Genomic DNA, 94927 nt, shown 5'->3' with positions numbered 1-94927 from the left:
TCACCACCATCTGGTCGCTGGAGCGGGGTTCCGAAGGGGCGGTCACGGTGGTCACTCGGACGGCGGAACTGACCCCGGATGCGGGCTCAATCGGCTCGGTTGTCTCCTTTGCCGAGGACGGGGTCGGGGAACTCTACCTGATTGATTACGACGGCGAGATCTTCCGGATCGGAACGGCCGACAGCCTGACCGGTAACCTCTCTACCCGGGCCCGGCTGGGCGCAGTCAGCAACGTGGCCATTGCGGGTTTCGTGCTGGAAGGCGAGGGGCGGGCCGACCTGCTCATTCGCGGAGTGGGGCCGGGATTGGCGGACTTTCAGGTCATCGATCCGCTGGTGGATCCGAGATTCGCGGTCTTCGAGAACCCGGGCACGGGTGGCTCGGTCAGGCTCCTGGAGAATGAGGATTGGGACGACAGTGGGGCGGCGCCGGCGGTAAGGGAGGCCGAAGCGGTGACCGGCGCCTTCGCCCTGGAGGATGGAAGCACGGATGCGGCCGCGGTGTTGTCTCTGCCTGCCGGCAGTTACACCGAGGTTCTGCGAGCCGGCGCAGCGGAGGAGGGGATCGGTCTGGTCGAGGTTTACCGGATGGGACCGTCTGCGGGCCAGGCCATGGCGCCGATCCTGCGCAATATCTCGACCCGGGCAGCGGTGGAGGCCGGTGGCGGCCGGCTCATCGCCGGGTTCGTCCTCGAGGGCACGGGCTCGCGTCAGTTCCTGATCCGGGGAATCGGGCCGGGACTGGAAGATTTCGGAGTCACCGGAGTGATCACGGATCCGGTGCTCGAGGTGCTGCCCCTGGGGTCGGGAACCGTTCTGGCCGGCAATGACGATTGGGACAGTGGTCCGGGCACCGCCGGGATGATCGAGGCGGCCGAGTCCGTCGGTGCCTTTCCTCTCATGCCGGGCAGTGGCGATGCGTCCCTGCTCCTGCGGCTCGCTCCGGGTAGCTACACCGCCCGGATCCGTTCCGCTGACGGCCAGCCGGGAGTGGGTCTGGTCGAGATCTACCTCCTTTCGGATTGATGCAGACCACAGCCACTCTGTTGAACCGGCCTGTCTGATTCTCCATGGGTCGGCCCGCCGCCTGTTGCCAAACAAACCGTAGCATAGACGGGTTTCTTTCCCGTTCGAAAACAAACCGTAGGCTGCTACGTATTGTTTGCCCGGTCATCCGATGGGTTGCGAACCGTCCGGACTGTCCGGCCCAAGGCCGATGAGTCCCGGTTCCTGATCTTGCGGACCTCTCCGGGGCGTCGTTTCATCTGTGGAGGGGACGTCGTCTTTGTAACATAATACGTTACAAATGGGCGGGTCGGCCGGATCCCTGTGGCGGGTGGTCGATCCCCGTTTCTCGGGGTTGCCGCATCACATCGGTGGAGCCCATGGGATCGTTGTGCTGCCGCCTTGCCTTGTTCACTGAGGTCGATTGCATGGGGGCTTCGGACTCCTGATGAAGCTGATTCGCGAACCGCTCTTTCAATTCCTCCTCATCGGTGCGGTCTTCTTTCTGGGCTTTCGGTGGGTTAATCCGCCGAAAGCGTCCGGTCCCGAGCGGATAGAGATCAGTCAGGGCCTGGTGGATCACCTGAGCACCACCTTTGTGCGGACCTGGCAGCGGCCTCCGACCGATGAGGAGATGCGCGGCCTGATCCGCGAGCAGATCCGCGACGAGGTGGCTTACCGGGAAGCTCTCAAACTGGGACTGGACAGGGACGATTCGATCGTGCGCCGACGGATGCGCCAGAAGCTGGAATTGCTTTCGGATGACACGGCTGCACTGCGGGAGCCGGCGCCCGGAGAGCTGGAGCGCTTCTTTGAAGCGAATAGGGCGGAGTATGCGTTGGATCCGGAGATGGCCTTCGTCCAGATCTATCTCAATCCGGACAAGCATGACGATGTCCTGGGTGTGGCGGATCAGCTTCTTGATTCCCTTCGAAGCGGATCCATCAGTGAGCCGGCGTGGCCAGATCTCGGGGACAGCCTGATGCTTCCCTATGAGATGAGGTTGTCCCCGATGTGGCAAATCGGGCGTTTGTTCGGGGAGACCTTTGCCGATGCGGTCGTCGATTGCCCGGCCGAAGACTGGTGTGGGCCCGTGCGCTCAGGCTTCGGCTTCCATCTGGTCCGGATCACGATGGCGAAAGCCGGACGGGTAGCGGAGTTCGGCGAAGTCGTGGATGACGTGCGGCGCGACTGGCTCGTGCAGCGCAAGAAGGTCATGTTGGATCGCTTCTACGATTTGATGCGGGCCCGGTATCAGATTGTCTATGAGCAGGAGGGGTGGAGCGATGCCTTGGGTGAACCGTAGTCCCGGTCTTCATGGGATGGCCGGGTCGCGCGCCGCGTGGCTCTGGGTTGCGGTGGCCGTCCTTTCCTTTTTCCCGAGGGCGAGCGCCCATGAATCCTGGCCTGCGCTTCTGGATCTGAGGGAGGTTAGTGGCGGTCGTTTCGAGGTGACCTGGCGCACCCCGCTCATGGCGGGTCGCCCCTCACCCATCCGATTGGAGCTTCCTGAAGATTGGGAGACGGTGGGCATGGTGACTGCGGAGCAGCGGGACAACTGGACGGTGCGGCAGTTTTCGGTGACTCCCGGACCCGGGGGAATCGACGGAACCCGCATCCGGTTCCCGCTTCAGGAGATGACCGTCACGGATATCTTTGTCCGTGTGCTCCGGGCTGATGGAAGCGTTTTCTCCGCGGTGGTCCGGCCGGTCAGTCCTTTCATTGTGCTCAGAGGCGAGCGGTCGTGGTGGGCGAACATGCGCGAATACGGCTGGCTCGGGTTTCATCATATCCTGCTCGGGGTCGACCACCTGCTCTTTGTTCTCGGGCTCCTCCTGATTGTGCGGGGCCGGAGAAACCTGGTGAAGACGATCACCGCGTTTACCCTTGCGCACAGTCTGACCCTGGCGGCCCCCCACCCTCGGGATCGCCTCCGTTCCGCTGGAGCCGTTGAACGCCGCAGTGGCCTTGAGCATCCTGTTTCTGGGGCCGGAGATCGTCCGGGTCTGGCGCGGGGAGACCAGCCTGACGATTCGGCACCCCTGGGTGGTGGCGTTTGCCTTCGGTCTGCTCCACGGATTCGGCTTTGCCACCGGTCTCTCCACCACCGGGATGCCGGCCTCGGAGTTGCCCTGGGCGCTGCTCTGGTTCAATGTCGGGGTCGAAATGGGGCAACTCGGTTTTGTCGGTATTTGTTTCGCCCTGCTTCACGCGTGGCGGTCGCTGGAGATGCAATGGCCTACTTGGATCCTGCGTGCGCCGGGATACGCGGTCGGGTTCTGCGGTGCCTACTGGACCATTCAGCGCGTCGTGTTCATGCTGGCGTGAGAAAGACGAGGTGAAGATGAATTTCATGAACCAGGAACTACCGATCGCACCAAGGAGAGATCCAGGCCGAGTCGTGGTCGGACTTGCCCTGATTTCTGCATTCACCGCAGTGGCTTTCGGGCACGAGGAGGCGGGCAGCGCAGCGGGCCTGGTCGCCGGGCTCCACCACCCGGTATCCGGATGGGACCATATTCTCGCCATGGTCGCGGTCGGAATCTGGGGTGCCCAACTCGGCCCCCCTGCGGTCTGGGTTCTCCCGATCGCCTTCCCGATGGTCATGGCGCTGGGTGGGATGCTCGGATTGATGGGCATCGCCCTGCCGGGAGTGGAAATCGGAATCGCGCTTTCCGCCGTGGTTCTGGGCGTGATGATTCTGACCGACGCCCGACCACCGCTCTGGGTGGCGGCAGTCATCGTATCGGTTTTTGCCATCTTTCACGGGCATGCCCATGGAACGGAACTGCCGGCCGGCAGCAGTGGCCTGCTCTACAGCATCGGGTTCGTCGCCGCGACCGGAGCATTGCATGGAATCGGAATTGCGATCGGCCTGGTTCACCGCTGGACGGTGGGCCAAGCCCTTCTTCGGGTGGCCGGGGAGGGGTCGCCTGGGTGGCGGCTGGTTCCTCTGGCAGGCACTGGCATGAATGAGACCGGCGACAGGAACGATGGGCCGACCGGTGGGTTGCCCGACCGGCACGTCTGATGGCTGAAGCGGGATCCATCGCTGACCACGACGGCAGGCGCATCTCGTGCAGACGGGCTTTGGCACGTTTTGGTGGATCAGCCCACTTGTTCATCACGCCCTCGGATCGCTCCTCGTCATCGGTCTGGCTCTCCTGGGCGGCTTGCGGGGCCGGGCGACCTCCCGCGGCGTGCTGGTTGTGGTTCCGCCGGCCTGGTTGGCGGCGGGCCTGATCGGAATGGGGTGGCCGGATGCGATGCCGCCCGATTGGGCGATGGCGCTGACCGTTGGTCTGGTAGGCGCGCTTGTTCTCTCGGATGCGAGGGTCCCCCGGGGGCCTGTCATCCTGATCTCCGCTTTGATTGCTCTCTTCCATGGCTTTGTCAACGGAGCCACGATGGCTCCGGGCGGCGCGGATTGGCTCGCGCTGGTCGGCGCATCCTTCGCCGTCTTTGTCATCATTTCACTCCTCTCGGCCGCGGTGGCCGGATTGACCAGCGGGTGGCCGCGGGTGGTCGTCCGGGTCGCCGGAAGCTGGATGGTGGCGATCACGATTCTGATGATCGGCTGGGCGTTTCGTTCGTGATTCCGGAACGGCTTCGGGCGGTATAGTCTGGCGGGGTCTGGGTCCGGGACTCGGCCTTCGGGATCCCGGAGGGAATTTCGTTGCATTGGCGCCGGGGTCCGGAACAGACACAGTGATGTCCGCAAGAATATCCGGGAGTCAACGAGCGACCCGTCGGACGCCCGACCGCCGCGGGCTTGATCCGTTTGAATGAAAAAGACCGTTCAGAGGGCATACGTCCGGCTTCTTCCCGTCTGGGTAATCCTGTGCGCGCTCGGGTCTTCCCGAATATCGGCCCAGGAATTGGAACCGGGGGCTTACTCTCCCTCGCCGATCGACTTCAATATTCTGGTCGGTGCGTTGACCTTCAATTCGGGCGATCTCGCTTTTGACCCCTCCGGACCGATCACCGATGCAAGTGCCAATATCACCACCGCGGGATTCGGCTATGTGCGGACGATGGGTCTGTTCGGTCGATTGGCCAGTCTCGGAGTTGTCCTGCCCTATGTCCGGGGAGATCTCGAGGGTTACTACCTTGGTGAGTACCAGAAGGTGTTTCGATCGGGGCAGGGTGATCCCCGTATGCGCTTCGCGATCAACCTGGTGGGTGGACCGGCCCTGACTCTGAAGGAATTCGCGTTGGCCAAACCCAAGTGGACGGTCGGCGTCAGCGTTACCGTCGCGGCTCCCCTGGGTCAGTACGACTCGAACAAGCTGATCAACATCGGAAGCAATCGCTGGAGCTTCAAACCGGAGATCGGTGTTTCCCGGACAGTGGGCCGGTGGCGTTTTGAAGGGGCGGCGGGGGTCTGGGTCTTTACCGACAACACCGATTTCTTTGGAGGGGCGACCCGGAGCCAGGACCCGATCGGTTCCCTCCAGTTCCACGTCATCTACACCTTTCGTCCCCGGATGTGGATCGCCTATGACGCCAACTATTATTCCGGAGGGAGAACCTCCTTTGGTGCCGGCAAGAACGAGGATCTGCAGGACAATTCGCGGATGGGATTGACCTTCGCCATGCCGGTCAACCGGAATCAATCGCTGAAGTTCAACTACAGTCGGGGAGCGCGCACCTCGGTGGGCGCCAGGTTCGACTCCATCGGGGTTGCCTGGCAGTTGATCTGGGGTCCGAAGAGTTGACCGGAACCCTCAGGGGTAGCGGAGGCCGAGGAAGGTTGCCAGTTCCCTGACGGCCGGGGCATAGGGTCTTCTCCCGGCGACCTTCCGTGAAACCAGTCGGAGTTTGCCCGCCTTCCGTTCGGCTTTCAGGTCGACGTGGCCGATGAATCCGGTTTGGTCGAGCAGGGGCAGGGCGTAGTAGCCGCGGACCCGTTTGGCCGCCGGGGTGTAGACCTCCCAGGTGTAATCGAACTCCCAGAGGCTCCGGGTCAGGCGGCGATCGTAGATGAGGGGGTCGAGGGGAGCGACGAGGCGGGTTGCGGCACCCGCACCTGTTCCCGTTTCATTGAGGAGGGGCAGATCGGTGCGCAGGCAGTAGACGGTCGGGCTGTCCCCGATTTCGAGTGGTTGTATCAGGTCTTCGATGACAGCCGTCTCCTTCTGATTGAGGAGGGCCAGCCGGCGTTGCCTCAACCGGGTCAAGAGGGTCCAGCGCCGCGTTTCTTCGGCGGACGGGGTCCGGGAATTGAGGATCTCCGGCGGCAGGACGTGTTCGGGCAGATCGTAGATCCGGCGCAGGTTCTGACGCTCGCTGATGAGGACCCGGCCGTGGAGGAAGAGCTTGTCGAGGACGGTCTTGGCCGTTCGCCCCGGGATGCCCCAGGCGCTGGTCGTGGTGCCCGGGTGCTCGATGGCATCGGACGAGAGCGGGCCTTCTTCACGGATCTGCGCGAGAATCTTCCGGGCCAGGCGTTTCTGGGTTGGATCGAGCCGACCTCCATAGCCGCTTTCCGACCGTTCCCGTCCTTTCATGTCACGCAGAAGATAAGGCCAGGCTGCGGCGGGGAGGGCAACGAGGACTCCTGAACCGGGAATATGGTGCTCGAATCCGGGGCGTTCCGGGCGGTGCAGGTGGCGGAAGAGATCGCCTTCCGCGTAGCCGGTCACGCGGTTGCGCAGGATCAGGTCTTGCATGCGCCCGCAGACGTTGATCGGGTCGATCTGGACATAGCCCAGGTAGTCGAGCGCCTCGCCGACCGACGCCATGGGATGATCGATCCTCAAGAGGCGACGGTGGAAACGCCTGGCCTCTTCGTGGGAGAGTCTGATCGGCGGAGGGAGCATCCGGAAGCGGGTGGTGACTACGGGGCCAAGGGATCAGGCGCATATACCCGAATCGGTGAATCCCTGTGACGGCCGCCGAATTTGCGAAGGCTTCGGGCGAGGATGCAGACGTTTTCCTGTTCGGATTCCCGGGCGGCGTAGGTGGCGAAGGTGATTCTCATGCGAAAGCGGTCAGCGGCCGCCAAACCCTGACCCACGAAGTCGTTGTTGTCAGCGGTTCCTCTCTTTTTCCCGGGCGCTGCGGGAAGTCACCCGGCGAGGCGACGGAGGGCGGTCAGGTATTTGTCCCGGGTCTTGTTGATGACGTCGGCAGGCAGGTCGGGAGGGGGCGGGGTGTGATCCCAGTCGAGAGTCAGCAGGTAATCGCGGACGAACTGTTTGTCGTAGCTCGGGGGGGACATGCCGGTCCGGTAGCTGGCGGCGTCCCAGAAGCGTGAGGAGTCCGGGGTCAGGACCTCGTCGATGAGAAAGATTCCCCCGTTCTTATCGAGGCCGAATTCGAACTTGGTGTCGGCCAGGATGAGCCCGGCCTTTTCAGCGATGGCGTGGCCGCGCTGGTAGATGCCTTTGCTCAGGCGTTCGACTTCATCGAAGACCCGTTCACCGACCATGCTCCGACCTTCGGTGGCGTCGATCGGCAGATCGTGGCCGCTGGCGGCCTTGGTTGAAGGCGTGAAGATCGGGTGGGGAAGGCGTTCGGCTTCGGCGAGACCGAGGGGCAGGCGATGACCGCAGACGGTGCCGTCCTTCCGATAGGATGACCAGCCGCTTCCGGCCAGGTAACCGCGGACGACACATTCGATCGGGAGGGGTTCGAGTTTCCGGACGACCATGCTGCGCAGCTGCAGATCGGTGGAGAGACCCAGTTCGTCGCGGAGAATTCCTTCCTGGTCGGGAAAGAGGTGATTGGGAATGAAACTGCCGATCTGCCGAAACCAGAAGAGGCTCAGCTGGGTCAGGATGATGCCCTTTCCGGGCACGCCTTGGGGGAGAATGACGTCGAAGGCCGAGATCCGGTCGGAGGCGACCATGAGGAGACGGTCACCCAGGTCGAAGATATCACGGACCTTCCCAGAGGAGATCTTCGGCCAGGGCAGATCATCGATCCGGCAGACAGCATTTTCGGGCAGGTTGGCGGCGATTTGGTCGTAGGTCATACGGGTGGCGGCAGGAGGATGATTGATGTCATGGAGGTAGATGGAACCGGGCACAAGCCTGTGCCTGCCGAAAATCGTTGTTCTCACAGGTGACTCGGGGGTTTCCCGGATGGTCATTGGAGCGGAGGACGCTACCATGAAGTCGTGAGATTTGACTATAGCCTGACCGGTTGCTGCCTCCTGATGGGGGTCGTTCTGGGTGTCGGGCATGTTTTTGCCAAGGAGGCGGATATGAACACTGTCGATTTATGGAAGCTCGCCAATGAGAGGAAGGATACTTTCAGATTCTCAACCCTTTTCACGGCCCAGAACGTCCGCGATCTGCTCTCGGATGAGGAAGGGCTCAGGGAGAGCATCGACTGGTGCAAGCGAACCGGGGTGACCCGCGTTTTCGTCGAGTCATTCCGCAGCGCCTATACGGCGGAACGAAAAACCTTGGAACGCGTGAAGGCGGCCTATCTGGAGGCGGGCCTGGAGGTGAGCGGCTGTGTCACGACGACGAACGTGGGCAAGCGCAGCACCGGATGGGAGCTGATCGACTGTTACACGGATGTGCCCACCCAGGAACACCTGCAGGAGATATTCGAATACACCGCTTCGATTTTCGACGAGATCATGATCGATGATTTCTGGTTCACCGATTGCGAGTGCGCGGAATGCCAGGCTGCCAAAGGGGACCGGAGCTGGGCGGACTACCGCTGCGATCTGATGGTCCGGGTGAGCCGGGAGCGCATCCTGGAGCCGGCGAAGGCAGCAAACCCCGGGGTCAACGTCATCATCAAGTACCCCCAGTGGTACGACAATTTCCACAAACGCGGCTACGAAGTCGTCCGGCAGACGGCCGACTTTGACAGGATCTGGATCGGCACGGAGACGAGGGATCCGGACAACACGCAGTGGGGGCGAAAGGCGCAGTATGAGGCTTTCTTCATCATGCAATGGCTCGGCGGGATCGGTGGCGACAAGACGGGTGGCGGGTGGTTTGATCCCTACGGCTGCTCGCCGGAAACGTATGTCGAGCAGGCGCGGCAGACGATCCTCGGACAGGCCGGAGAAGCCGTGCTCTTCTGCTATGGATCCTTGATCGAAGACAATGGACCGGCCAACGTGGAGCGGTTGCGATCGGAGATTCCGGCTCTCCTTGATATGGCCGCCCTGGTGCGCGGGAAGTCGATCCGGGGAATCTCCGCGCCGAAACCGCCGAACAGCGATGGGTTGGATGAGGAATACGTTTTCGACTTTGTCGGCATGTTGGGGCTGCCGCTGGTCCCGGCTGCGGAGATCACGGATGGTCCGGCGGTCTTCCTGTCCGCTCATGCGCTCAAGGATCCGGATCTTGCGGACAGGGTGAACCGGATGAAGGATTCCGGAAGAAAACTGCTCATCACGGACGGGCTGAGCAACCGGCTAAGGGGAGAGGTCGATCTGAATTCGGATCAGGTGAAGATCCTCAAGGTCGGCGGCGAACCCCGGTCAATCCTGGAACTTGATCGAGCCGTCTTGCGTGGAATCCGATCGGAGATGCTCGCTCCACTGGGAATCGCCTTTGATGCCCCGTCGCGGGTCGCCCTCTACCTGATGGGTGAAGACATTGTCGCGATCGAGAACTTCAATGACGAGAAGGTGGACGTTCAGTTCAGTGTGTCCGGATTGAGCCATGCAGACGTGCGGTTGACCCTGCCCCCGGGCGGGGAAACGGATAGTCGGATGAGCAACTCTTTACTGGAGGTGACCATTGGTCCGAGAAGCCTGGTGGTTTTGACCGTTTCGGTGGCACCGGCCCGGTGAACTTTCGGGATAAAGGGGCTCCGGACCTTTCTCATTGGATCGGGGGCGGACGCCCATAGTGCGGTTCCGGCTGGGACAGCCGTCAGCAGAGTTGAACTGATTCCTCGACGGACCGTGGATGTCGCCGCGGAGCGACAGACTGCCCGCTTTCATGGGAATTGAACGTCTTGGGAACGGCCGGCCTTCGATTCTCCGATCGATTTCTTCAGATCAACGCTTCGGGAAACGCTTCCCAAACGCGGTGGCGGGTAGAGTGGGTCTGTCAAGTGAAGCGACGGTCGCTTCAGAAAGTTCAACCCAAGAAAGGAAACACAACCATGCCACTCGTAAACGTACAGATCATCGAAAATGTGTTCACACCCGAACAGAAGAAGGAAATCATCGAGAAGATCACCGACACAATGGTCTCGATCGAAGGAGAAGCCCTCAGGTCGGTCACCTGGGTCAAGATCGACGAAGTGAAGGAAGGCAGCTGGGGCATCGGAGGGCAGACGCTCACAGCCGCGGACGTGCATCGCATGCAGATGGCATCGGTCTGACCACCGGAGGCTGGAAGGGGGGCCGGTCACCCGACCGGCGCCCCCCTTCCGGACCCACGGAACTTTCGGAACAGGCCCATCCTTGAGGACACCCTTCTGGTCCGAAAACCTGTGGCGCCGTCGCCTCCATGGACACTTCGATCCGCTCGGTGGCCGGAAACCAGAACCCCGGCGAGTCATCTGATGCGGCATTCACTCCACCCATTATGAATACACGACAGAATCACCTTTCAGGAGTCTTGATACTACTTATGACGATCTCAATTTCGCAAGTTGGCGCAGTCCATGGTGCAAACGAATTGGACGCCCGGCCTCCTTACCGGATGGTCGAGTTCCCCTCAGAGGGAGCGTTGCTCAGGGGAAGGCTCTATCTCCCCGAAGGCCGGACGGGTCGGCTGCCCATCATCGTCATGGCGCACGGCTACTCGGCCACGATCAATGGGATGGTGGCCGACCGGTATGCCGAACGGTACGTCGGGGCGGGCTTTGCCGTATTGCTCTACGACCATCGCAATTTCGGTATCAGCGGTGGTGAGCCAAGGCAGGAAGTCAACATATGGACCCAGGCGAGAGGCTATCTGGATGCTCTGGATTATGTCACCCGTCTGTCCGAGATCGATACGGAACGGATTGCGATCTGGGGAGACAGCATGAGTGCCGGAGAGGTGATCGTGGTGGCGGCTGTTGATCCCCGTGTCAAAGCGGTCGTCGCCCAGATACCGAGTTGTGGCGATGATCCGCCGACCGACGATCCTGATGGTACGCTCTTTGCGTCCATTCGGGACACCCTCCTGAACGGCGACATTCAGGCTACTCCCGAGACCACGGTGGGCCCGCTCCCGGTTGTTTCCTATGCTCCCGAAATGGTCCCTTCGATCATGAAGCCAATCTCCGCGTTCCGTTGGTTCATCGACTACGGGGCGCAATATGGAACCAAGTGGGAAAACCGGGTGACCCATGTGACCCCCGCAGTTCCCGTGGGATTCAGTCCTGGCATTTGTGTGCCGCACATCAAGGTACCCCTGCTGATGGTGGTCGCCTATGAGGATGAAATGCCCTACTGTAGCGCGGATGTCGCCCGGCATGTCTATGGAATGGCTCCGGGACCTAAGCGACTGCACCAACTGGGCGGTGGGCATTTCGGATTACTCTACTATCCCAGCCCCCTCTTTGAAGATGCCAGCAGGGTCCAGATCGATTTCCTCAGGGAGCATTTCGAATGAAATGCCAGGAGGTTTGCCCGCTTCGTTTGCAGATCAGCCCTTTCATGGATATCTTGCCCAACGCGGTAAGCGCAAAACAGCAACGCTCGTAAACGGCAAAGGAGCATTCATCATGACACTGAAAGTAACCAGAACGGACGTATGGGCAGCGGAGATCAACGACAAGCCAGGGGAATTGGGTCTGGCATTAAAGGCCTTGGCCGACTTTGGAGCCGATCTCGATTGTGTGATCGCCCGACGCCAACCAGGCAAACCAGGCAAGGGAATCGTCTTTGTTTCCCCGTTGAATCCCAAGCATCTGTCGGAAACTCCCGATCAGGCCGGTTTTCACTCCGCCGAGAGGATAGCCACCCTCAAGGTCGAAGGTACCAATAAGCCGGGTCTCGGAGGAGAACTGGCCAAAGCCATCGGCGATGCCAAGATCAGCATGCGCGGACTCTCGGCCAATGTCATCGGACACAAATTCGTCTGCTACATAGGCTTCGACAGCACTGTCGATGCGGATAAGGCAGAGAAGGTGCTGGAGGCCTATAAACAAGCGCATCCCACCTGGTATCAGTCTCTGGCCAGGAAGCCCAAGGAAAAGGAGTTGGCCGGCGTCAACTGATCCCCTTGCAGACCGCCTGATAGGGCGGATACATCGCTGGCGAGGGAATTCGTTGATCTCGCGCGAAGATCTCCGCTTCGCTCCGTCGTTCACGAAGCCGCAAACCGGCTGAGACGGCCTGACACCCCAAGGGTGTGTGGGTCGCGCTGCGACCAAGTTGTCGCCGGGTTCGGCTCGGAACTCATCCCCTGGGCGGTTCTGTCACTGGCGCAGTTCCTTCTGCCATCAGACATCTGCCCTCTTCCATCCCCAATGGCGTCCCCTAGGGGATTGGTTGGCCTGAGGCCAAGTGCTTCGCACCCGCACTTTGTGCGTCCCATCTCCGCTTCGCTCCGTCGAACCCCAAGGGGTTCTTCATCCCCTGGGCGGTTCTGTCACTGGCGCAGTTCCTTCTGCCATCAGACATCTGCCCTCTTCCATCCCCAATGGCGTCCCCTAGGGGATTCGAACCCCTGTTCTCACCGTGAAAGGGTGGTGTCCTAGGCCGGGCTAGACGAAGGGGACATCCAATGAGAAAGGAGGAACGTAGGTTGGGAAGCGGAACGCGCAAGTCTTTTTCATCGGGTATTTTCCCGGCGACGACCGGCGGTGGGGTGACGGGCCGGAGTCCGGCGCTACATTCATTCCCCGGCCCTGTGGTCGAACTTCCCGTCGCTACGGGAAATTCTTCCGTTGACAAACTGAAGAAGAGCCCGGCATTTTCTCCCTCTTTTCCATTTCGCCATGCAACCGACCTTTCGTCCCCATAACAAAAAGCGCGCCCGCAAGATCGGGTTCCGCGCCCGCATGTCCACTCGTGGTGGCCGCCAGGTCATTGCCAATCGTCGCCGCAAGGGCCGCAAGCGGTTGACCGTGGTCTGAGCCCGTTTATGCCCGAAGATCGGGCAGATTTGCGCTTTCGCCCGCACCAGCATCTGCGGCGCAATCGGGACTTTCAGGCCGTCAGGGAACGGGGACGTCGCATTCCATGCGGCGTCTTTCTGTTTCAGGCGGCCATCCGTTCGGGCGAAGGTGACTCGGTCAATGGACCCCGGCTTGGCATCATCACCTCGAGGCGGGTGGGGCCGGCGGTGGTCAGGAATCGGATGCGCAGGCGGATGCGGGAGATTTTCCGAACGCACCAGGACCGTCTTCGGCGGGATGTGGACATCGTTCTGGTCATGCGGGCTTCGGCCAGGGAGGTAACCTTTGAGAATCTGGAGCTTCGTTTCCTGAAGGCGGTCGAGAAGAGCCGCATCGGACGGGCCGGGCCCAAGGATGGCGGAACCGGCGAATAGACTCCGATGGACCCGGTTGCCGGCCTGGGTGGGCGATCGGCTGATCCGGGCTTACCAGCTGGTGGTTTCGCCCATGCTGGTCGCCTTTTTCGGTCCCCAGTCGGGCTGTCGTTTCCATCCCTCGTGTTCGGAATACGCCCGGGGATGCCTCAAGGAGCACGGCCTGATCAGGGGCGGCTGGCTGAGTCTGAAGCGCATCCTGCGCTGTCACCCCTGGCATCCGGGCGGTGAGGATCCGGTGCCGCCACGGAAACCAGGGGGATAGAGTTCCGTGATGAGGTGTTTTTGTCGGGTGGTCTGCACTTCCTGATGAAACCACCCTAATGTGCTTGCCCGGAGGCGGGGAAACCTGTTTATCATCCCCTTTTTCGCGTTTGCCGGCGCTGTTCATGACGCCGATCAGGGGAAGCTTCCAAATCGGGTGGTTTCCATGATGTTTTGGTCCCGAAGGACCGGCCCGGGCAGGCGCGGTCAATCTTTGGATTTCTGAATGGATAAGAAAAATACGGTTATCGGGGTCGTGCTCCTCATCGCCGCCTTCGGCGCATTCTACTGGAGCAGCCGGAACGCGGCCCGGCACCCGCCTCCTTCGCGTGAGGTGATTTCCGCCCCAGGCGAGATCGATCCGGCAGCCCGGGCGGCGGGTGAAACGCCGGGAGCCGTCGAGGGCGCCGCCCCGATTGTTCCGCAGGCGGCACCGGTGGTCACCTCGGGTCAACCGCTCTATGCCGAGGCCCAGGGAGAGGGTGCGGACGATTCAGTTGTCACGCTGCGCAACGAGTTCATTTCGGTGGATCTGACCGGAAAGGGCGGTGCGATCCGTGATATTCGCCTGCTGAAGTTTGCGGCCGTCAAGAACGGCGAAGACCCCTACGTGTTCAATGAGTTGCGGTTTCTGCCGGCGCTCAGCCTGGTCGATTTCCCGGGGGCGGACGCCTCTGTCCTTTATGAAATGGTGGAGCAGGGCGCTCACCATGTCGTCTTCCGCACGGTGATCGATGGCCGGATGGAGATCACCCGGACTTATCGGGTGGCCAACGGGGGCGGTGGCGATCCCTACGTGATCCGGCACGAGATGACCCTGCGCAATCTGGTGGACGAAGCGCTGGCCACGCCGCGGCTGGCGTTGAATCTGGGCACGGCGGCGCCGATCAGCGCCAAGGATTCGGGAATGTATCTCAACGTCGGCTTCTATAATGGAGACAAGGCCACCTTCATCGGGAGGAACAAATTCGGCGGGGGCGGCTTCCTGAGCATGTTCGGGATGGGTTCGTCGGAGCCGGTTCCGGTCATCCGGCGGGACGGCACCACGGTCTGGGCGTCGGTCAAGAACCAGTTCTTTACCAGTGTTCTGACCCCGGACGAGCCCGGTACGGGGATTCTTACCCGCCGGGTTGAGTTTCCGGTCATGCCGGGGGAGGAAAAGGCCCGGATCGGGATCACCGGCAGTCTGGAGACGGATCCGATCCTGCTGGCGGCGTCGGGGGAGAAGCAACTGGGTTTCGATTTCTACGTCGGCCCGAAGGAATTCTCCCGGCTCGAGTCCTTTGAGGAACGGCAGGACCTGGTCATGCAGTTCGGGTTCTTCGGCTTCTTCTCGAAGCTGCTGCTCCAGCTGATGAGCTGGATCCACGGATTCCTGCCCAACTACGGGGTGGCCATCATCCTGACCACGCTGCTGATCAAGACGATCCTCTGGCCGTTGACCGCGCAGGCGGCCCGCTCCTCCAAGCGGATGGCCAAGATCCAGGAGCCGCTCAAGGAAATCCGGGAGAAGTACAAGGACAATCCGCAGAAGCAGCAGCAGGAAACCCTGGCTCTGTTCAAGGCGAACAAGATCAACCCGCTGGGCGGTTGCCTGCCGATTTTCGTGCAGATCCCGATCTTCTTCGGCCTTTTCCGGATGCTGCAGAGTGCGTCCGAGCTGCGTTTTGCCGAGTTTCTCTGGATCGGGGATCTCTCGGCTCCGGACACCCTGGCGCATGTCTTCGGGTTCCCCTTCAATCTGCTGCCCCTGTTCATGGGGGTGACCATGTACTACCAGATGAAGATGATGCCGACCCCGACGGTCGACAACGCGCAGGCGAAGATGTTCAAGTTCATGCCGTTCATCTTCCTCATCTTCTGCTACAATTTCTCGTCCGGGCTGGTCCTTTACTGGACGGTGCAGAACCTCTTCACCATCGGTCAGCAGTTCCTGACCAACCGACGACCGGACCCGGGCATGATCACGCCGATCACGGATCCGAAGAAGGCGAAGCAGATTGCGGCGGCGAAAGGTCCTCAGCAGGAGAAAAAGTTGAATCGCGGACTGCCCTCCCAGCCCAAGCGCAAGAAGAAGAAGGGTTGAATCCCGCGCTCTTCTGGAAGTCTCTCAATCACGGAAACGTTATGTCTGGTCACAGTAAATGGTCGACGATCAAGCGCAAGAAGGGTGCGGCCGACGCCAAGCGCGGTAAGGTTTTCAGCCGCCTGGCGAAGGAGATTTCCATGGCGGCCAAGGACGGCGGCGGCGACATGTCGATGAATCCGAAGCTGCGGACCGTCCTGCTCAAGGCCAAGGCGGCGAACATGCCGGCGGAAAACATCGACCGGGCGATCAAGAAGGGCACGGGCGAACTGCCCGGGGTAACCTATGATCAGGTCATCTACGAAGGGTACGCGCCGGGAGGGGTTGCGCTGATCGTCGAGGTGACCACGGACAACAAGAATCGAAGTGCTTCGGAAATCCGCTCCCTCTTCGGGAAGAACGGCGGCAATCTGGCCGGACCGAATGCCGTCTCCTTCATGTTCAACCGATGTGGTCATATCCTGGTCAGCCGGGAAAAGGGGTCGGAGGACGAATTGATGGAGATCGCTATCGAGGCCGGGGCGGACGACTTCCGTTCCCACCCCGAGTATTTCGAGATCATCACCCCGATCGAGGCCTACGAGGCGGTGGCGGAGGCCCTGGCGAGGAAGGAAATCGAGCCGGATTCCTCCGAACTTGCCTATCTGCCACAGAACACGGTTCCGGTCACGGACGCTGCCACAGCCGCCCAGGTTCAGCGATTGATCGAGGTCCTTGATGACGTCGACGATGTGCAGGCGGTCTTTTCGAACGCCGACATCGAAGAGGCGGAGTGAGCCGGAGTGGGCGGAGTGCCCTTATGACAGACCGCACGCTTTTCGGCTTTGCCACCGGCGCCGGAGGCGGGTTGCATCCATGCGGCGACCATGAATGACACGGAATCAGCGCTGCACGGGGATACGGAGGGCGAGATCGGCCTGGTCCATCCCGAGGACTTCGTCTGCCCGGATCCCTTCACCTTTGAGACCGGTCAGTCGATCCCCGGCTTCACCTTGCGCTACGAGACCTACGGGCATCTGAATGCGGAGCGGACCAACGGAATCCTCATCTGCCATGCCCTCAGCGGTGATCATCACTGTGCCGGAATCCACTCGCTGAGGGACCGGAAGACCGGCTGGTGGAACAACATGATCGGCCCGGGCAAGGCGATCGACACCCATCGTTTTTTTGTCATCTGTTCGAATTCCATCGGTGGGTGCAAGGGATCGACCGGTCCGACCTCGATCAATCCCCTGACCGGACGTCCCTACAATCTTGATTTCCCCAGGGTCTCCATCCGGGACATGGTCAGGACCCAGAAGCGCCTGATCGATCATCTTGGCCTGAAAGGACTGGATGCGGTCGTCGGCGGGTCGATGGGCGGCATGCAGGTCCTGCAATGGGGAATTGAATACCCGGGCTTCGTCCGCCGGCTCCTGCCCATGGCGACAACCTCCTGCCAGGGGACCCAGTCCATCGCCTTCAACGTGGTCGGTCGCCAGGCCATCATGGAGGATCCGAGTTGGCTCAACGGCAACTACGAGCCGGAAGCCGGTCCGCGGGTCGGTCTGGCCATCGCCCGGATGATGGCGCACATCACCTATCTTTCGGACAAGGGGATGGACCAGAAATTCGGGCGGAGGAGATTGAAAACCCCCCGCTCGGGATCGCCATTTTCGGCCGACTTCGAAGTGGAGAGTTACCTGACCCATCAGGGGCGCGCCTTCATCGACCGGTTCGACGCCAACACCTACCTCTACTTCACCGGGGCGCTCGATTATTTTGACCTGGCGGGTCAATACGGATCGCTGGAAGCGGCCTTTGCGAAGCTCGATTCGCGCGTTCTGGTCGTGGGTTTCACTTCCGACTGGCTGTTCCCACCCGAGCAGAACCGGGAAATCGTCCTGGCCATGCTGCGGGCGGGCAAGAGTGCCAGTTATGCCGAAGTCGAGATGGACCTGGGCCATGATTCCTTCCTGGTGGAATCGCCAAACCTCTACGAACTCGTCCGCGCGTTTCTCGACGAGAATTGATTGATCATGTCGAAGCTTCCTCCCAAACGCACGGTTGATATGCAGATCATCGCGGACTGGATCGAACCGGGTTCGCGGGTGCTCGACCTGGGGTGCGGACGCGGGGTTCTGCTGGAATTCCTCGTCCAGAGCAAAGCGGTGCGTGCGGTGGGCGTTGATACCGATTTCACCAAGGTGACGGCCTGTATCCGGCGCGGACTGTCAGCCTATCAGGGCGATCTGGAGGTATTACTGAAGCGGTTTCCGGACGGGTTTTTCGATCATGTCCTCTGTTCACGCACCGTGCAGGAGCTGTCGCACCCCGCACGGGTCATCGGGGAGGCCCTCCGGGTGGGACGGAAGTTGACGGTCGGCTTTGTCAATCACGGCTATTGGAAGAACCGGGTCAGCCTGGCCTTGCATGGCCGGAGGCTGGTCAACGACGTCTACCCGAGCGAATGGGCGGGCAGCCGCCCGAGCAATCCGGTTTCGGTGGTCGAATTCGAGCATTTCTGTGAAGAATCGGGTGTGGGGATGGACCGCAGGGTCTACCTGCGGGGTGATTGGAAGACCCCTTGCCGCTTCCTGCCCAATCTGTTTTCCGGATACGCGATCTACGAGCTGGGTTCGGCCGCGGTGCGGCCATCTGTCGGGTGATTTTTTTCGATTCGAGGTTTCCCTCGCGGAATTCTGTGTTTAGCGTCGCCGCGAACCTTTACCATCTATGAGCCAAGAACAAATCGAGAAATTCACACAGCTGGGAATTGAATGGGGTCTGCGCCTGCTGGCCGCCATTGTCATCTTCGTCATTGGTCGCTGGATTGCGAAGTTCCTGACCCGGACGGTCAGGCGACTGATGGAGAAGAAGGAGGTCGACCCGGCCCTGACTTCGTTTGTGTCCAGCCTGATGTACGCGCTCCTGCTCGTCTTTGTCGTGTTGGCGGCGATCGGCAAGCTGGGCATCCAGACCACCTCGCTGGTGGCGATCATCGGTGCCGCCGGCCTGGCCGTCGGTCTCGCCCTCCAGGGGTCGCTCTCGAATTTCGCGGCAGGCGTGCTCATCATCATTTTTCGGCCGTTCAAGATCGGTGATTTCATCGATGCGGGCGGTGCCGCCGGGATTGTCGAGGAGATCGGCATTCTCGTGACCGAGATGAAGACTCCGGACAACAAGAAGATCATTGTTCCGAACGCGGGCATCATGTCCGGCAATATCACCAATGTCACGGCCAACGACACCCGTCGTTGCGACATGACCTTCGGAGTCAGTTATTCCGACGACCTCGACAAGGTCCAGTCCATCCTCATGGAGATGGTCAAGGCGGACCCGCGGGTGCTTCCGGAACCGGCGCCCATGGTGGTGGTTTCAGAGCTGGGCGACAGCTCGATCAACTTTGCGGTGCGTCCCTGGGTGAACAAGGCCGACTACTGGGGACTGTTCTTCGACATGCAGAAGGCGGTCAAGCAGCGCTTCGACAAGGAAGGGATCAGCATCCCCTTTCCGCAGCGCGACGTGCATCTTTTCCAGGAAAAAGCGGGCGGCTGACGTCTCCCGGGTTTCGGTTGCTCTCGAGCGGGAGGCTTTCGGGCCTCCCGCTTTTTTTTGCGGGGTTCACCCGCCGTCCGGATTGACCCGACCTTCGAGTTCGTCCTCCAGGGTCTGCCGGTTGGAAGCGAGAACCGGTTCGTCGATTTTCTCGAGGATGTCACGGGCGGCCAGGGTGCGCCCCTGCCGGATCATGATATTGGCCTGATGGAGTTGAATGGTCTGGCGCTCGATTCCCGGTCGGGCCCGCCGCTCCAATTGGGACCATTCGGTCATGGCCTTGTCCCAATCCGGGTCTTCCAGATCATAGAAACTCTCGGCATAACGGTAACCATAGGCCCAGTTGTCCGGGTCGAGGGCGGCCGCCTGCCTGAACGCTTCCTGCATCTCGGTCTCGATCGTCCTGCGGTCGTAGAGCCGGTCCCGGATGAAGTAGGGCATGAACTCGGTCAGCAGAGTCCCCAGCTGGTAATGGTAGAGGGGTTCCCTGGGTTCGAGTTCGATCGCGGCGAGATAGTAGGGCAGGGCTTCCTTGTAGAGGGCATCTTCCACCAGGAAATTGCCGAGCTGGTTCTTGACCACGGCGATGTTGGGGTCGAGCTGGTTGGCCCGCATGAAGATGGCCCGGGACGCCTTGATCTCATCGATCCTGGCCAGCAGCAATCCGTAGGCCACGAAAGCGGGCACGAATTCGGGGTTGTCGCGGACGAGGCCGTCGTAGCCGGTCAGCACCTCCTGGAATTTGGGCTTGGCGGTTTCGATATCCTCCTCATTGGTGGCTTCTTCGAGGGATGCCCAGATGGCGCGTTCCTTCCGGACGAGTTCCTTCAGGTTCCGTTCGGCCAGGCTCTCGCCGGAAATGGGATCGGGCTCCCCGGATTGGGCGCATAGGGGTTTGGCCGCGATCAAGCCGGCGAGGGCGAGGAATGTCAGGATCAGGTTGCGGGAGAGTTTCATCACTTCGAGGCTGCCTTCTGGGAGTGAGTCCGCTCTTCGGAGGATTTGTGCCACAAAAAACGCCGTTTGAGGTTCAGGCCTGTCCGGGTTTGGATTCCGCGGGGTTTTCGACGATGCGGATGGGGAAAGGGGCGGTGACGTCGCCGGTGTAAAGCGTGCGGTGGGGGAAGGGAATTTCGATTCCCTCCTGATCGAACCGCTCGGCGACGCCACCGGACTCGGGGGAATTCTCTTCGAGTCGGGCGAAACAGTCCCCGTTTCCGCGTTCCTGGTACGAGGTGGCCACGCGCAGTTCTTCATTGCGGTAGTCCATCCAGACGGTGAGGGGGCCGAATTGCCAGTGAAGGACCTGTTCGGGCGGAAGAAGCTGTGATGCCCAAAGTCCGGATGGGAATTGACTCATCGGGGCCAGAGTAGGGCGGGGGGTTTTCCAGATCAACGGGATTTCATCGGGAAGGGGTCGCTTGCATTCTGCCGGCGAATTCCGATAGTAGAGACAGGGAGACTCCCATGAAGGCGGAAACACAATTATCGTTCCCGGGCATGTTCGCCGTTTATACGGTCTTCGGCTACCTGTCGCTGATTTTGCATCACGCGGTTTTCTATCCGAGTCGGGGCGATCAGGCTTCGGATCTGGGAATGCTCGTCATGCTGGCCAACCTGGTCGCGGGGGGCTGGTGTTTTTGGAGGGCGATTCGAGCTTCCCGCGCCTGGTGGCGTTCCCTGTAGGTCTCACAGGCGGTCTTCATCTTCGATCGGGAATGCCGTTGGATGATTCCAGATGGGGATGACCGAAAGCCGCGGTGAGAGTGCCAATCGACTGGATTCGATCCTTGCCCGGGGGGTGAATCTTCCGGTTCAGGGACCGCTCCTGCCGAGGCTGCAACAGTTCCTGGGAAATCCCGATTCCAACACCGATGAGATCCTCGGCATGATCAAGTTGGATCCCGGGCTGACCGGCCGGATTCTCCAGCGGGCCAACAGCGTTGTCCACGCCAGAGGCAACCGGATCGGCAGTATGGACGAGGCCGTCGCCCGGATCGGATACCGGGAGGTCAGCCGCCTGCTCATGGAGTCGGTCGCCCGGCGTCTTCTGGCCCGGCCGCTGCATTGTTACGGCCTGGCGCCGGGTGCACTCTGGCGCGCCTCCCTGGCGGGCGCCTTTGCGATGGAGGAATTGGCCAGTCATACACACCGAAGCGAAGATACCGCCTACACCTCGGGTTTGCTGCACGCCGTCGGAATGGTACTCGTCAGCCAGGAAATCGAGTCGGAAGGCCCTGAGCGTCTTGTGTTGGGGAATCCCTTTGAGCCCGGCCTGGATGAGCGGGAACGCCGGCGATTTGGATGCGACCATGCTGAGGTCGGTGCGGCCTTGCTGGAGCTATGGGGATTTCCTGACGCGATGACCGAGGCCGTCCGCTACCAGCTCTCACCCACCCGCTCCCCCAACGTGCCCAGACTGGCCTGTCTGCTCGGCCTCGCGCTCTGGATCCGCAACCGTCAGTGCGCCGGGACGGGCACCGCAGCCCGGGAGGGACCGGATCCCTATCTGGTCAAGCTCGCCGACCTCGATGAAGACGGGCTGTCGAGGATTGTCGGGTCAGTGGGCCGGCGCCTGAGCGAGGCGGAGATGTTGACCATCGGATAGCCCGTCCGGCCGGGGTCAAAGGCTCTCCGTGTTCTCGGAGTCCGGCAGGAAATTGACCGCGAGGAAGCGGACGGCGGAACGGGCATCGGCGACCACACTGTCGAGTTCCGTGTCGAGCGGTTGATTGATGGCGACACTCCAGCTTCGGATGTAGTCGGCCGGTGCCGTCTCTTCGGCGACCACTTCGGCCGAAATCGGTCTTTCCAGGTCGGCCACGGCGGGCGGGTTGGAAACGGGTTCCCGGAAAATCAGGAAGAGAGCGGCGGCGAGGGCGACCGAGGCAAAGGAAAGGGGGGCCAGCCAGGGGGAAATCCGTCGGCGTTCACCTGGTCGACTGGTCCGGGTAGCCTCCGGTTGCTGGATGGCCCGCATGATGGCGGCGGTGAGGCCTGCCGGGTACTGGGCCGAATCGGAGACAGGAATCCGGAGGCGATTCACGAGATCGCGCTGTCGTTCGAAGAACCGGCGGCAGGACGGGCAGACTTCGAGATGGGCGGCCAGATCATCCGGGAGGTCCTGGCCGGACTCGATGGCGGATGAAATCTTCGATCGTCTTGTGAAACAGATCATGGCGATGAATGGTAGAATCCTGCGGCCTCGAGTTTGCGGGCGAGTTCGGCGCGGGCGCGGTGGAGCAGGACTTTGGTGTTGAGCAGGGTGATCCCGAGGCTTTCGGCGACCTGGGGGATGGTGAAGTCCTCCCGGTAGCGGAGCCAGAGGACTTCGAAATGGCGTGGGCGCAGGGTGCGGGCGAAGGCCCAGATCCGCCTGCAGTCATCCTCGCTCTCGGCCCGATTCTGCGGGCCGGCTTCATCCGAGACGGTATCTTCAGCGAGGATCTCGGTCGGCTTCCTCCGGCGGTGGAAGGTGGCGGCGGTCCGGCGGGCGATGGTGAAGAGCCACGGCCCAAAGGGGCGGGTCGTATCGAATCTGTGGATATTGCGGTAGGCCTTCACGAAAACCTCCTGGGTCAGGTCCTCGGCGTCGTGGGCGTTGCCGATGCGGTTGAGAAGAAAGCCGAAAATCCTGGGTCCGAATTGTTCGAGCAAGGTGGCATAGGCACGGGTGTCGCCGTCCTGGCAGCGTTCCGCCAGTTCTTCGCTGCTTTCGACCTGTTGGGCGGTTCCGGCCACTTCAAGGGTTCTTTATCTCGATCGTGGTCTCGCCACTCTGGATCTTGACGTTGTCTCCACTGATCTCGACGGAGGGTTCGTGGATATGATGAGGCGCCGCGGGTGGACGGATGGAATTCTGAACCAGAGCGAGGACCCGGTCAACCGGATAGCTGATGCCGACGGAAACGTCATTCCCGTCGCTCATGACCTCGGTACTGGAGACGATTTCGGAGAGGTCCTGGTTGTCGAGTTGACCGAGGGAGACGAGGGCGAGAAGGCCTTCGACGATCTTCTGGAGCTGGGTGCGGGTGGTTTCGTCGCGGGCTCCGAGGGTCAGGTTGAGGGCGATCCGGTCCTTGATCTCACCGAGGGCGAGGCGGGCGGATTCCGCGAGCTGGAGCACGCGGGCCTGGGGCGGGATCATGTTGGATTCATTGAAACCTTCCGCGGTCGCGAGAAGGAAGAAGGACTGGTCATCCCCCTTCAGTCCCGGGAAGCCGCCCTTGCGTTCATCGAGTCCGGGGGAGCGGTTCTCGACCACGTCGACGGCCGCGGTCAGTTGTTCGAGGGACTTGCTCACGACCACGACATTACTGGGAAGGACGGCGCCGAAAAGCCCGCCGGCGACGGAGTAGATCGGGTAGGGCTCGGTCTGGATGGTTTTGACCTCGGCTCCCTCCGCTCCGGCGGCTTCCTGCTGAATCAGGGCGGCTTCAAGGATCGAGCGGAGATTGGCCTCGGTCCGGATGAGAAGGACGCCGATCGACTGTTGGTCGATCTGGTAGCTGTTGCCGTAGGCGGTGATGGCGTGAATGCCCTGGTAGATGTCCTCGGTCTTGATCCGGAACCCCATCGGGGTTTCCCCGGCCTTAGGTTTGATCACGGATTCGAAGAGAGCGGCACCGATGGCGGTGTCGCGGAAGGCGTCGAGGTTGAGATGAATCAGCCACTTCGCCTGTTTCGAAATGGTCTCGGTAGGGACGCTTTCGGCCGGAAGGCTGGTGGCCAGGACCGAGGTGATGGCGAGAATGGAGGTGAGTGTTTTCATGGGAGACAGGGGTGAACGTGTATCCGGGTATTCGCTTCCCGGGGCCGGGAGGTTACAGGATTGTGCCGAAGACTTCACGCGATCGAGGATACGGTCCATGGTCAGGCCTCCGGGCCGGGAGGAACCTCCCGGGCCGAATAGAGGAGAGAAGCGGCCCCCGCCGTGATCAGGCCCACCAGCAGAAGAACGAGGAGGGAAAGGCCGACCTGTCCCTGGTTGGCCCTCAGCAGGTCCCCGGCCGGCTGGAAGGCGCTGACGATGACCCGGACGTGATGGCCAAGGGAGAGGGCGTTGATATTGGTGGGGATACCGCCGATGCCGACTTCGACAATTGCCCCGTAAAGCAGGCCGAGGATGAGATAGCGGCGGGTCAGCAGGCCGAGGAATGCACTCAATCCGGAAAACGCGAAAACGCCGGCCGCCTGGGCGAGGAGCAGGGGGACGACCAGGTGACTCAGTCCGGGGACTTCCAGCCAGAAGCCCACCCCGAGCAGAAGCAAGCCGGAGAAAAGGAAATGGATTTCCAGCCAGAGCAGGTGGGCGGCATGAAGCAGCAGAAAGAACACTCCGCGCCTGATTGGACGGACCGAGAGGAAGCACAGGGTGCCTTCCGCGGCTTCGTCACGGATGGGAGCCGCCATGTTGACCAGGCAGACCAGGGGCATCGCCAGCATCAGTTGGAGCTTGAGGATGACCTGAAGGTAGGACCCGATCCGATCCGGTCCACCGGTGAGCAGGATGATGGCCGGAAGGCCGAGGTGGAGGCCGAGGATCTTTGGCCAATGGCGGCGGCTGCCCCGCGATTTCCAGACGAGCGTCCAGATACCGGCGAAGGCGGGCGCGATCGGGGCCGTCCCGACGGTTTGGGCTGCGGGTGGGGCTGGGGTCTCGGCGGCGGGCTTCATCGGGTCATGCGCTCGAAGATCTGGTGGAGGGAGCGGGTCTCGCTGCGGACCTCCCGGATGGCGGTTCCGCTTTCGAGGAGGGCATCGTTGAGCTGGTCGTAAAACTCGGCCGGCCGTTCGAGAACGAGGGAGACCGAATCGCCGCCCGACCCGATTTCGAATCCCCGGATGAGCCCGCGTTGCAGAAGGGAGCGGGCGAGGGCGCCGGGCTGGTCGCAGCGCACGGTGACGCGCTCGGACCAGGTCTGCAGCTCATTGCGGATGCTTTGCCGGCTGCCGGCTGCGAGGACGCGCCCCCAATTCATCAATACAAGTCGTCCGCAGAGGGATTCGAGCTCGGGCAGGATGTGGCTGGAGACGAGGATGTGAACCCCGCGGGCCGCTTCCTCCCGGAGCAGGTCGCCGATCTCCCGCCGGCCCATCGGGTCGAGGCCGTTCATCGGTTCGTCGAGGACAAGGAGGTCGGGCCGGTGGAGCAGGGCCTGGGCCAGTTTGACCCTCTGTTTCATCCCCTTGGAGAAACCCGCGATGAGTTTTCCGCGATGGAGCGGTTCAAGGCCGACCTGGTCGAGGGTTGCTTCCGCCCGTCTCCGGGCGCTCGCTCGGTCGAGGCCGGAGAGGCCGCCGAGCGCGACGAGCCAGTCGATCGGGGTGAGACCTCCATGCAGGGCGTCGCCTTCAGGGCAGTAACCGATTCGGCCGAGGATCTCCGGCCGGTCCCACGGGGGGCGCCCGAAGACGTGCAGCCGGCCGGAACTGGGACGGATCTGCCCGGTGACGAGGCGGATGAGGGTGGTCTTGCCGGCCCCGTTCGGTCCGACCAGTCCGGTCAGGCCGGGTTCGATCGCGAAGGAGATATTGTTCAGCCCCATGACGATGCCGTAGAAGCGGCTGAGGTTCTCGGCCTGGATGACGGCATTCATCGGGTCCGGATCCTCCGGAAGAGAATGAGGATGGCGAGCGTCGCGGCCAGGAGCAGGCCGATGCCCGGCGCGAGCAGGGGAACCTCGCCCCACGACTGGATGGCCGATGAATCGACGCCGCCGAACACAATATTGAAGAAGGGCAGGGAATCGCGGGCCCGGGCGAAGTCGCGGTAGGGCAGGAAGACAGCGAGCGACCATTGCTCGACATCGTGGCTGAAGCTCAGGTAGGCCAGCCAGGGTCGGGTCAGTCGGGCGAGGGGTACGAGGGCCACGGGCAGAAGCCAGAAGCCAAGCCAGGTCGCGACGGTGACCCGGCCGTTCGATGAGAGGGCGGAGATGGCCAGGACAACGAGCGCGGTAGCGGTCATTGCGGGGATGATGGCGATGAGGGCATGGCCGAGGCCGCTGCGGGAGTGCCAGAAGAAGGCCCAATCCGGGGCGACGACGTTGCCAAGTATCCAGACAGCAATGACGGGTCCCAGCCAGCAGAGGGAAAGCACGCCGAGAAGCCCGAGCAGTTTTCCCAGGAGGTAGTCGAGCCGGCTGATGGCCCGGGAGGAGTAGACAATGATGGCATTGCTGGCCAGGTCCCGGGTGATCAGGCGTGGAAGGGTGATGGTGATGATGAGGAAGGAAATGGTTTTCAGCAGACCGGAGAGATGGAGGAGAAGAAAACCGGCGACCGCGCGAACGGTGATATCGGGATAGAGGGCGAGCCAGGCGGAGACGCCGTCCACCACCTGCCGGCCGCGACCGGGGAGGAGATTGATCAGGGGTTGGAGGAGGCCATCGGGGACGAGGATCTGGCCGATCGCGAAATAAGCGGCGACGGTGGCGAGACTGAGCACCCAGGAGATGCCGAGGAGGAAGCGGATGAACCGGCCGTGAAGGCAGGATCGCAGGGTATGGCCGGCGACGGTGGCACGACGGGCCCAGACCGGCCGGACGGTGCCGTTCCAGTGTCGGTAGCCGACGTCGAGAAGCGAGGGGCTCATGATCCGGCCGTCTTCAGAGCCTCGATGAAATGTTCCTGAAGCGCGTTGGGACTGGGAATCATTTCGATGGGGGTGACTCCGATTTCCCGAAGGACCTCAAGGATGGGGTTGAGGGAGTCGGAATGGTGTTCAACCCGCAGATTCCCATTGATCAGGGTCTGGCAGGGCCAGTCCCGCGCCCGGAAGGCGGCCAGAGTCTCTTCCTGCCGGCCGGCCAGGGAAATTTCGGCGGCCCCCTCCCTCTGTTCACGCAGTTTCTGGAGGGCGTCGTGGACGAGGACGCGCCCCTTGCCGATGATGATGATCTGCTCACAGACCTGCTCGACCTCATGGAGCAGGTGGGAGGAGAAGACGATGCTCATGCCGTGGCGGGTGCCCAGTTCATGAATCAGTTCGAGCATTTTCTCCTGTCCCTTGGGGTCGAGACCGTTGGTCGGCTCGTCGAGGAAGAGGAGCTGGGGGTCATGAACGATGGCCTGAGCGAGTTTGACGCGTTGGCGCATTCCGGTCGAATAGGAATCGATCTGTCGGTAGCGTTCCTGACCCATGCCGACGAAATCGAGCATCTCGTGGGCCCGTTGGCGGGCATCGGCAAACGGCAGCCCACTCAGCTGGGCGCAATAAGTGACATACTCGCAACCGGCCATGCCGGGTATGTGGCAGTCGATCTCGGGCGCGTAGCCGGCGCGGGTCCGGGCCTCGCGGCCGTCCGATCCCACCTCGAAGCCGAGCAGCCGGGCCGATCCCTCGGTGATGTTTTCGAGCTGGAGGAGGCATTTGATCAGGGTGGTCTTGCCGGCCCCGTTGGGACCGAGCAGGCCGATCCGGCCCGGTTGAACGGCCAGGTCCACCCGATCGAGGGCGACGACATTGCCGAAGCGTTTCGTCAGTCCTTTGGTTTCGATGATCGGGGAGTCCATGGGGGGAGCTCGATTGTCCAGGTCTAGCGTTGGCAGTAGCGCCGGGCAAGTACGGTCGACCGGAGAGAGTCCGGGTTCATTACACGAGTGGAAACGGAAAAGTTGCGGCTTTTTCGGGGCTTCCGTGAGAATCACCCGGGATCGAAGAGCTTTTGCCGGACGGTGTAGCGGGCGGAGTGGAGCCCGAGCCGGTCATAGGTCCGGTGGGCCTGATGGTTCTCATCCTCGACATAAAGCCGGAGGCCGCGGACCTCGGGATCCTGCCGGCCCCGCTTTTCAAGGTGATCGAGAAGGGCACGAAAGACGCCCCGGCCCCGCCATTCCTTCTCCACGTAGACGCTCTGGATCCACCAGATAAGGCCGTCCCGCCAGTCACTCCACTCGAAGGTGATCAGGGTGCATCCGATCACCTCGCTGGGATCGTCGGGTCGGGTTGCCACGGTATAGAAACCGTACTCCGGCCTTTCGATCAATCGGCGGACTCCGCGCTCAAGGGTGGCTTCCGCCAGTTCGTGGCCCTCGGTTTCGAGGGCGAGGGCCCGATTGAAGTCCACAAGACGGGGAATATCAGTCGGCTGAGCCGGTCGGATGGTCACCATGACCCCAATCTGCGGACCCGGGAGCCGGCTGCCAACCCTGAATCGGGCACCGGGGCCGGAGCCTGGAGCCGGTCGAAGGGAGCAGGCATCCGCGGACGACGCGCTTGCCACCGGGCTGCCGGGTTCGTCAGAGTGGGGCATGATCACACACGTAGTCGTCTTCTGGACGGACAAACCCATGGAGGAGAATCGCAGGAAAGTCGCCGACGGGGCGCGGGATCTTCTCGGGCCGATACCCGGGGTCCTGGAGTTTCGCAGCGGCGTGGCAGTGCCGAGCCCGCGGGGCGTGGTCGACGACAGTTTCGCGGTGGCCATCTCGATGACCTTTGAGAACCAGGCGGCGGCGGACCTTTATCAGTCACATCCCCTTCATGTCCGTTTCATCGAGGAATGTGTGAAACCGCACGTCAAACGCTTCGTGGTATACGATTTCGGCGCCTGAGTCGGCCGGATCGATCCGGGCAGGAAAGAGGCTGGCAACCGGGCCGCTTTTCCCCAAGCTGGCGGCCGAATCCGCTTTCGCGACCGGTCTTTCAGCCCGGCCAACCAACTCAAAACCATACAAGCAACCGTCACTGCACCATGAGTACACCAGAACCCGCCAAAGCCGGCGAGGCCGCCGCCTCCGCCAAACCATCGCCCTCCCCGCAGACCGTCAGGAAGGCGTCGGGCAAACCCATTGTCCTGGGATTCGATTTCGGGACCAACAAGTCGAGCATCATCACGGGTGCGGCCGATTCCGACGACATCCAGCTGGGCAAGATTGTGCCCACGGTGGTCGGGTACGTGAAAGAAGGCATCATCAACGGGATCATCCCGGGGAACGCCGTGGTTCTCTTCGGCGAGGAAGCGCTCAAGAACAAGCTGCACGTCCGGCTGGTCAATCCGCTTGGTGACGGCGTCATCCAGGAGCGGGAGGCTGCAAAGACCTTTGTTGCCCATGTCCGGCAGCTCGTCGATCCGTCGGGCGACGCCGAGATCCGGGCGGTCATCGGTCTTCCCGCCAACGCGGGGCATCAGGCCCGGGAGGATCTCCGCTATGCCGTGGCGGGTTCCTTTGACCGGATTCTCGTCATTCCGGAGCCATTCCTCGCAGCCCTGGGAGTCCGTGATGACGCCCGGGTCGGTCAGCCGAACTACGTGGACCCGGTCAACAACTCTCTTTTTGTGGATATCGGAGCGGGCTCGACTGATCTCTGCCTTGTCCAGGGGGTCTTTCCGACCGCCGAGGATCAGATCAGTTTCCCCCTGGCCGGCGATTCGATCGACGAGAAGATCCTCGCCGCCATCAACCAACAGTATCCGGAAAGCGGCCTTTCTCTGCTCAAGGTGCGTTCCATCAAGGAGGAGCACGCCTACGTGGGCGCCAGCCGCAAGCCGATCGACGTCAAGGTCCTCATCGGCGGCAAGGCCCGGACAATCGAGTTGGGCGATGTCATCGGGAATGCCTGCAATGATCTCTTCCACCGGGTTCTTCAGGCGACCAAGGCACTGATCGCACGGGCTTCGGGAGACTCGATCGAGCAGATGCTCCAGAACATCATCATCACCGGGGGAGGCAGCCAGATCAAGGGAATCGACACTGAACTGCAGAGGCACCTGGTGGAAGAGGGCTACGAAAATCCGAAGGTGCGGCCGGCCGGCAAGGATTACCAGCGTTACGTGGCCATCGGGGCCCTCAAGGCCGCCCGTTCGGCCCGCGAGGCCCAGTGGCAGTATGTCCTGAGCTGAGTCGCGATACCAGTTCCGGCAGTCCGGTCATTGAGGCGAGCTCGAAGAACCGATCATGGTTCTCCGGGCTTTCCGCCCTTTCGTGCACCCAGGTCGTCTGGTAGGGGATGTGAACGCCGATCCCGCCCAGGTCGAGGACCGGCAGGATGTCCGACTTGATCGAATTGCCGACCATGACGAAGCGTTCCGGCCTGACCCGGGCGCGTTCGAGGATGCGCGCATAGGTTTCCCGGTCCTTCTCGGCAACGACTTCGGTGTGGGTGAAGTAGCCGGCGAGGCCCGATTTGGCGATCTTGCGCTGCTGATCGCGCAGATCACCCTTGGTGATGAGGATGAGATGGTGGTCCTGCGCCAGTCGGCGCACGGTCGTCGCGGCGTCCGGGAGGAGCTCGACCGGATGGCGCATCATCGCCTTGGCCAGGTCGAGAATGGAGCGTATCTCCTCCGCGCTGATCTTCCCATCGGTCAGGCGGATGGCGGTCTCTATCGAGGAGAGGGCGAACCCCTTGATTCCGTAGCCGAAAAGCTCGAGATTGCGCATCTCGGTCCGGTGGAGAGTCGTCTCAACGGTGCGGGCATCATGGTAGCGGGAAAGCAGCTCACAGTAACGGTCGTGAGTCTCCTCGAAGATCACCTCGTTGTGCCAGAGGGTGTCGTCGGCATCAAATCCGATGGAGTCAATCGTCATCCGGTCGGGACCCTCTATATTTGAATTCTGGATACATGGCGGCAAGGGCCGCGCGGGATGCGGCGACCAGTCCCCGCTCGGTGATCAGGCCGGTGATCAATCGGGCCGGAGTCAGGTCAAAGGCGTAATTGGCCGCCGGACTGCCTTCCGGAGCGATCCGGATCTCCGTCTCCCGTCCGGCGGGGTCCAGGCCGCGGAGGTGGGTGACTTCCCGCGGGCTGCGCTCTTCGATCGGGATGCGCCGTCCGTCTCCGAGCGTCCAGTCGACGGTTGGGGAGGGCAGGGCGACGTAAAAGGGAACTCCGTTGTCGTGGGCGGCCAGCGCCTTGAGGTAGGTGCCGATCTTGTTGCAGACATCGCCCGAAGCGGTGGTCCGGTCCGTGCCCACGAGGCAGAGATCCACCTTCCCGGTCTGCATCAGGTGTCCCCCGGCGTTGTCGACAATCAGAGTGTGGGGAATTCCATGGCTTTCGAGCTCCCAGGCGGTCAGGGCCGCTCCCTGATTGCGGGGTCGGGTTTCACCCACCCAGACATGGATGGGGATTCCGGCGGCGTGGGCCTTGTAGACCGGTGCCAGAGCGGTCCCCCAGTCAACCGTGGCCAGCCAGCCGGCGTTGCAGTGGGTGAGGATCTGGAGGGGGCGGCCGTCCGCCTGATCGGCCAGGGCGCGCAGCACGGTCAGCCCGTGGAGTCCGATGGACTCGTTCATCCGGACGTCTTCATCGCAGAGGCGGGTGGCTTCCCCGAGGGCGGCGGCGGCCCGTTTCTGAATGGGAAGATCGGCCACGGCGGCCTTCATTCGGTCAAGGGCCCAGCGCAGATTCACCGCGGTCGGACGGGTGTTGAGCAGCAGACTTCGGGCGGCTTCCATCGCCTGGTCATCAGCGGCTTCCTGCAGGGCGAGGGCGAATCCATAGGCCGCCGTTGCTCCGATCAGAGGCGCTCCGCGGACCTGCATTTCGGAGATGGCCCGGGCGGCGTCGACGGCGGAGTCGAGCGGGCGCAGGAGGAAGGCGTGGGGCAGCGCGGCCTGGTCGATGATCCAGATCCGTCCGGTTTCCTCTTCCCGCCAGATGGTTCGATAGGGTTTTCCGTCAACGTTCACCGTGAGATAGTAAGGGTCCGCAGGGAAGACTGACAAGTCGTGGACGCAATCACTTTTTCGCCGCTGGCGATGGTTGGTGCCCCGGCGGCGCCCGAGGCCGGATGGGGGCAAACCCTGAAAGACGGGATCAGAGTCGGAAATTACTGGAACCCTGAAAGGATTGCGTTATCGATTCACCATGCCTGTTTTTCTGCACACCCGCATCCGTGTTGGCGATATCGACCGGACCGTCGCCTTTTACGAGCCGCTCGGCTTCAAGGTGACCCATCGCAACGACAAGTCACCGGCCGGCAATCAACTGGTCTTTCTCGAACTGCCGGGCAATCCCCACGCCCTCGAATTGTGTTACTCACCGGATCACAAACCGAAAGTGCCCGAAGATCTCATGCACACGGCGATCGGTTACAGCGACCTCATCGCGACCTGCGATCGACTGGAGAAGCTGGGATATGAGATCTGGCCGGCGGACTGGCGCACCACCTTCCCGACCGGGCGCAAGATGGCGTTTGTGACGGATCCGGACGGCTACGAGGTTGAGCTGCTCGAAAGGGCTTGAGGGCCTCCATAGGACACTTTTCCCCGATGGACCGACGATTCCTTCCATGGTTGCTGATGCTGTTCGTGCTGGCGGCCGGCTGCTCGCGAAAAACCGATGTCGAGGCATCTGCGCAGGCCCCGGCGGCGGCCGACGCGGTGGTGACTACCGAGGCGCCGGAGTCTGATCCGGGTCCGGCCGGAGCCGAGCCCGGGATGGATGATTTCGGCCCGGTTGTGAACGTCGAGAGTGTCGATTCAGTGGCTTCGGATGGGTCGCGGGTTTCCCAGATCACTCCTCTCAATGTGGACGAAGGCCGCGAGGTCCTTGTTCAATCTCCGCAACCGCTCGTTTTCTTTGCCCCTTTCTATCCTTTCTCCAAGCGGATGGAGGGAATCGAGGGGCAGGTGGTCCTGCAATTTGTCATCGACCGGTCCGGCCGGGTGGTCAATCCGACGGTCAGCGCGTCGACGGTGCCCGAATTCAACGAGTACGCTGTCGCGGCGGCCCGTGACTGGCGGTTCCTGCCCGCTCTGGTGGAAGGGAAGCCGATCGATCTTGAGGTGGCTTATCCGGTCACCTTCGCTTCGGAAAAAGGCTCGGTTCCGGCCCCTCCGAATTCGGTTTTTGCCCGGCTGAACCTGATCTTCGACACCTACTACGTGGATGGCCCGGATGGTTACGAGAAGGCCGAGTTCGAGGTGACGCCGATCTACCGGCAGGTTCCGCTCCGACCGGAGGACGAGGATGGCAATCCCATCGCCGGCCGGGTCCTGCTGACCTTTACGGTCACGACAGAGGGCCAGGTGCGGGATGCACGGGTGGTTGAGTCGACTGACACCCGGCTGGAGATGCCGGCGCTGACCGCGATCAAGTACTGGCAGTTCATCCCGCGGATTCGGGAGGGGATGGCCGTTGAGGGGCGGGTGCAGCAGCCGATCACCTTCAATCCCGTGACCCAATAGGGTGCCCACAGGATCCGTCAACTGCGGCATACGGCGGGCTGGGGGCAGGGGTGACCGGGAGGCAATTTCGGATCGGCACTCAAGTGGGTTGAGCTCCGTCCGATTAACTGGGGCATCTGCCCGTTAATTCGGTGCCGGAAACCAAACCAAAGCAGACCGCCGAGCCCTGAGGAGAGCCCGGCGGTCTTTTGTTTCGGGGCCTTCCGGACAGTCTCTTGTTGCCACGGCGGCTTCAGCTTCTAGACACGGAGGGATGGAAGAATGTCCCTGTGGATCCGGAAAGTCGTATGAGACCTGCTGTCGGCCCCTGATTGACGAAGGCCAGCCGGCGGCGTCAGCCGAAGCACTCATGCGGGCCCGCTATTCGGCCTATGTGAAGGCCCGGATTCCCTTCTTGGGTCAATCCTTGACCGAGAGCCAGAGGGCGGATTTTTCCGAGGAGGAGACCGGGCGTTGGGCGGACAACTCCGACTGGCTGGGTCTGGAGATCGTGCGGACCGAAGCGGGCGGGGCGGACGATGAGGTCGGGGAGGTGGAATTTGTAGCCCGATTCCGCGAGAAATCCGGAGGCGGGGAGCATGCCCATCATGAACGGGCCCTGTTTGCCAAGGTCGACGGGCGATGGTTCTATGACGGGTTTGTGCCGGTCAAGGGGCACACCGTTCGCCGGGAGGCACCCAAGATCGGCCGGAACGACCTCTGCCCCTGCGGAAGCGGCCGCAAATACAAGAAGTGCTGTGGCGTCTGAAGGACTAGCGGATTCGCTCTGGGCGGGTGTAGACGTTCATCCGGTCGTCCCGGAGAAATCCGACGAGCGTCTGACCGGATGCTTCGGCAAAGGCGATGGCGAGAGAGGTCGGTGCCGAGATGGCGGCGACCAGGGGAATGCCTGCGGAGAGCGCCTTCTGCATGACCTCGAAGGAGACCCGGCCACTCAGAAGAAGGATGGCGTCCCCGAGGGGCAATTCGCGACGCAGGAAGAGTGAGCCGATCAGTTTGTCAACGGCATTGTGTCGGCCGACATCCTCGAAGAGAGCGCGGAGAGCGCCATTGGAATCAAAGAGCCCGGCGGCATGGAGCCCACCGGTCTGTTCAAAGGTTGCCTGATTCCGTCGGAGGTGGGCGGGCAGGCTGTTGAGGACCGAGCGTGACACGGCCAGGTGACTGTGGATGGGCGGGAAAGTCTGCCGAACGGACTCAATGGTGGCCTTCCCGCAGAGGCCGCAGCTGGATGAGGCAAAGGTGTGTCGCTGGACACGATCCCAGTCGAAGCGGACCTCGGGGTCCAGGTGGACATGAATGGCGTCGGGTGAGGGTTCGCCCGAGTCGGGAGCGCAGCGAGTGATATCGCGAATGGCGTCGGGCGAGCTGACCAGTCCTTCGGAGCAGAGAAATCCGGCGGCCAGTTCCCGGTCCGATCCGGGGGTGCGCATGAGGACGGCAAGGCTTTTCCCTTCGATGCGGATCTCGAGAGGTTCCTCCGTGGCCACCTGGTCCATCCGCGTTTCGGGCGGGTTGGACGAAGTCAGTCGGGATACCGTGATTCCGGTCGACGGTTTGAGAACGGTGTCGGAGGGAGTCTTCATGATCGATCGGGGAGTCGGCAGTCTCTGCATTTTCCGGTTCAGGGCAATCTTCCGGAAAGAATCGTCTCGCCGACCGGTCCGGGGTCCGTTCGACTGTGGCATGGGGGCCCGGAACCGGGGGAAACGGCTTCCGTAGAATTACTGTGGAATTCGTTAACCAGCATACCTAAACTTTGTCAGCATCCAGTCGTTTTTAGGTAATCGCGCCTAAAACCCTCCTGAACTATCCGAATGATCCTGCTGAAATTGATATCGAGAACCACCGGGCGGGCACTCGTGCGGGTCCCATCGAATGTCCGTGAGGACGGGTGCGATTCTGATTCCCCGGTCTGGACTTTCGAGGTCAGTCGGACAGGTTTTCTGCCGATTCAGGTGATGAATCGCAACCAGCTCTGGTAACCGGATGGCACGCAAAATAAGCTTCATCAACTATAAGGGTGGCGTCGGAAAGACATCGCTCATTGTCAATACGGCCGCGTGTCTGGCGAAAGCGGGCAAACGTGTTCTTCTCTTCGACCTGGATACCCAGTCCAATGCCAGCATCTGGCTATTCCGCCTGGAGCGCTGGAACCAGCTCAACACGACGAACAAAGGCGCGATCTATTCGATCTTCGATTCGCCGGCGCAGATCAAGGATTGCCTGGTCAAGGACGTCATCCAGGGCAAATCGGGCGAAGCGCTTCTCCCGGGATTGGACCTGGTGCCGACCACCTTCAACCTGGTGGACCTGGAGAGCGATTACCGGGGCGATCCCCAGCGGCCGCACTTCACGATTTTCCAGGAGCAACTCGCCGACATCGAGTCGAATTACGATTTCATCCTTTTCGACTGTCCGCCCAATATCCTGCGGGCCAGCCAGTGCGGGATTTTCAATTCGAACGAAGTCATCGTTCCGGCGAACCCCGATGCGCTCAGCCTGATCGGGTTCACTCTTCTGGTCGAGAAGCTGCAGAAATTCCATCAATTGTCCGCGGGTTTCCGCCGGGCCGGAATGGGGCCGCTGGCCCAGGTCAGCGGGATTGTATTCAACGCCATCAAACCCGGGCTGGACATCGACGTGCCGAAGATGCGGATGCAGCTTCGGATGAATCAGTTCAAAAACCAGCGACGGGTGGCGCCGCACGCCAAGATGTTCAATTCCTCGGTGCGGGATGCGACGGTGGTGCGCCGTGCCGTCACCCTGGGGTTGCCGGTCATCCTGCTGGGGCAGGACGGCAGTGAAACGGACACCGTGCAGAGCGACTACACGAAGCTGGCCAACGAGCTCATCCAGCATACCGGCCCGATGATGTAGGGCCCGGGGGGTGGTGGTGCGGGGGGTCCGCTTGTACCCCCCTGCTTTCAGTCCTTTCCTGCGATGCGGTCCTCCGCACAAATTCCTGAATAAATACCGCATTGTGCGCTCCAGAAATACCCCAAGGGGACGATAGAAAATGACCATGCATAATGTGGAGAACACGAGTCGGGAAGCGGTGACCGAGTCAGAATGGAATCGGATCCGTTTGGGTTTTCAGAATTCAATCATGGCTGAGACCAGCCTGGGCAGCCTCTCCGAGGATATGGGTCTCGGAACGTGGCCGATCGAGGGCGATATGGAAACCCCGTCCAAGTACACCCATCTTTCTTTCGATGCGCTCTGTGCGCATCCGGCCTTCGCCGTACGTCCGGAATTGCTGGGGCAGTTGGTGGAAGTCCTCCGGCAGACCCTGGCCTTCGATGATCCCTTCGGCGACATGGTCATCCAGACCGAAGAGGCCGAGGCTCTCGACAATGAGATCCTCAAGACAATGGAAAAACTCGGCATCCCGCCGAACTTTCCGCTCTCGCTGGCTCATCTCAGTCCTGAAACGGCGGATCTCTGCAAGCGCGAGGAACTGACGACTCTCGAGCAACTGGCCAGCTTTGCCCAGAAGATGGCCCAGCAGATCGTCATCGGTGGTGACTTCCGCGATTTCATCAATTCCCTCGCCAACGTGGATGAGACCGGGATAGCCCGTTTCATTCCGTTTCGCCCCGGCTCCAAAGGGCTCCACCTCATCGAGGCGACCGCGTTGCTCATCCGGCACCTGCCGGAGCCGTTCTGCTACTCGCTTTGCCAGCGTTACGGCGCGGTCCTGAACGCCGAGCAAAAGGTGGAAGCCGGTCGCGCGGTGCGGCAGCAGATCGCCGAATACGACGCCAAGGTCCGCGACGCCGTCATGGAACGACTGATGTGGTTCAACGGCGAAGAGTCCGAAATCCGGGATCAGCTGGCCAAGGGAATTTCCCTCGACCGGACGCTCATGGTGCTCAACGATCCCGTGCTGGAGGCGGGCACCCGCGGCATCCTGACCCAGCTTTACGGCAAGAGCGGCTCCGCGGTTTCCGAGGTCGGAGAAAAGGGCGGTTGGCTGCGTCGCATCTTCCGGCGGGGTCCATCGGTCAGGAGTTGATCCGTTTGTCTCTCATCTCATCGAAGGACCTGCCGATTAAGGAAAGAGGATGATCTCTTCCCAAGCACCACAGGCGTTTGCCGGCACCCGAGAGCAGATCACCAAATCGCTCTGGAGCCGGAGGACCAGTGATTTCGAGTCCACCCGAATGCGCCGCAACGGCCCGGGTGAGGCGGTTCTGGCATTGCGGTCCAAGCGGACGGTCGGATTGAGCCGGGCGCCGGCCCAGGTCGAAGTGCATGGCCCGGCCGCCTCGGCCCATCCCGCGACTCTTGCCCAGAGGGAACACAATCTGCGCGAAATGGAATCGCGTCTAGTCGATCGCGAGCGACTTCTGGCGGATGCCGAGTCGAAAATGGCCGAGCGTGAACGCGAACTCTGGGAGGCGGAAGCCCTCTTTGAGGCGCGCAAGCAGGTCAGTCAGTCAGGCGGTGGGCAGGGTGTTTCCGGGGGCGGAACTTCCGATGAAGCGCTCACGGCGCTCAAAGTCACTTTGGAGGAACAGGAAAAATCGCTGATGGCGGCCAAGGCGGCCCTGAAGGACCGGGAGGAATTCCTCGAGGCGAGTGAAAACAAGCTTTTCGAGAAACTCCAGGCTCAGCAGGAGCGCGAGATCGAGCTGGAGCAGTGGGCCGAGGAACTCGGCAGCAAGGAAGCGTCCCTCAAAGCAGAGAGCGACGAAGCCTGAGACCGCGTTTCGTGACCGGCCCTGTGGTTCGACCCACGCCGTGGCCTGGACGCAGCCCGGGATTGCTCAGATTCCGAGATCGAGTTGTGCGGCCGGTGGTCGGGTGGGTCTCGGCGGGGGCGGTGGGGCCTCGAGGCAGGACGGGTCGTCGTGTCGGATGCTGTTGACCCGTGGGTTGATCGGACGGCCCCTGATCTCGCTGCTGGCGAAGGGGTGGAGGAGCCGGGTGAGCGGGGTGGGCGCCACCAGGTAGGGGTCGAGCCAGGCCTCGCACGCTTCACCGTCGAGGATGGCCGGCATGCGGTCGTGAAAAGGTTCCACGACGGCGTTGGCCGAGGTCGTCAGGATGGCGTAGGTCTCGACCGGAGCCGCGTCGCGATCCGGCTGCCATCGATCCCAGAGACCGGCCATGGCGAACGGCCGGCCATCGTTCATGGAAAAGTGATAGGGCATTTTCTCGCCGGAGCGCCGCGACCACTCGATGAAGCCGTCGGCCAGAACGAGGCAACGACGGTGCCGGAACGGATCGCGAAAAGCGGGCTTGTCGGCCGCGGTTTCGCTGCGGGCATTGATCAGGATCGAAGGTTGGGAACCGCGGTGGGTCCAGTGTGGGATCAGCCCCCAGCGAAGCCGGGTGGCCGTGCGACCGGATGCGGTGGATTCGCGCCGGACAATGAGTCCCTCCTGGGTCGGGCCGAGATTGTAGCGGGGGCTCCACGAAGGCACCTGATCGAGAACGAATCGTTCCGCCAGGATCTTCTCCGGGGTGATCAGTGTGTAACGCCCGCACATGGTAAGCCGTCTCCTGCCGGAACTGGTTTTTCCCGTTGTTTCACTCGCCAGGTGTCGACGCCCCAGTCTCTTGGGGTCGGTCGCGGTGGATCTGCGGCAAGAGACTGCCGCCGCTGCACCTCCTGTCCCGAGACTTGCCGTTGCGGGACCGACGGGGAGCGGATTGGGGAAGTTAGGCTGGAACTGGTCTCTTGTCGAGCGGACACGGCGATGGGCCCAAGGTAAGCTTGCCGTCGGCCGGTTTCCAGCCAGACACTGGTCCCGTGCATCCGGCAACCCCTCTGGAACCCGTTATCCTGACCGATGGCCCGGTCCGCCTCGAACCACTTGCCGCCGTGCATGTCGACGGCTTGATGCGGGCGGGTGCCGAGCCCTCCATCTGGACCTATCTTCCGGAGGTCCGTTATCGGACCCGGTCCGACTTTGAACGACTCGTGGCCGAAGCCGACCGGGATCGGCGGGCGGGGCTGTCCCTTCCCTTCGCCATCGTCCGCTCGGAAAAAGGAGTCGACGCGGTGGTCGGAACGACCCGCTACATGGACATCCGGCTGCGGGACCGCGGGCTGGAGATCGGCTGGACCTTCCTGGATCCGGCTCATCAGCGCACCGACGTGAACACGCGGTGCAAGCGGCTCCTGCTCGGACATGCCTTCGAGCGCCTGGGCATGATCCGGGTCCAGTTGAAGACGGATCTGCGCAATATCCGGTCGCAGCGCGCCATCGAGCGACTGGGCGCCCGTCGCGAGGGAGTCCTCCGGCAGCATATGATCTGCGCGGACGGCCATATCCGCGACACCGTCTATTTCAGCGTGATCGCCAAGGAATGGCCGTTGGTCCGGGAAGGACTCGATCGACGACTTGCGCGGTCGCCGCCGCCGCCGGTTGATACCGCTCTCCCCCTGTCGCCATGAACCTGACCCTTGCGCTCATCCTCGGTGCGGCCCTCGGCTGTCTGTTGGTCGCGGCAGTCCATGCGGCCATGTGGTCGAAGGATCGTGAACGGTTCCTCTTCCTCGGTTCGGCCGCCTGGTCGGCCGGCACGGTCAGTTTCCTGTCGGAGGCCGCTTGGTTTTCCCTTCCCGGCAGCCCGTTCTGGCTGACCTTGACCGGCCTTTCCGGGGTGGTCAGCGCCGTCCTGCTCTTGGCGGCGGGGCACGCCCTGAAGCCGGAGCGGGTTCCGAGGATCTGGCTGTGGCTGGTCGGTGTATGTATTATATGGATACTTACATGCTCGATCGGCAGCTACCCGGCGGCCTTGCTGGTCGTTCCCTCGTCTGTCGTTTCGGGATTCCTCATGGTGCGGGCCGCGGCGGTCATCGCGACCCAGCGGTCGCAGGGAGGACCCGCGGCGATCGTTCTCGCCGGGACCCTTGCCCTTTGGGGTCTGCTCATCGCGACCTACCCGCTGGTTCCCTCGCCTTCGGCCATTCTCGACGGTTGTTACCTCGCGCAGATCATCTTCGGGGTGGTCACGGTGATCTGCACCCTGCTCTTTATTCTCGAGCGGTGGCGGGGGCAGTTCCGCAAGACGGAGGAGCAGCTGCGCCTATCGATCGAGCAGGCGGCGGACGGCCTGTTCATCACTGATTCGAACGGGCGCTACGTCGATGTGAATCGGCAGGCCTGTCAGCTTCTGCGCGGCTCAAGAGACCAGATCATCGGGCGAACGATCAATGATGTCCTTGGTCCGCGCGAGCCCGCTGTGGATCCGGGCGCCCTGGCCGAGATGGTGCGCGGGAGGATCATGCGGCGTGAGCGGGTTCTCAGGCGCTTCGATGGGTCGCTGGTCGAGGTCGAGGTCTGCGCCACCGGCCTTTCCGACGGACGGGTCCAGGCCATCATCCGTGACGATTCGGACCGGAAGCGGATGGAGCGGGCTCTCCAGGAAAGTGAAAACCGATTTCGATCGCTGGTGGAACACCTGCCGATCGGGGTGGCCCTCTGGGATCAGGATTACCGCTATGTTTACATCAATCCGATCTTCGCCGAGCTCAACGGATTGTCGGTCGAGGATCATATCGGACGGACCCTCGCCGAGGTGGTGCCATCCGCATCCGGGCGACTGCAGATGATCCTCCAGCAGGTTCTTTCAACGGAGAAGGCGATCTTTGATCTGGAAGATGTCTTGGAAGCGGACGCCCCGACTGAACGGACACGTTCCTGGCGGGCGACCTTTTTCCCGGTGCATGACGCACAGGACCGACCGGCAGGGGTCGGCTGTTGCGCCATCAACGTGACGATAGGGAACCCGTCCGGGCCGCCTCAACCCCGTTCTTGAGGCGTTGCAGACCCTGTTCCAGGGTGGTCGTTGGGCAGGCAAAATTCAGCCGCACCTGGTCGGCGCCGCCGAATTCGCGCCCGCCGGAGAGGCCGATGCCGTGGCTCTCGAAATGGGTCACCGGATTCCGTAGTCCGAGTGGGGAGATGTCGAGCCAGGCCAGATAGGTGGCTTCGATCGGGTTGGCGGTGACGCCGGGCAGTTCCCTGCGCACGAAGTCCAGAAGTCGGTCGCGGTTGGCCCTGAGATGGTCGAGCAGGGCAAGTCGCCACGGCTCGCCCTTCCTCCAGGCCGCCTCGAAACAGGTGAAGCCGAAGCAGCTCACTTCCGCCAGGATCCCGGCGCCGGCCCGTTTGAAGGCGCTCCGCAGTCTCGGGTCCGGGATGACGGCGAGACCGCAGGCCAGACCGGCGGTGTTGAAGGTCTTGCTCGGGGAGATCAAGGTGATGGATCGTTCGGCGATCCCGCTGGAAAGGGTGGGCCAGGGGATGTGCTCCAGCGGGTCGAGGATCAGTTCACAGTGGATTTCATCCGAGCAGACTATCAGGTCATGGCGAAGGCTGAAATCGGCGAGCCGCTCCAGTTCGTTCCGGCGATAGACCCGGCCGATGGGATTGTGCGGGTTGCAGAGCAGCAGGAGGCGGGTCCGTGTGTCGACGGCCGCCTCCAGTGCCTCCCAGTCAATCTGCCAGGCGTCGCCCGCCTTGAGGACGGGGACGTCGATCCGTTTCCGGTCCGCATGAAGCGGTGAAGTGAGGAATGGGCCGTAGACCGGCGTCATCGTGAGAACGGAATCCCCCGGTTGACCGACCGCCCGGCAGGCGAGGTTGAGTCCGCGGACCAGGCCCGGCAGCCAGACCAGCCACTCCGGTTGGATCGCCCATTCGAATTTCCGATCCATCGCCTCGACGGCCGCTTCGATGGTGGACGGGGTCGGGCCCGCATAACCGAAGACGCCTTCAGACAGCCGTGCAGCGAGGGCCTCCTGGATTTCCGGGGCACATTTGAAGTCCATGTCGGCCACCCACATGGGGAGGATGTCGCGTCCCCGGTAGCGTTGCCATTTCTGGCTGTCGGAATGGGAGCGGTCGACGACGGATTCGAAGTCGTATTTCATGGAATCGCTGGAGGAATCACCGGCCCACTCCGGGACCGTCGGGCAGGGAATCCTCCTTGGCGGGTGGGGTTTGGGGCAGAGGATTGAGGAGCGAGGCGACAACAGTCACGGCGAGGACCAGGCCGACCACGGCGAGCGAAACCTGGATGGAGAGGTGGTAGAAACCGGACAGGAGCATCTTGACCCCGACAAAAATGAGAATCAACGCCAGTCCGTAGGAGAGATAGCGGCAGTAGTTCATCAATCCTGAGACCGCGAAGAAGATCGATCGCAGACCGAGGATGGCGAAGATATTGGAGGTGAAGACGATGAAGCGATCCTGGGTGATGGCCAGGATGGCGGGGATCGAATCGAAGGCGAAGACGACATCGACGAAATCGACCACCACGAGGACGAGGAAGAGGGGGGTGGCCAGCCAACGCCCGTTGCGCCGGATGAAGAAATCGCTTCCCGAGAACTCATGGGAGAACGGCAGGAAACGGGTGATGACCCGGACCACCCACATCCTGGAAATGTCTTCCTGCTCGTGCTGGGGCCTGGCCATCTTGATGCCGGTGAAGACGAGGAAAGCCCCGAAGACATAGACAATCCATTCGAAGCGGGTGATGATCTCGATGCCGGCGAAGATGAACACGGCCCTCAGGATCACCGCCCCCAGGATGCCCCAGAAAAGAACCCGGTGGTGATAGATGGAAGGGACCCCGAAGTAGCTGAAGATGACAATGAAGACAAAGACGTTGTCGACGCTGAGGGACAGCTCGATCAGGTAACCGGTAAGAAACTCGAGCCCGGATTGCGGACCCTGCCAGAAATAAACAATCAGGTTGAAGCTCAGGGCGAGCGTGACCCACACTGCGCACCAGCCGAGGGCTTCCTTCATGCCGACCTCGCGGGACTCCTTGTGAAAGAGCCCGAGGTCGATCGCCAGCATGGCCGTGATGAACAGGAGAAAGGCGGCCCAGGCCCATGGAGGGAAAGTGTGGAGGGATTCAGTCATGATCGCGGCGAAGACCGAAACGCTGAACCCGGACCCGCCCCGAGAAAAGCTTTTTGCTTGGTCGGGGCCGCTCAACCCGTAGTTTTGCAGTGCTTTGTTCAACCATCCTCTGCTCTTCGTCTTCTTTCTCCTTCTCTCGCCGTTATTTCCGCCTGGCGCTTTCGGGCAGACACCCGCCACTTCGGAGGGTGTCGCCGCGGCACTGTCGGAGGCACGTCCAACCGATCCGACCGAGCCGGCCCATGTTGTGGCGGAGCGGACACTCCAGCAGGAAGCGGTTGCCTGGATGCGTGGTCTGTTGCGGGCAAAGGTCGGAGACAATACCGGGCGCCAGATCCTGCTCTCGTTTGCCATCCTCCTCTTCACCCTGCTGGTCCGCAAGGCTGTCCTGGAGTTTCTCCTTGCCCGCCTGAAGAGTCTGACCGCCCGAACCTCTTCCCGCTACGATGACGGCCTCCTGACCGCCCTGGAGGGGCCGGCCGGAAGCCTGTTGCTGGTTGTCGGACTCTTTTTCTCGGTCACGACCCTGAGTCTCGATGGGACGGTGGACCTGGTCGTTTTCCGCCTTTTCCAGGCGTCCACTCTGGTGGTCGTATTCTGGGGAATTCTCCGACTGGTCGACCTCCTGGCCGAAATCCTGCAGGACCTGGCCCGAGATCGGGGTCAGTCGATCTACCATTTCATCCCCCTGATCAAGAGGGCGGCCCGCGTCTTTCTGATCCTGATCGGGGCCATCCTGGTGGTGCAGAACCTCGGCTATTCGGTCGGCAGTCTGCTGGCGGGCCTGGGAATCGGCGGCCTGGCGGTCGCCTTGGCGGCCCAGGAGTCCCTCTCCAACTTCTTCGGGTCGGTCTCCATCGCGGCGGACCGTCCGTTCAAAGTCGGGGACTGGATCCAGGTCGGTGACCGGATCGACGGCGACGTCGAGGAAGTCGGTCTGCGGTCGACCAAGGTGCGGACCTGGGCGAAGTCCCAGCTTTCCATTCCAAACAAGGTCCTCGCCAATGAGATCATCGAGAACTGGAGCCGGATGCCCAAGCGCAGGGTCAAGCAGGTCATCGGAGTCACTTATGAGACGAAGCCCGACCAGATGGAGGAACTGGTCGAGGCCATCCGTGGGATTCTCAGGGAGGACAAAGACGTCCACCAGGAATTCATCCTCGTCAATTTCACCGACTTCGGCAGCAGTTCCCTCGACATTCTGGTCTACTATTTCACGGTGACGACGAAGTGGCTCGCGCACATGGACATCCGTCAGCGGATCAACCTGAAGATCATGCGGGCGATTGAGGCGCGCGGGCTTTCCGTGGCCTTTCCGACCCGGACCATCTACTTCGAGGGCGATGTGGCGCGGCGGGCTATGGCGCGTGATCAGCCGGGTTGATCACGGAACGGCGCCTTGTCGTGCCGGGACCGGATGCCTCGGCCTCGGGCCGGCCGATGCGGACGATGGCGTATCGAAAAACGGGTTATGTGTCCGTCCGGATCCCTGGGGGGGGTCCCTGTCCTAATAGATCGGCGCCACTTTCATAAAATAATCTAATGCAATGGCTTGCGGTTCCGTTTTTTCCGGTGCCTACGATATTTCCCTAAGGCTCGTTCAGGGTTGTCCGGATCTCTTTGGGTTTGAGGCAAGGGTCCATCGTGAGTAGTTTCCTCCATTGTTGGATGCCTCCGGTCTCGAGGTGTTCGACTTCGAACCCGGCTGTCTTTCCAGTTGTCCCATGCGCCCGTTGCAGAACGACCTGTTTGCCCTTGAGAAGGGCCTTGTCGTTATTGACACCCGGCGTCTGAAGCGGGATCCGGACGCGGTTCGCGGTCTGTTTGCGGAGACATGAGAATAAACCAATGGTGGTCAGTAGAAGAGCAAGACTCCAGGGCCACGCAATCAGGGAACAATTTATGAAGAACTGGAATATCGGGTTTTGGCGCAGCGGCTTGGCCGGTGCATTTTGTCGGTTTCTTGGGGTCTTGGCTCTCGGATGGTCCGCTCAGACCGGTCTCGGTCAGACCAATCTGGTCAAGAATGGCGATTTCAGTGATGGGTTGACCGACTGGAAGACGGTTGGGGATGTCACCGCCCAATCCTTTCATGCGGTCCTGACCGATTCCGGAGAGGACCCGGTTCTTTACCAGGCGGTGACCGGGGGCAGTTACGCTTACGAGCTCCGATTCGACATTGATCTGGGGGGGGTCTCGGACCGCCCGGGATCCGGCACTTTCGACGAGATCAAGTTCGTCGTCTACGAAGGCGACTCCGCCGCCACACTGACACCGGAGACCGCCGCAAAATCACAGATTCTCATGCAGGGCAACGCCAGTGGCCTGACCGCGCTGGTCCCGAACGCGCAGATCGCGCCCAACCCGGTGCTCGGATCCGGTTATGCCAGTGCGGTGGTTGAGATTTTCAGCAGTTATCCGGCCATCGCCGGGGGGGTGACCATCGTCAATCAGAATGGTCTGGCCGACAGTGAGGTCCGGGTCACCAATGTGCGACTCTATGCGGTCGATCGCGGTCGACTTTCCAATATCTCCAATCGCGGTCCGGTCGGAACCGGCCCGAACCGGATGATTGTCGGTTTTGTCGTGAGCGGCGCGGACAAGAAGTCCGCCGTGGTCCGGGGGGCTGGCCCCTGGCTGGGTGCGCTCAGCGTGCCCAATTCCCTGGAAGATCCCTCCATGCAGCTGAAGACGCTCGCGGGGACCATCCTGTCGACCAATGACAATTGGGAGACCGGGAACAACAAGACCGAATTAATCGACGCCATGACCAAGGTGGGGGCGTGGCAGATTCCATTTGCGGACGGAAGCAAGGATTCGGCCATCTTTTACAGTGAGGGTGGAGGCCTGGGCAGCGGCCAGTATTCGGTCGTTGTCTCCGGTAACAACCTGACGGGAGACCAGAGTCAGATCGCCATTGCCGAGGTTTACGACTACGATGTCTTCGGGGACGGCGCGACCGAGCTGGTCAACATCTCCAACCGGGGCAAGACGTCATCGGGGGCCGGAGCGCAGATTCCGGGTTTTGTCATCGCCGGCAACCGGGGGCGCATCGTGCTGATCCGTGTGGTCGGGCCGTCCCTGGCCAGTTTTGTGACGGGCACCCTGGACGATCCCAAACTCACCCTGCTGCAGGGCAATGACGTGGTGGAGACCAATGATGATTACGGAGACGCGATCAACGCCGACCAGATTCTGGCGACGAGTGAACGGGTGGGCGCCTTCGCGCTGCTTCCGGGCGCCAAGGATTCGGCCATCCTGATGGCATTGCAGCCGGGCGTCTACACGGCCAAGGCCCAGGTGCAGAATGCCGGAGACAGCGGCGTTGTCCTGGTCGAGGTCTACATGGTGTCCAACACCCGCCCGATCGCGGGCCTGCACCCGGTCTTCGTTTCGACCCAGGGCTCGACCACCCTGCCGATGGACGAGATCCTCAGCTCGACCCAGGACCCCGAGGGTGATATCCTCGCGATTGCCAGTTTCGGCCAGCCGGCCAACGGCGAGATCACCCAGAATCTCGACGGTGAGCTGGTCTTTACCAATGACATCGGATTTGTCGGGCAGACCATCTTCAACTACACTCTGTCGGACGGAGAATTTGAGAGTGCTCCGGGCACGATCGGCCTGAATGTCGCGCCTCCGGGTTCAAAGGTCTGGCTGGGCGGCAGCTCGGGCAATTTCAGCGACCCGGCCAATTGGGCCGGCGGAGCCGCGCCCGGGGCGACGGACGATGTCTGGATTGTGCCTCTCGGGGACACCGATATTACCCTCGATCAGGATACGACTCTGAAATCCCTCCGCATCGGGGGTATTGGGTCGCAGGTGGACTTCACCATGCAGTTTGGCCGGACCCTGACCACCTCGGGCAAGATCGACGTGGCCCCGGGCTCGACCTTTGACCTGCAGAGCGGCACGGTCAGCACCGGTGACAACTTCACGATCGCCGGCACCTTCAAACAGACAAGCAACGGGACCATGAAGGGCAACGGCTCGACCATTATTGAAGTGGGCGGAGTCGCCGACCTCATGAACGGCCAGTTGAGGCTCGAGGGCGGGCGCGATTTCATCAACCGCGGCAAGGTCAACCAGAGCAATAATGCCTATCTCTATGCGAGCGGAGGCACCTCGGACGTGACCAATGCGGCGGGGGCGGATTGGGACGTCAACCATACCACCGGCTACTTTGCCTATCAGGACAATACCGGTGCGCTTTCCTTCATCAACGCCGGCGACCTCTACAAGCCGACCACTTCAGGGACCGCGACCTTCGGGTATCCCAATACGGGCACGTCAACCTTTTCCAATCAGGCGACCGGCCGTGTTCTCGTCGAGGGCGGAACCTTCCAGTTTTACGGATCCGGAGCCGGTACCCACGCCGGTGAGCTGATGATAGCTCCGGGAGCGGAGGCTCTCTTCCAGTATGGTACCCACACCTTTGCCAGCGGATCGAAGATCAGCAGCACGGGAACGTTCAACGTGGGGAGCCAGACCAACGTTGTCATCGCCTCGGCCAACGTCCTGGAGACGTTGAAGCTCTCCGGCAACGGTGAGCTCGACTATACCGGCACCCTCACCGTGACCGATTTCACCCAGGAAGGCAGCAGTCGGCTCAAGGGCGACGGCGATATGATCGTGACCAACTCCCTCAATTGGACCTCCGGCTATCAGGATGGGTCCGGGACGACGGTTGTTCAAGACGGGGCCACGGCCACGCTCAACAACAGCAATCTCTATCTCAACGGGAACCGCAACTTCACGAACCATGGTGAGGTCACCCAACTGGGCAACGCCCTGCTGTATGCAACCGACGGGACCCAGTCGGCCGTGACCAATGGTGAAGACGGCACCTGGCTCCTTAATCTGTCCAACAACCGCTACGTGGCCTACCCGGCCAACGACGGCAGCCGGCTCGACTTCAACAACGCCGGCATCCTGACCAAGCAGAACAACCAGAATGTCAATTCGATCGGCTACGCCTGGGGAACGTCGAACTTCTCCAACACCGGGACGATCAACATCCCGGGAGGCGTTCTCCAGATTGACGGCAACGGTGCGGCGGCCCACGACGGCACGCTTGTGATCGCCTCCGGCGCCGAGGTCAACCTGAGCCGCGGCACCCATACCTTCGGTGAGGATGCCGTGATCAGCGATACCGGGACCCTCAACGTCTCCAGTGTGGCCTCAGTCAGCGTCCCGAATCCCCTGACTCTCGAATCCCTCAAGATTTCCAACGGCACCCTCAACGCCGGCGGGGATATCACGGTGGCGGAGTTCACCCAGAGTGCGGGCACCTTCACCAGTTCCAAGGACTTGAACGTTACGGACACACTGACCGTGACAGGCGGGACTCAGAACGGTATCGGAACCACCATCCTTGGTGCGGACGGAACGGGAACCATGACTTCCGGGCGTTGGGAATTCAAAGGCGGTCGGGGTTTCACCAATCAGGGTGAGTTGACCCTGTCCGGAAACTCCGGGTTCTACGCCAACGACACCTCGCAGTCGACCTTCACCAATGCGAAGGACGCGATCCTGACCTCGAACCTCGCCAACGGGCAGTACATCATCTATGCCAACACCGGCTCGGCGACCGCGAATCTGGTCAACGCGGGCAGACTGGTCAAAGCCAACCTCGTCGGCACCAACTATATCGGTTACGCGAGTTATGCGACCAATGTCACCAACACCGATACCGGAACGATCGAGGTTGCCGGCGGAGTTCTCGATTTCCGCGGCGGCGGGACCAGCACCTATGCGGGCACCCTGACCATTGCGGAAAATGCCACGGCCTATTTCTATGGCGGGACCCATACCTTCCAGAGCGGGGCCTCGGTGACGAACTCCGGCACGTTTGAAGTGGCCAATAACACGGTCTCAATCGCGGGTGCCCTGACCATCCCGAATCTCAAGATCAGCAACGGTACTTTGAGCGCGGGAGGGGCCCTGACCGTGGAGACCTTCACGCAGAGCAACGGGACCCTGACCAGTTCGGCTGACTTGACCGTATCCGATTCCTTCACCTGGACCGGTGGTTATCAGACGGGCTCGGGCACCACCATCATCGGCAGCCAGGCGACGGCGAATCTCTCCACTGGATCGACGCTCTACCTGCGCAACAACCGCAAGTTGACCAATAACGGCACGCTGACCATTGGCGGAGGCAGCTCGCTCTATGCCGACCAGGGATCGCAGTCGGTGGTGACCAATGCGGTGGGGGCCACCTTCACGGTGAACTCGAACGCCAGCAACTATATTGCCTACACCGACGGGAGCAGCAGCATGACGTTCGTCAATGCCGGCACCCTGACCAAGACGAACAGTGCCCTGGTCTACATGGGCACGAATGGAGGCACCACCACCTTCAGCAACCTTGCTTCGGGAACGGTCGACGTACAGGGCGGCACGCTGGAATTCCGCGGAGTCGGCGGAGGCACCCATCAGGGCGCGCTGACCGTGGCCGAATTCGCCAAGGTCTCCTTCCGCTACGGTGCCCATGTCTTCGCGTCCGGCTCGAGCATCAATGACTCCGCCACGCTGACGGCTGAAAGCGGTGGCTCAACCTCGGTGACCTTCAACCAGGCCGAAACCCTGGCGGCGCTCCAGATGACCAACGCCACCGTGTCCGTTGGCGCGAATCTCACGGTCGGGACGTTCACCCACACCAGTGGAACCCTTACCGGCACCGCGAATCTGACGGTGACCGGATCTGCCGTTCTAACCAATGGCGCGCACACCGGTTCGGGAACCACGATCTTTGATACGGGATCAAGCGTGAACCACACGGGGGTCATTTATCTGGAATCGGGGCGGAAGATCATCAATCGGGGAACCTACAGCCTGACCGGAAATGGCTACTGGTCGTCACGGGGGGGCATCGGCAATCCGGTCGGGACCGTGACCAACGCTTCCGCGGGCAACTGGACCATCACCGGTACCCGTCTGGTGAACAACGACAGCAGCTCGTCGATCGTGTTTGTCAATGACGGGACTCTGATCAAGTCGGGGGTTGGCAACTGCTCCTTCGGGACGAGCAGCGGTCTCTCCACCTTCACCAACAATGGTACCCTTGAGGTGCAGGGAGGTTCGTTCAATATGGGAACGGCTTCGACCCTCACCTTCGCGGGCGGCAGCACGGCCAGACTGACCACCTCGGGTCAGACCAACAACAAGGTGATTGACGGAGGCGCGACGATCAACTTCGGAGGCACCCTCCAGGTCCTGCTCGCAACCGGATTCGCCCCGGCGAACGGGCAGACGATCACGCTCCTTGATTACAGTTCTCGCAGCGGGACGGTGAGCACGTTGACGGCGCCGGGTGGCTACACCTCCCTGACGCCTGACTACAAGGCCACCGCGCTGGACATCACCTTCAACCAGTAGAGCAGTTCTCTGACGAAGCAGGATCATACGATCCTCATCGTGGGTCCGGGCGGCGCCTCTGCGGAGGCGCCGCCTTTTTGTTTCGCCACCCCGCCCGGCTTCCGGTTTCAATGGGCGGAGATCTCCCTCGCCGCATGTCGATCGTCCGTTCCGATTATCCATTCATCAACCGTTCGCCCTCCGCGCAGAACGCCATTGATCTCTTCGAGAGCTGGGCCAGTCGTTTCCCGGATGAGGCCGGAGTGACGGCGGGTCAGGCCGGGCTCTTTGACGATCCCCGGGTGTATTGGGCGGACGAGAAGCTCAAGGCAATGGCGGGCGTGGGGTTCGGGGGGCAGTCCGTGGTCGAACTGGGGCCCCTCGAAGGCGGACATTCCCATATGCTCTCCCGTCTGGGGGTGCGTCGTCTGGAGGCGATCGAAGCCAATGCCATTGCCTACCTCAAATGCCTGGTGGCGAAGGAGACCCTGGGGATGCCCAACGTGCACTTTCTGCTGGGTGACGCCGTCACTTACCTGGCAGAGCGATCCGGGGATCCGGAAGCGGGTTGGGATATCGGCTTCTGCTGTGGTTTCCTCTACCATCTGACGGATCCGGTCGGCCTGATCCGGCTGCTTTCGGTGACCTGCCGGCGGATCTATCTGTGGACGATCACTCATCATCCCAGCCTGTTCGAAAAGCAGCCCGCCATGGCCGAGCGGTTCGGACCGCCTCAACCGACGGTCTCCCACGGATTTGCCCACACCCTCCATCCCCATTTCTACGGGGACACCTTCAAGGTGCATCAATTCCTGGGAGGCACCGAGCCCCAGGCCTGCTGGATGACTTCGGCGGACATCCTGGCGGCGCTCCGCCACTTCGGCTTCACCTCCATCATCGAAACGCAGGAGGACAATCCTTATGGGATGGCACTTTCGCTGGTCGCGGCGAAGGAATGAGCTACGAAGGGATTCTCAGGGCGGACGGCCCGGCGGTCCGTCCCCACCCGTTCGACCTGAGGGCAGGGCGTGACCGCTGGGCGCGCCTTCGAAGCGCTGAGAACTACCGCAATTACGCCCGGTAGCAAGGGGACTCGACAATAAGGTTCTCTAATTTCTCGAAGGGGCGTGATAAAACAAACTGGATTTCGCCTGCGACAAGGTCCATAGTGCTTTCATTCCCCCAGACACCTACGCTTCCGCGGTTGCTGTAATTGAAAGGCCCCCCGGGATTTCGGGGACGGGTGGTTTGGGCCACCACGATCGGGATTGTGGAGACCGCGGTTGCGGGATCGGTTGCCATTTGATTCGCAGACAGGCTGCGGACGATAGCTGAACGGCAAAACTGTGCGAGGCAGGCGTTCCGACGTGGCAGTCGGGTTGGTCTGCCCTGGAGCCATTGAATGACCGGAAGACAGGTCATGGCCGCCATGTGTCTGAGTCTTTCAACGACACTTTCAACAAATCGGGGTAGCGACCTCATCAATCAGGGAGACTCTATGAAAAACGGGATGACTGGATCGAATCGCAATGGCCTGGCCATTGTCGTCGGCAAGATGGTGGCGGCTGTTGTCATGGGCATTTTGGTACAATCGGCTGCGGGCCAGGCCAATCTGTTCAAGAACGGCGACTTCGGCGACGGACTGACCGATTGGAAATCGCAGGGAAACGTCACGGTGGGCATGTTCCAGGCGGTGGTGGCGGATACGGGCGGCGACGCGATCCTCTACCAGGCGGTGACAGGCGGCAGTTATGCCTACGAGCTTCGATTTGACGTCGATCTGGGTGGGCTCTCGAACCAGGCCGGTTCGGGATCGTTTGATTCGGTGCGCCTGGTTGTTTACGAAGGTGACTCGGCCGCCGCGTTGACACCCGCGACCGCGACGAAGCAGCAGGTCCTGATCGAGGGGAATGCGAGCGGATTGACCGCCCTGGTGCCCAACGCGCAGTATGCGGCCAACCCGATGCTGGGTCCGGGCTACGTCAGCGTGGTGGTGGAGATCTTCAGCAGCAGCCCGGCAATAGCTCCGGCGATGCAGCTGTTCAACACGAACGGGCAAGCCGACAGTGTGATCGGCGTCTCCAACGTGCGGTTGATCGCGGTCGACCGGGGTCGGCTCTCCAATATCTCCAACCGCGGTCCGGTGGGGACCGGACCCAACCGGATGATTGTCGGCTTCGTCGTGAGCGGTGCGGGCAAGAAGGCGGCGGTGGTCCGGGGGGCGGGCCCCTGGCTGGGTGCGCTCAATGTGCCCAATTCCCTGCAGGATCCCTCCATGCAGTTGAAGACGCTGGCAGGGACGGTCCTGGCGTCCAATGATGATTGGGAGATCGGGAACAACAGGACCGAACTGATCGATGCGATGACCCGGGTGGGGGCGTGGCAGCTTCCCTTTGCGGACGGAAGCAAGGACTCGGCCATTTTCCAGAATGCCGGCGGCGGATTGCCCGGCGGCCAGTATTCGGTCGTTGTCACGGGCAACAACCTGACGGGGGACCAGAGCCAGATTGCCATTGCCGAAGTCTACGACTACGATGCCTTTGGTGACGGGGCGACCGAGCTGGTCAATATCTCCAACCGGGGCAAGACCTCGCAGGGAGCCGGAGCGCAGATTCCGGGTTTTGTCATCACCGGCAACCGGGGTCGCATCGTCCTGATCCGGGTGGTCGGGCCGTCGCTGGCCAGTTTTGTGACGGGCACCCTGGACGATCCGAAACTGACCCTGCTGCAGGGCAATGATGTGGTGGAGACCAATGATGATTACGGAGACGCCATCAACGCCGACCAGATCCTGGCGGCCAGTGAACGGGTGGGCGCTTTCGCCCTGGAGCCGGGAGGCAAGGATGCGGCCATCCTGATGGCGTTGCAGCCGGGTGTCTACACGGCCAAGGCCCAGGTCAAGAATGCCGGAGAGAGCGGTGTGGTGCTGGTCGAGGTCTACATGGTGTCCAATACCCGTCCGGCGGCCGCTCTCCGCTCGGTCTTTGTCTCGACGGCCGGCTCGACCACCCTGCCGATGGACGAGATCCTCAATCCGGTCCAGGATGCCGAGGGTGATATCCTCGCGGTGGCCAGCTACACCCAGCCGCTCAAGGGCGAGATCAGTGAAGATCTTGATGGAGCTCTGGTTTATACGAACGAACTGGGCTTTATCGGGCAGACGATGTTCAGGTACACCCTGACTGACGGGGAATACGAGAGCGCACCGGGCACGATCGGCCTGAATGTCGCGCCTCCCGGTTCCAAGCTCTGGGTGGGCGGCACTTCGGTCAACTTCAGTGATCCGGCCAATTGGGCCGGCGGGCAGGTTCCCGGCGCCAATGACGATGTCTGGATCGTTCCGGCTGAACCGACCGAAGTGAATATCAACCAGGCAACCGAGTTGAAATCCCTCCGGGTGGGCGGGATCGCCTCCCAGGTCACGCTCAAGATGCAGTCCGGCCAGAACCTGACCACGACCGGACCCCTGGAGGTGGCAGCTGGTTCCTCCCTGAACATGTCGAATGGAACCCTCACCACCGGCCAGAACGCGCGCATTCTGGGCACGCTCAACTGGACCGGCGGCACCATGAACGGGGCGGGTTCCACCGTGATCGAGAACGGCGCCGTGGCCAACCTTTCCAATTCGCTGCTCCTGACCGGCAACCGGGGCTTCCTCAATCGGGGCACGGTCAACCAGACCGGCTACTCCTATCTCCGGACAAACGGGGGTTCGAACTCCACCATCACCAACGCGGCCGGAGCGGTCTGGAATGCCGATATCCAGAACGGCTACTATATTGCCTACAGCGAGGACTCGGCCAGCACCCTCAATTTCGCCAATGCCGGCAGGCTGGTCAAGAACGGCTCGGGGACCAACTATCTCGGGAACAGCAGTGGTCCGTCCCCTGTGACCAATACCGGCATTATCGATGTCAGGTCGGGTACCCTCCAATTCGAGGGCCTCGGAACATCGACCCACAGTGGAACCACCCTGATCGCGGAAGGGGCCGCCGTGCTCTACAACCGGGGTACCCATAATTTCCCGACAGGAGCCGCAGTCACCGGAGGCGGCAGCTTCAGCGTGGGCACCGGCACGGTATCCCTGACTGACAGCATGACCCTGCCCAAGCTCTCGGTCGCCAACGGGACATTCACCTACAACGGGAATCTCACCGTCGGCGCTTTCTCCCAGAGCGGTGGGACGATCACCGGCAATGGCAACCTGACCGTCACCGATACTGCGGAATGGACCGGGAACACCATACAGGCCGGGGCGGGGACGACCGTCATTGCCGCCACGGCGACCGCGACCATGGAAGGGACGCACGCCCTCGATTCCAACCGCAAGTTCACCAACAACGGCACCTTCACCCAGAACGGATACACCTACTTCCGGACCCGGGGCGGTTCGACTTCGACCATGACCAACGCGGCTGGGGCCAACTGGAATGTGAACGTCATCAACGGCTTGATTTTCGCCTACAGCGAGGACACCTCGAGCGTCCTGAATTTCGTCAATGCGGGAACGCTGACCAAACAGGGGGCTGCGCTGGCCAACTGGGGCTATTCACAGGGAGAAACCCGCATCACAAATACGGGATCAGTCCTGGTGACCGATGGCACCCTGCAGATCGATGGAAACGGCGCGTCGACCCATAGCGGCACCCTCAACCTGGCCGACGGGTCTTCCGCGGTATTCCTCCGTGGTAACCATGCCTTCCCCTCCGGGGCGGTCATTTCGGGCGACGGAACCTTCCAGGTAAGCGGTGTGGCCGCGGTCACCATCGCGGACAACGAGAGCCTGCCCAGATTGACGGTGACTGCAGGTACTTTGACCTACAACGGAACGCTCAGCGTCGGTGTCCTGAACCACTCCGGCGGAACCATCTCCGGCGCGGGCAACATGACCATCACCGACTCGGCCGAATGGTCGGGCAATACCATCCAGGCCGGCGCGGGCACGACCATCATAGCCGCTGATGCGACGGCGACCATGACCGGAACCCACGCACTCGACTCAAACCGGAAGTTCACCAACAATGGAGACTTCACCCAGAACTTAGGGGTCAACTTCAGGACCCGGGGTGGTTCGACCTCGACCATGACCAACGCCGCCGGGGCCACCTGGAACGTCAATTCGGCGGCCAACTACACCTTTGCCTATAGTGAGGACTCGTCCAGTATCCTCAATTTCGTCAACGCGGGCACGCTCACCAAAGGTGGGGTCGGCTTGGTCTACTGGGGCTATTCCCAGGGAGAGACCCGTATCACCAACACCGGATCAATCATTATCGCCGGGGGCAATCTGCAGTTTGAAGGAGCAGGCGTGTCGACCCACGGTGGCACTCTTGACGTGGCCGACGGAGCCTTCGCGATCTTCAACCGTGGCACCCATACTTTCCCCGCCGGAGCGGTCGTCTCGGGTGACGGAACGTTTTATGTGGCGGGTGTGGCGGCCGTCACCGTCACGGATAATGAAACCCTGCCCAGGTTGACGGTGACTGCAGGTTCGTTGACCTACAATGGAACGCTCAGCATCGGTGTCCTGACCCACTCCGGTGGAACGATTTCCGGCGCGGGCAACATGACCATTACCGGATCAGCAGAATGGTCGGGGAATACGGTCCAGTCAGGTGCGGGAACAACGGTCATCGCCAATACGGCAACGGCTACGATGACCGGCACCAACGTGCTTGAAGCAAATCGCAAGTTCACCAACATCGGAGACTTCACCCAGAATTTAGGGGTCTACTTCAAGACCCGGGGTGGGTCGAACTCGACCATGACCAACGCCGCAGGGGCCAACTGGAACGTCAATGCAGCGGCCAACTACACCTTTGCCTACAGTGAGGACTCGTCCAGCATCCTCAATTTCGTCAACGCGGGCACGCTCACCAAAGGTGGAGTCGGCTTGGTCTATTGGGGTTATTCCCAGGGAGAGACCCGTATCACCAACACCGGATCGATCGTTGTCGCCGGGGGCAATCTGCAGTTTGAGGGAAACGGTGCGTCGACCTACGGTGGCACTCTTGACGTGGCCGACGGAGCCTTCGCGGTCTTCAACCGTGGCACCCATACTTTCCCCACCGGAGCGGTCATCTCGGGCGACGGAACGTTCTACGTGGCGGGTGTGGCGGCCGTCACTATTACGGATAATGAAACCCTGCCCAGGTTGACGGTGACTGCAGGTTCGTTGACCTACAACGGAACGCTCAGCATCGGTGCCCTGAGCCACTCCGGTGGAACGATTTCCGGCGCGGGCAATATGACCATTACCGGCTCGGCGGACTGGACCGGCAATACGTTTCAAGCCGGTGCGGGTACGACGATAATTGCCAATGGAGCAGCGGCGACGATGACCGGCAGCAATGCCCTCGATGGGAATCGCGGATTCACCAACAACGGGACATTCACCCAGACCGGAGGCTGCTACTTCCGCACACGGGGTGGCTCGACCTCGACCATCACCAACGCGAGCGGGGCGAACTGGAACGTCAATGTCGCTCCGAATTACAATGTGGCCTACAGCGAGGACGGCTCAAGCACGCTCAACTTCGTCAATGCCGGTACCCTGACCAAACAGGGCAGTGGGTTGGTTTATTGGGGATCCGGATCGGGTGAGACCAAGATCACCAATACCGGATTGATCGTGATCTCGGGTGGAAATCTGCAGTTTGAGGGCTTCGGTGCCTCCACCCACGGCGGGACGCTTTCGATGGCGGACGGGACCTTCGCGATCTTCAATCGCGGAACCCATACCTTCCCGAATGGAGCCGATATCACCGGTAATGGGACGTTTTACGTGACCGGGGTGAGTGACGTAACCCTGGTGGCCAATGATACCTTGGCTGCATTGACCGTCGCCTCGGGCACCCTGACCTACAATGGGACCCTCAGCGTGGGTGCATTTGTTCAATCCGCCGGTACGATCTCGGGCGCGGGGAACCTGACCATCACCGGGACGGCTGATTGGAGTTCCAGCGGGGTTCAGACGGGGGCGGGCACCACCATCATTGCCAATGGAGCGACGGCCACCATGACGGGATCCCATTATCTGAATGGCAATCGGGATTTCACCAATAACGGTATCTTCACTCAGACGGGCGCAGTCTACTTCCGGACCAACGGCAATTCCAATACGACCATCACCAACGGGAATGGCGCCACCTGGAATATGAACATCGCAGCCGGATACCGCAGCTTCTATTGTGAGGGCGGTTCGGATACACTCGCCGTCATCAACAACGGAACCCTGACCCGGAGTATCGCCGGCCTCTTCTACATGGGGTATTCGACGGGGACCAACACCCTGACCAATAACGGGACAATCGACTTCAGCGTGGGCACGGTGCAACTCGATTTCAACACCGTCACCCTCGCGGGGGCCGGAACAGTCCGCCTGACCACCGACGGAACAACCAAGCCGATGACCCGTCCGGGTTCCCTGGGGATCGGCGGAACGCTGCAGGTGGTCCTGGCCTCCGGCTACAGCCCGGCCAACGGGACGACGGTCCGCTTGATCGACTATAGCTCAAAGACGGGAACCTTCAGCACGATCACCCCTCCGGCCGGCCGGACGGTTTCGCCGACCTACGCGGCCAACGGCCTCGACGTGACCATCAATTAGGTCCAGCGGCGGCGCGCCCGGAGGTCGCGCCCTACCAAAGTCAGAAGGTAGGGACGGACCGCCGGGCCGTCCGTTGCGGAGCATCCGTCCTGAGTCCCGGGTCATGAATTCTGCAAAGGTTCGATGCGCGGCGCGCCCGGAGGTCGCGCCCTACCCAAAGTCAGAGGGTAGGGACGGACCGCCGGGCCGTCCGTTGCTGGCCGAATCACCAGTCCGCGAGTTGTAGTCCCGGCAGTCCCTTGCCGGGTCCGAAGCCCAGGTTGCGGGCCCGGCAAGGGACTGCCGGGACTACAGATTCGGGTCGTTCCCGGCAAGGGACCGGTTCGACTGGCTCACCACAGGTGCCGGGGCTACAACGTAACGTTGGCTCTCGGGTCACCCTTTGGACTCCCGGCCCTCACGGATTCGATCCCCTTCGACCTCCCATGCGAACAATCCGGAGTGCCGGTCCTTCTTCAGGGTCTTCCAGAGTTCCTTGTCCATCCGTTTGGGCAGCTCAAGCTCGGAAACGCCCGACGACTGGCAGTTCAGAATCCGGCAAAAGCCCTTGTAGAAGCGGGGTCGGCCGAGGATGCGGGAAATGCCTTCGGTCTTGTTCGCTGCGCCCGCTTTGTCGAGGACGAGATAACTGACCGGGAGACTGCGCAGATCAATGCCGAGGGTTCGGGAGAAGAGGGCCCAGTTGGCATCCATGAAGACCTCCGTCGGCACCCGACCGAAATGGTGGCACCAGTGCCGGCTGTTCTCTTCGGTCAGGAGTCCGCAGGCTGCCTGATGGGTGCAGGGGGCGCGCACGGCAAAGTGACCCTTCAGCACCTCGCGGACGGCGATGACCGCCCGGCTGCTTTCGTGGGTTCCGGGTTCGACCAGGATCAAACCCCGGGCCTCGCGAACCCGCTCCCAAAGCAGGCGGAGGTCCTCTTCGCGGGCCTCGCCCAGGGCGTGGCTGACGAGAACGAGGGCGCCGGGCTCGAGCCGATCGGGCGGGGTGACCTGGCACGCCACCCCCGGATGGATTTCACTGATGCACTTGCGGGCAAAATCGGTGGCCTGCGGGGAATGATCCCAGAGTGTAACCGATTCCCAGGGGTGGTCCGGAAAGGCGGCCAGAAGACGCCGGGCGGCGATGGCCGTCCCGCAGCCCCAATCGTAGATCCGGGTGGACGGTGGTTGCCACTCCCGCCGATTCAGTTCCGCGATGACGTGATCCCATTTCCAACCGATGCGGGCTCCGAAGGTCAGGTCGTAGGCAAGGAGATCCTCCTCGTCGCGCCAATAGGGGCCCTCGATGGCAGACGTATCCAGAAAAAACGCACGCAGCCGCTCAAGGCGCGTCCAGTCGAGATTTTCCCAGGTGGTGGCGGGCACGGATTGAGAATGGATTCACACCGGGGTGTGGGTCGAAGATGAGAGATGGAAAGGGGAAACTGCCAAGAAGGGAAGAACGGAAGCGCACATCCCCTGCGTAGGAGAGGCTTTACGCCTCGATGCCCTGCCACTCAAGCGCTGGATCGAGGCATAAAGCCTCTCCTACAGATCGAATCGACTGACCACCGATTTCCGGCCTCTTCTTCTAGCCGATCCAGCCGAGACCCTTCATGTGCTCGAGGGCGTCGGCGAGAGGGGCGAGGTAGGGGTGCCACATGCGTTCCCACTCCAGGCTGACGGTGCCGGAGAAATCGTCCTCCGCCAGCTTGGAGAGGAGGCCCTCCAGGGGCATGTCGCCCTCGCAGGGCATCACGTATTCCGTGCCGCCGCGCTTTTCCGGATTGGGCACACTGTCCTTGACGTGGATGTGGGGGACGTGGGCGCGGATGGCATCGAAAGTGTCGGCCGGATCCTCGCCCTTGTGTTTCCAGGTGTGGTGAGAATCCCAGAGAATCGGGACCGGGGTATCGAGCACCGCCTGCAGCCCGCGGACCGCCTTCGTCGAGGTGATCGCGTTGTGGGTTTCGATCATGATATCGACCTTCCAGCCACCTTCGGAGCGGCGTTCGCGCCACCACCGGATGGTCTCGGCCGCCTCGTCCCGTTCTTCCACCCGGAGGTCGCCATCAATCGTCCCGCCGTCAAAGACCCTGAGGAAGGGCACGTTGAGGGCCTCGGCCCAGGGGATGAATTCGAGCAGGGCACCGCGGTCCTCCGGCTTGTGGCCGATCAGCTTCATCGAGGTGTCTAGGGAGGCGATCGTGAGGTTTCTCTTCGTCAGCTCGGACTGGATGGCGGCCGGGGTTTTCCACTTTTCCGTGAAGTAGGCGGGCATATCCACCCGGCTCTCGAGGGAGCGGATTTCGATGCGTCGCAGATTGAAACGGGCGGCCAGATCGAGCGCGCCTGTAAGGTCGAGTTCCGGGCAGCCCAGGGTCGAGAAACACCAGTTGAGGTCGTGGATGGAGGCGGTCATGATGGAGGGTTTGGCTGGAAGGGGTGACTCAGTTACGGATTTGCGCGTTGGCGGGTGGGCCTTTGGCGCACGTCAGTTAGGGTGGTGCAGGCTCTTGGAAGGATCCGATTGATAAGGGGCGGCACTTCGACACAGCGAAGTGGCTGCATCGGGGTTCTTCAGTCAGTTGCAGCAACGGCGCTGTCTCGCCGCTCCGCCTGTCGTGGCTATCGAGCAGACTCACGGATGGCAGTGTTGTCAGAAGTGGAATGGTGAGGATCGGTCAGGTTGAGCGATCATAGACAGAGAGGGAGACGACGGCCTCGAGCGGTTTTCCCTGGAGGTAATTGGCGATGTTTTCCACGCCGAGGGCACCGGCATCCTGCCGCCGGTCGATGGTCGGCCCGCCGATATGCGGCGTGAGTGTGACATTGGGCAGACCACGGAAACCGGAATCGGCCGGGAGTGGTTCGGTCTCGTAGACATCGAGGGCGACCTGCAGTCGGCCCTCGCGGGCGATCTTCAACAGGGCGGCCTCATCGACGACCGCACCGCGACCCACGTTGACAAAGGTGCCGCCCTCGGGAATCAGGCGCAGGATTCTTTCGGAGACCAGGTGCCGGTTCTCCGGCTTGTAGGCGGCCAGTTCGACGATGACGTTGTTTTCGGAAAAGAGGGCTTCAAGGGAGTCGGCACGGGTCACCCCGAAGGATTCCAGGACCGAGTCCGGCACGCTGGGGGAATAGGTGGCGATGGGCACCTCGAACGGCTGCATCAGGCGGGCCAGATGCTGGGAGATATTGCCGAAGCCATGCAGGCCGACGCGACGGCCAAAAAGGGACTCGGTGACGAGGGCAGGGGTCTTCCAGGCCCCTTTGAGGTGCATGTCGATGGCCCAGGACGAAGCGCGGCGGAGGGCCGACAGCGTGAGGAGCAGACCGCACTCGGCGACCGTCCGACTGATCGAGTTTCCCCAGTTGGTCAGGACGAGGCCCCGCTCAAGGAAGGGGCGGGGGACGAGTTTGCGGACGGTCCCCGTGAAGTGGCAGAGATACTTGAGTGAATACCCCGGATCGTTCAACCAGCTTTCAGGCAGGGAAGGGGTCTTCCAGGCAGTGATGAGAATTTCCGGCTTCTTTTGCGAGAGAAGACTGGGCCAGTCACCGAATCCACCGGCCGTCGGGTCGATGAATTCCAGGTTCGGCAGGAGGGACTTGAGGCGGTCAAGTGAAGCACCTGGCAGAAAATCGGCGATTTCGGCCTCGCTCAGAACGGCGAGGGCCACGGGGTTTTGTGTCATGGGGTTGATAATTATTAATGAAGGATCCTGGCTGTCAATGTCTTTGGAGATGGGCCGGGCCGTTTCCCGGGACCAGGTGGAGGTCCCGCGATCAGGTTCTCGCTCTTGTCCGGGGCGCCTTGGGCGTCTTGATTGTCCTCTTCAATTCCATCGGGACAGGACCCGACGATTCACGTTCAACCAGAACGGAGGGCAGGGTGATTTCGTGAAGTGGGAATCCGCTGTCACCGCTCGCCGCCAGCACGATCCGGCCGGCTTCCTCGCCGATCTTTGTCGGTTCGGCAAAAGCGCTGGTGATGGTGGGATGCTCCTCGGTGCAGACCTTGGTCAGATCGAACGCGACCACGCTGATGTCGCGACCGACTTCGATCCCTTTCTGCAGAAGAAAATTGACGGCCCCGCGGGCCATCAGGCCGGTCATGCAGATCCAGGCGGTTGGCAGCTTGCGGTGATTCGTCCCGAAAATCGCGGCGGCGGCCTGGGCTCCCTCGCGGCGGTCGGCTTCGCCCAGATCGACCTGGTCTCGGGCCTCGATAGTCAGCCCATGTCGTGCCAGAACTTCGAGGACGGCGTTTCTCCTCTCCAGGTTGCGGCTCCGACCTTCATCGCCGCCCAGCCAGGCAAACTTTTTATGCCCTAGAGCTACGAGGTGTTCGACCAACTGCTCGGCTGATTGTTGCTGGTTGGAGATGACACTGTGACACCGTCCGGGATACCGCGCCGAAGTGTAGACGACGGGTTTTCTGGACCTGAGGAGGACTTTCATGAAGGCCTCCTCCAATTCCCCCATCACGACCAGGCCGATCAGGGAGGATTGGCTGTCGATGAACTCCAGAAGTTGCTCCGCATCAAGGTCCGTCTCGCTACCGAGAAAAACGGTGCGGACATCGGCCCCGGTCACGCTGGCATGCAGCCCGTGGTGGACATAGCTGAAGAAATTGCTCTTGGTCGCCAGTTGCAGGGGTGCCCGCAGGATGTAGCCGACTGTACGGGCGCCATTCTCCGCCGGGCGCACCAGGTTGACATTCATGCCTCTCGGGGTGTAGCCCTTATCCATCGCGTACTTCCAGATCCGGTCGAAGGAATCCTGCGAAATCCCGGTCCGACGACCATTCAGAACCATCGAAACAAGAGCCTGGGAAACCCCGAGGTCCCGTGCGATCTGCTGCTGGGAAATTCGCTGGTTCTTGTTTTGGGCCATCAGTCTATCTCTTGACAGGGGTAATGGAAAAGGGCGACAGCGGGAGGGGCGAGAAAACTTTCGCAGGAAAATCCATTGACAGGGATGTCATGGTTTATAATTATTAAGCAACCCTGCCGGATTTATGCAACCCTTACTTCGGTTAGCCGGAAAAAAAAGCCTCAACCCCGAAACCCTGCTCTCCGGTTCCCCGCATTCGAACTGATGCCCTCTCGGCGCGCCTCTGGACTCTTTCCCGACTCATTCAGAAAACAGACCCCCATGCTCCACTCACGCCTTACCTCGATCCTGCTCGTCGGCAGTGCGGCCCTGGCCGCGATGGTTCCTTCGGTCAACGCGCAACAATCCGCCTCGGCTGAAGAAGATGAAGAGCTGATTTATCTGTCGGTCTTTGAGATCGATGCGACCAAGGACGACCGCTACCGCGCGGCCAATTCGGTTTCGGCCACGGGTTTGAACACCCCGATCAAGGAACTCCCGATGACCATCCAGGTCATCACTTCGGAGTTCATCAAGGATCTGGGCGCGACTGATTTTGATGAGGCGCTCTCCTACGCCGCGGGTGTCAATACCTCCGATACCGAGGCCCCCTCCGGCGGAACCGGACCCGACGCCAACCGCGGTGGCGGGTCGGCGGAGCGTTCGGCCTCCTCGGCTTCCAGTTCCACCCGCTTCGCCAACACCGTGAGCATCCGGGGATTCAATGTCCCCTTTCAGAATCGCCTGGGTTTCCGTTACGGTGGCGTGGTCATCACACCGGACTCGAACATTGCGCTGGGCGGCCTGCTGGATTCCTCGAACATGGACCGCATGGAGGTCGTCAAGGGACCCAACTCCATCCTCTATGGCATCGGGGTCATTTCGGGTATCGTCAATGTCATCCCGAAGAAACCCCTTTCCGAGCAGCACCAGTCCTTTTCCGTGACCGGTGGTTCGGATGGATTTCTCCGGGGCACCGCGGACATCACGGGTCCCATCATCCGGGCGGGCGAGAACAACAAGAACCGGCTCAACTACCGGTTCATGGGGGCTCTGGAAACCCGCGATGACTGGACGGATTATCGATCCAAGGATCTCAAGTATGGGGCCTTTCAACTGGATTACTGGTATGACACCCGCTGGAATGTTTTTGCCGAGGCCCAGGCATCGGACGTCAAGTACAATGGTACGGGCGCCCAATGGATCTACGATGACCTGACCCGTGCCTTCGTGCCGAATTTCCGCAACCAGTACGACGAGCAGTACAATTACGGCCAGGATGGGACCGTCGCCGGGTTGTCTCCCGTGGAGTTCGTGGCCGACCCACGGGGTCGTCGTCGGGATTATTTTGAGGTCCGCAACGTGGACACCCGCAACCTGTTTGGAGGCACCCTGCCGGATTCCTACCGGATCACCGGAGGCGATACCTACGAGCAACGCAAGGAAACCGACCTGCTCCTCGATGTGTCGTTTTTCCCGAATGAGAACCTGGCCTTTTCGACCGGTGTCTTCTACACGAAGGCCGACGAAGAGGAACTGGCGGTCAATGCCCGCAACATGAACAACCGGGAAGGTGCCTTCAACATTCGAGGCGAACTCCCGGTCAGCTTCGCCAGTGTGCCCTCGGTGGAGTTCACGCCCTACCTCTGGGCGCTGAAGAACGTCGCGGCCGACGACTATGTCAGTGATTACGATCCCGAACTGGTGCAGAGCAATGACGACCTCAAACTGACCCGCTATTGGTGGACCTTGCGGCCCCAGTCGAGTGAATCATTCCAGTGGCGTCTGCGTGGCACCTACACCTTTGATTCTCCCTTTTTTGTGGGGGGGGATGCCAAGCACACGGTCATGGCCGGGTACCACTATATCAACGACAACGTCGATTTTCTCGACGGCAACGAGGACATCAACGCGGCGTTCATCGACCGCAGCAATGCCTACGTGACCTCCGGGCAGATTCCCTATGCGGAGGCCGCCGCAAGGGATGCGCTGTATTTCCGGTCGATCGACGATCTGAGCCCCTTCACCTACAACGGCGAAAATCTCGCCATGCCGGGTGATGCCTACCGCAACCAGGATGTCTTTTATCACGGCGCCTACGGCATCCTCCAGAGCAAATTCTGGGACGAAAAGATCGAGTCGATCATCGGCGTTCGCTACGACCGCTACAACGCCGAAACCAAGCAGTTGCTTCGACTCAGCCCGAACGACCAGGAGATCGGAGCCGGGGAACTCAAGTGGGTGGACAATCCCTACAGCATCGTCTACGGAGAGACCACTCCGGAAAAGAGTTTCGCCTCCGACATCGAGGAAACCTCGTTCTCCTTCGGCCTTAATTACGATATCAACAAGGCCATCACCGTTTACGGTCTCTACGCTGAGGGTATCTCGCCGAATACTTCGCTGACCGACGGCAACAACGATACCATTCCGGCGGAAAACACCCGCTCCATCGAGGCGGGATTCAAGTGGGATGCCTACGAGGGCAAGCTGACCGGAACGGTGGCGTTTTATCAGATTGAACGGGACAACGCCATCTGGCAATGGGGCGACGCACCGGCTCCGTCCAAATGGGTGGACTCTCCGAACGTGCCGACCGGCGCGACGTATTCCGGAGGGGAATTCAACCCGAGTCCGACGGATGGCCTGCTCATCAACTACGGCGTCGACTCGGCATTCATTTCCCAGACGGTCAAGAACAACCTCTTGGGCAATCTGACTGTCCAGGGAGTCAATGAACCCGGGCGGTCCCAGGCCTGGTTCGTCGTCGACCGGGTGACCGGGGAAACGACCCGCCTCGAGGGACTCTACGATATCGAAAACCACCAGGCAGGTTCCAAACAGCCATTCAATCGGCGGGATGTCTGGTGGCTGGATTATTCGAAACTCGATGTGAAGCAGTCCATCACCCTTCACGTGGCGGATCCGGAGGGTGATGTCGTTTACAATGGCCAGAGGTATTCCCTGCGGACCGTTGACGTCAATTTCCGCGAGTACATCGAGGACGCCTTTGCCGCCCGGGAACTCTCTGCGGACAATATCGGACAGTTCGACCCCATCCGTTGGAGTCCCACTCCTCAAGCAGCGCCGGTCAATGGTCCGGGCAATTCACCGAGTGCACCCGCCTCCACGGCGGGCGGCGACACCTTTATCACGTTTTCGGACAAGTCGCAAGGCCTCGATCTCGAGTTCATCTATTCGCCGTCGCCCAGTCTGCAGTTCATTCTCAACTACTCGCACATCGAGCGGAAAGCCAAGGGGAACTTCAACCTGGTTGACTTCATCGACCTGAACACCGGTTCCGCCTTCGGTACCGAATACGACAATGTCTTCCGCATCCTCGGAAGAGAAAACGCCGGTATTGTCGGCTCGGATACCGATGGAGATGGGGTCAATGACAAGTTTGTCGATGTCCGGGGCAACGAGATCGGAATTGATAATCCGGCCCGCCCGTCCGACATCACGACCGGTCTGGAGGACCTGAGCTTCTTCTTCAACCCCGAGGACCAGGCGTCATTCTGGACCCGTTACAGCTTCCTTGAGGGCAAGCTCAAGGGTCTTGGCCTGAGTGGCGGTATCCGCTATGACGGACCGGCCCAGACCTCGATCCCGATCGGTGGCACTGATCTGGGCACCAACCTCATCCGGACTCCGGAGACTGCGGCACGCTGGCGTCTCGACGCCGGCGTCTATTACGGCTTCCATGCCTTTGGCGACCTGAACTGGCGCCTGAGTCTGAATGTTTACAACCTGACTGACGACACGGAAGGTCTGGTCACCAGCACGGTCACCGACCCGTTTTCCGGAGAGGTGGTGACCAAGCGGACCAGGTCCGTCTATGCCCCCCGGAGCTTCCGCCTGGGCGTGGCCGTTGATTTCTAGCCCCTTTTCTGAACAGCGAATCGTTCTGAAAACCGAAACCCAAGAAAGTACCCATGATTAAAAGAACTCTGATGATAATTGCCGCCACCACCGTCTCCACCGGTGTTGCTTTGGCTGAATGGACATTGGTGGATGATATGGAATATGCGGACCAGGCGGCGCTCGAGGCCGGTTGGAGCCAGGACCCGGTTGATGGCTCCGGCGACCCGGTGACTCCTGATGGCGAGGGCGGCGGGATCGTGCTCGCCGAGGTGGACGGCAACAAGGTGTTGCAGTTCAACAGCGGTGCGGCCGATCTGGTGAAGGACACGACCTACAACGCACGTGCGGTCAAGTCGATTCCCGAGATTGCCGGAACGGGAACGGTCTACTTCAAGATCAATGTCCCGACGGTTGATGTCGGCGGCTCCCAGTTCAAGGCAGTGGTTGACCTCGTCTGGGGTCTGAGCTGGCGTGCCCCGATCGCCGATCCATTGGCACCTGACGCCGCCACGGAAGTGACCGGCGCCTACGGCGACTACTCCGTGATCGGACGGGTGGAGTTCGATAATTCCTTCGACTTCTACGACAATGGTCACCCGAACCCTCCTGGTGCTTACCAGACTGTTTTGGTCGATGGTCCGACCGCGGACGAGTGGTACCAGATCTGGTTCGTTCTCGATCACGCCAACAATGCCTACAAGGTCTATGTGCAGGGTGGGACGGAGTTCCCGACCCAGACTCTGGTAGCCCTTGATGATCCGGATACCCATCCGCCGATCGGCTGGCTCGCCGAACGCAGCCCCTCCCTGACCGAGCCCCTCCGCTCCTTCCTCCTTTACAGCTCGGCGGGCAGCGCCACCGTGCCGAAGGGTCTCGACTATATGTACATCGACGACATCTATGTTGATGTTGGAAACGAGAACCTGTCGGTTCCGTCGTCCGGCCCGATAAGCGATGCCGAGTTCGACAATATCTCGACCCGCGGTGTGGTCGGAACCGGACCGGACCGTCTGATTGCGGGTTTCGTCGTCCGTGGAGTCGAAGGCAGCGCCACCGGGACTGTCCTGGTCCGTGCGGTTGGCCCGGGTCTGACCGCGGTCGGAATCAACTCGGGCTTCCTCGAAGATCCGGTTCTCGACATCTTCCAGGGAGGCGTCATTGTCTACTCGAACGACAATTGGGGCGACAACATGAACGCGGACGAGATCAAATCGGTCTCTGAGACCATCGGTGCGTTCGCCCTTGAGGATGGATCGGCGGATGCCGTTCTCATGCTTTCGCTTCCTCCAGGTGTCTACACTGCGAGAATCGGCGGTAAGGATAACGGCACCGGAATCGCCATCGTCGAGGTCTATGCCGTCGACTAGTGCCGATTCCTCAGGATTCCGGGGAATGAACCCCGTTTGAACTTCGCGAGAGGCAGGCCGGAAGGCCTGCCTCTCTTTTCGTATGAGATAGCTACGAATGATCCTGCGTTGGGCAGAAATTCGGACCCGAATCGGCATTTCTCGTTCGCTCGTTTATTTTTCCAAGTGTAGCCGCCCTAGTCTCTTGGGGCGATTCAGCGTGGAACTGCGGCAAGAGACTACCGCCACTACACATACTGATTCCTCCTGCCCCCCGTTGACTCAGTGCCATTCCTGCGTCTTTCCGCTGTAATCCCGTTCCCTGCTTTTTCGACAGTCTCTTCATGAATCGCGACCTGCATCAACGCATCGGGCTCTTGCCGCCCAACCGGGTCTGGCGGACCTATCCCGGCGGCCGCCTGCTTGACCGGCTGCAGGGAAAGGCGGCTCCCGCGGACACCCATTTCCCTGAAGACTGGATCGGCTCGACCACCCGCGCCATCAATCCGGGACGTGAGACTGAAGTTGAGGGAATCGCCACGGCGATTTTCGGGCCGCATCGGGTCAACCTGCGGGACGTCATCGAGGCGGATCCCGACTATTTTCTGGGGGAGGCCCATACCGCGGCCTACGGGACCAATCCCATGGTCCTGGTCAAATTCATCGATTCTGCAGACCGCCTGCACCTCCAGGCCCACCCGACGGCGGCCTTTGCCCGGAAGCACCTCGGCTCACCCTCCGGCAAGACGGAAGCCTACGTCATCCTTTCATCCCGCGAGACGGTCCCCGATCCCCATATCTACCTCGGATTTCAGCGGCCTCCACGGCGGGAGGATCTCAAGCACTGGATCGAGAACCAGAACATGGAGGCGCTGATCGGGTGCTTTGACCGGATTCCGGTCCGGCCGGGTGATGCCTTCATCATCCCGGGTGGTTTCCCGCATGCCCTGGGGGAGGGACTGTTCCTGGTTGAGATCCAGGAGCCCAGTGACCTCGTCGTTCGTTTCGAATTCGAGCGTTCCGGCTTTGTCATTCCCGAAAGCGCCCGTTTCATGGGCCGGGGGTTGGATTTCTGTCTCGATGTTTTCGATTTCCGAGCCACTCCGGTGGCACAGGTCTTGGCGGACTACCGACCGAAGCCGGTGGTTCAGTCCGTCTACGGCGATGGCTCCATGCTTGAGTCTGTGATCGGACCCCGACAGACGGAGTGCTTCGCGGTCGAACGGCTGCGGATCCGGGAACGGCTCGAGCTTGGCGGCGGACGCTTTTCGGTAAATATTGTCACGGAGGGTTCCTGCAGGATCGCCGATGCCCACGGAACGATCGAACTCCGCCAGTATGACCGTTTTCTCTGTCCCTACGGGCTGGACGGATTCGAGGTGAAGACCGAGACCGGAGTGGAAATCCTCAGGAGTTATCCACCGGTGGTCGCATGATCAAATTGCAACCCCGGCAGTCTCTTGCCGGGCTGTCGTGCTGAGCGATCCGCCCCAAGAGACTGGGGCGGCTACACCAAGGCAAGTTGTGACCCCGGTACCTCCGGTGAGCCGGTCGAAAAAGTCCTATGCCGGGCCAATTTGCGATCCGAGTCCGAACGCCGGAAGATTTCCATTGAACCAACTCCCATTTAATAGTTATAAATTGCTGCCAGGAGACCCCTACCTATGCCCAAATCAAGACTGGCGGAAAAGCGCGTTCTCATCACGGCGGGTGCCCAGGGCATCGGCGACGCGATCACGAGACATTTCATCGAAGCGGGTGCCCACGTGGCCGTCCACTATTTCTCAGGCAGGGAACGGGCCGCCGAACTGGTGGGCATGGCCCATCAGGCCGGACTGAAGGCGACTGCCGTCCAGGCAGACCTGACCGACCCCAGCAGTGCCGAGGCCGCCGTGACTGGTGCGGTCGAGGCCCTCGGCGGACTGGACATCCTCATCAACAATGCCGGTTCCCTGGTCGGCCGGAAGCGCTTGGACGAACTCGACGTGGATTTCTGGGATCATGTGATGCGCCTGAATGTCACCTCCATGATGAGTGTGACCCGGGCGGCCGAGCCCCATCTCTCGCGGAACCCGGCCAGCGCAATTGTCAATCTGGCCTCTCTGGCCGGACGAAAAGGCGGGCATGCCGGGTCGCTGGCTTACTCGACGGCCAAGGGGGCCGTCCTTACCTTCACCCGGGCCCTTGCCCTGGAACTCGGGCCCAAGGGTGTCCGGGTCAACGCGGTGACCCCCGGCCTGATCCTCGGAACCTCGTTTCACAATACCCATACAACCAAGGAATCTGCGGACCAGACGATTGCGGGTATCCCGATCGCCCGGGCGGGCAATGCGGACGATGTCGCGAGGGCGGTGGTTTACCTCGCCTCGGAGTACGACGGCTTCATCACCGGGGCGACCCTGGATATCAACGGGGGTGTTTATTCGGCCTAGATTTCCTCTTCAAAGTCTCCGCAATTCGTATCCAATACTCGATCACATACCATCCAGATTGCTGAACCAGCTATTTGTGGAATTTCAGTTTAGGAATGATCCCGGATTCGAGAAGTCGACCGAAAGACTGGATGTCAAATGATTGTTTTTTCGGCCCACGAATCTGCACGAATCGACACAAATGAAGGCAACGGCAGTCTTAGATTCGTGTCGATTCGTGCAGATTCGTGGGCCGATTTCCAAGATTTATCAAACCCTAGGGTTTTTCCCTGAAGATGTAGCCACTTTGCTGTGTCGAAGTGTTCCCGCAACCTCCAGAAACGCCGGCACAGCGGCTTTGCCACACTGTCTGTGAGTCTGACCAGGCCTCAGGAAGATCGCGCATCCGTCCTCTTGCCCTGCACCCCGCCACATCAATGAGAAACAGGATTTTCTTCTTCATCACCCTGGCTCTACTGCCAGTATGCCGGGGCGAAATCACGTTCCCCGATACCTACACGGGCTTTGCCCTGCCGGCGGACCCTGTGTTGCCGGAGGTCGAGAGCCACCCGAGTCTCTGGTTCGGACCGGAAGATGTCCCCGGTCTGATCGCCAAGCGGGATGCGGACGCGCATGCCGCGATGGTCTGGGATGAGGTCGCTCAGTCCGAATTCCTGCTGGCACCTCTGCCGGAGATCCCTTCCGCCTCAGACGGCACGAAGACGATCCACAAGTATTACGGTACTCTCACGCAGATCGCGGCAATCAACGGCTTTTACTATCAGGTCAGCCCGGGCGAATCGGGCGAACCGTTTTTGGCGAAGGCCCGGGAAGCGCTTCTGCGAGGATACGCCGGACCACTCTATGAGCTGGACCCGATCATCAAGGGGAGCGCGGTCGACGAAATCTACCAGGCGGTATGGGCGCAGAATTTCGCGGCGGCCTATGACTGGGTGCAACCGGCCCTGAGTCCCGAAGAGAACAAAGCAATCCGGGCAAATCTGGCCAACCATGCCGAGTATCTCTACGAGAATCTCTTCTCGTGGGCCGACAGTCCCCACAATCATCTCTCCAAACCGGCCTGGGGCCTGGGGACACTGGCACTCTGCCTCTCGGGAGACGAGCGGGCCGGGGCCTGGCTTGGACGGGCGATCGCGGCGAGCAATGGGAACACCCGCTACTTCTTTGGGGAGGACGGCATCTATCGGGAGGGAAGCCACTATTACACCTTTTCCCTGATCAACTTCCTTCCGTTTCTTTACCACTACCGGAACGTTTCGGGAGTCGACGGATTCCGCGAGTTTCAACCCGCCTTCGAATGGCCGGTGGCCAGCCGCAACGGCAAGGGATGGATTCCCAATATCGAGGACAGCTATATCCGCCCCTATCCCTCGCAGCTCGTGGCGGGAGCCTATCGCGGCAGGCCAACCTTTCTCAGTTCCTCGGCCTCCCTGGCCGAGATCCTCCAATGGAACTTTGAGAACACCGACTATTCTCCGTTTGAAGCGGCGGAAGTCGAAGATGGCTTCAACTACACCGGAGCGACCTGGGACTACCCGATCCACCTGGTCGAATATCTCTGTTACCAGCCCGGGATCAAAGCCGTGGCGCCCGATGCCGGTCCGACTCTCTTCGGGCCCTCAGGCCAGACGGTATTTCGCAACGACTGGTCCTTTGATTCGCCGGATCACCGCTACCTGTTGTTCCAAGGTGTGGCTGAAGCGAACAATCACGAGCATTACGAACACCTCAGCTTCATCCTGCAGGCGGAAAACCAGATGATGTCCAGCGATGCGGGCTACTCCCGGGGAAGCTATGCCGGCCCCGAGCGCACTGCCTGGTACAAGACTGCGGAAGCACATAATGTGGTCATGGTGAATGGCCAGGCTCCGGTGGACCGGAGGGTCGACCGGACGCCCGATTCGAGTTTCCGCCTGCTGTCGCCTTTCATGACCTGCGAGATCAAGTCGGCTCCTTACGCCGTCGGCGGCGAACACCAGCGCCTCATTGCCATGATCGATGGTCGGTGGTTTGCCATCGTCGATCGGGTCGAATTGCCCCAAACCGGCGAAATTGCCGTCGTCATGCATGGCGGCCGGGCGCAACTTTCCCAGGACGGGCCGCGCAGCCTCTGGTCCTACCGGGAAGATGCTTACGGACCGGCCGCTGTCCTTGGCCAATGGTTCTTTGGGGACGGTTTCCAATTCGAGGAACGATCGGGCGAACTGACCTACATCAAGGGCGATTACGCCGCCTTTCCCTATACCGTGAACACGCGAAGTGGGAAGGCGATGCTATCGGTCGGGATTCTTGACCCGGCTTCCAGCCCCGAATCCCTTTCAGAATTCGCGGTCGATGCGCTGGCTTCCGATCGGATTGCTTTCCGGGGGGGCCGGACCCTGATGCAGGCGAACGGATCGGGCGACCGCCAGTTGCAGGGGGATCTCGAAAGTGACGCCCGTCTTGCCGTGGCCTGGATGAAGGAGGGTGGGGAGCCCACCCGGCTGGCCATGGTCGGCGGACGCTACCTTCGCTTTTCCGATGGGATCAAGGTCGAGTTGTCGGCTCCGGCGGCGATTGCACTTGAATACGAACCCGGGGAGAAATCGGTCGTTGTTCACCTTTCGGAGGATGGGGAAGTCCGGGCGACGATCACGACGGAGGCGTCCCGGTGGGAAGGGGCACTGTATCCGGGTCTTCAGGATATCGTCTTCGGTCCGTAGGCCGCGGGGAAAGCCGGGTCAGGTTGTAGCCCCGGCAGTCTCTTGCCGGGTCGTAGTTCTGAGCCTCCCGCCCCAAGAGACTGGGGCGGCTACACGGGAGATTGTAGTCCCGGCAGTCCCTTGCCGGGATCTGAACTCAGGCCAGGGGGCTGGCCGGCAGATTGAGGGAACCGAGATCCTTTTCGATATCGGGATCCAATCGCAGGGCGAGGGCGATGTGCTCCTGGGCGCGGTCGGTGTTGCCCAACTGGGCTTCGTAGCCGGCGATCTTGTAGTGGAAGAAACCCGATTGGTGAAAAAGGCTGGGAACCGAGCACCAGATCCTCTTCGCCTCGGCCGGATTTCCCCTCGCTTCGCAGGCGAGGGCCGCCTGCCGGTAGAAGCCGATCAACCCGGGAAACATCCGCATCGCAATGCAGGCCAGCCGGTAGGCCTGCTTCCATTGTTTCCGGGCCAACATCACCTGTATCCGGAGATCAATGACCTCGGAACGGCATTTCTCGGAAAGCGGGAGCTTGCCCAGCTCGCGGGCGGCATCCCGAACCATGCCAAGGGCGAGGTAGCCGCTGGCGAAGGAGAGGGACCAGCGCAGCGAGGCGCTTTCGAGGGAAGGGTTTTCCTGGGGGGAGGGGATCATCATGTTCGTGAGACTATATCGGAAGAGCAGCGGCGAGGGTTAGGCCGGGACCCGGAATTCGCCCTCACGGACGACACTTTTAAGATGAACCCACGGAGACCCCCGAGCCCGCCTAGGTAGTTTCGCAGGAGCCCAGCGGTAGATCCCCAGCGTGGAAACGATCGGGGGAAGGGACAGCCTCTCAATTGCTCTGGCCGGGGGTGTTCAGCAATTGCACGAGCCCCGGATCGTTGTCGAGCAACGCCCGGATATTTGGATCGAGGTGGAGGGCGGTCGTGATGTGCCGGCGGGCCGCGGGCAGGTTGCCCAGTTTGGCCTCGCAACGGGCGAGATTCAGATGGGCGAATCCGGACCGGCCGACCGGCCGGGGGACCAGTTGCCACATGTTGCGGGACTCCTGGAGGCGACCGACCTGCTCGTAGGCGTAGGCCGCTTTCACGTAGAAGTCGACGCACCCGGGATGCAGGGCGCGACCGATCGCAAAAACCTCGATCGCTGCCTCCCATTGACGCCGGGCCATCAGGATCTGACCGGCCAGGCTCAGGCTTTCCGGACGATGCTGATCCTCAAGGGGAAGCCTGGCCAACTCCTTTTCCGCCTTCTCAAGCATGCCCAACTCCAGGTAACCCCTGACGAAGGAAAGCGTCCAGAGGCTGCCCATTTCCGGCTCACGAGGCTGATCTTCTTTTGCGGCGACCATATTTCTTTCAGCAATGCTTGAACTGTGCCAGTTTGGGAACCTTACGGCCCTCTTGGACAATTCTAAGAGACGGTGCCGCTCGGTGCAAGCGGATCGCTGAGGTTTGGCGCGGCTGATGTGACCTTCAGCGGTTGCGCCCACCCTTCGTTCTGTTGAGCCTTGAAGGGCGCGGCATGAGCGCGACCCTCCGTCAGGAAACCCCTGGAGGCCGGTAGGTCGCGCTGTTGCGGGAGTCTTCCCAGATTTCCACTTTGATGAGGAAGGCGCGTCCCTCTGTCCTGGCCCTCACCATCGGATCAAAGACCTCGAAAAGGTGTTGGGCGAGTCCTTCGCAGGAGCACGATGGGACCAGGTAAACCCGGTAAGCGTCGGGCGCCGCTGCGACGAGGGTCGCGCGAAGGGGATCATCCTCGTTGAAGACACAGGCGTGATCGAGGTTGTCCTCGATCCAGTCGCGCAGGAAACGCAATCGACCGAAGTCCACGACGAAACCGTTGGCGTCGTTTTCGTGGGCGCCGAAAGTCAGGCGGATCGACCAGTTGTGCCCGTGAATGAGCGAGCAGTGCCCATCGTGGCGGTGCTGCCGGTGGGCGAACGGGATATCCGAATAGGTCTTGGAACAGGTGAACATCGTATGACTCGGGCTCGGGATCTTGAGGCGATCGGTCGGGTTGACGCAATTGAGTATTTGCCTGAAATCGGTGGTGTGCATCAACCCGAATGGACACTCTTCATCGATACGGGCGGGACTTTCACCGATTGTATCGGGCGGAGTCCCGATGGATCGATTCATCGATGCAAAGTTCTTTCCAGCAGTGGGTTGCGGGGTCGGGTCGCACGGCTCAACGGGACCGGTGCGTGTTGTCTGTCCGGGCTGCCCGATCTGCCGCAGGATTTCTTTCGGGGTTTTCGTCTGTTCTGGCCCGGCCGGGAGGATGCACCGCTGCGGGTCCACGCCTGGGACCCGGAAACCCGGGAACTTCGGGTCGAGGGCCACCTTCCCACCGGGATCGGTCCGGGAAGCGTCGCCGAATTGCGACTGGAAGAAGAGGCTCCGATTCTCGCCGCGCGGGTGCTGACCCGGACTCCCGGCGACCGGGTATTGCCGCCCCTCGCCATGCGTCTCGCGACCACCCGCGGGACCAATGCTCTTCTCGAGGAAAAGGGAGTGCCTCCTCTGCTTCTGATCAATGCCGGTCTGGAGGATCTTCTGGTCATCGGAGACCAGCGGCGCCCCGACCTCTTTGCCCTCAATCCGCGGCGTCCGGCTCCGCTTCATGGCCCGGTCGTTCCGGTATCCGGGCGACTGGAGGCAGGCGGTGGCGAGCTTGTCCCGATCGTCCCGAGTGAGATCGAGCGAATCGCCCGTCCCTGGTTCGAGAAGGGCCACCGGACGGCTGCGGTCTGCCTCCTGCACAGTTATGGAAATCCGGCCCACGAACAGGCGGTTGCCGACTGCCTGAGGGCGATCGGTTTCACCCACGTCTCGGTCTCCTCGGATCTTGCCCCGGTAATCAAGATCGTTCCCCGCTGCGAGACGACGGTCGTCGATGCCTATCTGGCGCCGATCATGAACGCCTACCTCGATGCGGTGGGATCGGTTCTCGATCGTGATCGGCTTCATGTCATGACCAGTGCGGGCGGCCTGGTCACCCGTTCGGCCTACCGGCCCAAGGACAGCCTGTTGAGCGGCCCTGCCGGCGGCGTGGTGGCCACGGCGGCGATCGCCCGCCGGGCCCGACACCCGCGGGTCATCGCCTTTGACATGGGCGGAACCAGCACCGATGTCGCCCGTTACGATGGCGAGTTTGACTACCGGTATCGTCAGACGGTGGGGCGGGCGACCGTCTTTGCCCCGGGCCTGAAGATCGAAAGCGTGGCGGCGGGCGGAGGATCCATCTGCCGCTTCGACGGGCACGTCCTGACGGTGGGACCCGACAGTGCCGGTGCGTCTCCCGGACCGGCCTGTTACGGGGCCGGTGGCCCCTTCACCCTGACCGATGTGAATCTGCTGCTCGGGCGGATGGATCCCGATCTCTTCAGTCTGCCGGTTTTCCCGGAGCAGGCGCGATCCCGTTTGGATGAGATTCACCGACAGATCGAAGAGGCGACCGGCCGCCCGACGACCGACGGGACGATTCTTCAGGGTTTCCTGGCCATCGCCAATGAAAGGATGGCCGAAGCTGTCCGGCGCATATCGATCCGGGAGGGGTATGACTGTTCTGGATACAGTCTGCTCGCGTTCGGCGGTGGCGGCGGGTTGCACGCCTGCGGGGTCGCCCGCTCGCTCGGGATCCGGGTGGTCCTTTATCCCGGGGATTCCGGCTTGCTCAGCGCCCTTGGCCTGAAGGAAGCGGTCCTCGAACGCTTTGCCGTCGAGCAGATCCTTCAACCGATCGAAGAGATCCGGCCCGACCTGGCCGGCCGGATCGCCGAGGTGGGACGCAGAGCGGTGGCGGAAGTGGTCCGGGAGGGCGTCGACCCCTCCGAAGTGGTGTTGCGGTTTGTCCGGGCGGAGATGCGCTTTGAGGGTCAGGAGGACACCCTGACTGTCCCGGCGGACCGGGTCGACCTGCTGGTCAGGCGCTTCAAGCACCGCCATCGAAAGCGCTACGGACACTGTCCTTCAAATCGGCCGGTCGAATTGGTCGCCTTGCGGGCGGTGGCCTCCGGGCGGGCGAACGATCCGGACAGGCATGAATCCTTCCGGCGCCGCCAGCGGCTGAAGGCGGCGACCGGCGGTGAGCGTCCCGTTCTCCGGGAGCGGGCCTCACTTGGTCCGGGCGACGTATTGGCGGGACCGGCCATTGTTCAGGACCGGTTCAGCACTCTCTTTATTGAGAAAGGCTGGACGGGTGTGGTCGGCGATCTCGGTTCGATCCGGATGGTTGAGGATGCCGGGACCGACAGCGGGCACGATGTCGCCCGTAGCGGAGAATCCATCGTGGCCCTCGAATTGGTCTCCAATCGCCTGGGCGCCATCGTTGAGGATATGGGAGAGTTGCTTCAGCGCACGGCCCTCTCGACCAACATGAAGGAACGGTTGGATTTTTCCTGTGGTCTCCTCGACGCGGAAGGACGTCTGGTCGTCAATGCGCCCCATATCCCGGTCCATCTCGGGGCCCTCGGACTCTGCGTGCGTCGGGTCACCGAGGAAATCGATTGGAGGCCCGGCGATGCCGTGGTCACCAATCACCCGGGGTTTGGCGGATCCCACCTGCCGGATGTGACCCTGATCACGCCGGTTTTCTCGGACGACGGAGTCCTGCGGGCCTTTGTGGCCAACCGCGCCCACCATGCGGAAATCGGGGGGATTCGTCCGGGATCGATGCCGCCGGACGCCCGCAACCTTGAAGAGGAGGGGGTGGTCATTCCCCCAATCCGGGTTGCACATCGTGGCCGTGTCGACTGGAGTCCGCTCGAGCGGCTCTTGAGGGAGGCGCGTTTCCCCAGCCGTTCTCCCGAGGAGAACCTGGCGGATCTCGATGCCCAGATGGCGGCCAATCGGGCGGCCGCTCTGGAATTGGGTGCCATGATCGCGGGCCTTGGAAAACAACGATTCGCGGATTCACTCAAAGCGTTGGCCGAGCGGGCGGACGATCTGGTCCGTCAGCGGTTTTCGGAGATCCGACAAGGCGCTCTTCAGGCGGAGGAATTCCTTGACGATGGAACCCCCCTGAAGGTGGCCATTCAGGTTGAGCCGGAAGGGATCCGCGTTGATTTTTCCGGCAGTGGCGGCCTTCATCCCGGAAATCTGAACGCGACCCCCGCGGTGGTGCGCAGTGCCCTTCTCTACGTTCTGCGACTCTTTGTCCGGACCGAGGTGCCATTGAATGAGGGTCTCCTCAATTCGGTCCGTTCCGACCTCCCCCCCGGCTTGCTCAATCCCTCCTTCGCCGTGGAGGCCTCCCGCTGCCCACCGGTGGTGGGCGGCAATGTGGAGACCAGCCAGCGGGTGGTCGACCTGCTGATCAAGGCGCTCGGCCTGGCAGCCTGCAGTCAGGGCACGATGAACAACCTGATCTTCGGCACTTCCCGGGGAAGCTATTATGAGACGATCGCGGGAGGGGCAGGGGCCGGACCGGGATCCGCCGGTTCCGATGCCATCCACACCCATATGACCAATACGGCGATCACCGATCCGGAGATCCTCGAATGGCGGCATCCGGTCCGTTTGCATCGGTTCGGTGTCCGGTTTGGCTCGGGTGGGGGTGGTCAGTTTCGCGGCGGAAATGGCGTCATTCGGGAAATTGAGTTCCTTGAACCGGCCGAGCTCTCCCTTCTCACCCAACATCGGGTCGTGGCCCCCTACGGGATGGCGGGAGGTTCCGCAGGCGAATGCGGCCGCCAATGGATCATCCGGGCCGACGGACGCGTCGAGGTGCTGCCCTCCATCGCCGCTGCCGATCTTGGATCGGGCGACCGCCTCGTCATCGAAACTCCCGGGGGGGGCGGATGGGGTAGGAAGGGGTGAAACGGGTGGTTCTTTCGCCACTTCTTTACAGAGGGGCTCAGAAAATCCACGGATCTTGGCCGTAAGGTTCCAGACGGGGCGTTCCCGGCCGATAATGGGGACGTATGAAGCGCGTCGTCATTATCGAAGATCAGCGTGCCATCTGCGACATGCTTGCCGAACTCGTCCAGATCACGGGCGGGTTCGAAGTCATTGGCACCTTTTTCGACGGAGAAACCGGCATCGAGGCCGTCATCGAGAAGAAACCCGATGTAGTCATCCTTGATCTGGTGCTTCCCGGCATGAACGGCGTCGAAGTGCTTCATCGAATTGCCGAGGAATGTCCGACCGTCAAGACGCTGGTCTTTTCCGGGCAGGGCTCTCCCCGCAATGTCAAGGAGGTGCTCGCCGCCGGGGCGGACGGGTATGTGGTCAAGACCGACGGCTTCGAAGAATTCCGAACCGGTCTGGAAACGATCATGGCGGGCGGCACCTATCTGGGTCCCAAGGCCAACGTCGCCATGCGACAGTACCTTTCCGGTGGCGCCGACCAGGGGCAGAAAGCGCTCTCATCGCGGGAAATCCAGGTCCTCCAGCAGGTGGTGGACGGCAAGACCAGTCGGGAGATTGCGGAAGAGCTCAGCCTGAGTGTGCGCACGGTCGACAGCCACCGGGCCAATATCATGCAGAAGCTCGCGATCCGCGATGTCCCGGGCCTGACCAAGTACGCGATCCAGAACGGGTTGATCTAGAAACCGTTCACTTTCTCTGACAGCACACTAGACTTCGAAGGCGATGGCCGGGTCGCTTCGGCGGCTGTCTTCGATCCGGGAGCCGACGAGGCAGACGTCGTCTTCGAATTCATTGCTCCCGAGTTGATGGCGGGCCTCCTTGAGCAGGTGGTCGAAGAGGTCCTCAAGGGAGAGTCGGCGGTTCTCGTGGACGAGATTGAAGAGCCAGTTCTCCCCCAGTTGTTCGCCGTCGGGCCCGTCGATCTCAAAGAGACCGTCGGTGAAGGCGATCAGGCGGTCCTTGCGGGTCAGCGGGTGTTCCCAGGTCGAATACTGGAAATGGTTGATCAGGCCGAGCGCCGGTTCCGGGTCGTAATCTTCCGGACGGATCCGGGTGACCGAGTCCCCGGCTTCATGGATGAGGTAGGGCGCGGGGTGTCCGCCGTTGGCGTAGCGGAGCTGTCCGCGCCCGGTGTCGGCCACGCAGTAGAGAGTCGTCACGAAGAGGCGGGATTCCGATTGCTGGAAAATCGCGAAGATGGCCCGGTTCAACTCGCTCAGGAAGTCGCCGGGCCGTGAAGCCAGCGGCATCAATTCCTCGACCAGACCGCGGATGAAAGCCGTCACGAGGGCGGCCTTGACCCCGTGTCCCATCACGTCGCAGACAAGTATGCCTGCTTCGGAATCGGAAACCTGAACGATGTCGAAGAAGTCGCCGGCCAGGCTGGAGGCCGGAATATAGCGGTGGGCGAAACGGAGGATGCTGTCCTCCGGCGCGGCCCCTTCCGGAAAGGATGGGTAGTGGTGCGTGAGGAGGGACTGCTGGATTTCGCGTGCCATCTTCAAGTCCGCCTGCATCTCCTGATTGCGACGGGTCAGTTCCTGCTCGGCGCGCTTGCGTTCGGTGATGTCGTGACTGATCCCGACCAGCCCGATCATCCTGCCGTTGGAATCCTTCAACGGCACCTTGGTCGTCAGCGACCAGACCGGCTCGCCGTCGTCATCGAGGTAGGTCTTTTCGCGATTGATGATGGGCTTTCCGGTGGCGAGGACCTCGCGATCGTCGTCGAGAGCCTGCTGCCCGCGTTCGGTCGGGTAAAAATCGTAGGTGGACTTGCCGATCGCCTCCTCCTGGGTCTTCACCTTCAGCTGATCGAGATGGGACCGGTTGTTGATGACAAACCGGCTGTCGAGATCCTTGATGAAAATGCGGCTGGGCAGAATGTCGATCAGGGTCCGCAGGAGGTTCCTCTCCTCGTAGAGGGCCTGTTCCACCTTCTTGTTCTCGGTGATATCGCGGGAGATCCCGAAGGTTCCGATGATCTTGTCCTCACGGTCGTAGAAGGGAAGCTTGGTCGTTGAAACCCAGTAGATCCGCCCGTCGTGCAGGGTCTCCTTCTGCTCCCGGTTGATCACGGGAATGCCGGTCCGGAGAATCTCCTGCTCCTCGTCGAAGGCGGGTTGGGCATGCTCGGGCGTGAAGAAATCAAAATCAGTCTTTCCCACCGCCTGCTCGGGGTCGCTCAGACCGAAGTGGTTGGCATGGGACCGGTTGATCCTCAGGAAACGGCTCTGCCGGTCCTTGAAGTAGATATTGTCCGGGATCACCTCCATCAGGCTGAGCAGGATCGACCGGTCGTAACTGCGGGCGTGGTCGTCGATCCCCAGCTCGTGGAGAATGAGAAGCCGGGCCCCGGGTGGGAGGGAGGCTCCCCGGGTGGAGGAAATCTCAAGGTGGCGGGGAATCCCGTCGCCCAGAATGAACCGGATGGACGTCGGGGGCAGGCCGGTCTCCGTGAGGGCCTCCCGCTCCAGGAGTGCGATCACGTCCGGACGGGACGCCTCGTCGGTGCAGTCGGTGAAGAGCGACCCTTTGGTTTCCGGGCCCAACCGGAGAATCCGGGCCGCTTCGAGATTGGCCGCCCGGAGAATTCCCTGGGCGTCGAGCAGGCAGACGCCGAAGGGTGAGGAGAGGAAGATTTCGGGGATTTCCCAACGGGCGGGACCGGGCTCGGATGGGGCAGGCATGATCGTGGGGAGACGATGAAGAGTCCGTCGAATTGACGCAAGAGCGGCCACCCTTCCATGCTTCATTCTTTTCTCCGGGCGGGATTAAATCCGGTCGAAATTAATAATTATCAAAGTGACTTCTGCGGTTCGTTGCTCCATGATCCGCGCGTGTTCCCTCCACCATCCCCCTCCACGCCGGTCCCGCGTGTCCGATTCCTTCTGGTTTCTCTCCTGGTTGTCGCCGGATTTTCCGGTGCGGCCCGGGCGGACATTGAGAGCAGCATCGACAATGGACTGGCCTTTTCCGCGGTTCAGATCGAGAAGCTCGCCGGCATTCTCCGAACCAACAACCGCTTCCCGGAATATTCCAATCCGGCGGGTGTGTGGTCGATCAAGAGCCGGTCCTCCTGGTGCAGCGGATTCACCCCGGGCATGTTCTGGTACCTCTATGATCTGACCGGCGAGGACAAATTCCTGGGCTGGGCGGAGACCTGGACGGAGGGTGTCCGGGCGCGATCGATCGAGGCGGACAATGATACCGGCTTCCAGATTTTCTGCAGCTTCGGCCTTGGTTATACCCTGACTGGAAAGACCGATGTCGATTACCTCGAGGTGATGAAGACGGCGGCCAATACCTTCGCCACCCAGCGCTACAATCCGACCATCGGTTGTTATCGGGCCTGGAGGAACACCTCTTCGGATCCGGTCAACAGCCCGTCCATCACCGCCAACACGACCAATCCCAACGACATGGTCTTCGAGGTCAATGTCGACATGATGATGAACATGGAGCTCCCGCTCTTTGTCGGCACCAATGGTGGCAATCCCGACTATGTGACCTACGCGGTTTCCCACGCCGACCGGACCTGGGAGGATCTCGTCCGTCCCGACTACAGCACGTATCATGTAGTAGGATACAAAGCGGACGGGAGCGTGGACTACAAGCGGACCGCCCAGGGGTGGAAGACCGAATCCACCTGGTCACGGGGCCAGGCCTGGTCCGTTTACGGCTATACCATGGTCTACCGCTACACCGGCCTGGAACGGATGCTGGACCGGGCGGACAAGGTCTTTGACAAATTCATGGCGATGACGGCGGCCCAGACGAACGACTTCGTCCCTTTTTCGGATTTTGATGCACCCCTCGACGGGTCCAATTCCCGGGACACCAGTGCGGCGGCCATCGTTGCGTCGGCGGCTCTTGAACTCTACGATATGACCGGAAGCCAGAAGTATCTGGATGCCGCCCGCAATATCCTGCTTTCGCTGGGCGGTCCGGACTATCTGGCCCAGGGCACGGCCTACCAGCCGATCCTGCGTAAAGGCTGCGGCAGATGGGGCGATCCGGAGGAAGGAACGAGTTTCGGCGATTTCTATTACCTCGAGGCGATGATCCGTCACCGGACCCTTTTCCCGGTGATCGAGCCGCCGCCGGCGCCGTCCGATGCGGAGTTCAGCAATATCTCGACCCGCGGCCAGGTCGGGACCGGCGCGAATCGGTTGATCGCCGGTTTTGTCGTTCGCGGCGTGCCCGGGGCGACCACCGGAACCGTGCTCATTCGCGCCATTGGTCCCGGCCTGTCCTCGGTGGGAGTGAGCGAAGGTTTCCTTGTGGATCCGACTCTCGAAATTTTCTCGGCCGCCGACCCGTTGACGGCGGCCTACATCAACGATAACTGGGGTGACAACGCCAATGCGGCGGAGATCCAGTCGGTCTCCGCCACCGTCGGTGCCTTCGATCTGGCCGAAGGATCGCTGGATGCGGTCCTCATGCTCTCACTGCCGCCGGGCGTCTACACCGCCAAGGTCGGGGGCAAGGATGGCGGGACCGGGGTTGCCATCGTTGAGGTCTACGCCGTCGACTGACGGAGGTTCCTGCGTATTCTATTGCCGGTGCCGTCAGGAAACCGGGATGTGGGGGCGGGCCTTCCCGACACCATTTGGTGGATCGGGACAGGAGGTGCGCCCTTTCACCTGATTCGCTTTTTGGGGGAGGTGCACGGAGTCGGCTGGTCCGCCGCTGGTGCCTCCGGACGGTCTCGCATGAATTGGTGGGTGTTTCGGGAGGTCGTGCACGAGCACGACCGCGAATGGCTCGAGAAGGCGTTCACTTTCATCCGTAACACGGCACTGGGTCATCGTCTGATGTGTGGGTACTCCCGATTTCGCGTCATTATTCGGGGGCCTGCCGGTATCCATTAGGTCGGATTATACCGTCGCGGAGACCAAGATTTGCCTGCCTGAAACCAATCTTCGCGTGGCCAGGATCGCCTCCATCCGTTATATTGGTTACAAACAGAAAGGCGGACCAGTCAGCTGTCACCGGTCCAGTAATCACAGCACTTCTCCGGTGATCGGTTCGCTCAAGCAACAACCGAGAAAGGTCACCCATGAATACGCGCCCTGAGTTCACCCTTGGGCCTTCACCTGTTCGTCAGAACACAACGCCAATGCCGGCCACTTCACGGAGTGACGGCACGTTTCTGAGCAACCGGTCGGATTACCGGTCGACCGCGGAGGCGGTCCATCTGCGGAAGGTGGTTGGCGGCCCGCACGGCGGCTCCTCAATGAAGCCACCCATACCTCCACCGGAAGAAGTTGAAGTGGTGCCGAAACACTACCGGTGTACCCATAGTGACGAAATCAGCTTCTGGAACAAAGTGGCGGTAGCCTGGGTAATGGGTTTTCTCGCCACGGCGGGATTGTTTCTGGCTCTTCCGTTTTTCCAGTTGATTGCCACGGTCGGCAACCAGACGGTTGACATCACCACGCTTGATCTTTCGAAGCCGCCGCCGCCTCCGCCCCCCGCTGAAAAGACACCGCCCCCCGAAAAGGAAGAGAAGAAGGATCAGCCCCAGCTGAAGCAGGAACAGCCCAAACTTAGCCTGGCCCAGCTTGAACTGGCCCTGAATCCCGGAATGGGCGACGCCACCGCCGGAGGCGACTTCTCCATGAGCGACTTCCAGGTCAACGCCATGGAGGAACTCGAGTACATCTTCGAGATCAGCGAAGTGGATCGGATTCCCCAGGCGATTTACCGGGTTGCTCCGGTTTATCCCTATGAAATGAAGCAGAGCGGGATCAGCGGCTCGGTCGAGATCCTCTTCGTCTGCGGGGCGGACGGCAAGGTCAAGCGGGTATCGGTCAAATCATCGACTCACCGGGAGTTTGAGGAAAGTGCCATTCGTGCCATCCGCGACTGGCGATTTGAGCCCGGGATGAAGGATGGGAAGCCCGTCAACGTTCGGATGCTCATCCCCTTCAATTTCAACGTTAAGGACTGATCCAATTACCGAGAGATCCGGCCAATTGGGGCCGTGACTCTTCCCCGCCGGGTTTCTTCGGGCGGGTACACCCGCGCCGGTCGACCTTCCCAGGGTGACGGAGGGTCGGCCGGTTTACCGTCGACGGTCACCCAAGGCTCGAATCGGAGCATTGCCATGGTCCGGTCCCTGCCTCAGAGTCGGGAGATGTCGGGTCGAGTCCGAACTAACTGGTTGGTCTGCCTGATGGGGGTTGTCTCTCTGGCGGTGGTTTGCCCCGTCGCCGGACAGTCGAGCCATGAATTGCGGGCCTTGCTCAACCGGCTGACCGGCCAATGGGAGGGTGAGGTGATGATCCACACGCTCGATGGGCGCGAAATCGGTTCGTTTGCCATGAAGCGCGTCTACAGCTGGTCGGGCGATGTCCTTCAGTGGCAATCCGTGCTCGAGCTCACTTCGGGCCTGCATCAGACCCGTGGGCGTTATTTTGTGCGCCTCGGGCGACTCTACGCGACGGTTTCTCGTCCGGGAATGCCCGCCCAGGATTATACGGGGACGACCCAACAGGGAGGGGTTTTCTGGGAGAGCGCGCTGCGGGATCATCGGGACGTGACGGAATCCGTGGTGGCGGAAGAAGAAGACCAGTTTCTCAATCTGGACAGTTTTGAGGTTCTCGGACTGGACGAGGTGCCGGGTGTGGTTCGAATCAAGGGCCGACTGAGGGCGGTCCGCGACGGAGGGGCGGAGAATCAGGCCGCCCGGGAGGTCGGAAAAGGAACAGAATGGCTGGATCCATCGGATCCGATTGATCTCCTGCGCTCTTACGCCCCGGAATCAGGGGGATAGGGGAGTCGCATCACCTGTTTTTAGCGGGTCGCACCAGTCACCGGTCTCGTCTCTGCGCGGGATTCGCCAACGTGACCGGGGTGTCCTTACCTTGACACGGGATCCGCGGGTGCCCGCTCCCTCGCGCTCGTTTCACGGTCTCCCTTCTCCCGGAAGGCGACGGTGAAAAGGACGGTCGCGATGATACTGAGAATGGCGCCGTAGAGGAAGACCGCCGTCAGGCTCCGTTCTGCGACCTGCCCAAAGAAGAGGTTTCCCAGAATCCGGAAGAGACCCGCAATAACCATCGCGTAAAGTCCCTGGATGGAATTGCGAAAGGTGTCCCCGGCCAGACGGTTGAGGTAGACGACCGGAGCGACCAGGGTCGCGATGATGATCCAACCGTGGAAGAGCTGAACCCCGATGGCGATGCCGGCTCCGGGAAGGAAAGCGAGAGCGGCCATCCGGACAGTGATGGCCATGGCGCCCAACACAATGATGCGGCGGATTCCCAGCCGACTGCTGAGCCAGCCGAATCCGAGCATGAAGAAGATCTCGACCGTTACGCCGATGTTGGAGATCAGTCCGAGCCAGGCGCTCTCGATCCCGGCCACCTCGGTCAGGTAGATCGGGTAGAAGCTGTAGTAACCGGCCACCGCAAACTGCAGTATCGCCATCCCTGCGCAGAAAAAGACAACCGGGGGCCGGAAGAGGACCCGGGCCGCCGCGACGGTCGGGAGCCGGGAGGCGTTTTCACCGGGAGCGCTTTCCGTCCTCCTGCGTTCAGACTCCGGGAGAAACCGGGAGTTGATCAGACCCGCCACGGCGAAGACGGCGGCTGCGATCAGGGTGATATTGAGTGTTGCTCCCGCCCGAAGGCCGGCGAACAGGACGATACTGGGTGAAATGAAGCCAATCGTTCCCCATACCCGGATCTGGTGGAAGGGCGGGGTTGCCAGGCCGGATTCCGTCCGGGAGCGCGCCACCCGGAAATAGAGTCCGTCCTGAAGCGGCAGCATGGGAACCAGGGCCAGGCTCTGCAGGCCGTAAAGCAGGAGGGTCCACCCGAATCCCCGACTGAGAAAGAGCAGGCTCGTCGCGGTTGCGCTGACCAGGAAGATGCCGGAGGCCAGGTTGCGGGTGTTCTCCTTCAGGTCGGCCAGCCACGTGAAAAGGACGGGGGTGATCAGGACCGCCAGGCTGGCCACCGCCATCACCGTGCCGATCTGAACAGAGGAGAGCGACTGGACCTCCCGCAGGTAAACGGGAAAGAAGGGCATGATGCTGCCCATGATTCCATAGGTCAGAAAGAAGTGGAGTCGCAGGCAGCGCATCAATTCGAGGGTCCGACGGGGCAGTGAGTCAGATGAACGGGAAGAGTTTCACCAGGCATCGATGGTCGCGCGGGAACACGACCCTCCGGATGGATTCTCCTGGAGGGCGGTCCGCCCGGCTTCGCATGGCTGCGCCGAGACAAGCCCGGGCCGCCGCACGGAGCATCCGACCTTTCGCGTTTGTTTATCAGGGCTTGATGGCTCACTCGACTACGTGGTCTCGATGGCTTCCAGTCGACGCTCAATTCGCAGGGTCGAGATCTTGCCATCGGTCCCGAGTTCCTGGGCGAATTGTGAGACCCGCAGTTCCTCCATCATCCACCGAACCTCTTCCAGCGTCGTCTGGATTGAAGGGAACGCCCCCGCCTTCGAGCCGAGAAGGTCCAACCGGGCCTGTAATCGCCTGATGTCCGCCTCCCGGCTGGTGTCCCGGGCGGGATCCTGGGCGGCCTTTTCCCCCCGTATAACGACGGCCTTGAGATACCGGGGCAGGTGCCGGAGCCGGGAATACGGGGTCTGCAGGAGGAAATCGGCGGGAACCAGACGGGCGACGTCCGCCTCGTATCCCGGGTGGCGCGCCTTCCGGGTCAGGGCGTGCTGGCGCGCTTCCAGAATGGCTTGGACCTGGTCGACGAAACGGGGAACCAGGCCTTTGCAGGCTTCCTTCGCCCGTGCGACGATCTCCCGATAACGCTCACCGGTGAAGGGATCGGGCAGGGCGCTGCAGAGGTGACGGCGGATGTTCTCGGCGGCCTCGGCCTTGAGGGCGGTCAGGGGGGCCAGAGTGGAGGCCAGTGGACCGATCCGGGCGAGGTCTTTCAGATCACGTTGAACCCAGGCGAGCTCATAGCGCAGATCGTGCTCGACCAGCCGGGCACAACCGGCCGGAGTCATGGCGCGGGCATCTTCCCGGGTCCGGAACAGCCGCAGGGACACCGAGCCGCCCTCGAGCCGAAGTCCGGGCCAGGCATGGATGGGCATCCCTGCCATTTCGGTTACGACGAGGGATTCGGGGGGATCGGGAAAGTCCCAGGTCTCGAGGTCGGTCCGCTCCCACCGGGCGGCGGCAATACCCCAGGCGTCCCGGACCGGTTGCGCCGGACTCCGGGCGATGCGCTTTTCCTCGCGGTCGAGCTTGTCCTGGACCGCCCGGAGATCGCGGTGGGCGGCGAGCGGTTTTCCATCCTCATCTGTAACGGAAATACGGATACGAAGGTGTCCGGGTATGGCGTCCGCCTGCCAGTCGCCGGGCACGGTTTCGATCCCGTAAACCGTGCGGAGGTGGGTGGCCAGAGTCTCGATCAGACCGGTCCCGGTCGGCTTCAGTTCCCGGGCGATCCGTCTGGACTTTTCCGCGATGGGGATGAGCGACCGACGGACATCCTTGGGCAGGGCGCGGAGCAGGCAATGGACCTTCTCCTCGAGGTGACCGGGGATCAGCCAGTCGAGAATCCCGGGCTGAAGCTGGCGGGCCTGCCGGGGATTCAGGTTCAGGGTGACCCCGTCCGACTCTTCACCGGGACGATAGGCGTAGGTCAGGGGCAGGGCCGAATTGTCGAGGGTCACCTTGTCGGGAAAAGCGCCGGTCTCGATTTCATCCATCGCCGGTCCGAGGAGGTCGCTCTCGCTCAGCTGCAGGAAGTCCGCGCCGCCGCGATGGCGGATCATCCGGTTCAGCTCGATCCAGGATGAGACAGTCTCGCCTCCGATGGCCGCGGCGTAGAATCTCCGCACGGCGTCGTCGAGATCGAGACCCCGCCACCGCTGCAGCCGGGTCTGGAGGACCTCGGCCTTTTCGCGGACGGGCCGGTTGCGCTCGAGGATGCCGTGCCGGTCATCATGGGCCTGTTCATTGACCAGGGCCTCCGTGATGAAGATCCGGGTGGCTTCGGCGGGGTCGAGCTTGCCGTAGCTGATCGAGCGCCGGCGTATTTCCAACCCGTGGATACGGATGGTCTCCCGGACGACGACCCGCCCGGCCGCTGCCTCGTAGGCGGGTTCGGAGTGGGAGGTCCGGCAGACATGACTGCCAAGGTCGACGATCCACTCCGGGTCGATTCGGGCCACCGTCCGGGCGTAGACCCGACTTGTCTCCACCACTTCCGCGGCCATGATCCAGAACGCCGGCGAGGGTTTGATCGGCTTGCGCCCGGCTTGCGGCTTGCGGCTCGCCTTGAGGTGCTGGGTTGAACCCGGGAATATCAGCACCCGGCGGTCGCCGGCCATCCGGAAATCATTGGAGGCTTCGCGCTGGGCGACGTTGCCGAGCAGTCCGGTCAGGAGGGACCGATGGATCTTCCGGTAGGTGACCCCGCCCCAGAGAAGATCAGAGGGGTCAAGCGGGCCGGCCGGCTGGGTCGGCTTCCTCAGGGACTGAACACTTCGGTCCGGGCCGATGGCCCGGGCCAGCTGGTGGTGCAGGTCGCGCCACTCCCGCATCCTGAGGTAGGAGATGAAATGGGCGCGGCAGAATTTCCGCAGGCGGCCCTGGGAGAGGGTGTCGGCCTGATCGTGGTAGGCATCCCAGATCTTCAGGAGGGTCAGGAAATCCGAATCGGGATGGGTGAATCGCCGGTGGGCTTCATCCGCTTCCTTGCGGGCTTCGGCGGGTCGTTCCCGGGGATCCTGGATGCTCAGGGCGGAGGCGATGACGAGGACCTCGGCAACAACCCCTTCGCGCCGGGCCTGCAGGATCATCCTGCCGACCGTAGGATCGACCGGCAGGCGCGCCAGCTCGCGGCCGATCGAGGTCAGCTCCCGTCCGGAATCGATCGCGCCCAGTTCTTCGAGCAGATGATAGCCGGCCCGAATGGCGGCCGGAGGCGGCGGGTCGATGAAGGGAAAGGTCTCCACATCGCCAAGCCGGAAGGCCTTCATCCGAAGAATGACCTCGGCGAGATTGGATCGGAGAATTTCCGGGGGCGTGTAAAGCGGACGCTCAAGATAGTCCGCCTCCGAGTAAAGACGGATGCAGGTCCCGTTGGCCACCCGTCCGCACCGGCCCGTCCTCTGGTTGGCACTGCTTTGGGAAATGGGCTCGATCGGAAGGCGCTGGGTGCGGTTGCGTGCGCTGAAACGGCTGATGCGGGCCTCGCCGCTGTCGATGACAAAACGGATTCCGGGAATGGTCAGGGAGGTTTCCGCCACGTTGGTCGCGACGACGATTTTCCGCCGATTCGAGGGGTCGAAGACCCGCTGCTGATCGGCCGATCCGAGGCGTCCGAAGAGCGGAAGAAGGTCGGCCGGAGGATTCCGGTTTCCGAGCATGTCGATCACTTCGCGGATATCCCGCTCGGTCGGGAGAAAGATGAGGATGTCGCCCCGTTCACCGTTCAACTCGATCTGCCGGACTGCCGCAACCACCGCATCGAGGTGGGTGAAGTCGCCGCGTTCCTCCAGGGTCGGGTCGACTGGGGAGTGGATGATCTCGACGGGGTAAAGCCGACCGGACACCTCGATGATCGGGGCCTGATCGAAGGCCTGGGAGAATTTCTCCGTGTCGATCGTCGCGGAAGTGATGACGATTCTCAGATCCGGTCGGACCTTCCTGAGTTGATTGAGATGACCGAGCAGGAAGTCGATGTTCAGGCTTCGTTCATGGGCCTCGTCGATGATGATGGTGTCGTACTCGCGCAACAGGCGGTCGCTCCCCAACTCGGCTAGAAGCATGCCGTCGGTCAGAAACTTGATCACGGTTTCCGGACCCGTCCGATCGGTGAAGCGGATCTTGCAACCGACCTCGCGACCCCATTCCAGCTTGAGTTCCTCGGCCACCCGGCGCGATACGGATTGGGCCGCGATACGACGCGGCTGGGTGCAGGCGATCCGCCCCCGTCGCCCGCCGCCCGCCTGAAGGCACATCTTGGGCAATTGGGTGGTCTTGCCGGACCCGGTTTCGCCGGCCACAATCAGAACCGGATGTTTGCGTATAGCGGCGATGATCTCCTGCCGGCGGGCGCTGACCGGCAGTTCTTCGGGGTAATGGACGGTCCAGTCGCGTTGCCGCTGGGAAGAGGACCGTGGCCTATCGGATCGATCTTCCTTCACGGGCGACAGTGGCTGAAAAGATGAAACCGCGCCCTCGGCTGAGGGCGCGGTTTCATGAGAAGTGGTTCGGCACCGGCCGAGGCCTGTGCCTTGAACTGGATTTGACTATTCCTGAGAGGCCACCTGCACGGGAGCGGCTTGGGAAACCTGCGCGGTGACCGGCGCGGCCTTGGCCTTGTCGCACGACCCGCCCTCGCAGGGTCCGCAGTCGTCCGCAGCCGCAGGCTCGGCCTGGGCCAGGACGATCTTCTGGGACTGGCTGTCGCAGCTGGTTTCACAATCACTCTTCTGGGCTACCTGAATCGCCTTTGAGGATGCCGTGCAGGAAGCGCCGTCAGCAAGCGCAACCTTCGTGGCCTTGGCTTCGTAGGTGCAGGCCGAGCCGTCGGACGAAGCAACCTGGGTGGTCTTCATCGAACGGGTGCAGGCCGAGCCGTCGGCGACCACCACCTGGGCGGCGGCCTTCGTCGCGCAGGATCCGGAATCAGCCTGGGCAACGGTGACTGCCTTGGCCGAGGCACTGCAGGAGGCTCCGTCCGCCTGGGCGGTTTGTTTGACCGAAGCCTTGGCCGACGAACAGCCGTCGCCCGCAAAGGCGGCGGGCGAAAGAATCAGTCCGGCGGTGGCGAGGGAGAAAAGAATCAGGTTTTTCATGTGTATGGAATCCGAGTGTCCGTGGTTGATGTTTGGGTTCAGTAGCTGCAGTTGTAGCCACCATGAGGCCGTTTTCAAGCCATACCGGCCGATTTACGAAAATATTTACGTGGATTGACCGGTGACGGGTCTTTGACATCCCGGCTCGATCTTCCTGGAAGGCCTTTCTGGATCCTCCATCCCTTCTTCCTTACCTCGGTCCGGTCCGCCGCTGAAATTCCCGCCGGGCCGGCCAATCCGGGATCGACTTGGGTGGCCTGTGGATGCTTTTCTTCCACCCATGATCCGCAAAGCCTTCGTCATGTCCGTCAATCAGGGGTCCGAGGAGGAGTATGAACGGCGTCATCGCCCGATCTGGGATGATCTCGCCGCCGTCCTGAAGGCCCACGGAGTGCATAATTATTCGATCTTTCTCCATCCGGACACCCGCCAGCTCTTTGCCACGGTTGAAATTGAGGATGAAGCCCGATGGGCGTCGATTGCCCAAACCGAAGTCTGTCAACGCTGGTGGAAACACATGGGCGATGTCATGCCTTCCAACCCCGACCACAGCCCGGTCAGCGTCGAGCTCAAGGAGGTCTTTCATCTGCCCTAAGGGGTCAGGCCGCTTTTTATATACGAATCGTCTGATTGACCCGCTCGTGCCCGCCGATGATCCCATTCGCATATAAAAAGCGGCCTGACCCCATTCGACCCTTATGAGATTCCCACTCTTGAGCGATTCGTTCCGGCTCGAGCGGCTGACCCCTCCGGACGGACCTGTCCGGATGGTCCTCGATACGGACACCTACAACGAGATCGACGATCAGTTCTGCGTCGTCCACACACTCTTCTCGCCGGATCGGCTGAGGCTGGAGGCCATCTACGCCGCTCCCTTCCACAACGACCGGTCAACGGGTCCGGCCGATGGCATGGAGAAAAGTTACCAGGAGCTCCTGACCCTGCTCGACCGGCTCGACCGCTCGGCCGATGGATTGGTCTGGAGGGGCTCGACCTCCTTTCTGAAGGCCGCCGACCAGCCGGAGGAAAGTGAGGCGGCCCGTGACCTCGTCCGACGGGCGATGGATGGGGATGAAGTCCTCTATGTGGCTGCGATCGGGGCGATCACCAATGTGGCCTCGGCCATCCTGATGGAGCCGGGGATTGCCGAAAAGATCGTGGTCGTCTGGCTGGGCGGCAACCCGCACAACCACCCGCATACCTGGGAATTCAATCTGCAGCAGGATCCCCATGCCTCGAGGATCCTTCTCGATTCCGGAGTGCCCCTCGTTCAGGTGCCCTGCCAGGGGGTGGCGTCCCACCTTCTGTCCACCGCGCCGGAGATCGAACGCTACGTCCAGCCCTGCGGCCGGATCGGCGCCTTTCTGGCGGAGCGTTTTCTTTCCTATTCGGACGATCATTTTGCCTGGTCGAAGGAGATCTGGGACCTGGCGGCCACCGCCTGGCTGCTCGATCCTTCCTGGGTGCCGACCCACTTGGCCCACAGCCCGATCCTCAGCGACCGGATGACCTGGAGTCACGACCCGAGCCGGCACCTCATGCGGGTGGCCGATGGGATTCGCCGCGACCGGATCTTCCGGGATCTCTTTGAAAAGCTGGCCAAGGAAGTGCCGTAATCCGGGTCGTCCGATTGCTCGGCGTCTCTACGTCCCGAGCGAAGCGGGCGCGAATTGCTTCTGGTGGTTTTTTCGCGCAGAGACGCAGAGACGCAGAGGCGCCAAGGTGATGGGATTGTGCGGAGCAAGTTCCAACTCAATCGGGAAGAGTCCTGAGGCTGCTTGACACCGTCGAGGGGAGCTTCTCAATCGTCTCATGGTCAAGCCGGGAAGGAAGCTGAATCTCGATTTCGTGGTCAAGGTGGTCCGCACGGGAGGCGAACAGGATGAGGTCAGCTTCAGCGAACTGATCACCGGACCGACCGTCGTCTCGGTCTATATGCGCAACAACACCAGTGGCTGCGATCTCCAGATGGCCAGCCTGGCCAAGGGCGCTGCCGCCATCAGGAAGCTCGGTTACCACACTCTGGCGATCAGCCGGGATACCTGCGGTTCGCACAAGAAATACGCCGAGAAGATGGGCATCCGATTTCCCCTGGTTTCGGATCCGGAGTTTCAGTTCGCCAAGGCCACCGACTCCATGGTGGAGAAGTCGATGTATGGAAAGAAGTACCTGGCGCCGGCCCGGGCCGCCTATGTCCTCGACGCCGACGGCACGGTCAAGGCGGTGATCGAGAAAGTGGATACCGGTGACCACACGGCCCAGCTGGTCGCCGTCCTGAAGAACCTCTGAGAGTCGGCCCCGGAAATAAAACGGCCGGGGGGACAAGCCCCCCGGCCGATGGTTTTCTTTCTTGGATGCCTGCCTAGGCCTTTGTACTGTCCCGACGATCCTGAGCCACCAGGAGTCTCCCGGGGGAATCGATCTCGTCGATCAGGCTCTCGATCCGGGGAACCGGGACTTCGAGCACCAGTTCGAGCGGGTGGGGATCCTCCGGAGCCGTCACCTGAAACACAGGCAAGGCCACGGTGGTGGACCCCTCTCCGTTCGACGGGACCGAAGACTCGGACTCGGAACGCGCAGTCGTGACTGCGAAGACAAGCATGCTTATCACTGCTATCAGTCGTTTCATAGTTTGCTTGTTTCTGATCCGCCGCAGAAGCGGCCGATCAAACTCGGATGGGCCCCGGGCCGAAGCCCCTGCCCAAAATCAAAGAACGACTGACGAAGGGCACGTTAGCATGGTTTCGACCGATTTCCACGAAAA

80 protein-coding genes and 1 tRNA gene are annotated in these 94927 nt (G+C 61.7%); 49 read left to right on the top strand and 32 right to left on the bottom strand.

Annotation, left to right across the window (positions count from 1 at the left end; all coding sequences use genetic code 11):
* The 6 genes from R3F07_20645 to R3F07_20620 form a co-directional block, all read left to right on the top strand.
* A partial coding sequence (locus tag R3F07_20645; GenBank protein ID MEZ5278802.1) for a hypothetical protein occupies positions 1–1025 on the top strand: 1025 nt, incomplete at its 5' end.
* A gap of 427 nt (positions 1026–1452) precedes the next feature.
* On the top strand, positions 1453–2310 hold the full coding sequence (locus R3F07_20640) for a peptidylprolyl isomerase (protein ID MEZ5278801.1): 858 nt from the start codon (positions 1453–1455) through the stop codon (positions 2308–2310).
* Positions 2311–2930: 620 nt separating this feature from the next.
* Positions 2931–3332, top strand: a complete 402-nt coding sequence (locus R3F07_20635) for a HupE/UreJ family protein (GenBank protein ID MEZ5278800.1) — start codon at positions 2931–2933, stop codon at positions 3330–3332.
* Between the two features lie 25 nt (positions 3333–3357).
* A complete protein-coding gene (locus tag R3F07_20630; GenBank protein MEZ5278799.1) occupies positions 3358–4035 on the top strand; it encodes a HupE/UreJ family protein in 678 nt (225 codons plus the stop codon).
* A 46-nt stretch (positions 4036–4081) separates the two neighbouring features.
* Positions 4082–4600: a HupE/UreJ family protein gene (locus tag R3F07_20625; protein MEZ5278798.1), complete on the top strand. Its 519-nt coding sequence runs from the start codon at positions 4082–4084 to the stop codon at positions 4598–4600.
* A 189-nt stretch (positions 4601–4789) separates the two neighbouring features.
* Positions 4790–5722: a transporter gene (locus tag R3F07_20620; protein ID MEZ5278797.1), complete on the top strand. Its 933-nt coding sequence runs from the start codon at positions 4790–4792 to the stop codon at positions 5720–5722.
* Between the two features lie 9 nt (positions 5723–5731).
* Here the strand turns inward: R3F07_20620 and R3F07_20615 are convergent, their stop codons facing one another.
* The 3 genes from R3F07_20615 to R3F07_20605 all read right to left on the bottom strand — a co-directional run bounded on the left by R3F07_20615 (position 5732) and on the right by R3F07_20605 (position 7983).
* On the bottom strand, positions 5732–6826 hold the full coding sequence (locus R3F07_20615) for a crosslink repair DNA glycosylase YcaQ family protein (GenBank protein MEZ5278796.1): 1095 nt from the start codon (positions 6824–6826) through the stop codon (positions 5732–5734).
* Positions 6827–6843: 17 nt separating this feature from the next.
* The gene (locus R3F07_20610) at positions 6844–6987 is read right to left on the bottom strand and encodes a hypothetical protein (GenBank protein ID MEZ5278795.1); all 144 of its coding nucleotides are present in this window, start codon (positions 6985–6987) and stop codon (positions 6844–6846) included.
* 87 nt (positions 6988–7074) lie between these two features.
* Positions 7075–7983, bottom strand: coding sequence for a phosphoribosylaminoimidazolesuccinocarboxamide synthase (locus R3F07_20605; protein MEZ5278794.1), 909 nt, complete (start codon positions 7981–7983; stop codon positions 7075–7077).
* A gap of 144 nt (positions 7984–8127) precedes the next feature.
* Here R3F07_20605 and R3F07_20600 point away from each other — a divergent pair, with 144 nt between their 5' ends.
* From R3F07_20600 to R3F07_20585, 4 genes are all read left to right on the top strand, one after another.
* On the top strand, positions 8128–9771 hold the full coding sequence (locus R3F07_20600) for a hypothetical protein (protein ID MEZ5278793.1): 1644 nt from the start codon (positions 8128–8130) through the stop codon (positions 9769–9771).
* 317 nt (positions 9772–10088) lie between these two features.
* Positions 10089–10310 (top strand): 4-oxalocrotonate tautomerase family protein, encoded by a 222-nt coding sequence (locus R3F07_20595; GenBank protein MEZ5278792.1) that lies wholly within the window; start codon positions 10089–10091, stop codon positions 10308–10310.
* A gap of 251 nt (positions 10311–10561) precedes the next feature.
* Positions 10562–11533: a CocE/NonD family hydrolase gene (locus tag R3F07_20590; protein ID MEZ5278791.1), complete on the top strand. Its 972-nt coding sequence runs from the start codon at positions 10562–10564 to the stop codon at positions 11531–11533.
* Between the two features lie 112 nt (positions 11534–11645).
* On the top strand, positions 11646–12140 hold the full coding sequence (locus tag R3F07_20585; GenBank protein MEZ5278790.1) for a hypothetical protein: 495 nt from the start codon (positions 11646–11648) through the stop codon (positions 12138–12140).
* Between the two features lie 426 nt (positions 12141–12566).
* On the opposite strand, the gene R3F07_20580 is transcribed toward R3F07_20585, so the two are convergent.
* A tRNA-Glu gene (locus R3F07_20580) sits at positions 12567–12644 on the bottom strand.
* Positions 12645–12863: 219 nt separating this feature from the next.
* On the opposite strand from R3F07_20580, the gene rpmH reads away from it, so the two are divergent.
* From rpmH to R3F07_20540, 8 genes are all read left to right on the top strand, one after another.
* On the top strand, positions 12864–13001 hold the full coding sequence (gene rpmH, locus R3F07_20575; protein MEZ5278789.1) for a 50S ribosomal protein L34: 138 nt from the start codon (positions 12864–12866) through the stop codon (positions 12999–13001).
* 8 nt (positions 13002–13009) lie between these two features.
* Positions 13010–13417 (top strand): ribonuclease P protein component, encoded by a 408-nt coding sequence (rnpA, locus tag R3F07_20570; protein ID MEZ5278788.1) that lies wholly within the window; start codon positions 13010–13012, stop codon positions 13415–13417.
* On the top strand, positions 13398–13682 hold the full coding sequence (yidD, locus tag R3F07_20565) for a membrane protein insertion efficiency factor YidD (GenBank protein MEZ5278787.1): 285 nt from the start codon (positions 13398–13400) through the stop codon (positions 13680–13682). The genes rnpA and yidD overlap by 20 nt, the downstream gene beginning before the upstream one ends.
* A 225-nt stretch (positions 13683–13907) precedes the next feature.
* Positions 13908–15767, top strand: coding sequence for a membrane protein insertase YidC (gene yidC / locus R3F07_20560; GenBank protein ID MEZ5278786.1), 1860 nt, complete (start codon positions 13908–13910; stop codon positions 15765–15767).
* Positions 15768–15808: 41 nt separating this feature from the next.
* Positions 15809–16543: a YebC/PmpR family DNA-binding transcriptional regulator gene (locus tag R3F07_20555; protein MEZ5278785.1), complete on the top strand. Its 735-nt coding sequence runs from the start codon at positions 15809–15811 to the stop codon at positions 16541–16543.
* 90 nt (positions 16544–16633) lie between these two features.
* On the top strand, positions 16634–17779 hold the full coding sequence (locus R3F07_20550) for a homoserine O-acetyltransferase (GenBank protein ID MEZ5278784.1): 1146 nt from the start codon (positions 16634–16636) through the stop codon (positions 17777–17779).
* A gap of 6 nt (positions 17780–17785) precedes the next feature.
* Positions 17786–18415 carry a methionine biosynthesis protein MetW gene (locus R3F07_20545; protein MEZ5278783.1) on the top strand — a complete coding sequence of 210 codons (630 nt, stop codon included), beginning with the start codon at positions 17786–17788 and terminating at the stop codon, positions 18413–18415.
* Between the two features lie 67 nt (positions 18416–18482).
* Positions 18483–19304 (top strand): mechanosensitive ion channel, encoded by an 822-nt coding sequence (locus R3F07_20540; protein MEZ5278782.1) that lies wholly within the window; start codon positions 18483–18485, stop codon positions 19302–19304.
* Between the two features lie 66 nt (positions 19305–19370).
* On the opposite strand, the gene R3F07_20535 is transcribed toward R3F07_20540, so the two are convergent.
* Together R3F07_20535 and R3F07_20530 are read right to left on the bottom strand one after the other, a co-directional pair.
* Positions 19371–20261, bottom strand: a complete 891-nt coding sequence (locus tag R3F07_20535; GenBank protein MEZ5278781.1) for a hypothetical protein — start codon at positions 20259–20261, stop codon at positions 19371–19373.
* Positions 20262–20334: 73 nt separating this feature from the next.
* Positions 20335–20664 carry a hypothetical protein gene (locus tag R3F07_20530; GenBank protein MEZ5278780.1) on the bottom strand — a complete coding sequence of 110 codons (330 nt, stop codon included), beginning with the start codon at positions 20662–20664 and terminating at the stop codon, positions 20335–20337.
* Positions 20665–20771: 107 nt separating this feature from the next.
* Between R3F07_20530 and R3F07_20525 the strand changes: the two genes are divergently transcribed.
* Both R3F07_20525 and R3F07_20520 read left to right on the top strand, forming a co-directional pair.
* Positions 20772–20990: a hypothetical protein gene (locus R3F07_20525; protein ID MEZ5278779.1), complete on the top strand. Its 219-nt coding sequence runs from the start codon at positions 20772–20774 to the stop codon at positions 20988–20990.
* Positions 20991–21048: 58 nt separating this feature from the next.
* Positions 21049–21912, top strand: coding sequence for an HDOD domain-containing protein (locus tag R3F07_20520; protein ID MEZ5278778.1), 864 nt, complete (start codon positions 21049–21051; stop codon positions 21910–21912).
* A gap of 15 nt (positions 21913–21927) precedes the next feature.
* Here R3F07_20520 and R3F07_20515 read toward each other — a convergent pair whose 3' ends face one another.
* The 8 genes from R3F07_20515 to R3F07_20480 form a co-directional block, all read right to left on the bottom strand.
* Positions 21928–22482: a hypothetical protein gene (locus R3F07_20515; GenBank protein MEZ5278777.1), complete on the bottom strand. Its 555-nt coding sequence runs from the start codon at positions 22480–22482 to the stop codon at positions 21928–21930.
* Complete coding sequence (locus R3F07_20510) at positions 22479–23045, bottom strand: RNA polymerase sigma factor (protein MEZ5278776.1); 567 nt, start codon at positions 23043–23045, stop codon at positions 22479–22481. Before R3F07_20510 ends, R3F07_20515 begins: the two co-directional genes overlap by 4 nt.
* A gap of 1 nt (position 23046) precedes the next feature.
* Positions 23047–24075: a hypothetical protein gene (locus R3F07_20505; protein MEZ5278775.1), complete on the bottom strand. Its 1029-nt coding sequence runs from the start codon at positions 24073–24075 to the stop codon at positions 23047–23049.
* 101 nt (positions 24076–24176) lie between these two features.
* On the bottom strand, positions 24177–24980 hold the full coding sequence (locus R3F07_20500) for a hypothetical protein (protein MEZ5278774.1): 804 nt from the start codon (positions 24978–24980) through the stop codon (positions 24177–24179).
* Positions 24977–25903, bottom strand: coding sequence for an ABC transporter ATP-binding protein (locus tag R3F07_20495; GenBank protein ID MEZ5278773.1), 927 nt, complete (start codon positions 25901–25903; stop codon positions 24977–24979). Before R3F07_20495 ends, R3F07_20500 begins: the two co-directional genes overlap by 4 nt.
* A complete protein-coding gene (locus R3F07_20490; GenBank protein MEZ5278772.1) occupies positions 25900–26901 on the bottom strand; it encodes a hypothetical protein in 1002 nt (333 codons plus the stop codon). Before R3F07_20490 ends, R3F07_20495 begins: the two co-directional genes overlap by 4 nt.
* Positions 26898–27821, bottom strand: coding sequence for an ABC transporter ATP-binding protein (locus tag R3F07_20485; protein MEZ5278771.1), 924 nt, complete (start codon positions 27819–27821; stop codon positions 26898–26900). The genes R3F07_20490 and R3F07_20485 overlap by 4 nt, the downstream gene beginning before the upstream one ends.
* 131 nt (positions 27822–27952) lie before the next feature.
* Positions 27953–28420 carry an N-acetyltransferase gene (locus R3F07_20480; protein MEZ5278770.1) on the bottom strand — a complete coding sequence of 156 codons (468 nt, stop codon included), beginning with the start codon at positions 28418–28420 and terminating at the stop codon, positions 27953–27955.
* A gap of 139 nt (positions 28421–28559) precedes the next feature.
* Here R3F07_20480 and R3F07_20475 point away from each other — a divergent pair, with 139 nt between their 5' ends.
* Together R3F07_20475 and R3F07_20470 are read left to right on the top strand one after the other, a co-directional pair.
* The gene (locus R3F07_20475) at positions 28560–28862 is read left to right on the top strand and encodes a Dabb family protein (protein ID MEZ5278769.1); all 303 of its coding nucleotides are present in this window, start codon (positions 28560–28562) and stop codon (positions 28860–28862) included.
* A 140-nt stretch (positions 28863–29002) separates the two neighbouring features.
* The gene (locus tag R3F07_20470; protein MEZ5278768.1) at positions 29003–30151 is read left to right on the top strand and encodes a rod shape-determining protein; all 1149 of its coding nucleotides are present in this window, start codon (positions 29003–29005) and stop codon (positions 30149–30151) included.
* Here the strand turns inward: R3F07_20470 and R3F07_20465 are convergent.
* Both R3F07_20465 and mtnA read right to left on the bottom strand, forming a co-directional pair.
* A complete protein-coding gene (locus tag R3F07_20465; GenBank protein MEZ5278767.1) occupies positions 30099–30839 on the bottom strand; it encodes an HAD family hydrolase in 741 nt (246 codons plus the stop codon). The two genes, R3F07_20470 and R3F07_20465, sit on opposite strands and share 53 nt — an antisense overlap.
* Positions 30829–31944, bottom strand: coding sequence for an S-methyl-5-thioribose-1-phosphate isomerase (gene mtnA, locus R3F07_20460; GenBank protein ID MEZ5278766.1), 1116 nt, complete (start codon positions 31942–31944; stop codon positions 30829–30831). Before mtnA ends, R3F07_20465 begins: the two co-directional genes overlap by 11 nt.
* Positions 31945–32122: 178 nt before the next feature.
* On the opposite strand from mtnA, the gene R3F07_20455 reads away from it, so the two are divergent.
* The 3 genes from R3F07_20455 to R3F07_20445 all read left to right on the top strand — a co-directional run bounded on the left by R3F07_20455 (position 32123) and on the right by R3F07_20445 (position 34192).
* Entirely contained in the window at positions 32123–32500 is a 378-nt protein-coding gene (locus R3F07_20455) for a VOC family protein (GenBank protein ID MEZ5278765.1), read from the top strand.
* A 26-nt stretch (positions 32501–32526) separates the two neighbouring features.
* Positions 32527–33444, top strand: a complete 918-nt coding sequence (locus R3F07_20450; protein MEZ5278764.1) for a TonB family protein — start codon at positions 32527–32529, stop codon at positions 33442–33444.
* A 253-nt stretch (positions 33445–33697) separates the two neighbouring features.
* Positions 33698–34192, top strand: a complete 495-nt coding sequence (locus R3F07_20445; protein ID MEZ5278763.1) for a YchJ family protein — start codon at positions 33698–33700, stop codon at positions 34190–34192.
* Positions 34193–34196: 4 nt separating this feature from the next.
* On the opposite strand, the gene fdhD is transcribed toward R3F07_20445, so the two are convergent.
* Positions 34197–35030, bottom strand: coding sequence for a formate dehydrogenase accessory sulfurtransferase FdhD (gene fdhD, locus R3F07_20440; protein MEZ5278762.1), 834 nt, complete (start codon positions 35028–35030; stop codon positions 34197–34199).
* A gap of 403 nt (positions 35031–35433) precedes the next feature.
* Between fdhD and R3F07_20435 the strand changes: the two genes are divergently transcribed.
* The 3 genes from R3F07_20435 (at position 35434) to R3F07_20425 (ending at position 38150) form a co-directional block, all read left to right on the top strand.
* On the top strand, positions 35434–36324 hold the full coding sequence (locus R3F07_20435; protein MEZ5278761.1) for an AAA family ATPase: 891 nt from the start codon (positions 35434–35436) through the stop codon (positions 36322–36324).
* Positions 36325–36553: 229 nt separating this feature from the next.
* Entirely contained in the window at positions 36554–37462 is a 909-nt protein-coding gene (locus R3F07_20430) for a hypothetical protein (protein ID MEZ5278760.1), read from the top strand.
* A gap of 49 nt (positions 37463–37511) precedes the next feature.
* Positions 37512–38150: a hypothetical protein gene (locus tag R3F07_20425; protein ID MEZ5278759.1), complete on the top strand. Its 639-nt coding sequence runs from the start codon at positions 37512–37514 to the stop codon at positions 38148–38150.
* Between the two features lie 66 nt (positions 38151–38216).
* Here R3F07_20425 and R3F07_20420 read toward each other — a convergent pair whose 3' ends face one another.
* A complete protein-coding gene (locus R3F07_20420; protein ID MEZ5278758.1) occupies positions 38217–38942 on the bottom strand; it encodes an SOS response-associated peptidase in 726 nt (241 codons plus the stop codon).
* A 263-nt stretch (positions 38943–39205) separates the two neighbouring features.
* Here R3F07_20420 and R3F07_20415 point away from each other — a divergent pair, with 263 nt between their 5' ends.
* Positions 39206–39853, top strand: coding sequence for a GNAT family protein (locus R3F07_20415; GenBank protein MEZ5278757.1), 648 nt, complete (start codon positions 39206–39208; stop codon positions 39851–39853).
* Positions 39850–41220, top strand: a complete 1371-nt coding sequence (locus tag R3F07_20410; GenBank protein MEZ5278756.1) for a PAS domain-containing protein — start codon at positions 39850–39852, stop codon at positions 41218–41220. The genes R3F07_20415 and R3F07_20410 overlap by 4 nt, the downstream gene beginning before the upstream one ends.
* On the opposite strand, the gene R3F07_20405 is transcribed toward R3F07_20410, so the two are convergent.
* Together R3F07_20405 and R3F07_20400 are read right to left on the bottom strand one after the other, a co-directional pair.
* Positions 41171–42337 (bottom strand): PatB family C-S lyase, encoded by a 1167-nt coding sequence (locus R3F07_20405; protein ID MEZ5278755.1) that lies wholly within the window; start codon positions 42335–42337, stop codon positions 41171–41173. The genes R3F07_20410 and R3F07_20405 overlap by 50 nt on opposite strands.
* Before the next feature lie 16 nt (positions 42338–42353).
* Entirely contained in the window at positions 42354–43334 is a 981-nt protein-coding gene (locus tag R3F07_20400; GenBank protein MEZ5278754.1) for a TerC family protein, read from the bottom strand.
* A gap of 94 nt (positions 43335–43428) precedes the next feature.
* On the opposite strand from R3F07_20400, the gene R3F07_20395 reads away from it, so the two are divergent.
* The 6 genes from R3F07_20395 (at position 43429) to R3F07_20370 (ending at position 58302) form a co-directional block, all read left to right on the top strand.
* Positions 43429–44718 carry a mechanosensitive ion channel family protein gene (locus R3F07_20395; protein ID MEZ5278753.1) on the top strand — a complete coding sequence of 430 codons (1290 nt, stop codon included), beginning with the start codon at positions 43429–43431 and terminating at the stop codon, positions 44716–44718.
* Between the two features lie 277 nt (positions 44719–44995).
* Positions 44996–45172 (top strand): hypothetical protein, encoded by a 177-nt coding sequence (locus R3F07_20390; GenBank protein MEZ5278752.1) that lies wholly within the window; start codon positions 44996–44998, stop codon positions 45170–45172.
* Positions 45173–45236: 64 nt separating this feature from the next.
* Positions 45237–50714 (top strand): cadherin-like domain-containing protein, encoded by a 5478-nt coding sequence (locus R3F07_20385; protein MEZ5278751.1) that lies wholly within the window; start codon positions 45237–45239, stop codon positions 50712–50714.
* A 134-nt stretch (positions 50715–50848) separates the two neighbouring features.
* Positions 50849–51652: a hypothetical protein gene (locus tag R3F07_20380; protein MEZ5278750.1), complete on the top strand. Its 804-nt coding sequence runs from the start codon at positions 50849–50851 to the stop codon at positions 51650–51652.
* The gene (locus tag R3F07_20375; protein ID MEZ5278749.1) at positions 51649–51777 is read left to right on the top strand and encodes a hypothetical protein; all 129 of its coding nucleotides are present in this window, start codon (positions 51649–51651) and stop codon (positions 51775–51777) included. The genes R3F07_20380 and R3F07_20375 overlap by 4 nt, the downstream gene beginning before the upstream one ends.
* Positions 51778–52203: 426 nt before the next feature.
* Positions 52204–58302: a cadherin-like domain-containing protein gene (locus R3F07_20370; protein ID MEZ5278748.1), complete on the top strand. Its 6099-nt coding sequence runs from the start codon at positions 52204–52206 to the stop codon at positions 58300–58302.
* A 375-nt stretch (positions 58303–58677) separates the two neighbouring features.
* Here the strand turns inward: R3F07_20370 and R3F07_20365 are convergent, their stop codons facing one another.
* From R3F07_20365 to R3F07_20350, 4 genes are all read right to left on the bottom strand, one after another.
* Positions 58678–59670: a small ribosomal subunit Rsm22 family protein gene (locus R3F07_20365; protein ID MEZ5278747.1), complete on the bottom strand. Its 993-nt coding sequence runs from the start codon at positions 59668–59670 to the stop codon at positions 58678–58680.
* Positions 59671–59875: 205 nt separating this feature from the next.
* Positions 59876–60706: a sugar phosphate isomerase/epimerase gene (locus tag R3F07_20360; GenBank protein ID MEZ5278746.1), complete on the bottom strand. Its 831-nt coding sequence runs from the start codon at positions 60704–60706 to the stop codon at positions 59876–59878.
* 262 nt (positions 60707–60968) lie between these two features.
* Positions 60969–61985 (bottom strand): hydroxyacid dehydrogenase, encoded by a 1017-nt coding sequence (locus R3F07_20355; GenBank protein MEZ5278745.1) that lies wholly within the window; start codon positions 61983–61985, stop codon positions 60969–60971.
* Between the two features lie 91 nt (positions 61986–62076).
* Positions 62077–63186 (bottom strand): LacI family DNA-binding transcriptional regulator, encoded by a 1110-nt coding sequence (locus tag R3F07_20350; GenBank protein MEZ5278744.1) that lies wholly within the window; start codon positions 63184–63186, stop codon positions 62077–62079.
* Between the two features lie 261 nt (positions 63187–63447).
* Between R3F07_20350 and R3F07_20345 the strand changes: the two genes are divergently transcribed.
* The 5 genes from R3F07_20345 to R3F07_20325 all read left to right on the top strand — a co-directional run bounded on the left by R3F07_20345 (position 63448) and on the right by R3F07_20325 (position 73509).
* Positions 63448–67047 carry a TonB-dependent receptor gene (locus R3F07_20345; protein MEZ5278743.1) on the top strand — a complete coding sequence of 1200 codons (3600 nt, stop codon included), beginning with the start codon at positions 63448–63450 and terminating at the stop codon, positions 67045–67047.
* A 53-nt stretch (positions 67048–67100) separates the two neighbouring features.
* On the top strand, positions 67101–68396 hold the full coding sequence (locus R3F07_20340) for a hypothetical protein (GenBank protein MEZ5278742.1): 1296 nt from the start codon (positions 67101–67103) through the stop codon (positions 68394–68396).
* A gap of 323 nt (positions 68397–68719) precedes the next feature.
* Entirely contained in the window at positions 68720–69811 is a 1092-nt protein-coding gene (locus tag R3F07_20335; protein ID MEZ5278741.1) for a class I mannose-6-phosphate isomerase, read from the top strand.
* A 228-nt stretch (positions 69812–70039) separates the two neighbouring features.
* Positions 70040–70807, top strand: a complete 768-nt coding sequence (locus tag R3F07_20330) for an SDR family NAD(P)-dependent oxidoreductase (GenBank protein ID MEZ5278740.1) — start codon at positions 70040–70042, stop codon at positions 70805–70807.
* A gap of 416 nt (positions 70808–71223) precedes the next feature.
* On the top strand, positions 71224–73509 hold the full coding sequence (locus tag R3F07_20325) for a heparinase II/III family protein (protein ID MEZ5278739.1): 2286 nt from the start codon (positions 71224–71226) through the stop codon (positions 73507–73509).
* Between the two features lie 136 nt (positions 73510–73645).
* On the opposite strand, the gene R3F07_20320 is transcribed toward R3F07_20325, so the two are convergent.
* The 3 genes from R3F07_20320 to R3F07_20310 all read right to left on the bottom strand — a co-directional run bounded on the left by R3F07_20320 (position 73646) and on the right by R3F07_20310 (position 75477).
* Positions 73646–74149, bottom strand: a complete 504-nt coding sequence (locus R3F07_20320) for a hypothetical protein (protein ID MEZ5278738.1) — start codon at positions 74147–74149, stop codon at positions 73646–73648.
* A gap of 178 nt (positions 74150–74327) precedes the next feature.
* On the bottom strand, positions 74328–74846 hold the full coding sequence (locus tag R3F07_20315; GenBank protein ID MEZ5278737.1) for a tetratricopeptide repeat protein: 519 nt from the start codon (positions 74844–74846) through the stop codon (positions 74328–74330).
* A 190-nt stretch (positions 74847–75036) separates the two neighbouring features.
* Positions 75037–75477, bottom strand: coding sequence for a 6-carboxytetrahydropterin synthase (locus R3F07_20310; protein MEZ5278736.1), 441 nt, complete (start codon positions 75475–75477; stop codon positions 75037–75039).
* A gap of 3 nt (positions 75478–75480) precedes the next feature.
* Between R3F07_20310 and R3F07_20305 the strand changes: the two genes are divergently transcribed.
* Positions 75481–79320 carry a hydantoinase B/oxoprolinase family protein gene (locus R3F07_20305; GenBank protein ID MEZ5278735.1) on the top strand — a complete coding sequence of 1280 codons (3840 nt, stop codon included), beginning with the start codon at positions 75481–75483 and terminating at the stop codon, positions 79318–79320.
* 104 nt (positions 79321–79424) lie between these two features.
* Entirely contained in the window at positions 79425–80051 is a 627-nt protein-coding gene (locus R3F07_20300; GenBank protein MEZ5278734.1) for a response regulator transcription factor, read from the top strand.
* A 27-nt stretch (positions 80052–80078) separates the two neighbouring features.
* Here the strand turns inward: R3F07_20300 and R3F07_20295 are convergent, their stop codons facing one another.
* Positions 80079–82058, bottom strand: a complete 1980-nt coding sequence (locus tag R3F07_20295; protein MEZ5278733.1) for a PAS domain-containing protein — start codon at positions 82056–82058, stop codon at positions 80079–80081.
* Positions 82059–82208: 150 nt separating this feature from the next.
* On the opposite strand from R3F07_20295, the gene R3F07_20290 reads away from it, so the two are divergent.
* The 3 genes from R3F07_20290 to R3F07_20280 all read left to right on the top strand — a co-directional run bounded on the left by R3F07_20290 (position 82209) and on the right by R3F07_20280 (position 86149).
* Positions 82209–83906, top strand: a complete 1698-nt coding sequence (locus tag R3F07_20290) for a glycoside hydrolase family 88 protein (GenBank protein ID MEZ5278732.1) — start codon at positions 82209–82211, stop codon at positions 83904–83906.
* Between the two features lie 524 nt (positions 83907–84430).
* On the top strand, positions 84431–85324 hold the full coding sequence (locus R3F07_20285; GenBank protein MEZ5278731.1) for an energy transducer TonB: 894 nt from the start codon (positions 84431–84433) through the stop codon (positions 85322–85324).
* 156 nt (positions 85325–85480) lie between these two features.
* Entirely contained in the window at positions 85481–86149 is a 669-nt protein-coding gene (locus R3F07_20280) for a hypothetical protein (GenBank protein MEZ5278730.1), read from the top strand.
* Between the two features lie 86 nt (positions 86150–86235).
* Here the strand turns inward: R3F07_20280 and R3F07_20275 are convergent, their stop codons facing one another.
* The 3 genes from R3F07_20275 to R3F07_20265 form a co-directional block, all read right to left on the bottom strand.
* Positions 86236–87462, bottom strand: a complete 1227-nt coding sequence (locus R3F07_20275) for an MFS transporter (protein MEZ5278729.1) — start codon at positions 87460–87462, stop codon at positions 86236–86238.
* 210 nt (positions 87463–87672) lie between these two features.
* Positions 87673–91509 carry an ATP-dependent RNA helicase HrpA gene (gene hrpA, locus R3F07_20270; GenBank protein MEZ5278728.1) on the bottom strand — a complete coding sequence of 1279 codons (3837 nt, stop codon included), beginning with the start codon at positions 91507–91509 and terminating at the stop codon, positions 87673–87675.
* A 105-nt stretch (positions 91510–91614) separates the two neighbouring features.
* Positions 91615–92163, bottom strand: a complete 549-nt coding sequence (locus tag R3F07_20265) for a hypothetical protein (GenBank protein ID MEZ5278727.1) — start codon at positions 92161–92163, stop codon at positions 91615–91617.
* A 280-nt stretch (positions 92164–92443) separates the two neighbouring features.
* Between R3F07_20265 and rhaM the strand changes: the two genes are divergently transcribed.
* From rhaM to R3F07_20250, 3 genes are all read left to right on the top strand, one after another.
* On the top strand, positions 92444–92758 hold the full coding sequence (gene rhaM, locus R3F07_20260; protein MEZ5278726.1) for an L-rhamnose mutarotase: 315 nt from the start codon (positions 92444–92446) through the stop codon (positions 92756–92758).
* A gap of 103 nt (positions 92759–92861) precedes the next feature.
* Positions 92862–93779, top strand: a complete 918-nt coding sequence (locus tag R3F07_20255; protein ID MEZ5278725.1) for a nucleoside hydrolase — start codon at positions 92862–92864, stop codon at positions 93777–93779.
* A gap of 196 nt (positions 93780–93975) precedes the next feature.
* Positions 93976–94452: a redoxin domain-containing protein gene (locus R3F07_20250; protein MEZ5278724.1), complete on the top strand. Its 477-nt coding sequence runs from the start codon at positions 93976–93978 to the stop codon at positions 94450–94452.
* 73 nt (positions 94453–94525) lie between these two features.
* On the opposite strand, the gene R3F07_20245 is transcribed toward R3F07_20250, so the two are convergent.
* A complete protein-coding gene (locus R3F07_20245; protein ID MEZ5278723.1) occupies positions 94526–94792 on the bottom strand; it encodes a hypothetical protein in 267 nt (88 codons plus the stop codon).
* Between the last annotated feature and the right edge of the window lie 135 nt (positions 94793–94927).

This window comes from Opitutaceae bacterium (assembly GCA_041395105.1).
Taxonomy (GTDB): domain Bacteria; phylum Verrucomicrobiota; class Verrucomicrobiia; order Opitutales; family Opitutaceae; genus B12-G4.
The sequence above is the reverse complement of the archived record's forward strand: the minus strand, read 5'-3'. Positions and strand labels throughout refer to the sequence as shown.

Coding starts and splice junctions, on each gene's coding strand:
- R3F07_20345 (MEZ5278743.1), top strand. CDS start 63,448: ATGCTCCACTCACGCCTTACCTCGATCCTGCTCGTCGGCAGTGCGGCC.
- R3F07_20380 (MEZ5278750.1), top strand. CDS start 50,849: ATGTCGATCGTCCGTTCCGATTATCCATTCATCAACCGTTCGCCCTCC.
- R3F07_20475 (MEZ5278769.1), top strand. CDS start 28,560: ATGATCACACACGTAGTCGTCTTCTGGACGGACAAACCCATGGAGGAG.
- R3F07_20305 (MEZ5278735.1), top strand. CDS start 75,481: ATGACTCGGGCTCGGGATCTTGAGGCGATCGGTCGGGTTGACGCAATT.
- R3F07_20265 (MEZ5278727.1), bottom strand. CDS start 92,163: ATGAAAAACCTGATTCTTTTCTCCCTCGCCACCGCCGGACTGATTCTT.
- R3F07_20455 (MEZ5278765.1), top strand. CDS start 32,123: ATGCCTGTTTTTCTGCACACCCGCATCCGTGTTGGCGATATCGACCGG.
- R3F07_20545 (MEZ5278783.1), top strand. CDS start 17,786: ATGTCGAAGCTTCCTCCCAAACGCACGGTTGATATGCAGATCATCGCG.
- R3F07_20445 (MEZ5278763.1), top strand. CDS start 33,698: ATGGAAGAATGTCCCTGTGGATCCGGAAAGTCGTATGAGACCTGCTGT.
- R3F07_20490 (MEZ5278772.1), bottom strand. CDS start 26,901: ATGAGCCCCTCGCTTCTCGACGTCGGCTACCGACACTGGAACGGCACC.
- R3F07_20400 (MEZ5278754.1), bottom strand. CDS start 43,334: ATGACTGAATCCCTCCACACTTTCCCTCCATGGGCCTGGGCCGCCTTT.
- R3F07_20250 (MEZ5278724.1), top strand. CDS start 93,976: ATGGTCAAGCCGGGAAGGAAGCTGAATCTCGATTTCGTGGTCAAGGTG.
- R3F07_20530 (MEZ5278780.1), bottom strand. CDS start 20,664: ATGAGTCAATTCCCATCCGGACTTTGGGCATCACAGCTTCTTCCGCCC.
- R3F07_20385 (MEZ5278751.1), top strand. CDS start 45,237: ATGAAGAACTGGAATATCGGGTTTTGGCGCAGCGGCTTGGCCGGTGCA.
- R3F07_20425 (MEZ5278759.1), top strand. CDS start 37,512: ATGATCTCTTCCCAAGCACCACAGGCGTTTGCCGGCACCCGAGAGCAG.
- R3F07_20435 (MEZ5278761.1), top strand. CDS start 35,434: ATGGCACGCAAAATAAGCTTCATCAACTATAAGGGTGGCGTCGGAAAG.
- R3F07_20590 (MEZ5278791.1), top strand. CDS start 10,562: ATGACGATCTCAATTTCGCAAGTTGGCGCAGTCCATGGTGCAAACGAA.
- R3F07_20285 (MEZ5278731.1), top strand. CDS start 84,431: ATGAATACGCGCCCTGAGTTCACCCTTGGGCCTTCACCTGTTCGTCAG.
- R3F07_20535 (MEZ5278781.1), bottom strand. CDS start 20,261: ATGAAACTCTCCCGCAACCTGATCCTGACATTCCTCGCCCTCGCCGGC.
- R3F07_20300 (MEZ5278734.1), top strand. CDS start 79,425: ATGAAGCGCGTCGTCATTATCGAAGATCAGCGTGCCATCTGCGACATG.
- R3F07_20245 (MEZ5278723.1), bottom strand. CDS start 94,792: ATGAAACGACTGATAGCAGTGATAAGCATGCTTGTCTTCGCAGTCACG.
- R3F07_20370 (MEZ5278748.1), top strand. CDS start 52,204: ATGACTGGATCGAATCGCAATGGCCTGGCCATTGTCGTCGGCAAGATG.
- R3F07_20280 (MEZ5278730.1), top strand. CDS start 85,481: ATGGTCCGGTCCCTGCCTCAGAGTCGGGAGATGTCGGGTCGAGTCCGA.
- R3F07_20275 (MEZ5278729.1), bottom strand. CDS start 87,462: ATGCGCTGCCTGCGACTCCACTTCTTTCTGACCTATGGAATCATGGGC.
- R3F07_20360 (MEZ5278746.1), bottom strand. CDS start 60,706: ATGACCGCCTCCATCCACGACCTCAACTGGTGTTTCTCGACCCTGGGC.
- R3F07_20505 (MEZ5278775.1), bottom strand. CDS start 24,075: ATGAAAACACTCACCTCCATTCTCGCCATCACCTCGGTCCTGGCCACC.
- R3F07_20485 (MEZ5278771.1), bottom strand. CDS start 27,821: ATGGACTCCCCGATCATCGAAACCAAAGGACTGACGAAACGCTTCGGC.
- R3F07_20595 (MEZ5278792.1), top strand. CDS start 10,089: ATGCCACTCGTAAACGTACAGATCATCGAAAATGTGTTCACACCCGAA.
- R3F07_20330 (MEZ5278740.1), top strand. CDS start 70,040: ATGCCCAAATCAAGACTGGCGGAAAAGCGCGTTCTCATCACGGCGGGT.
- R3F07_20515 (MEZ5278777.1), bottom strand. CDS start 22,482: ATGATCTGTTTCACAAGACGATCGAAGATTTCATCCGCCATCGAGTCC.
- R3F07_20420 (MEZ5278758.1), bottom strand. CDS start 38,942: ATGTGCGGGCGTTACACACTGATCACCCCGGAGAAGATCCTGGCGGAA.
- R3F07_20520 (MEZ5278778.1), top strand. CDS start 21,049: ATGACCGAAAGCCGCGGTGAGAGTGCCAATCGACTGGATTCGATCCTT.
- R3F07_20335 (MEZ5278741.1), top strand. CDS start 68,720: ATGAATCGCGACCTGCATCAACGCATCGGGCTCTTGCCGCCCAACCGG.
- R3F07_20550 (MEZ5278784.1), top strand. CDS start 16,634: ATGAATGACACGGAATCAGCGCTGCACGGGGATACGGAGGGCGAGATC.
- R3F07_20470 (MEZ5278768.1), top strand. CDS start 29,003: ATGAGTACACCAGAACCCGCCAAAGCCGGCGAGGCCGCCGCCTCCGCC.
- R3F07_20355 (MEZ5278745.1), bottom strand. CDS start 61,985: ATGACACAAAACCCCGTGGCCCTCGCCGTTCTGAGCGAGGCCGAAATC.
- R3F07_20615 (MEZ5278796.1), bottom strand. CDS start 6,826: ATGCTCCCTCCGCCGATCAGACTCTCCCACGAAGAGGCCAGGCGTTTC.
- R3F07_20375 (MEZ5278749.1), top strand. CDS start 51,649: ATGAGCTACGAAGGGATTCTCAGGGCGGACGGCCCGGCGGTCCGTCCC.
- rpmH (MEZ5278789.1), top strand. CDS start 12,864: ATGCAACCGACCTTTCGTCCCCATAACAAAAAGCGCGCCCGCAAGATC.
- R3F07_20640 (MEZ5278801.1), top strand. CDS start 1,453: ATGAAGCTGATTCGCGAACCGCTCTTTCAATTCCTCCTCATCGGTGCG.
- R3F07_20340 (MEZ5278742.1), top strand. CDS start 67,101: ATGATTAAAAGAACTCTGATGATAATTGCCGCCACCACCGTCTCCACC.
- R3F07_20555 (MEZ5278785.1), top strand. CDS start 15,809: ATGTCTGGTCACAGTAAATGGTCGACGATCAAGCGCAAGAAGGGTGCG.
- yidC (MEZ5278786.1), top strand. CDS start 13,908: ATGGATAAGAAAAATACGGTTATCGGGGTCGTGCTCCTCATCGCCGCC.
- rnpA (MEZ5278788.1), top strand. CDS start 13,010: ATGCCCGAAGATCGGGCAGATTTGCGCTTTCGCCCGCACCAGCATCTG.
- R3F07_20610 (MEZ5278795.1), bottom strand. CDS start 6,987: ATGAGAATCACCTTCGCCACCTACGCCGCCCGGGAATCCGAACAGGAA.
- R3F07_20605 (MEZ5278794.1), bottom strand. CDS start 7,983: ATGACCTACGACCAAATCGCCGCCAACCTGCCCGAAAATGCTGTCTGC.
- R3F07_20450 (MEZ5278764.1), top strand. CDS start 32,527: ATGGACCGACGATTCCTTCCATGGTTGCTGATGCTGTTCGTGCTGGCG.
- rhaM (MEZ5278726.1), top strand. CDS start 92,444: ATGATCCGCAAAGCCTTCGTCATGTCCGTCAATCAGGGGTCCGAGGAG.
- fdhD (MEZ5278762.1), bottom strand. CDS start 35,030: ATGAAGACTCCCTCCGACACCGTTCTCAAACCGTCGACCGGAATCACG.
- R3F07_20350 (MEZ5278744.1), bottom strand. CDS start 63,186: ATGGCCCAAAACAAGAACCAGCGAATTTCCCAGCAGCAGATCGCACGG.
- R3F07_20500 (MEZ5278774.1), bottom strand. CDS start 24,980: ATGAAGCCCGCCGCCGAGACCCCAGCCCCACCCGCAGCCCAAACCGTC.
- R3F07_20310 (MEZ5278736.1), bottom strand. CDS start 75,477: ATGTTCACCTGTTCCAAGACCTATTCGGATATCCCGTTCGCCCACCGG.
- R3F07_20295 (MEZ5278733.1), bottom strand. CDS start 82,058: ATGCCTGCCCCATCCGAGCCCGGTCCCGCCCGTTGGGAAATCCCCGAA.
- R3F07_20480 (MEZ5278770.1), bottom strand. CDS start 28,420: ATGGTGACCATCCGACCGGCTCAGCCGACTGATATTCCCCGTCTTGTG.
- R3F07_20430 (MEZ5278760.1), top strand. CDS start 36,554: ATGGCTGAGACCAGCCTGGGCAGCCTCTCCGAGGATATGGGTCTCGGA.
- R3F07_20325 (MEZ5278739.1), top strand. CDS start 71,224: ATGAGAAACAGGATTTTCTTCTTCATCACCCTGGCTCTACTGCCAGTA.
- R3F07_20630 (MEZ5278799.1), top strand. CDS start 3,358: ATGAACCAGGAACTACCGATCGCACCAAGGAGAGATCCAGGCCGAGTC.
- R3F07_20315 (MEZ5278737.1), bottom strand. CDS start 74,846: ATGGTCGCCGCAAAAGAAGATCAGCCTCGTGAGCCGGAAATGGGCAGC.
- R3F07_20405 (MEZ5278755.1), bottom strand. CDS start 42,337: ATGAAATACGACTTCGAATCCGTCGTCGACCGCTCCCATTCCGACAGC.
- R3F07_20620 (MEZ5278797.1), top strand. CDS start 4,790: ATGAAAAAGACCGTTCAGAGGGCATACGTCCGGCTTCTTCCCGTCTGG.
- R3F07_20495 (MEZ5278773.1), bottom strand. CDS start 25,903: ATGAATGCCGTCATCCAGGCCGAGAACCTCAGCCGCTTCTACGGCATC.
- R3F07_20465 (MEZ5278767.1), bottom strand. CDS start 30,839: ATGACGATTGACTCCATCGGATTTGATGCCGACGACACCCTCTGGCAC.
- R3F07_20525 (MEZ5278779.1), top strand. CDS start 20,772: ATGAAGGCGGAAACACAATTATCGTTCCCGGGCATGTTCGCCGTTTAT.
- yidD (MEZ5278787.1), top strand. CDS start 13,398: ATGGCGGAACCGGCGAATAGACTCCGATGGACCCGGTTGCCGGCCTGG.
- R3F07_20585 (MEZ5278790.1), top strand. CDS start 11,646: ATGACACTGAAAGTAACCAGAACGGACGTATGGGCAGCGGAGATCAAC.
- R3F07_20320 (MEZ5278738.1), bottom strand. CDS start 74,149: ATGATGATCCCCTCCCCCCAGGAAAACCCTTCCCTCGAAAGCGCCTCG.
- R3F07_20410 (MEZ5278756.1), top strand. CDS start 39,850: ATGAACCTGACCCTTGCGCTCATCCTCGGTGCGGCCCTCGGCTGTCTG.
- R3F07_20255 (MEZ5278725.1), top strand. CDS start 92,862: ATGAGATTCCCACTCTTGAGCGATTCGTTCCGGCTCGAGCGGCTGACC.
- R3F07_20540 (MEZ5278782.1), top strand. CDS start 18,483: ATGAGCCAAGAACAAATCGAGAAATTCACACAGCTGGGAATTGAATGG.